The organism is Mycolicibacterium monacense, assembly GCF_010731575.1.
Taxonomy (GTDB): Bacteria; Actinomycetota; Actinomycetes; order Mycobacteriales; family Mycobacteriaceae; genus Mycobacterium; species Mycobacterium monacense.
This window is the reverse complement of the sequence record NZ_AP022617.1, coordinates 2691790-2806594: the sequence shown is the minus strand read 5'-3', so window position 1 is coordinate 2806594 and position 114805 is coordinate 2691790. Positions and strand designations below refer to the sequence as shown.

The following is a 114805-nucleotide window of genomic DNA, read 5'->3' as shown; positions in this document are numbered from 1 at the left end:
GGTTTGCCGGTCGGCAGCACCGGCAGGTCGGCGACCACCACGGCGTGCACCGCGCTCGACGGCACACCCGCGGCCTCGGCGGCCAGCCGGGCGACCTCCGCCGGGCGCTGCGGTGCGGTCGCGGCGACGACGAGGCGGTCGTCGAGGTCGGAGCACAACGCGGGCACGCCACGCGCACGCAGCGCCGTCTCGAGCCGCTGCAGATCGATGCGCAGGCCGTACATCTTGACGAACCGGCTGCTGCGGCCGATCACCTCGTAGAGACCGTCGGGCCGGCGGCGGGCGATATCGCCGGTGTGCAGCGCCTCGACCTCGTCGCCGCGCGACAGATCGGCCGCGGTGTGCGCATAGCCCATCATCACGTTGTCCCCGCGGTAGACGAGTTCGCCCGCGGCATCGTCGGCCGGCCAGCCGTCCAGCGCCTCGATCGTGAACGAGCCGCCCGGGATCGGTACGCCGATGCAGCCGGGATGCTCGGCGGCGAGGTCGGGCGGAAGGTAGGCCATCCGGGCCGTCGCCTCGGTCGCGCCGTACATGACGATCAGCTGCCAGCCGCGTGCCGCGCCGAGTTCGGCGTACCGTTTCACCCGTTCGGGCGCCAACCGTCCACCGGCCTGGGTGACATAGCGCAGGTGCGGCAGGTCCATGGTGTCGAAACCGGCGCGGTCGAGCAGGTCGAACGTGTAGGGCACACCGGCGAAGGTGGTGCCGCCGTGGCGGCGGAACAACGTCCAGAACTCGTCGTCGACCACGGAGTGTTCGGTGAGGATGAGCGCGGCGCCGCGCAGCAGGTGGCTGTGGACCACCGACAGGCCGTAGCAGTACGACATCGGCAGTGTCGTTGCGGCGCGGTCGGTTTCGCGGATGTCGAGGTAGTCGGCGATCGCATGGGCATTGCTGAGCAGATTGCGCCGCGAGAGCCGGACCAGCTTGGGTGAGCCGGTGCTGCCCGAGGTGGACAACAGCAGCACCAGGTCGTCGTGCAGGCGGTGTGCGCTGCCCTCGCGCCTGATCTGCGGTCCGCACCCGTCGACCACGACGTCGGGATCGTAGGTGGCCGTCAACTCGCGGTGATCGCGTCCGGCAGGCACCGGCAGCACCACGTGGCCGCCGGCGAGCGCCCCCAGGTAGTGCACCAGGGTCGGCAGGTCGTTGCGGGTCTCGAGCATCACCAGACGACGGGTGTCCCCGAGACGGGCGGCCGACCCGGACACCAGGTCGGCGAGGTCGCGGTATGAGAGCCGCTCGGAATCGGTGAGTACCGCGATCCGATCCCCGTGCGCGCGAAGACAATCGACGAGGCGGCTCATTTCAGCACCGCTCCGTGACCCACCACCTCGATGCGCACCTTGGCGTCCACCGGCGGAGGGGCGAGGCTGTGCTGGCGCACGACGATCGGCGCGCCGTCGCCGGCCGGGTCGATCGTGAGCAGTACGTCGTGACCGAGGAATTCGGTGGCGATGACGGTGCCCACGCCGTCGAGCCGGCCGCTGTCGGAGACGACCGTCGCCACGAGCTGTTCGGGGCGCAGGATCAAGGTTCCCGGACCGTCGTCGGCGATCACCGGGATGCGTCCCAGCGCGCTGTCGGCGACGTTGGCGGTGACGGTGCACGGCAGCGTGATGCAGTCGCCGAGGAATTCGGCGGTGAACCGGTCCACGGGCCGGCGGTAGACGTGTTCGGGCGTGCCGACCTGGGTGAAGCGGCCGTCGCGCATGACGGCGACCTGGTCGGCGACCGACAGCGCCTCCTCCTGGTCGTGCGTCACCAGCAGCGTGGTCACGCCGGTCCGGGACAGCAGTCCCGCGACGGCCTTCCGGGTGGACGCGCGCAGGCCGGTGTCCAGGGCACTGAACGGTTCATCGAGCAGCATCAGGTCCGGTTCGCGGGCCAGTGCACGGGCCAGCGCGACGCGCTGTTGCTGGCCGCCCGACAGCTGGTGGGGACGGCGGGCGGCGAAACTCGGCTCCAGAGAGACGGTTTCGAGCAGCTCGGCGACCCTGGTGCGCACCGCGGCGCTTCGGGTGGTGCCGGACAGGCCGTAGGCGATGTTCTGGCCGACGGTCAGGTGCGGGAAGAGGGCGCCGTCCTGGGCGACGTATCCGACGCTGCGGCGGTGCGGTGGAACCGAACTCGTCGCGCTCGCCACCTGCCGGCCGGCGATGGCGATGGTTCCGGAGTCCGGGGTCTCGAACCCGGCGATCAGCCGCAGCAGGGTGGTCTTCCCGCATCCGGAGGCTCCGACGACGGCGGTCAGGCTGCCCGGTGCCAGGTCGAGGTCGATGTGATCGAGCACCGTGTGGTCGTGGAACGTCTTGGCCAGGGCGCGGACTTCGAGCATGGCGGGGCCGGTCACTGGGCGGCCCCCTTCGTCGACTGCTTGAGCAGGATCATCGTCACCGGCACCGCGAGCAGGACCAGCACCAGCGCGTACGGTGCGGCGGCGGCGTAGTCGAGTTCGCTGGCGTAGGACCAGAACAGCATCGACAGCGTGCGCGTGCCGGTGGGGGCGAGGAGCAGCGTCGCGGTCAGTTCCGTTGCAACGGCGACGAACACCATCGACGCGCCGGCCGCCGCGGCGGGTGCGGTGAGACGCAACGTCACCCGCAGGAACGTCACCGTCGGGGAGCGGCCGAGTGAGCGGGAGGCCTCCTCGAGACCGGTCGGCACCTGGGCCAGCCCGGCGCGCACGTTGACCAGGGCGCGCGGCATGAACAGCAGCACGTAGGCGAAGACGATGAGCGCCACACTCTGGTAGAGCGGGCGCACGACGTGGATGGTGACGGTGACGAGCGCAAGTGCGGTGACGATGCCGGGCAGCGAACTCGTCACGTAATTGGCGCCTTCGACCGCGCGGGCCAGGAATCCGCTGGACCGCACCGCGACCCACGCGACGGGGAAGGCCAGCACCGTCGTCAGCGCGGCCGCGATACCGGCCAGTGCGACGGTCTGGCCGAGCGCCTCGCCGATGTCGTCGAACGCCCACACCTCGGCGCCGCCGATGTGGAGCCAGCGCAGGATCGTCCACACCGGCACCCCGAGAGCCAGCACGGCCAGGGCGGCCAGCGTCAGCTGCGCAGGGATCATGTTGGCGCCCAAGTGAACCGGCGTGGCGGCGCGCTGCGTCCCCGACCCGATCCTGGCGTACCGCGCGTTCCCGCGGGCGGCGGCCTCGGCGACGAGCAGCGTGAGACACAGCAGCACCAGTACCCCGGCCAGCATGCTGCCCGCCGCACCGTCGAAGGTCACCTGGAACTGCTGGAAGATCGCGACGGTGAAGGTGTCGAAGCGCACCATCGCGAACGCGCCGAACTCCGCGAGCAGGTGCACGGCGATGAGCAGTGCGCCGCCGAGGATGGCCAGCCGCAACTGGGGCAGCACCACCCGGAAGAACACTCCGGTGGAGTGGGAGCCGAGCGCGCGCGCCGACTCCTCGACGGCCGGGTCGAGTCGGCGCAGCGTCGCGGCCGCAGGGAGGTACATGAACGGGAAGTAGGACAGGGTGGTGACCAGGACGCCCGCCCACAACCCGTGCAGCGACGGGATGACGCCGACCCAGGCGTAGCTGTTGACGAACGCCGGGACCGCCAGTGGCGCGACGAACAGCGGACGCCAGAACGCCCGGCCGGGGAGGTCGGTGCGTTCCACCAGCCACGCCACGCCGACGCCGATCACCACGCACAGCGGAACGGTGACCGCGACCAGTGCGACGGTGTTGAGCAGCAGTTCGCCGACGCGCGGCCGGACCACCAGTTCGTACGCCCGGTCCCACCCGATGGAGACCGCACCCCACACCACGTAGCCCAGCGGGACCAGTGTGGCGGCGACCAGGATCGCCACCGTGCCGGACACCAGTGGGCCGGGACGGGCGTTCTTGTCGGACCGCGCGACCGGTGTCGCGGGGGGCGGAACGGGCGGGGCGGCGGCGACCACCTACAGCAAGCCAGCCTTCGTCATCAGATCGGTCACCTTCTGCGCGTCCAGCGTCGAGGGATCGACCGTCGGTGCCTGCAAGGTGTCCAACGGCGGCAGAGCGGGGTTGGCGGGCACCCCGCTGGCGACCGGGTACTCGAACGAGGTGCCCTTCTCGAGCACTTCCTGACCGGCCTTACCGGTGATGAACGTGATGAACTGCTGCGCCTGGTCCTTCTTGTCGCTCGACTCGAGCACCCCGCCGCCGGAGAGGCTGACGAACGCGCCCGGATCCTGGTTCTTGAAGTAGTGCAGCGCGGTGTTGCCGCTGATCTCCTTGGTCTTGGACTGATCGCGGAACCAGTAGTAGTGGTAGATCACGCCGCCGTCGACCTCACCGGCGTTGACGGCCTTGAGTGTGGCGATGTTGTCGTTGTAGATGACCGCGTTCGCCTTCATCCCGGCCAGCCACTGCGCGGTCGCGGGCTCGCCCTCCAACTGGAGCAACGCGGCGACGATCGCCTGGAAGTCGGCCTTGGCCGGCGGTGCGCCCCAGCGGCCCTTCCATTCGGGCTGCTGCAGATCGAGCAGGGACTTCGGCAGCTGATCGGCCTTGAGCCGGGACGGGTTGTAGACGAACACCGTGCTGCGCGCGGCGACGCCGGTCCACTTACCGGTGGCCGGACGGTACTGCGCTGGAACCTGGTCGATCGTGGCGGCGTCGAGGTCGGCGAACAGTCCGGCGCGCTCGACGGCGGCCATGGCGGGGGAGTTCTCGGTCAGGAAGACGTCGGCCGGTGAGGCATCGCCCTCGGCGACCAGTTGGTTGCCGAGTTCGGTGTCGCCGCCCTGACGGTAGGACACCTTGATGCCGGTCTCCTTGGTGAAGGCGTCGATCCACTCCTTGGTCAGCGACTCGTGTTGGGCGTTGTAGATCAGCAGTTCGTCGGAGTCGTCCGAACTCGAGCAGGCGGCCAGACCGGTCACCACCGCGAGGGCCGACACTACGGCGACGATCGGGCGGCTGATCCGGCTCAAACGTGGTCGCATCCAGTGCATCCTTTCCGCGCCACGGGCGCTGTGACCTGAGGCAGACCTAAGTGAAGATACCCTTCCCTACCTCCCCGCCGGGACGGAGTCGGCATCCACGATGGCGGACCGCCGTGACCGGAATTCGTCGTTCGGTAGCTGCCGGAATCGTTGGAGATGCTGTAGCTGGGTTGTGCGGTCGCCGGCGCATTTGCCGGGCGATGGAGCCGAAAAGCGAGCCGCCGCCGCAGCGAGGCTGCGGCGACGGTTCGGTGGTTCGGGCGGTTACAGGCGGCCGTAGCGGCTGCGCACGAAGCTGTAGGCGCCGAACGCGGCGATGCCGACCGCGGCGACGATGAGCAGGAACTTGCCGAACGGCGCCTGCCCGAGCGTCTTGACAGCCGCGTCGAGACCGGAGGCCTTCGCGGGGTCGGCCTGCAGGGTCGCGACGATGACGAGGATGCCCGCCCCGGCGAGTACCAGGCCCTTGGCCACGTAGCCGGCGACGCCGACCGCGTTGATGCCGGTGCCGCCGGTGACCCGGAGGTCCTCGAGGAACTTCTTGGTGGCGCCCTTGTAGACGTGGTAGCCGCCGACCGCGATGACGCCGAGGCCGACGAGGATCAACAGCGCCTTACCCCAGCCGTGTTGCATCAGTTGGGCCGAGATCCCGGAGTTCTGCTGGCCGCTGGATTGACCGCCGCCGGTGGCGAACTGCAGCGCGGAGAAGGCGATGGCGAAGTTGGCGATCGCCAGCCCCACGGACTTGGCGCGTTTCCAGGCGGGGTTGTCGCCCTGGGCTTGTCCGTACTGCTCGCCGGGCTTGGCGCCGATGAACGCCTCGGCCAACCGCCACAGGCCCAGGGCGATCAATCCGATGGTGGCGATCCACAACACGATCTTGCCGCCGGTCTGGCCGGCCAGCGTCGCCAGCGCCCCGGACTGGTCGGCGTTGCCGCCGCTGCCGAGGGCGATCTGCAGGATGATGTAGCCGACCAGCAGGTGGAGCACCCCGCTCGCGGCGAACCCGGCCCGGGCGGTGTATTCGAAGGCGTCGCTGTTGGTCGCCTTGTTGACCGCGCCATTGACACCGGCGCTGCCCCTGCCACTACCCATGCCTCCGCCGTAGCCGGGTCTGGTGCTCATGCTCGTGAAACCTCCTGCGTCGGTGCAGCCGCGATTGGGTGGCCGGATGGCTGGCTACGGGTCCCCCTTTTTGACGGGCGTGAAACGCATGCTGTGCTCTCGTCGTTCGTGCGCACCAGGCCGCAGATCAGTCGGCGTATGCGAACGTGCCTCGCTCCACAGTTCGCTCAGTACCTCGGCGGCATGTAGCGGCCGTAGGTCCCGCGCGGGTCGCCGCGTTGCCACAACGCGTTCTCGTAGTCGGCGCGATCGGCGAGCACGTCGCGCCGGTACTGTTCGCGAAGCTCCCGAGACCTCCGATCCTGAGCGGACCTGTACTGCCAGAAGAAGAATGCGCCCGCGCCGACCATAGGCGCCAGCACGACGAGCAGCCAAGGATGCTCGACGACGACACCCAGCATCACCAGCCCGACGAACAAACCGGCCAATGCGATCAGGGCAGTCCTGTTGGACCGAGTGGTCACTCTCGCGCCCCCAGCGCCACCGACGACGGCGACCGACGATCCGGAGGCCGCACCGATAATGGCGGCCAGGATCCAAATGGGCAGCCACAGCCCGCACGTCAGCAGGGTTAGCACCGCGTGCAACGCGTGGTTGGGTCCTCCGCCAGAGGACACAGCGACCGCCACAGAGGGTGGAGGCGGCGCCACGACCGGCGGCGGAGTGGGTACGAAATGCGGAGTCCATCGTTGCCCGTCGTAGTAACGCTGTCCGGGTTGCCCGCTGGGGTCGGGGAACCACCCGGCGGTCATCGCGCGCCCCTCGAGGAGCGCAGCCTGCGGAACCCGCCGGGTTGGTGTGGCTCGTACATAATCGGTCTCCATGCTCGTCGGCGACCCGAGGACGCATTCTTAGGTCGGGGAGTCGCGCCACGGGTGGTCTGCGCTATCCGCGCAGCACGGCAACTAGCGTCCCTTGGACCGCGGTTGATCAGCAGGGACTTTTGGCCTTCATGGCGATGCCGAACTGCCCGAATCGGTTGCGATTATTGACGACTGAGTGAAATACCGACTGTCAAGCGAGCAGCTACACAGGTGTCTCCGAAGTGATCTCCGAACACGATAGTTGCGACTCGGAACTCGACGGTGAGCTCGTATACGCCGAGGCGTGCTGGCCTGTGGATGAATCGGCGGCTGGGGATAACCCGGTGCCGGTGTGCCGTCGGTGTCGGTGTGGGTGCGCAGCCTTGCTCCCATGACTACGTGGACTCGTGCGGCGATCGGCGCGCTGGGGGAAGACTTGGCGGTCAAACACCTGGACTCGCTGGGAATGCGTGTGCTGGAACGTAATTGGCGGTGCCGCTACGGTGAGCTCGATGTGATCGCCGAGGACCCGGCCGCGCGGGCGGTGGTGTTCGTGGAGGTCAAGACCCGCACCACTGACCACTTCGGCGGGGTGGTGCAGGCGGTCACGCCGCAGAAGGTGCGACGGCTGCGCCGGCTGGCCGGGTTGTGGCTGGCCGGTCGGGACGAACGCTGGGCAGCGGTGCGGATCGACGTCATCGGGGTGCGTATCGGCCGGCAGGCCACCCCGGAGATCACCCACCTGACGGGGGTGGCGTGATGGCGCTGGGACGGGCCTTCTCGGTGGCGGTGCTGGGCCTGGACGGGGTGATCGTCGAGATCGAGGCCGACATCTCCTCCGGCTTGCCGGGGGTGCATCTGGTCGGGCTGCCCGATGCGGCTCTGCAGGAGTCGCGTGACCGTGTGCGTGCGGCGATCACCAACTGCGGCGCCGAATGGCCGATGTCCCGGCTGACGCTGGCGCTCTCTCCTGCGACGCTGCCGAAGATGGGGTCGGTCTACGACGTGGCGTTGGCCGCCGCGGTGATGTGCGCCCACGAGAAGACGGAGTGGACACGGCTCGAGAAGACCGTCCTACTCGGCGAATTGGCGCTCGACGGCCGGGTGCGTCCGGTGAAAGGGGTGCTGCCCGCGGTGCTGGCCGCCAAGCGTGAGGGCTGGCCGACGGTTGTCGTCCCCTGCGAGAACCTCGCCGAGGCCGGCCTGATCGACGGTATCGACGTGTGGGGAGTGCGCACCCTCGGGCACCTGCGGAGGTGGCTGGCGGGCAAGGCCGACCTCGAACCGCGGATCGCTGCGCCGCCCGCCCCTTCGGGTGAGACGGCCGACCTCGCCGACGTCGTCGGTCAGGCGCATGCCCGCTACGCCGTGGAGGTGGCCGCCGCCGGAGCCCACCACCTCATGCTGACCGGACCGCCCGGTGTCGGTAAAACCATGCTGGCTCAACGCCTTCCGGGGTTGTTGCCGTCGCTGTCGGAGCAGGAGTCGCTCGAGGTGACCGCGATCCACTCCGTGGCGGGTCTGCTGACCGGTGCCGCGCCGCTGATCACCAGACCGCCGTTCGTGGCGCCGCACCCCACCTCCAGCGTCGCTGCGTTGGTCGGCGGTGGTGCGGGGATGGCGCGGCCCGGCGCGGTGAGTCGGGCCCACCGCGGCGTCTTGTTCCTCGACGAATGCGCCGAGATCCGGGTCAGCGCCCTCGAAGCGTTGCGAACCCCGTTGGAGGACGGGGAGATACGGCTGGCCCGCCGCGACGGCGTGGCCCGCTACCCGGCGCGCTTCCAACTGGTGATGGCGGCCAACCCGTGCCCGTGCGCACCTGCCGACCCGCGCAACTGCAGCTGTCCCGGCGGCATCAAACAGCGCTATCTCGGCAAGCTCTCGGGTCCGCTGATGGATCGTGTCGACCTGCGGGTGGAGATGCACGCGGTGAAGGCGGGGGCCTTTGCGCCGGAACCGGGGGAATCGAGCGCCGTCGTGCGTGCACGGGTGGCCGCGGCGCGAGCCGCCGCCGCAGAACGGTGGCGCCCTTACGGCATCCGCACCAACGCGGAAGTCAGCGGATCGTTGCTGCGGCGGAAGTTCGGACTCGCCACCAAGGCGATGGAGCCCTTGCGCTCGGCACTCGACCGCGGCGTGCTGAGCATCCGGGGGGTCGACCGCTCATTGCGGGTCGCGTGGACCCTCGCCGATCTCGCCGGCCGACAGGTCCCCGGCGTCGACGAGATCGGTATCGCGCTGAGCTTCAGGAACGTGGCGGGTATCCGATGAACACCATCGAAACGCGCGCGTGGGCGTATCTGTCGCGGGTCGCCGAACCGCCGTGTCCGGAACTGGCGGCCCTGGTCACCGACGTCGGGCCGGTCGAGGCCGCCGAGAAGATCCGGCGCGCCGAGGTGGGTGAGCGGTTGAGGCGCAAGACCGAGGCCCGCCGCGAACATGATTGTGCGCAAGCGGATCTCGACGTGCTGGCCCGGATGGGCGGGCGATTGGTCACCGCCTTCGACGACGAATGGCCGCTGTTGAACTTTCTGAAGTTCACCGGCGTCGACACGCAGAAGCGGCCGCAGGGCCACCCGCCGCTCGTGCTGTGGGCGGTCGGCCCGGTCGGTATGGACGAGGTGGCCGAGCGGGCGGCGGCGATCGTCGGCACCCGGGCGGCCACCGCCTACGGCGAACACGTGGCGGCGGATCTGGCCGCCGGGCTGGCGATGCGCGACGTCGCGGTGGTGTCCGGTGGCGCGTTCGGTATCGACGGCGCCGCGCACCGGGCGACGCTCGCGGGCGAGGGGGTGACGGTCGCTGTCGTGGCGGGCGGTATCGACGTGCCCTACCCGGCGGGCCACTCCGCGCTGCTCGCCAGGATTCGCGCGAACGGGCTGGTGCTCAGCGAATATCCACCGGGGTCCCGCCCGACGCGCAGCCGCTTCCTCACCCGCAACCGGCTCGTCGCGGCGCTGTCGGGTGCCACGGTGGTGGTCGAGGCGGGGGCGCGTAGCGGTGCGGCGAACACCGCGGCGTGGGCCGGCGCTCTCGGTCGCAACGTGTGCGCCGTGCCCGGACCGGTCACGTCGGGGGCGTCGGTGGGCTGTCACCGCCTGCTGCGCGACGGCGGCGCGATCCTGGTGACCCGTGCCGAGGAGATCATCGAGCTGGTCGGACGGATGGGAGAGCTCCCGCCGGTCGAGGCCGGACCGGCCACACCGCTCGACGGGCTCACCGACGCCGAGCGACGGATCTACGACGCCCTGCCCAAACGCGGCGCGCGCAGTGCGGACGAGGTCGCGGTCGCCGCGGGTATCCCCGCCTACCAGGTCGTGGGGCCATTGGCGATGTTGGAGGTGGCAGGCTTGGTGGTACATGAGGGCGGCCGCTGGAGGATGGCGCGGGGACGGTAGGTCACTGCATCGCCGGGCGCGCTCGTATCGTCGGTGGGAATCAGTCGAGAGTTTGGAGGCAGTCGTGGCGGGACGACCGGTGCACAGGTTCGAGGTGGTGCGCACGGAGCAGCTCGCACCGCACATGATCCGTGTGGTGCTCGGCGGCAACGGATCGTCCGGCTTCGACACCTTCACCCCCAACGAGTTCGCCGACGCCTACGTCAAACTCGTGATCGTCCCGGACGGGGTCGACGTGTCCGCGCTCGAGGCGCCGCTGACCCTCGACAGCTTCAAGGCGCTGCCAGTGGAGAAGCAGCCGGTGGTGCGGACCTACACGGTGCGCAAGGTCGACCCGGAACGCGGCGAGGTCACGATCGACTTCGTCGTGCACGGCGAACACGGGGTGGCCGGACCGTGGGCGGCCTCCGCGCAGCCCGGTCAACCGGCCTACCTCATGGGGCCGAGCGGCGCCTACAGCCCGGATGCCGCGGCGGACTGGCACCTGCTCGCCGGCGACGAGGCCGCACTGCCTGCCATCAGCGCCGTGCTCGAGGCGATGCCGCCCGATGCCGTCGGCAAGGCGTTCATCGAGGTCGCGGGACCCGACGACGTACTACCGCTGTCCGCGCCGGACGGGGTGTCGGTCAGCTGGATCTACCGTGGCGGACGCGCCGATCTGGTCCCCGAGGAGGCTGCCGGTGACAACGCCCCGCTCGTCGCGGCCGTCAAGGAGGCGTCGTGGTTACCCGGCCAGGTGCAGGTGTTCATCCACGGTGAGGCCCAGGCCGTCATGCACAACCTGCGGCCCTACATCCGCAAGGAACGCGGCGTCGACGCCAAATGGGCGTCGTCGATCTCGGGTTACTGGCGGCGGGGGCGCACCGAGGAGACCTTCCGTCAGTGGAAGGCCGAATTGGCGAAAGCCGAAGCCACGGGCTGAGACACGCGAGTCTGCGCCCCGACCGCCGGGCGGGCTGGCACCCTGACGGACATGGCATTCGGCGACTACCAACTCGAGATCTACCTGCAGGGGCTGTCCGGCGTCATGCCGAAGCTGCCGATGACGTTCGCGGACTGGGAGGCCAAGGCGCAGTCCGCGATGCCGCCGTCGGTCTACTCCTACGTCGCGGGCGGCGCCGGTGACGAGCGCACGCAGCGGGTCAACCGCACCGCCTTCGACAACTGGGGTCTGGTGCCGCGGATGTTCCGCGCCACCCGAGAACGCGACCTCTCTGTCGACCTGTTCGGATTGTCCCTGCCCGCACCGGTTTTCATGGCGCCCATCGGCGTGATCGGCATCTGCGCGCAGGACGGCCACGGCGACCTGGCGACCGCGCGGGCCGCCGCGCGCACCGGGGTGCCGATGGTGGTGTCCACACTGACCGAGGACCCACTCGAAGACGTCGCCGCCGAGTTCGGCGAGACACCGGGCTTCTTCCAGCTCTACACCCCGACCGACCGGGAGCTGGCCGCCAGCCTCGTGCAGCGCGCCGAGGTGGCGGGCTACAAGGGAATCATCGTCACGCTCGACACCTGGGTGCCCGGGTGGCGGCCCCGCGACCTGTCGACGTCGAACTTTCCGCAGCTCCGGGGGCGCTGTCTGGCCAACTACACCAGCGACCCGGTGTTCCGGGCCGGGTTGACGCAGCCACCGGAGGAGAATCCGCAGGGCGCCGTGCTCAAGTGGGTGTCGCTGTTCGGCAACCCGCTGACCTGGGACGACCTTCCCTGGCTGCGTTCGCTGACCAAGCTGCCCGTGATCCTCAAGGGCATCTGTCACGCCGACGACGCCCGGCGCGCCAAGGACGAAGGCGTCGACGGCATCTACTGCTCCAACCACGGCGGCAGGCAGGCCAACGGCGGCCTGCCCGCCATCGACTGCCTGCCGGGTGTGGTGGAAGCCGCCGACGGGCTGCCGGTGCTGTTCGACTCCGGTATCCGCAGCGGCTCCGACATCGTCAAGGCGCTCGCCCTGGGCGCCACCGCCGTGGGGATCGGCCGGCCCTATGCCTACGGGTTGGCGCTCGGCGGCGTCGACGGCGTCGTCCACGTGCTGCGCTCACTGCTCGCCGAAGCCGATCTCACCATGGCCGTCGACGGCTATCCGACGCTGGCCGATCTCACCCCGGACACGCTGCGGCGCGTCGGCTAGACACCTGCGGCGGCTCTGCCACGGTAGGGGCGTGGAGTCCGTCCTCGACGCGTTCGACCAGTACCTCGCGCTGGAACGAGGGCGCTCCGACCACACCCGGCGGGCCTACCTGGGCGATCTGCGGTCGCTGTTCGCGTTCGTCGACGAACGGACCCCCGGCGCCGACCTCGGATCCCTGACCCTGCCGGTGCTGCGCGCCTGGCTCTCCGCGCAGGCGGCCGCCGGAACCGCCCGCACCACCCTGGCCCGCCGGACGTCGGCGGTGAAGACGTTCACCGCCTGGGCTGTGCGGCGCGGGCTGATGGCGAGTGACCCGGCGACGCGGCTGCAGATGCCGAAGGCGCGACGGACACTGCCCGCGGTGCTGCGGCAGGATCAGGCGCGCGACGCCCTCGACGCCGCCAATTCCGGTGCACAGCAGGGAGACCCGCTGGCGTTGCGCGACAGGTTGATCGTCGAGATGCTCTACGCGACCGGGATCCGCGTCAGCGAGCTGTGCGGCCTCGACATCGACGACGTCGACACCTCCCGACGGCTGCTGCGCGTCCTCGGTAAAGGCGACAAGCAGCGCACCGTCCCGTTCGGCGAACCGGCCGAGCAGGCGTTGCGGGCGTGGCTGACCAGCGGCCGTCCGGCGCTGGCCACCGCCGAGTCCGGCCCGGCACTGCTGCTCGGCGCGCGCGGTCGGCGCCTCGACCCGCGTCAGGCCCGCACCGTCGTGCACGAGACCGTCGGCGCGGTGGCTGGGGCACCCGACATCGGGCCGCACGGCCTGCGGCACAGCGCCGCCACCCACCTGCTCGAAGGCGGTGCGGACCTGCGGATCGTGCAGGAACTGCTGGGCCACTCGACGCTCGCGACCACCCAGCTGTACACCCACGTCACCGTCGCGCGGCTCCGCGCCGTCCACGACCAGGCCCACCCGCGGGCCTGAGCGCGACGGTGTGACGCGGCCTGCGGCTAGTGTTGCCGGATGAAAAGCGTCGCGCTGGTCGTGGTCGGAGTCCTGGTCGCCCTGGCGGGTGGGCTCTTCGCGCTCCAGGGGTTCGGGTTCGTCGGGGGCAGCCCGATGAGCGGCACCACGACATGGTCGATCGCCGGACCGGTCATTGCGCTGGTGGGCATCGGACTGGTCTACCTGGGTTGGCGGGCCGGAAAGTCACGACCGCAGTAGCGCGATGACCTTCGCGAGGTCCGACATCGCCGACGGCCGGCCGGCCCATTCGTCGGACACCGTCCAGTAGCTCACCCCGAAGACCCGTCGCCGTTCGTCCAGCGTCTGCGCCATCTGCTCGTGGGTGCCGAGCAATATGAACGGCGAATCGAGCAGTTCGGTGGCGCCGACCCCGCCGATCGCGGCTGCCAAATCCGCCGCGGCCGCCTCGCGGTCGTCGGTCACCACCACCGCCTGGATCAGCGCGTTGAGTTCGATGTCGCACGGGCGATTTCGGCGTGCGCAGTCGCGCTCAGCGCGACCAAACACGCCGAAATCGCTCAGCGCAGCGGCAGGAGCCGGACCGGCGTCGTCTCCAGCAGGCCCAGCGGGTCGACGTAGTCCGCGCGCGACGCCGGCCCCCACATCGCACCCCAGTGCAGACAGGCATCGGCCGCGCACCCGTGGTGGCCGGCCAGGACCTCGCCGAGGACCGCGCCCGCCCGCACCGTCTGCCCCGCCCGCACCGACGGCCGCACCGGTTCGTAGCTGGTGCGCAGGCCGCCGGGATGGGCGACCGACACCAGCGGCCGTCCGGCCAGTTCACCGGCGAACACCACCGTGCCGGACTGCGCGGCGTACACCGGCTGCCCCGGGGTCGCGGCCAGGTCCACCCCGCGGTGGCCGCGCTGCCAGTTCGGGGTGGGCGCGTCGAACGTGCGCACCACCGCAGGTCGCGGCCGCAGCGGCCAGTCCAACCGGTCCTCGGCACGCACCGGCGCCGCCACCGCGACAGAGATCGCCACCAACACCGCCAGGAATCGCATCGTCCCAGTTCAGCCGGTGCCTGCCCCAATCACCAGGGACTCGCCGCCGCCCTGTGGAGCGGGCGTCCGCTGTGGACAAAGCACCTGTTCCGACGGTGTAAACTCCTACCTGCAGTTCGCATCGAGCGGGCTGACTTCGCGTGTCTGCACCTCGACCCAGAGTCGTACCGGATGCCGGCGGTCCCGTGTCACAGCGGGTCCGGCACTCCCGCAGTCACCAGGGCCTGGCATCACCCGACGCCGGGCGACAACCGACAAGCAGGTAAGGCACAAGCATGGCCGTAGTCACCATGAAGCAGCTGCTCGACAGCGGCACCCACTTCGGGCATCAGACCCGTCGCTGGAACCCCAAGATGAAGCGGTTCATCTTCACCGACCGCAACGGCATCTACATCATCGATCTGCAGCAGACGCTGACCTACATCGACAAGGCGTACGAATTCGTCAAGGAGACCGTCGCGCACGGCGGTTCCATCATGTTCGTCGGCACCAAGAAGCAGGCGCAGGAGTCCATCGCCGAAGAGGCGACCCGTGTCGGCATGCCGTATGTGAACCAGCGCTGGCTCGGCGGCATGCTCACCAACTTCTCGACCGTGCACAAGCGCCTGCAGCGCCTCAAGGAACTCGAGGCGATGGAGCAGACCGGTGGCTTCGAGGGTCGCACCAAGAAGGAAATCCTGATGCTGACCCGCGAGAAGAACAAGCTCGAGCGCAGCCTCGGCGGTATCCGCGACATGCAGAAGGTGCCCTCGGCCATCTGGGTCGTCGACACCAACAAGGAGCACCTGGCGGTCGCCGAAGCGCGGAAGCTGAACATCCCGATCATCGCGATCCTCGACACCAACTGCGATCCCGACGTCGTCGACTACCCGATCCCGGGCAACGACGACGCAATCCGTTCCGCTGCACTGCTGACCAAGGTCGTGGCCTCCGCGGTCGCCGAGGGTCTGCAGGCCCGGGCCGGCGGCGGTAACGGCAACAAGCCGGAAGCCGAGGCTGCCGAGCCGCTCGCCGAGTGGGAGCAGGAACTGCTCGCCGGCGCGACGGCGTCGCCGACCGCGGCCGGTGCCGCGCCCGGTACGCCCGAGGCGGATATCCAGACCGAACCCACCGCCCCTCAGAACCCGTAGGAAGGCTCACATGGCGAACTACACCGCTGCCGACGTCAAGCGGCTTCGGGAGCTGACCGGCGCCGGCATGATGGCTTCGAAGAATGCGCTCGTCGAGGCCGACGGCGACTTCGACAAGGCTGTCGAACTGCTGCGCATCAAGGGCGCCAAGGACGTCGGCAAGCGCGCTGAGCGCGCGACCGCCGAGGGCCTGGTCGCCGCCAAGGACGGCGCACTGATCGAGCTGAACTCCGAGACCGACTTCGTCGCCAAGAACGCGGAGTTCCAATCGGTGGCCGATCAGATCGTCGCCGCGGCCGCCGCCGCCAAGGCGACCGACATCGACGCTCTCAAGGCCGCCAAGGTGGGTGACACCACCGTCGAGCAGGTCATCGCGGACCTGAGCGCCAAGATCGGCGAGAAGCTCGAACTGCGCCGCGTCGCCTACTTCGACGGCAACGTGGAGACCTACCTGCACAAGCGTGCCGCGGATCTGCCGCCGGCCGTGGGCGTGCTGGTGGAGTACACGGGTGACGGCGAGAACGGCACTGAGGCCGCGCACGCGGTCGCCCTGCAGATCGCCGCGCTCAAGGCCAAGTACCTCACCCGTGAGGACGTGCCCGAGGACGTCGTCGCCAACGAGCGGCGCATCGCCGAGGAGACGGCCCGCAACGAGGGCAAGCCCGAGCAGGCTCTGCCGAAGATCGTCGAAGGCCGAGTCACCGGTTTCTACAAGGACGTCGTGCTGCTCGATCAGCCGTCGGTGTCCGACAACAAGAAGACGGTCAAGGCCCTGCTCGACGAGGCCGGCGTGACCGTCACCCGGTTCGTCCGCTTCGAGGTCGGCCAGGCCTGACGCGCGATCAGTCGTAGAAGTGTCCCGGGACGCGAGTTCCGGGGCACTTTTGCGTCTGCTCGGCGAACCCGGCGGTACGTGTTGGTACCGTCGGGCGCATGACTCGCATCAACGCCTTCACCGACGACGCCCTCGGCGACCTCGACGCCGTCGGCATCGTCGAGGCCCTGCAGCAGGGGCGGGTGTCGCGCGCCGAGCTCGTCGAGGCGGCGATCGCGCGCACCGAAGCGGTCGACCCGGCGCTCAACGGGGTGGCCTACGAGGCGTTCGACCGGGCCCGGGCGCGGGCCGGCGGCCCCGGGTCGTACGGCGGCTTCTTCGACGGCGTCCCGACCTACGTCAAGGACAACGTCGCGGTCGGCGACATGCCGACCATGCAGGGCACCGACGCATGGGATCCACGGCCCGCCGGCGCGCACGGGGACTTCGCCCGCGCCTATCTCGCGACCGGTCTGCTGGCGCTAGGCAAGACGCGGTTGTCGGAGTTCGGGTTCTCCGCCTCCGCCGAACATCCGCGACTCGGGGCGGTACGCAATCCGTGGGATACCGACCACACCGCCGGCGCCTCCTCCTCGGGTTCCGGGGCGTTCGTCGCCGCCGGCGTCGTGCCGATCGCCCACGCCAACGACGGCGGCGGGTCGATCCGGATCCCGGCGTCCTGCAACGGTCTGGTCGGCCTCAAACCGTCCCGCGGCCGGTTACCGCTCGACCGGGACATGCGCCAGATGCCACTGCGGATCGTCGCCAACGGTGTCGTCACCCGCTCGGTGCGTGACACCGCCGCGTTCTACCGCGAGATGGAACGGGTCTACCGCAACCCCAAACTGCCGCCGATCGGCGACGTCACCGCACCCGGCAGGCAACGGCTGCGCATCGCGGTGTGCACACACTCGATCGCCCGTGAGGCCGGCCGCGAGGTGCGCAAGGAGACGATGAGAACCGCAGCGCTGCTGGAAGATCTGGGTCACCGCGTCACCCCGATCGACAACCCCATCCCCGGACACTTCATGGACGACTTCCTGCTCTACTGGGCATTCCTGTCGTACGCCCTCGTCCGGGGCGGGCGCCGCACCTTCGGCGCCAGCTTCGACCGCACCCGTCTGGACAACCTCACGCTCGGGCTCGAATCCCATGCCGCGCGCAATCTGCACCGGCTGCCCGTCGCCATCGCCCGGTTGGCGCGCACCCGACGTATCAGCGCGCGTCTGGCGCGCGAGTACGACGTGGTGCTCACCCCGACGCTGGCCGAGTCCCCACCGCTGATCGGCCACCTCGACCCGACGGCGGACTACCGGCAGATCATCGATCGCCTGGTCGACTGGGTGGCGTTCACACCGCTGCAGAACGCCACCGGTGATCCCGCTATATCGTTGCCGCTCGGCGTATCCGACCGCGGACTGCCGATCGGGATGATGTTCGCATCGACGGTGGGCCGGGAGGCGCGACTGCTGGAACTGGCCTACGAACTCGAGCAGGCGCGTCCCTGGCGGCGCATTCAGGACGCCTCCTGACAACGAAATCCGTTGTGCGCCGACACGTCGACGTAACCACGTCCCGGCGGAGTTAACCTCCGCGATACCACAGACAGCGGTGGGGGAAACAACCCGATCCCACGATCGCTGATTGTGGAGACCAGTCAGGTCAACAACGCAACCACTTCCGCTCGATCACCGCTGATCGCCAATTCCTCCGGGAACACCTTCGGGTGCCTCGTCCGGTTCGCGCTGGCCAACATCCGCCGACGCCCCGCACGGTTCGTGCTGGCCGTCCTCGGCATCGCCTTGGCCATCGCCTGTGTGACGGTGGTGCGCACGATCTCCTCGAGTTTCGCGATCACAGGCGCAGATTCGGTCACCGACGTACTCGGCGAGGCGCACCTGTGGGTGGTGCCCGCCGCCGGGGTGCAGTACGACCCGGACACGCAGGCGCTGATCGCCGGGGGCGCCGCGCCGGAGATCGATGTGCCTGCCGGGTGGACCGCCACCCGTACCCTGTCGGGGCGTACGGAGGTCTACGGGGTCCCGGTGTCGTTGCGCGGCAACGACGAGACCCCCTCGGCACGGGCGATCTTCGGCGACGCGGTGGCCCAACGGCTGGGGGTGTCCCCGGGTGACCGCGTGGACGTCGGCGGTCACGATCTCGTCGCCGCCGTGGCCGGCGCGGGCCAATCGGTCACCGTGGCCACCTCCGTCGCCCGCGAAATCATCGGTGACGACGGCTGGTGGACGGTGAAAGCCCCTGCAGGACAAAAGAACCGGCGCGATCTCGCCCAGACGTTCGGCGCCGCCACCGGCCTGGACGCCACCGCCGACCCGGCGCAGACCCCCGATCCGCGCGGTGCCGGTCTGATCTACGACACCGTCGGGGGGAACGGGCCGCTGTCGTTCGAGCAGAAGTTCTCCGCGCTGTTCTCGGGCAAAGTGACGAGTTCGACGCTCGGTCTGATCTCGACGATCGGCCTGATCCTCGGATTCGTCATCGCGGTGTCGTCGTTCCTGGCCGCGGTCGCCGAACGCAAACGCGAGTTCGGGATCATGTCGAGCATCGGCCTCGCCGACGAGGTGCTCTACTTCTTCCTCGTCGAATCGGCGCTCGTCTTCGTCGCCGCCTACCTCATCGGAGTGCTGGGTGCGGGAGTGGCTGTGGCGCTGGTGATCCCGGGCATCGCGACGCCGATCGCGTGGCTGCAGGCCGCCGGCATGGTCGCGGCGTTCATCCCCGCCATGGCGATCGTCGGCGCGCTGGTACCCGTGCACCGGCTGTTGCAGCAACGTCCCGTCGATCTCCTGGGGGGCCGCTGATGAGCGCTTGCGCGAAGAAGAGAGAACAATAGTGTTGCGCCGAGGACTGTCCTACGGGTGGCTGTCCACCTGCCGCCGCATCCGTGAGCTGGTGCTGCCCATCGTCACCACCGCGACCGGTGCGTTCCTGGTCGTCATCGTCTTCGGGATGTCCGAGGGGATCCGGGCGCAGTCCGCATCCCTCGGCCACGCCGACGAGATCAACCGCGCCGTCGTCCTCATCGCCGTCAGCGTGCTGCTGGTGGGCGTCGTCGAGGTGGCGGTGGCCACCACACGCACCGTCGCGCACCGCACCCGCGAACTCGGTGTGCTGGGCGCCAACGGGATTCCGCGTCTCCCCGTGGTCGCGGCGCTGCTCGTCGAACCCCTCGTCGCCGCCGTCCTCGGTGCGCTGGCCGGCGCGGCGCTGGCGGCGGTGGCCGGGATCGTCCTCGGCGGCACCGGACTGGCCGCAGGTGGCGTCGCGGCGAGCGGTCTGCTCACCGGCGCCGCGACGGCCGTCGGCGTCAGCGTCGTCGCGGCACTGGCCACCAACATCCCACCCACCTGGGCGGCCGCATCGCGTCCGCCCATCCGCTCCCTGACCGCCGGAGGCTGACATGACCGCCATCGAAGAACGCCGCGACCACGACACGACCACCTCGCCGCCACTGCCGGTCATCGAGATCGCCGACGTGTGGAAACTGCACAAACTCGGCGACGAAGTGGTGCGCGCGCTGGTCGCCGCGGACCTGACCGTGATGCCGGGCGAGTTCGTCTGCCTGATGGGACCGAGCGGCAGCGGAAAGTCCACGCTGCTCAACATCATCGGCGGGCTGGACCGCCCGACGAAGGGTTCGGTGGCGGTCGCCGGGCGCGACACCCGCACGCTGACGGAAAGCCAGTTCGCCGCGTTACGCCACGACACCATCGGGTTCATCTTCCAGAGCTACAACCTGATCCCGTTCCTGTCGGCGGTCGAGAACGTCGAACTGCCGCTGATGTTCGAGCCCTACGACCGCAAAGCGTTGCGCACCAGAGCGATCGAGTTGCTCGAACTGGTCGGCCTCGGCCACCGCATTGACCACCAGCCGACCAAGATGTCCGGCGGTGAACAGCAGCGCACGGCGATCGCGCGCTCGCTGATCAGCAGTCCGGCGCTCGTCCTCGCCGACGAGCCCACAGCCAACCTCGACCACCGCACGGGGGAGACGGTGGTGCGCATGCTGCGCGACCTGTGTTCGACGCTGGGCGTCACGGTCGTCGCGAGCACCCACGACCCCACGGTGGCCGACGAAGCGAGCCGTGTCGTCCGGATGAAAGACGGACAAATCGTCAACTGACGCTCCTATCCCTCAACACCTTTGGGAGAATCATGACCGCAGAACTCGAGGCGTCCCCGCCGCCGGGGCGCGACGCCCTGATGACCACCGAACTCGTCCCCGAACAGATCCTGCCTAAGGTGATGAGCACGTTCGGCCTCACGGCCGCCTACGTCTTCATCATCTGCTGGGTCACCGGATCGTCGGTGATGGCCGCAGGCGGGTGGACGGCCATCCCGATGTGGGTGCTCGGCATCCTCACCTTCCTGATCCCCGCGGGGATGGCCGTGGTGGAACTCGGCAACCTGTGGCCGGGTCAGGGCGGGGTGTACATCTGGGCCTACCGCACCATGGGGGAGACCTGGGGGTTCATCGGCGGCTATCTGTCGTGGGTGCCGGTGATCCTCAACGCCGCATCCTCGCCGGCCGTGGTGCTGCAGTTCCTGCTGCTGGCGTTCCACGCCGAACTGGGGCTGACGATCAGCATCATCCTGCAGTTGGTCATCCTGTGGACGGTCATCGGGCTGGCATTGGCGAAACTCGCTGCGAACCAACGGATCATGAACATCGTGTTCGTCGTCTACGGCGTGCTCACGCTGACGATCTTCATCTGCGGACTGCTGTATGCCGGCAAGAACGGTTCGGCCACCCCGTTCTCCTGGGAAGAGGCGACGATCCCGAACTTCGCGGTCGCCGGTTTCCTGTACGGCACGGTGCTGCTGTACCTGCTCGGCGTCGAGACCCCGTACAACATGGGTGCGGAGTTCCTCTCCGTGCGCCGCAGCGGCCCGCGGATGATCCTGTGGGGGTCGACCGCGCTCGTCGCGATCTACCTGCTCACCACGCTCGGCACCATGATGGCGCTGCCCGGTGACGAGATCGACCCGGTCACCGGCATCATCGGCATGCTCGACGTCGCCGGCTTCCCGGGTCTGATGGAGGTCTGCGCGGTCGTGTTGGCGTTCATCATCATCGTGGCGTTGATGACCTACCAGGTCGCCTACTCGCGGCTCATCTTCGTCTCCGGTCTCGAACGCCACCTGCCGCGCATCTTCACCCACCTCAACCCGCGCACCCGTAACCCGGTGACGGCCATCCTGATCCAGGGCGTCATCTCGTCACTGATCCTGGTCGGGTTGTACTCGCAGAGCAGCATGGCCAACGTCACCATCTACCTGCAGGGCGGGCTGTCGACGGTGTGGCTGCTGTCCGGGTTCTTCTTCCTGTTCCCGGTCATCATCGCCCGTAGGAAGTACGCGGATCGCTATGTCAACGAACAGTTCTGGCGCATCCCCGGCGGGATGGTCGGGGTGTGGATCACCGTCGTCGTCGGCACGCTGGGCACCATCGGCGGGATCTACTACTCCTTCGTCACACCGTGGATCGACGTGCCCGCCGCCACCTGGATGACGTGGGTGGGCGGCATCAGCCTGGGCATGTTCGCGCTGGGTCTGGTCGTCTACATCTTCGGTCGCCGCTCGGCGCACAAGATGACCCAGGACGACGCACTGGCGCACCTGGCGGTCCTCGATCTCAACAAATCCGACACCAGCCCTGAAGGGGTGTGAAACGAATGACCATGGACAGCACCGTGGCCGGCACGAAGACCACCGACGGCGCGGTCGCCTACCCTCTCGACCCGCTCAGCGGCGCCGAGATCGAAGCGGCGGCGGCGATCATCATGGACTCCGAATACGCCACGCCCACGCTGAAGTTCGTGATGATCTCGCTCGCCGAGCCGGCCAAGACGCCCGCACTGACCTTCGACGGTCTCGACGGTGTGCCGCGCCGGGCGTTCGCGACCATGTACGACGGGGCGGCCAAACTCGTCAGCGAGGCCGTGGTGGACCTCGGGGCGCGGGTCATCGAATCCTGGCGGGCGGTGCCCGGCCGGTTCCCGTCCTATCTCGTCGAACACATGACCGGCGTCGAGGAGGTCGTCCGCCAGGATCCGCGGTGGCAGGAGGCGATGCGGAAACGGGGCGTCACCGACTTCAGCCTCGCGATGATCGACCCGTGGCCGGCAGGGTACTACGGCCGGCAGGACCACTACGACAACTCACCGCTGATCTGCCGACCGCTGACGTTCATGCGGGCCGCGCCGTCCGAACACGGTTACGCACGGCCCGTCGAGGGGTTGATAGTCACGTTCGATCTCGATGCGATGGCGGTGCTCGACGTCGAGGATCACGGGGTGGTGCCGTTGCCGCCGACCGCGGGCAACTACAGCGAGCAGTTCATGTTCGACCCGAACAACCGACCGGCGTTCACCGCGTTCCGCGACGACGTCAAACCGATCGAGATCACCCAGCCCGAGGGACCGAGTTTCACCGTCGACGGTTGGCGGGTGCAGTGGCAGAAGTGGTCGATGCGGGTCGGTTTCAACCCTCGTGAGGGCATCGTGCTGCACGAGATCACCTACACCGACCGCGGCGAGACCCGGCCGATCGTCTACCGGGCGTCGCTGTCGGAGATGGTGGTGCCCTACGGCGACACCGCGCCGACGCACTGGAACAAGAACGTCTTCGACATGGGTGAGGTCGGGATGGGATTCTCGGCGAACCCGCTGACGCTCGGATGCGACTGTCTCGGCGAGATCTTCTACTTCGACGGGACGGTCAACGACTCCGCCGGCAATGCCGTCACCATCCCCAACGCCATCTGCATGCATGAGGAGGACTACGGGATCTCGTGGAAGCACACCGACTTCCGCACCGGTGAGGTCGAGGTGCGGCGGTCGCGGCGGCTGGTGATCTCGATGATCTGCACCGTCGGCAACTACGAGTACGGGTTCTTCTGGTACTTCTACAACGACGCCTCGATGGAGGTCGAGGTCAAGCTGTCGGGGGTGCTCACCACCGGTGCCGTCCCCGACGGGGAGGATCCGCGCTGGGGGAAGATGGTGGCGCCGGGGATCTACGGGCCGAACCATCAGCACTTCTTCAACTTCCGGCTCGACATGAGCATCGACGGCGCGGGAAACAGTGTCTACGAGGTGGATTCGATTCCCGAACCCGACCCGGCGCTCAACCCGCACCACAACGCGTGGATCACCCGCGACACGCTGGTGGCCTCGGAGGCCGACGGCGCCCGTGACTGGGACTGGTCGACCGGCAGGTACTGGAAGATCGCCAACCCGTCGAAGCGCAACGAGCTGGGCAGTGCGGTGGCCTACAAGCTGACGCCCAAGGATGTGGTGCCGGTGATGGTGCAGGAGGGTTCCTACATCTACGACCGGGCGCGGTTCGTGCAGCACAACCTGTGGGTGACGAAATACGACCCCGCGGAGCTGTACGCCGCGGGCGACTACATGTATCAGTCGGCCGACATGCAGGGGCTACCGCAGTACATCGCCGACGATGCGCCGTTGGAGGACACCGACATCGTGCTCTGGTACACCGTCGGCGCCCACCACGTCGTGCGCCCGGAGGACTGGCCGGTGATGCCGTGCGCCTACACCGGATTCCACCTCAAACCCGTCGGCTTCTTCGACGGCAACCCGGCGCTCGACCTGCCGCCGTCACCGCCGAAGGCCTGCCACGCCCATCACGCGAGCCTGCCGGTCGCCGAGGTCGCGCGGGAGTCGTAAACCTGGCGCGAGCAGACGCAAATGTGCCCTCAAACGGCGGTTTTGGGGGACATTTGCGTCTGCTCGGCGGGGAAAGTCAGAGCCGGCGGAGGAAGTTCTCGACGGCCCGCGCCAGCGACTGCGGGCCGGTGCGCAGCGCCTCGGCGAGAGGTGTTCCGGGTGCGGTGATCCCGACGATCTCGTCGACGCCGTGCTCGAGAAGCACCGACGCGTCGGGGCCGACCCGGCCGGCGAAGATGGCCACCCTGGTCCCGGTGCGGGCGGCCACCTGCGCGACCCCGAACGGCGTCTTGCCCATCAGGGTCTGCGCGTCGACGCCGCCCTCACCGGTGAACACCCACGCCGCACCGCGTAGCGCCTGTTCCAGCCCGACCGTCTCGGCCACCACCTCGACACCGGGACGGCTTGTGGCGCCGAGGAATTCGAGCAGCGCGAAGCCGAGCCCGCCGGCCGCACCCGCACCGGGTGTCTCCGCGTGCGCGGCGTCGGCCACCGCGGCGAACCGCGCCAGCGCAGCCTCCAACCGGGCGACGTCGGCGGGTGTCGCACCCTTCTGCGGGCCGAACACGGCGCTGGCGCCCGCGGGCCCGAGCAGGGGTGCGGTCACGTCGCAGGCCAACTGGATGTGCACGCCCGCCAGCCGCGGATCGAGGCCCGCGGTGTCGATGCGGTGCAGATCGGCCAGCGCACCGCCGCCCGGTGGCAGCGGCGCATCCGAGCCGTCGAGCAACTCGACGCCCAGGGCGGTGAGCAACCCCGCGCCGCCATCGTTGGTGGCGGATCCACCGAGGCCGATCAGGAACTCGGCGGCGCCCCGGTCGAGCGCGTGGGCCATCAGCTGGCCGACACCGAAGGTGCTGGCGCACAGCACATCACGCTCGTCGGCGGGGATGAGTTCCAGACCCGCCGCGGCGGCCATCTCGATGACCGCGAGACGACGGCCGGGAACATAACCGTAGGTGGCCGGCACGGGCCGGCCGAGCGCATCGGCCACCTCGACCGTCACCCGCTCACCGTCGAGCGCGTCCACCACGGCGTCGACGGTGCCCTCACCGCCGTCGGCCATCGGGACCCCGACGCAATCGGCGTCCGGAAGGGCCGCGCGTACCCCGTCGCGCATGGCGGCGATGGCCTGCGCGGCGCTCATGGACTCCTTGAAAGAGTCCGGTGCGAGAACGATTTTCATCGGACCGGGGTCAGCGCGGGCCGGCCGGCGAGCACGGCTGCGACGTTGTCGACGGCGAGGACGCCCATCGCGTCGCGGGTCGCCTCACCGGCACTGGCGATGTGCGGTGTGAGAACGAGGTTCGGGGCGTCGAGCAGTGCGGGGTTGACATGGGGTTCATTCTCGAACACATCCAGCGCGGCGCCACCGATACGCCCGGCGCGCAGCGCGTCGATCAGCGCGGACTCGTCGACGACCCCGCCGCGCGCGGTGTTGACCAGGTAGGCGGTCGATTTCATGCGGTCGAGCGCCGCGCCGTCGATCAGGTGGCGGGTCTCGGGGGTGAGCGGCGTCAGCACGCAGACGACGTCACTGTCGGCCAGCAGGGTGTCGGTGTCGACGAACCGGACATCGCCGTCGGCTCCGGAGGTGCGGCGGCGTGAGGTGGCCAGCACCGTCATGTCGAAGGCGCGGGCCCGCCGCGCGACCGCCCTGCCGATGCGGCCGTAGCCCAGGATCCCCAGCGTGGCGCCCGCGCTGACGTCGAGCCCGGTGAGCATTCGGGGCCCCCAGATCCACGGCCGGCGCGAGCGCAGGAACCGGTCGCCGTCGACGACGCGGCGCGTGACGGCGAGGATCAGCGCGAACGTGTGGTCGGCGGTGGCGTTGTCGAGCACACCCGGGGTGTTGGTGACGGTCACCCCCGCGGCGTGCGCCGCCGCGACGTCGATGTTGTCGTAGCCGACGGCGACGTTGGCCACCACCCGTAGCCCGTCGCCTGCGGTGTCGAGGATTCCGGCGTCGACCCGTTCGGTCAGCGTGACCACCGCCGCGCAGGCCCCGGTGAACCCGGCCGCGAGCTCGTCTCGGGTGGGCGGGTCCTCGCCGCCGACGCGCAAGGGCCGGTCGAGCCGCCGCAGCCGCTCCATGGCGCCGTCGGTGAGCAGCCGCGACACGTACACGTGTCCGGCCGGGGTCGTCATGAGGTCAGACCCTAATGCGCGGCGGGACCGGTCGCCGGGGTGAATTCGACCGCCCCTGCCACACCGGGCGCCCCGCATGAGGCAGGATGGGTGTGCCACCTGGGGGAGCGCCCGGTACGTCGTAGCGAGGAGGCCGAAGGACCGATGTCGGAGCCGAACAGTGACCACGGCGCCGGCGCGGCAGTCGGCGAGACCCGCCCGCTGTATTCGCGCGTGCTGCTCAAACTCGGCGGTGAGATGTTCGGTGGCGGCGCCGTGGGTCTCGACCCGGACGTCGTACACCTCGTGGCGCGCCAGATCGCCGAAGTGGTCCGCAGCGGTGTCCAGGTCGCCGTCGTCATCGGCGGTGGCAACTTCTTCCGGGGTGCGCAACTGCAGCAGCGCGGGATGGAACGCACCCGCAGCGACTACATGGGCATGCTCGGCACCGTGATGAACAGCCTCGCGCTGCAGGACTTCCTGGAGAAGGAAGGCATCGACACCCGCGTGCAGACGGCCATCACGATGGGTCAGGTCGCCGAGCCCTACATCCCGCTGCGTGCGGTGCGCCACCTCGAGAAGGGGCGCGTGGTCATCTTCGGTGCCGGGATGGGGCTGCCGTACTTCTCCACCGACACCACCGCGGCCCAGCGGGCCCTGGAGATCGGCGCCGAGGTGGTCCTGATGGCCAAGGCCGTCGACGGCGTCTACACCGCCGACCCCCGCAAGGATCCCGACGCCCAGCTGCTGACGGCCATCACCCACCGCGAGGTCATCGACCGCGGGCTGGCCGTCGCCGACGCCACCGCGTTCTCGCTGTGCATGGACAACGGCATGCCGATCCTGGTGTTCAATCTGCTCGTCGACGGCAATATCGCCCGCGCGGTCGCGGGTGAGAAGATCGGAACACTGGTCACCACCTGAACGGGTGCGACGACGCCGGGCGAACGTAGCGACGGGAGAAAGACAGTGATCGACGAAACCCTCTTCGATGCCGAGGAGAAGATGGAGAAGGCCGTGTCGGTGGCGCGTGACGATCTGTCGTCGATTCGCACCGGCCGCGCCAATCCGGGCATGTTCTCCCGGATCAACGTCGACTACTACGGCGCCACCACGCCGATCACCCAGCTGTCGAGCATCAACGTGCCCGAGGCGCGCATGGTGGTGATCAAGCCCTACGAGGCCAACCAGCTCCGCAACATCGAAGACGCGATCCGCAACTCCGACCTCGGCGTCAACCCCACCAATGACGGCAACATCATCCGCGTCTCCATCCCTCAGCTGACCGAGGAGCGCCGCCGCGATCTGGTCAAGCAGGCCAAGGCCAAGGGCGAGGACGCCAAGGTGTCGGTGCGCAACATCCGCCGCAAGGCGATGGAGGAGCTGGCCCGCATCAAGAAGGACGGCGAAGCCGGGGAGGACGAGGTCAGCCGCGCCGAGAAGGACCTCGACAAGACCACCCACACCTACACCCACCAGATCGACGAACTGGTGAAGCACAAAGAGGGAGAGTTGCTGGAGGTCTAGCGGCCTGTCAGCAGCAAAGCGGATTCCGTGTCAGAAACACCGGTCGACGAGCCGCAGAAGAAGCCGTCGCGCGCCGGACGCAACCTTCCAGCCGCCATCGCGGTGGGTGTCGCCCTCGGCGGCGGGCTCATCGCCATCCTGTTGTTCGCCCCGTATCTGTGGCTCGCGCTGGTCGCGGCCGCCGTCGCCGTCAGCACCCATGAGGTGAGCAGCCGGCTGACCGAGGCCGGCTACCGGATGCCGATGATCCCCCTGCTGGTCGGCGGTCAGGCCACACTGTGGCTGACCTGGCCGTTCGGACCCGCGGGCGCACTGGGCGGCTTCGCGGCGACCGTCGTCGTCTGCATGATATGGCGGTTGGTCGGCCAGGGTCTCAAACACACACCGCAGAACTACTCGCGCGACATCGCCGCCGCCGTGTTCCTGGCGACGTGGGTTCCGCTGTTCGCGAGTTTCGGTGCGCTGCTGATCTATCCCGAGGACGGCGCCAACCGGGTCTTCTGCCTGATGCTGGGCGTGGTGTTCTCCGACATCGGGGGCTACGTGGCAGGCGTGCTGTTCGGGAAACACACGATGGCCCCGGCCATCAGCCCGAAGAAATCCTGGGAGGGCCTGGTCGGATCGCTGCTGTTCGGGGGGACCGCCGCGGTGCTCGCGGTGGTGTATCTGCTGGACAAGCCGTGGTACGCCGGCGTCGCGCTCGGGGTGATGCTGGTGATCACCGGCACGCTCGGCGACCTGGTCGAGTCGCAGTTCAAGCGCGATCTCGGGATCAAGGACATGAGTAACCTGCTGCCCGGACACGGCGGGATGATGGACCGGATGGACGGCATGCTGCCGTCCGCCGTGGCGACCTGGATCGTGCTGACACTGCTCGCTTGAGCGGGCACCCCGCCGCAGGTGGGATACTGGCACCAATGCCCAACCCCCTGCCCCTGGTTTTCGATGCCCCGCGACGCGCCAAGCCGCCGCGGCACTTCGCCGACCTCGACGCCACCGCCCGTGCGGCCGCGGTGGCGGAACTCGGGTTGCCGGCGTTTCGCGCCAAGCAGCTGGCCACCCAGTACTACGGCCGGTTGACCGCCGATCCGCAGCAGATGACCGATCTGCCCGCGGCGGTGCGCGAGCAGGTCGCCGAGGCGTTGTTCCCGGATCTGCTCACCGCCGTCCGTGAGATCGAGACGGACGCGGGGGAGACCCGCAAGGTGTTGTGGCGGGCGGTGGACGGGACGACGTTCGAGTCGGTGCTCATGCGCTACTCCGACCGCAACACCGTGTGCATCTCCTCACAGGCCGGTTGCGGGATGGCGTGCCCGTTCTGCGCGACCGGTCAGGGTGGGCTCCAACGCAACCTGTCGACGGCCGAGATCCTCGAACAGGTCCGCGCCGCGGCCGTCGAACTGCGCGACCGAGATGGTGAGGGCATCGCCCCGGCGGCGCGCGGCGGGCGGCTGTCCAACATCGTCTTCATGGGCATGGGCGAACCGCTCGCCAACTACAACCGGGTGATCGCCGCCGTGCGCCGCATCGTCGCACCGCCGCCCGACGGGTTCGGCATCTCCGCCCGGTCGGTCACCGTGTCGACGGTCGGCCTGGCCCCGGCGATCCGCAAGCTCGCCGACGAACGCCTCAACGTCACGCTCGCGCTGTCGCTGCACGCACCCGACGACGAACTGCGCGACACGCTGGTCCCGGTCAACAACCGCTGGAAGGTCTCCGAAGCGCTCGACGCGGCCCGCTACTACGCCGACGTCACCGGACGCCGGGTCTCGATCGAGTACGCGCTGATCCGCGACGTGAACGATCAGCCGTGGCGGGCCGACCTGCTCGGCAAGAGGCTGCATGGCGCGCTCGGGCCGCTGGTGCACGTCAACGTCATCCCCCTCAATCCGACGCCGGGCAGCGAGTGGGATGCCAGCCCTAAACCCGCCGAACGGGAATTCGTGCGGCGGGTCCGCGAGCGCGGGGTGTCGTGCACCGTCCGCGACACCCGCGGCCGCGAAATCGCCGCCGCCTGCGGACAATTGGCGGCCGAGGGCTGACCCCCCTTCTCGCCGAAACTGCTCGGAGATCACGCTCCGGGAGGATTTCGTGATCTGGCAGCAGTCTCGGCGAGGTGCTCAGCCGGTGCGCGCCGGGGCGTTGGTGAACCAGACGTTCTCCTCGCGCAGGCTTCGGCTGCGCCAGCCGTCGGCGGTGCGCACCAGTTCGTGGTGGTAGTAACCGCCGCAGGCCGACACCTCGTCCATGCCGGGTAGTTGCATCGGGTTGTAGAACATCGCCCGCACCGTAGCCGAATCGCCGTCGACGTCGGCTTCGATGTTGGTGATGTAGTGCATGCTCCACGGCAGGACGCCGAAATTCGCGGCGAACCAGTCGACCACCTCGTCGCGATGCCCGACGACCGCGCCCGCCGACGAATAGTCGATGTGCGCGTCGTCGGTGAACACCGAGCGGTAGAGCTCCCAGTCCTTGCTGTCGACCGCGCGGGCGTACCGGTACAGCAGCCGGGCGATCTCGAGTTCGTCGGCCGCTCCGGTCATTCGGGCATGCCGATGGTCTTGGCCTCGAGGTACTCCTTGTAGCCCTCTTCGCCGTTGCGGTAGCCCAGGCCGGACTGTTTGGTGCCGCCGAACGGGCTGGTGATACCGAAGTGGCTCTTACCGTTGATCGTCACATTGCCGGTCCTCATCCGGCACGCGATGGCGAACGCGCGGTCGACATCGCCGCCGGACACCTCACCGGACAGCCCGTAGATGCTGTTGTTGGCGATTGCGACCGCCTCGTCGTCGGTGTCGTACGGCGTGACGGTCAGCACCGGACCGAAGATCTCCTCCTGGGCGACCTGGCTGTCGGGGTCGACGTCGGCGAGCAGGGTCGGCTGGGTGTAGTACCCGACCGGCAGGTTCTCCGGGATTCCGCCGCCGGTGACCAGCCGCGCCCCCGAGTCGACACCGCTCTTGATCAGCCCGAGCACCTTCTGCCGTTGCGTCTCGCTGATCTGCGGGCCCTGCATGATGCCCGGCGTCCACGGGTCGCCGACCGGGAAACCCTCCATCATGGTCTTGAGGATCTCCAAGCCCTCGTCATATCGGCTGCGCGGCAACAGGATCCGGCTCGGCAGGATGCAGGACTGACCCGACATCACGCAGGCCATCATCGCCGCCAACGGCAGCGCGGAGTTGAAGTCGGCGTCGTCGAGCACGATGTGGGCGGATTTGCCACCCAGTTCCAGCAGCGTCTTCTTCACCGTCGACGCGCCGGCGGCCAGGATCGCCCGACCCGTCGCGGTGGACCCGGTGAAGGTGATCATGTCCACCCGCGGATCGGCCGACAGTGCCGCGCCCACCTCGTTGGCGTTGGACACCACCACGTTGAACACCCCGGCCGGGATGTCGGTCTCCTCGGCGACGATGCGGCCGTACTCGCTACCCGACCACGGCGTGAGCTGGGCGGGTTTGAGGACGACGGTGTTACCCGCCATCAGCGCAGGCACCGTCTCGGCGACGTTGAGGTAGAACGGCACGTTCCACGGCGTGATCGCACCGACCACCCCGACCGGTTCGTAGTGGATCTTGCGCCGTGCCGGCCCCAACTGGGTGGGGTGCACACCGGTGTCGACCAGATACTCGAAGTTCTTCCCGTGCTCGGCCCAGTGCTTGACCTCTTCGATCGGGCTCTCGATCTGGCTGCCGGACACGGTGACCGGGCAGCCCACCTCGGTGATCAGGATCCGGCGCAACCTCTCCTTGTTGCGGTCGAGGGCCTCGTGCAACTGGGTCAGGCAGTGGTAGCGAAAGTCCAGATCACGCGACCAGTCCGACTCGTCGAACGCCCGTCGCGCCGCGGCCACCGCGCGGGCCATGTCGTCCACGGTGCCGTCGGTGGCCTGACCGGCCACTTCCTCGCTGGCCGGATGGATCACGTCGAACATGGCGCCGCTGCTCGTCAGCTGCAATTCGCCGTCGATCAACATCCGCTCATCACCGGCCAGCACGCCGGATTCGGTCTGCACAGTCGTCATGGGTCTAGCGTTACAAATCGGGAGAGAATCGTCAGGCAAATGACGGAAATACCGTTCTCCGATTTAAAGGAGACAGTTCTCCTAATGTGTTCACCATGTCAGCGCCGACGGCCGAGCACCGCGTGACCTACTGCCGGATCTGTGAGCCGATGTGCGGACTCATCGCCACGGTCGACGACGGCCGGCTGGTGTCACTGCGACCCGATCCCGACCACCCGCTGAGCCAGGGCCGGGCGTGCCCCAAGGGCATCGCGTTCACCGACATCCAGAACGACCCGGACCGGGTGCTGGAACCGCTGCGGCGCCGCGCCGACGGCACGTTCGAGGCGGTCAGCTGGGATGAGGCGCTCGACGACATCGCCGCGCGGTTGACGACGATCCTCGACCGCGACGGTGGGGACGTCGTCGGCCAGTACTTCGGCAACCCGGCGGCGTTCGGCTACGCGAGCAGCCTGTGGGCCGGGGTGTTCATGGCGCGGATCGGTGCCCGGCACCTGTACTCCGCCGGCTCGCAGGACATCAACAGCCGGTTCGTGGCCAGCAAGTTGCTCTACGGCGCCGCGAGTCAGCTGCCGTTCCCGGATCTGCTGCGCACCGAGTTCCTGTTGATGGTGGGCGCCAATCCGCTTGTGTCGCACGGCAGTGCGGTACGCGCCCCACGGATCAAGAACGATCTGGCCGACATCGTGCGCCGCGGCGGCCGGGTGGTGGTGGTCGACCCGCGCCGAACCGAGACCGCCCGCGAGTACGAACATCTCGCGATCCGCCCGGACGGCGATGCGTGGCTGCTGCTGTCGATGCTGCAGGTGATCTTCGCCGAAGGCCTCGAGGACACCACCGCGATGGCCGAACAGTCGACCGGCGGGGAGACGCTGCGCCGACTGTGCCGTGAGCACACCCCCGAGCGGACCGCCGAGCGGACCGGGATTCCCGGTGACATCGTCCGGATGCTGGCCCGCGACTTCGCCACCGCGCCCAGTGCCACGGCCTACGGCCGCACCGGAGCCTGTCTGGGCCGGCACGGCACGCTGGTCAGTTTCCTGCTCGACGCGCTGACGCTCGTCACCGGCAACCTCGACCGTCCCGGCGGGTCGCTGATGTCGCGTGCCGTGATTCCCGTCGAGGAGATGGGGGAGCGGTTGGGCAGCTTCAGCTACGACACGATGCGCTCGCGCATCGGGAACCACCCCGACGTGCTGGGCACCTTCCCGGCCGCCGTCATGGCGGACGAGATCACCACCCCCGGCCCCGGCCAACTCCGGGCGCTGTTCGTGGTGGCCGGTAACCCGGTGCTGTCGGTCCCCAACAGCAAGGCACTGGAATCGGCTCTGCCGCAACTGGATCTGTTCGTCTCCCTCGATCTCTACGTCAACGAGACCAACCGGCTGGCGGACTACATCCTGCCCGGCACCACGATGCTCGAACGCGACGACCTGCCGATCATGTTCGCCGCCTGCTCACCGACGCTGTTCGTCCAGTCGACCGAGGCCGTGCTCGAACCCTACGGGCAGGCCCGCCAGGAGTGGCAGGTGTACGCCGAACTCGCGCGCCGGATGGGCATCTCGCTGTTCGCCACCGGTCCGCTCGAGCGGTTCAACCGGGTGCTCGCCAAGCTCGACCGCTTCCGGGCGACCCGGATGACCCCGCGGCGAATGATGGCACTGCTGTTGCGGTTCGGGCCCTACGGTGACCGTTTCGGGTTGCGGCGAGGCGGACTCAACCTCGACCGCCTGCGCGCACGGCCGCACGGGATCGTGCTCGACGAGCACGCCCCGTCGGGAATCCTCGGCACGGTGGTTCGGCACCGGGACGGGAAGGTGCGGCTCGATCCGCCCGAGATCGTCGCCGAGGTCGGCCGCCTCGGCGCGCGGAGTCACGACGATCCACGATTCCCGTTGCTGGCCATCGGGATCCGTGAGATGCGATCCCAGAACAGCTGGATGCACAACAGTCCGACGCTGATGAAGGGCGACCGCCGCCACCGGACGAGGATCCACCCCGACGACGCCCGCGCGGCGGGTCTCGTCGACGGCGGCCCCGTACGGATCGTCGCCGCCGACGGCGCTGTCGAATCGGAGGTGCTAGTCACCGACGAGATGCGTCCTGGCACGATCGCGATCCCGCAGGGCTGGGGGCACCGCGGTGGCGGGTGGACCCTGGCCAACAGCGTGCCGGGCGCCAACGTCAACGAGTTGACCTCGAACCGGTCGGCGGATCTCGAGGCGCTGGCCGGGATGTCGGTACTCAACGGGGTCCCGGTGCGCATCGAAGTAGTCGGCACTGAAGTAGTCGGCACTGAAGCAGTCGGCACTGCAGCAGCCGGCTAATCCTGGTTCTTGAGCCCCACCGCGTGGCGCAACTGGGCGAGGAACTGGTCGCCGTCGTCGCTGCGCACGATGTAGTGACACACCGCGACGCGGATCGCCGTGGCGGCCTTGACCGAGGCGTTGGGCCCCGAGAGCAGCTTCTCGAGCCGCGCCCGCATCAACGGGATGATGCGGGACAGCTGTGCGATCACCACTTCGGGTTCGATGTCGACCAGGCGGACCCCCGAGTAGGACTGCTGGTAGGACACGATGAAACGCAGTGCGGCGTCGAGCTTTTCGTTACCCCGCAGTCCCTGCGTCGCCTTGCTTATGCCCCGGTCGAACATCGCCCGCTCGTAGCGGCCGAAGGCGTCGAGCAATTCCTGCTTGGAGGCGAACCAGCGGTACAGCGTCGGCCGGGAGACGCCGGCCTGGAGTGCGACCTCCGACAGGCTCAGTTTCGTCTGGCCGCTCCGTCCGAGCACCTCGGCGGTGGCCGCCAGGATGCGGTGCTGCGTCGACGAATCGTCGAAGTCGGCGGGGTCGCGCCGGGCGGTCAGTGGTTCGTTCACGTCCAAGCCTCGAGTGACGGGGTGTTTCACAGATGGTAGAGCTTGTAACGCCGTGCCGGGTGATCTGCACGGCCGGACGCGGGAATCACAGCGACTTCTTCAGCAGCGCCACCGTGTCGAGGTCCTGCAGCGCGGCCACCCCGCGGCGCAACCCCTCGTAGGCGATGTCCTCGTTCTGCATACCGCCCATCCCCGCGGTGATGAGCGCGGCGACGTAGGCGTAGAGCGCCGCCTGCCGGTACCGGTGCCACAGCTCCTCGCGGTCGAGGTCCGGGCCGCCCGCGGCCGCGAGCGCCCGGCGGTAGACGTCCAGCAGGTCGCGCTGGGCGTCCTGCCGGTCCGCCGGGGTGAGGCTGGTGACCAGCGTGTAGGCCAGTTCGCGGCTGGGGTGTCCGCGCCGGATCGCCTGCCAGTCGAGCAGGCCGGCGGCACCGTTGCGGAAGTAGAGGTTCCCGGGGTGGGCGTCGCCGTGCATGATCGTGTGCGGCGGTTCGTCGATCAGCCGTGCGGCGGCCCGGTAGTTCTCGTCGATGAAGCTGCCGTACTGCACCGGGATGTCGCTGTTCTGGGCGATCCGGCGGGCGGAGGTCTTCAGCAGGGTGCCGGTGAGCATCGACGTGTGGTCGGCCGACGGTGTGTACACCCAGTCGAACGGACCGGGCTGTCCTGGCGCGGACAGCCGCCCCCAGAACGTCGCGTGCAGCCGGGCCAACAGTTCCATCACGAGCGCCGCCTGATCGCGGTCCAACGGGTGGAGGGTGTCGGGGAACAGGCAGTCGTCGGCGGGCAGATCCTCGAGCACCAGCACGTAGCGGCCGGTGAGCCGGTCGAAGGCCGAAGCGTAGGCGGCCGGCGCCCCGTCCAACTCGGGCCGCAACTGACGGTAGAAGCGCACCTCGGTGTCGCCGAGGCGGCCGAGTTCACCCATCAGCCGCGTCGCCGCCGTCTCGGCGGGCAGCTTGACGAACACCGTGTCGGGGACATCCCGTCCGGTGAGTGCCAGTCGGGCCCGCGAGGACGTGCCCGCGTCACCGCCGAGAATCGAGACGGAGGTCACGGTGCGCTCCATCAGACCTGACAGGGTGCGCGCGTCGAGGTCACCGACCGAGCGCGGAAACGGTCGCAGTCCCCGCAGTACGGCGTCGGTCGCCACGCGTTGCACACCCCGGCCCAGGTGCGCGGCCAAGCCGACGGCTGGCGACATACTGAACGTCTTCGTCACCGGTGCGGGCCTCCTTGGGGCTCATGCTGTGAGGGCTGTTTACAGATTTGGTTCAGACTGTAAACCAGGTTCTGTTCCACGACCAAGAGGAGGGCGGATGGCCGGACCGTTGGACGGTGTGAAGGTCGTCGAACTGGGTGTATGGGTCGCCGCTCCCGCCACCGGTGGCATCCTCGCCGACTGGGGCGCGGATGTGGTGAAGGTCGAGCCGCCGTCGGGGGATCCCGCCCGGATGTTCGGCCGCATGCTCGGCATCGACGGGGGCGTGAACCCACCCTTCGAGATGGACAACCGGTCCAAGCGCAGTGTCGCGGTGGACCTGACCTCCGCGCCGGGGCGCGACGCCATCCGCGAACTCCTCTGTACCGCCGATGTTTTCGTGACCAACGTGCGGCCGTCCGCACTGCGCCGCCTCGGGCTGGACTTCGAGACGCTCGCCGCCGCCAACCCCCGGCTGGTCTACGGTCTGATCACCGGGTACGGGTCGGCCGGGCCGGACGCCGACCGCGCGGCGTACGACGTCGCCGCGTTCTGGGCGCGCGCCGGCCTGGCGCACCTGCTGACCCGACCGGGCGACGATCCGCCTTTCCAGCGGGGTGGGATGGGTGATCACTCGGTCGGCATGACGCTGGCGGCGGCGGTGTGCGCGGCGCTGGTGTCGCGTGCCCGCACGGGAGTCGGTCAGCTGGTGACGACCTCGCTTTACCGGCAGGGCGCCTACACGATCAGCTTCGACCTCAACACGTTCCTGCTCACCGGGCGTCAGATCGCCATCGGCCAACGGGAATCGATGGGCAACCCCTGTATGAACAACTACGCCGCGGGCGACGGGCGTCGGTTCTGGATCGTCGGGCTGGAGGGGGACCTGCACTGGCCCGCGCTGTGCCGCAGCGTCGGACGCCACGACTGGCTGACCGACGACCGGTTCGCCACCGGCCGCTCGCGCGCGGTCAACGCCCGCGAACTCATCGCCGAACTCGACTGGATCTTCGCCACCAGACCGCTGGCCGAGTGGGCGGAGATCTTCGCGGCGGAACCGGACCTGTTCTGGTCGCCGATCAACTCGCTGGAAGACGTCGTCGCCGACGACCAGTTCCACGCCGCCGGGGGCGCGGTGTACGTCCCCGACGGCGACGGGAGCATCCCGATGGTCGCCACACCCGCGGACTTCCACGGCACCCCGTGCGAGCCACGTTCTGTCGCACCCCGTCTCGGCGAACACACCGACGAGGTGCTGGCCGATCCGGGCTCGGCGTGGCGGTCGTGAACGCCTCAGGTGAGCCCCGCGGCGTGCCGTAGCTGCGCGAGGAAGTCCTCGCCGTCGTCGCTGCGCACCAGGTAGTGCGAGATCGCCACGCGCACGGCCGTGGACGCGGCCACCGTGGCGTCGGGCACCGACATACCGCGTTCCAACCGGTCGCGCATGCGCGGCAGGATGTGGGCGAGGCGCGCGATCACCTGTGCCGGTTCGATGTCGACCATGCGCAGACCCGGATACGACTGCTGGTATTCGACGATGATGCGCAGCGCGGCGTCGAGCCGCTGATCTGCGGGCAGGTTCGCGGCGGCCTCGGCGACGGCGCGTTCGTAGAGCGACCGTTCCCAGACCACGAACGCCGACAGCAGATCCTGCTTCGAGGGGAACCAGCGGTAGAGGGTGGGCCGGGACACGCGGGCCTGCGCGGCGACCTGAGACAGGCTCAACTTCGTCATCCCGTTGCGGCCGAGCACCTCAGCCGTCGCGGCCAGGATTCGCTCCCGGGTCCTGTTCCCGTCGCCCGTCACCGACGTCACCGGAATAGCTTTACAAATTTCGCGGCGACTGTCACGCTGAACCTCGTGACGTCCACATCTGCGGCGGCCCGCGAATACAGTTCGGTCGACATCACGTCTGCGTCGTTCTGGCAGCAGCCCTTCGCCGTCCGGGACAAGGTGTTCGCGCAGTTGCGCGCGGCCGACGGGCTGACCTGGCATCACCCGCTGTCGTCGCTGTTCCCCATGGAGGAGGACGGGTTCTGGGCGCTGACCCGGCGGGCCGACATCGCGTTCGTCAGCCAGCACCCGGAAGTGTTCACCTCCGCACAAGGGGTGTCGCTGGACCCGATGCCAGCGGAGGTGCAGCGGTTCGCCTCGTTCTTCCTGACGATGGACCCGCCGGAACACACGGTGTACCGGCGGCTGATCAGTTCGGCGTTCACCCCCCGCAACGTCCGGCGGATCGAACAACAGATCCACGACAACGCCGTCGCCGTCGTGGACGACCTCGTCGGAGCGGGTGAGATCGACTTCGTCGCAGCGTGTTCGGCGCGGTTGCCAATGCTGACCATCATGGAGATGCTCGGTGTGCCCGCCGCCGACCAGCCCGCGGTGGCGAAGGCCGCCGAGAAGCTGTTCTCGATGAGCGACGACGAGTACAGCAGCATCGAGGAGCGGGCGGCCGACACCGTCAACGAGATCATGCTGTTGTCGGCCACCGGTGTCGAACTGGCCAAGTTCCGCCGCAGTCACCCCGGCGACGATCTGATGACCAGCATCGTCAACGCCGAGGTCGACGGAAAACGGTTGACCGACGAGGAGATCGGCGCCTTCCTCATCCTGCTCGCCTCGGCCGGCAACGACACCACGAAGCAGACGACGACGCATGCGATGCTGGCGCTGACGGAGAACCCGGCGCAACGGGAATGGCTGATGGCCGACTTCGACGGCAGGATCGGCACCGCCGTCGAGGAATTCGTCCGGTGGTCGACACCGGTCCTCCAGTTCGCCCGGTTCGCCACCGCCGACACGGAGATCAACGGAGCGCCCGTGCGCGCCGGTGACAAGGTCGGGCTGTTCTACTGTTCGGCCAACCGTGACGAGGCGGTCTTCGAAGCCCCGCATGTCTTCGACCTGAGCCGGTCGCCGAATCCACATCTCGGATTCGGTGGCGGTGGCCCGCACTTCTGCCTCGGCAACCAGCTCGCCAAGACCGAACTACGGCACCTGTTCCGGGAACTGCTGACGCGACTGAACCATGTCGAGTTCGGCGAACCCGACCTGCTGTTCAGCACCTTCGTCCACGGCGTCAAACGGCTTCCGGCGGTCGTCCGCTGAGAAGGGAGAGGGCATGCGCGTCGAGGTCGACCTCGCCAAATGCACCGGGCACGGGATCTGCGAGTCGATCGCCGAGGATGTGTTCGAGGTGCAGGACGACGGCACGGTGACCATTCACGGCCCCGAGCGGCCCGCTGCCGACCGCGACCGGATGCGGCAGGCGGTCACCCAGTGTCCCGCTGCGGCACTGAGATTGACGGACTGAACGCTCAGCGCGGGTCGATGTCGTTGCGGAGTCGCTCGGCGGGGTAGGTGGCCGCCCCCGCGGCGCGGACCCGCTCGCCGAGTGCGCGGTCCGACGTCGCCACGACGATCTCGCCGGGATCGTCGGCCGCACGCACCATGCGGACGATCTCGTCGTCGGCCGAATTCGGCGCCGCTGCCGGCGCATGGGTGACGGTCACCGCATCGGAGAGAAGCGTTGGCGTCAAAGGCTTCTCGAAGACCACGCTCACCTCGGCGCCCTCGGCGACCGCCCAGCGCTCCAGCGCCAGGACCAAACCGGTCATGGCACCGCGGCGGTCACGCCACCACCCGTCCGGGCGGCAGCCGATGACGTTCATCCCGTCGACGATCCACCGCACCCGCTCAGCGTAGGCGCTAACGGGGCGGCCGCGGCCGCACCAGCACCGACTGCTGGATCGCGCCGACGGGTCCCGTCTGGTCGAAGAGCGTGCCGGTGGTGGTGCCGATTCCGTCGGGGCCGTAGCTGGTCTCGGCCCGGATGCCGATCCACCTGCCGTCGGGGATCCGGTGCACGTGCACGACGAGGTCGGTGTTGAGGAACGTCCACTGTCGGGGATCGAGTTTCGTGCCGATCCCGTTGGCGTCGTCGGCCACGGAGAACAACCGCTCGAGCGGTGTCATCGTCTCGCCCTTGACCAGGTCGACGGTGGGGGTGATCCACGATTCACCCGGCCCGTCGTTCAGCGGCCTGGTGAGCCAGCGCCAGTCGAGGCTGTGGACGTAGTTGCGGTCCCAGTCCTTGGCCATGTCGCGGCCGCGGGCCTCGGCCAGTGGGGGCAGCGCAGGCGCGCCCGCGTGCGCCACGCCGGTGGTGTCGAGCGTCTGCAGTCGCCATCCGCTCGCACGCGCCACCGGCCTCGGCGAACCGTCGGGTCCCGGAGCCGCCATCTGTGCGCTGACCAGTTCGATCTGCTTACCCGCGCGTTCCCGCTGGGCGCTGACCCACAGATCGCCCTCGGCCGGGACCGGACCCAGCAGATCGACCATCACGCGGCTGAGCCGGGTGTCGTCGCGGTGCTCACAGCGTTCCAGCGCCCGAACCAGCAGCGCGGACACCGGTGCGGCGTGCTGGATCGCCGCCGACCACGTGCTGCGCACCAGATCGGTGGCGACGAACCGCTCACCGCGCGAATCCTCGCCCACCAGTTCGTAATACGAATCCGACATCAGGGCAGCCCCGCTCCGGGTACATCGACGATCGTCGTGTCGACCCGTGAGCCCTTCGTGCCGATGAGCCGCTCCGGATAGGCGTCGGTGGCCGACACCAGGAACAGCATGCGCCGCTCCGGCCCGCCGAGCGCGCAGGCGATCGCCATGCGGTCGCCGATGTCGATGCGATCGGTCACCGCGCCGCCGTCGACCACGCGCTCGAACTGGTGGGCCAGCGTCATCGCGGTCCAGACGCCGCCCTCGGCATCGACCGCGATGCCGTCGGGCGGCCCGTCGAGCCCCTCGGCGAACGCCCGGCGGTCACCGAGACCGCCGTCGCCGTCGATGGTGAAGGCCGTCAGGCGCCGTCCGGTCGACTCGGCGACGATCAACGTCGCGCGGTCCTCGGTGATCGCCATCCCGTTGGGAAAGTCGAGCCCGTCGGCGACCACCGTTGCGGTGCCGTCGGTGTCGAGTCGGACGATGACCCCGTTCTCGCGCTGCTGCGACCCGATGTAGGCGCGGCCCGCATCGTCGACGACCATGTCGCCGAGGTTGGCGGGGACCATGTCACGCAGATCGGCGATCACCGTGACGGCGTCCCCGTCGTAACGCAGCACCTGCCTGCGTTCCACCGACGTGATGAGCAGGGAACCGTCCGGGCGGAAGCCGAGGCCCGACGGGGCGTGGCCCGGTAGCGCGAGGGTCGTCGTCGACCCGCTGAGGTCCACGGTGTGCACCGCCTCGCCGAACATGTCGGAGAACCACAGCAGCCCTTCGAACCACCGGGGCCCCTCCCCGAAGCAGAATCCGCCCGCCAGAAGTGTGGGCGCCGAGAGCCCGCTCTCGGCGATTTCCGGCGACGTCACATCACACCTTTACAAAACACGCCACAAGTGTCACGCTCCCTAGGTGCCACTGTCAACCACCTGCGGCGTTGGCGCGCCATGAAGAAGTACTACAGCCACACACTGCTCTATCTCCACGAGACGATCTCGTTGGGGTCGGGGCGAAGTGAAACGTTCCTCCCGGCGTTCTCCGCCGTCTACCACCCGATGATGGCGGACCTCGGTGCCCGGTTGTTCGCGATCTGGGAAAGCACGCCCTACAACGGGCACTGGCCCGCGGTCACCGTCATCTGGGAAATCGACGCCTTCGCCGACTACGCCCGCATCGGTAAGGCGCAGCGGGCGGGCGGCACCCACGCCGAGGCCGCCGCGGAGTGGTCGCGGTTCCTGGCGGAGATGGGCGCCTCGGGCGAAGGGCGGATCATGTACGCCGGCCGCAGCAACCGCACCCTCGCCGAACTCCAGGACGCCGGTTTCGGTGCGGGACTGGTGATCCAGGAGATCATGCAGACCAAACCCGGTCGTCAGGACGATTACATCCGCGAACTGGAACGCCTCTACGTGCCGTGGTCGGAGCGCACCGGCAAACGCTGGCTTGGATCGTTCATCACCACGTTCCGGTTCAACGAGGTCATCCACTACTGGGCCCTCGACGGGGAGTGGGACTGTTTCGCCGAGCACTACCCGTCGTGGAAAGACACCCCGCCTGCGGAGATCGTCACCTGGATGAGTGTCGCCCCGGCGTTGCGCGACGGCTGGGAGGACTCGATCCTGCAGGCTCTACCGCCGTCCCCGCTCCAGTGAACGACGCCCGGAAGAGCCCAGTGACGCAACAGTTCTCGTACGATCCATTCGATGCCGCCGTGATGGCCGACCCGCTGCCGTTCTACCGCACCCTGCGCGACGAACACCCGCTCTACTACGTGGACAAGTGGGACACCTACGCCCTCTCGCGGTTCGAGGACATCTGGCAGGTCCTCGAGGTCAACGACGGGACGTTCGTCGCCTCGGAGGGCACCCTGCCGTCGACCGCCGTGCTGGCCACCCACAACACCGGCCCCGTGCCGGATCCGCCCCTGTCGCCGATGCCGTTCCACGCCAACTACGACGCGCCCGTCTACACCGACGTGCGACGGTGCACCTCCGGTCCGTTCCGGCCGAGGTCGGTGAGCCGGCTGGCCGACCGGATCCGGGAACTGGCCAACGAACGGCTCGACGAACTGCTGCCGAAGGGACGGTTCGACCTCACCGCCGATTACGGCGGCATCGTCGCCGCATCCATGGTGTGCGAACTGATCGGGCTGCCAACCGAACTCGCCGCCGACGTACTGGCCACCGTCAACGCCGGCAGCCTCGCCCAGCCCGGCAGCGGCGTCGAGGTCGCCAATGCCCGGCCCGGCTATCTCGAGTACCTGACCCCGCTCGTCGCGCGTCGGCGCGCCGAACGCCGCGGCGACGACATGCCGATCGTCGACTCGCTGCTCGACTACCGCAAACCCGACGGGACCCCGCTGACCGACACCGAGGCGGCCGTGCAGATGCTCGGTGTCTTCATCGGCGGAACGGAGACGGTGCCGAAGATCGTGGCGCACGGGCTGTGGGAACTCTTCCGTCGCCCCGAGCAGCTGGCGCAGGTGCGCGCCGATCCGGCGGCCCATGTGCCGATGGCGCGCGAGGAGATGATCCGCTACTGCGCACCCGCGCAGTGGTTCGCGCGCACCGTGCGCAGGCCGTTCACGATCCACGGCACCACCATCGAACCCGGTCAGCGCATCATCACGCTGCTGGCGTCGGCCAACCGCGACGAGCGGGAGTACCCCGATCCCGACGAGTTCGTCTGGGACCGGCGCATCGAACGCCTGCTGGCGTTCGGGCGCGGGCAGCACTTCTGCCTCGGGGTGCACCTGGCCCGTCTCGAGATCGGCATCATGGTGACCGAATGGCTCAGGCGCGTGCCGGAATTCACCGTGGACGCCGAACGCGCGTCACGGCCCCCGTCGAGCTTCCAGTGGGGCTGGAACAGTGTCCCGGTGGAGGTCCAGGTGGAGGGCGTCTGACGTGTGGGCGTATCGCTTGGTGGCGCCGTACACCTTCGAGAAACTCGAGCTGCCCGCGCCGTCCGTCGAAGGACTGCGCGACGGGCAGGTACTGCTGCGGTTCCTGTCGGCGGGGATCTGCGGAAGTGATCTACCGGGCTTCCGCGGCGCCAAGGGGCGGCTGCCGTCGGACACCGGGGTCAGCGCCGCGGAGATGAACGGCTTCCCGATCCACGAAGTCGTGGGGGAGGTGGCCGGAAGCCGCCACCCCGCACATCGCCGCGGTGACCTGGTGGTCGGGTGGGCATCGGGTTTCGACGGCCTGATGGAGTTCGTCGTGGCCGACGGCGACGGGCTGGCCGCATACGATCCCGCGCTGCCGCCGCACCACGCCGTCGCACTGCAACCGCTGGCGTGCGTGCTGTACGCTGTCGAACAGCTCCCCGACCTCCGCGGCCACCACGTCGCGGTCATCGGCCAGGGTTCGATCGGGCTGCTGTTCTCCTACCTCGCGAAAGCGGCAGGGGCGCAGCACGTCACCGGTGTCGACCCCGTCGACCGCACCGCGGTGGGACCCGCGTTCGGCGTCGACACCGTCGTCCGTGCGACCAGCGACCGGTGGGTCAGCCATCTGGGCACCGACCGGCCCGACGTGGTGATCGAAGCCGTCGGCCATCAGGTGGCCACCCTCAACCACGCGATCGAAGCGGTCGCGTTCGGCGGAACCGTGTTCTATTTCGGAGTCGCCGACGACGACGCCTATCCGATCAGCATGCGGTTGATGCTGCGCAACAACCTCACCCTCAAATCCGGTGTGACGCTGGAACGCCGCCGGATGCTCGCGGCAGCCGACGAGTTCGCCCGCGCACACCCCGACCTGCTGCCCGCCTACGTCACCCACACCTTCGACGTCGACGACGTACAGGCGGCGTTCGAACTGGCATGCCGTCCGACACCCGGCCGCGTCAAGATCGCGATCACCCGATGACCGCCCGCAGCAGGCTTGCGGACGCCCTCGACACGGGCGGGCCGGTGTTCGGCGGCTGGGTCGTCGGCCCGACCGCGATCGGACCCGAGGCGTTCGCCACCGCCGGCTACGACTACGTCGGCATCGACTGTCAGCACGGCTATCTCGACGACGCGGATGCGGCCTCGATGCTGCGCCGCCTCGAGCACGTGCCGATCGCCACCGTCGTGCGGTTGCCCACCGCGGACGCCGCGCCGATCGGCCGGGTACTCGACGCCGGCGCCGATGCGGTGGTCATCGCCATGGTCGAGTCCGCAGACGAGGCGGCGGCAGCGGTCGCCGCCACCCGGTACCCGCCGGCCGGGGTGCGCAGTTTCGGACCCCTGCGGCCGAGTCTGGGGCACCACCCGGCCGACCTCGAGAGCAGGGTGAGTGTGTTCGCGATGATCGAGACCGCGCAGGGGGTTTCGGCGCTCGCCGACGTCTGCGCCGTACCCGGCCTGAGCGGTCTGTACGTCGGGCCCGCCGATCTGGCGATCTCGATGGGCTACGACCCGACGTCGGCGTGGCGCACGCCGGAGGTGCGCGACGCGATGTCGCACGTGGTCACCGCCGCGACCGGCGCAGGTCTGGTGGCCGGTGTGCACGCCGGTAACGGTGCGGTCGGAAACACCGCCGCCCACATGGGCTTCCGGATGATCACCCTCGCCTCGGAATCCCAGGCGCTGCGACGCGGTGCGACCGACCACCTCGCCGAGGCGAGAGCCGTCGAAGCCCGGCCACCGGAGTCCGCCGGGGGATACCGGTGAACCGGGTCGCGCTGGTCACCGGCGCGGCGCGCGGACAGGGCGCCGCGATCGTGGCGCGCCTGCACGCCGACGGGTACCGCGTGGCGGCCTGCGATGTGCTGATCGACGAACTGCGCACCGCCGTCGCCGATCTCGGTGACGACGTGCTGGCGATCGAGTTGGACGTCACCTCGGCGCAGCAGTGGGCAGCCGCCGTCGCGGACACCGTCGAGCGGTTCGGTGCGCTCACCGCGCTGGTCAACAACGCCGGTGTGCTGCACCGCGCGCCGATCGCCGACGAGACCCCGGCCGCCTTCGAGAACAGCTGGCGGGTGAACTGTCTGGGCCCGTTCCTGGGCATCCAGGCCGTGCTGGAGCACCTGAAGGCCGCCGACGGCGCGGCGATCGTCAACACGTGCAGCACAGGCGCGATACGGCCGTTCCCGCACCACGCCGCCTACGGGTCGGCCAAATGGGCGCTGCGCGGGCTGACCCAGGTCACCGCCGCCGAGCTCGCGGTCGACGGCATCCGGGTCAACGCCGTGTTCCCCGGACCCGTCGAGACACCGATGCTCGACCCGGACACCCAGACCCGCCTGGCGGCCAGGGCGGTACTCGGCCGGATCGGCAAACCGGTCGAGATCGCCGACGCCGTCGCGTTCCTGCTGTCGGACCAGGCGTCGTTCATCACCGGATCCGAACTGGTCGTCGACGGCGGCCAAACCCTGCAGATCGGATGAGAGCCTTGAGGAAATCTGCGGTGACGAAATCGCCGTCTGTCGGAATCATCGGCGCCGGCCCAGGCGGGCTGGCCCTCGGGATCTTCCTCGAGAAGGCCGGTTTCGACGATTTCACGATCTTCGACCGCGAGGACGGCGTCGGCGGCACCTGGCGCGTGAACACCTACCCGGGCCTGGCGTGCGACGTGAAATCCCATCTGTACTCGTACTCGTTCGACCTCAACGCGAACTGGTCGCGGTTGTGGTCGGCGCAACCGGAGATCCTCGACTACTTCGAGACCTGCGCCCGCCGTCACCGACTCGACAACCACCTGCGACTGCGGACCGAGATCGTCTCGGCCCGCTGGGACGCCGACTCCCGGAACTGGGAGCTGCGCACCGCCGCGGGCGAGTCGCACCGGTTCGACGTGGTGGTCTCCGCGGTGGGCATGTTCACCCGGCCGGTGATGCCGGATCTGGTGGAGGAGGAACCCTTCACCGGCGTGGTGATGCACACCGCCCGGTGGGACCATTCGGTGGATCTGACGGGGGCGCGGGTGGCCGTACTCGGTACGGGGTCCACTGCGGCGCAACTCCTTCCGGAGGTCGCCAAGGTCGCGTCGAAGGTGTATTCGGTGCAGCGCTCACCGACCTGGATCCTGCCCAAACCCGACCGCCCGTACACCGAGCGCGAGAAATGGCTCTTCGCCCACATCCCGCTGGCCAAACGGGTGTACCGGACCAGGCTGTGGCTGCGCAGCGAACGCAACATCTCCGTCATCGAGAACGGCAGCGACAAGACCCAGGAGTTCAAGGGCATCGCCACCCGCGTCCTGGAGGCGACGGTGCCGGACGAGGAGTTGCGGCGCAAGCTGACGCCCACACACCCGTTGGGCTGCAAGCGATTGGTGTTCGCCACCGATTACCTGCAGACGCTGACCCGACCACACGTCGAGGTGGTCTCCAGCGCGGCCCGGACGCTCCGGCAGCGGTCCCTGGTGACCGACGACGGCACCGAGCTGGACGTCGACGTGGTGCTGTGCGCCACCGGCTACGCCGCGGCCGACTACCTCGGCCAGATCGAGGTCACCGGCGAGGACGGCACGCTGCGGGACAGATGGCGCGACGGCGCCTACGCCTATCTCGGGATGGCGGTCCCGGGCTTCCCGAACTTCTTCATGCTCTACGGGCCGAACACGAACGTCGGATCCAACAGCGTGATCTTCATCCTCGAGGCTCAGGCCCACTACATCGTGCGCGCACTCGCCCACATGCGCCGCCGCCGGCGGTCGTACGTCGCCGTGCGGCCCCAGACCATGGTCGATTACATCGAGAAGATCGACACGTGGATGACGGGCACGGTGTGGACGACCCGGTGCAGCAACTACTTCCGGGCCGCCAACGGCCGGGTGGTCACCCAGTGGCCACGCAGCGCCCGCGCATTCTGGCTGATGACACGGCGATTCCGCCCCCGCGACTACACCTTCGACCCACCCGCACGCGTCCCGGCCATCGCCGTGCACACCCACACGATGGCCGACCGATGACCGACCACACGAGGAGTCACCACCGATGAGCCGGATCCCCAGTCCCCCCACCTCACGCCGCATCCAAGGTGTCATGGGTGCGCTCATGCTGATCGTCGGCGCCGCCGGAACGGTGGCGCCGCAGCGGCTGAGCAACACGCGGAACTCGGGTGCGGGTGCTGCCGAGCGCAACCACCTCACCCAGATGTACGCCATGCGTGAAGCAGCCATCGGCGCGATCCTGCTCAGCGGCGGTGGCGCCCGGTCTGCGTTGGGCGCCGTGATCGGCCTGACGGCGGTCGAGGTCGCCACGGGCGTTCGGTCACCCGCCCTGGACCGGCAGTCCCGGATCACCACAGCGGTCACCGCGTCGGTGTTCGGGGCCGCCGCGGCGTACGCACTGTCCGGCGCGGGCCCGCACCGAGGCCGCCCGCAGAAAGGACATTGAGCCATGGGTTACTCGGCGGCCGACGAATCGTTCACCCACCAACTGCCCCGGCCCTTCGACGAGGTGCACCATCCCGACTCCACCTGGTCGGACCGCTGCTACTTCTTCGCGGCATCGCCGGACGGTTCGATGCTGCTGGCGTCGGGCTACGGCAACAACCCGAACACCCGGTCCGGACTCGGCTACGTCAAGGTGACGCTGGCCGACGGCAGGCACTACGACCTGATGGCGGGCCGGCCGGTCGGCGGCGGTGAGCGCTCCGACGTCGGAGCCGGCCCGATGCGCTGGACCTGCGTCGAGCCGCTGAAGAAGTGGAAACTCGAGGTGGCGCCGAATGATTCGGGGATCAGCTGGGAGCTGTACTACGAGCCGACCGCCCCGATATGGGAGATGCTGCCGATGAAGGTGCACAACGCGGACGGCCGGGTGATCGCCGACATGTACCACATGAAGGAGCCAGGCACCTGGACCGGTTGGGTCGACATCGACGGCGAACGAATCTCGGTCGACGGTTTTCACGGCGGCCGCGACCGGACGTTCGGGGTGCGCGTGGCGGACGAGATCGACTTCTGGCTCTGGCTGGACGCGGGATTCGAGGACCGGGCCATCGAGGCATGGATCCTGGAAACCTCTGACGGCGGGGTCTCCTACGTCGACGGTGGGATCGTGCACAACGACGGGACGCTGTCGAAGCGTTTCGTGTCGATCGACCACGACGTGGAATTCGACGACGACCGCAAACGGCCGGCCCGCGCGAACCTGGTGTTCACCGACGAGGACGGCGAGACCTACCGCGTATCGGCCGAATCGCCGAACCAGCACGTGAACGCCTACTACGGTCTGCCCATGGCCAAGTGCCGACACGAGGATCTCGGGGACGGTGCGTATTTCATCCACTACCGATGGGATTCCACCGATCGCGACGAACTCGTCGAGACCGAGGACAAGGCCATGGCGATCGACCAGCTGATGCGGTTCGACTTCGACGGGCGCACCGGGTGGGGCGTCTTCGAGATCCTCATGGGCGGTAGGGCCTACGCACGCTATCCCAACTGGGCGCCGATGGACATGTCGTCGTTCACCCAGGACAAGACACCGGTTGACCGGCTGCCTGCCGACGCCGAACAGGGGAGTTGACGATGATGCACGACGACGGCGGGGTCGCCGAACGGCTCCGAGGATGGCTGCACAGCCGGCTTCCCGGCGCCGACGACGTGGTGGTCGAGGGCCTCGACCGCGTCACCTTCGGACACTCGGCGGAGATGATGGTGCTGACCATCGTCGTCCGGCGAGGCGCCGACGAGGAACGCCACGACGCGGTCCTGCGGTTGCGGCCGACGCCGCCTGCGCTGCTCGAACCCTACGATCTGCCGAGGCAGTACCGGATCCTGAAGGCGCTGGCCGACACCGCTGTTCGCGTCCCGCGGGTCATGTGGCTCGACGCGTCCGGTGAGGTCCTCGGCCGACCCTTCCTCATCATGGAGCGAGTCGCGGGGACGGTGTACGAGATGGACGTACCCCAGGGCGACGTCGTCACGCCCGCGCGGATCCGCCGGATGTGCGAAAGCCTCGCCGAACAACTCGCGGCCATCCACTCGGTGGACCTCGACGCCACCGGCCTGCGTGAGTTGGACGACCCGGCAACGCACCTCGAGCGCGAGATCGAGCACTGGGCCGGTGAGATGCACCGGGTGCAGCGCGGACCCCTGCCCGCACTCGAGCGGCTCCTGCAGACCCTCCGGGACACCGTGCCGGCACCGTCGCCCCGGGTGACCCTGGTGCACGGCGACGCCAAACCGGGGAACTTCGCGTTCGTCGGCGACGAGGTCAGCGCGGTCTTCGACTGGGAGATGACCACTGTCGGCGACCCGCTCACCGACATCGGCTGGATGGAACTGCTGTGCATGCAGCCGGTCGGCCTCACCAGCCACGAAAACGCCTTGAGCATCGACGATTTCATCGCGCACTACGAGGCGGTCAGCGGCATCACCGTCGAGAATCGACCCTGGTACCGCGCCTTCAATGCATACAAGATGGCGGTCATCTGCCTCATCGGTGCGATGCTGTTCGACGAGGGTCGCTCCGACGACATGAAGCTCGTCCTGGCCGCCGCCGGCGCGAACCTGCTGACCCAGGTCGGGCTGGCGGACCTGGGCGTCACCGAGCAGATCGAGGCCGGACCCGTGGACATCCGGCCCGAACGGCTCGCCGAGGTCACGTCACTCGAACCCACGGTGCCCTGAGGTCGGCGGCGTGACAGTGTCCGACGTCGCGGCTCGCCTGGACCCCGCCCTGCTGCGCTTCGCCGCCGCCCGTACCGACCTGTCCGCGGAGACGCTGCCCGCGGTGCGGCAATCACTCGACGGTCGGCGCGCCGAGGCGGCGGCGACGGTGGACACCACCGGTGTCGAGATCGACGACCGCACAGCTCGATTCGGGCATGCCTCGATCGGCGTCCGGATCTACCGCGGCGGCCCGTCACCGGCCCCGGCGGTGGTGTACTGCCATTCCGGCGCCTTCGTGCTGGGCAACCTGGACACCGATCACCGCCAGTGTGTCGAGTTCGCGCGCCGCGCGGCGTGCACCGTGGTCTCGGTCGACTACCGGCTCGCGCCCGAGCACCGGTACCCCGCCGCAGTCGACGATGCGCTGACGGGGCTGCGCTGGGTGGTGGCCAACGCCGTCGAGCTCCAGGTGGATCCGTCACGGGTCGCGGTCGCCGGCAGCAGCGCCGGGGGAGCGCTGGCCGCGCTGCTGGCGCAGGCGTCGGCGGCGGGCACCGCACCGCCCGTGGTGTTCCAGCTGCTGCACCAGCCGGTGCTCGACGACCGGCCCACACCGTCGCAGCGGGAGTTCGCCACCACTGCAGGCTTCGACGGTCCCGCCGTCGAGCAGATGTGGCGGCACTACCTTCCGCCCGGGACCGAGCCCGCCGGGATCGCACCCGCGCGCAGGGCCGATCTCACCGGGCTGCCGCCGGCGTTCGTCAGCTGCTCGGAACTCGACCCGCTGCGTGACGAAGCGCTGGACTATGCGCGGCGACTGGTCGGCGCCGGGGTGGCGACCGAACTCCACCTGTATCCGGGTACCTGCCACGGGTTCGATTCGCTGCTGCCGGACTGGGAGATCAGCAGACAACTGTTCGACCTGCAGGGCACCGCACTGCGGCGGGCCCTCCACCAGTGAGCGGCGGTCAGGCGGTGACGCGCAGCGCGTCGAGTTCCCGGGCGACCGCGGCGTGGTACCGATCGATGTTGGCGGGGTTGACGATACGGAAGAACCCGTCGGGCATCGGAGCGTCTTTGGGCGCCTCGATCGTCATCGTCCGGCGGAACAGCGTGATGTCGGCACCCGGCCGGGTGAATTCGTATTCGACGGTGATCCGGCCGTCCATACCGCCGTTGCCGTCACGATCGTGCCCGAGGCGCCCCACCGAGGTGAACACCCACCGGCGCGGGCGTACGGCCATCGCGAGCTGCCAGGTGAAGATCCGGTCGCTGTCGGGTCCGCCTTCCTCCCAGGTGTCGCCCACCTGCAGGGGCAGGTTCTCCAGCCGGCCGACGTAGCTGCTGCCGGGATAGGTCTTCGTCCAGTTCGCGGGATTGGTGACGAAGTCGTAGATCACCTCTGGCGCATGGGTGTAGGCGGTGTCCGAAGTGGTGGTGACGATGCCCAACAGCGTGTCCTCCTGTGCGGCGCCCACACCGGCGCGGTGCCTTTACCTTTACAGATGGTCGTCGGAATGTCACGCTTCGGGGATGGACTTCTCCGTTGTCGAACTGTCCGGGGAGGACCGCGCCTTCCAGCGCGAGCTCCGGGAGTTCCTGAGCACCGTGGTGACCGACGAGGTGCTGGCACGCGACCGGGAGACCGGTGAGAACTTCGACGAGGGCGTGCACCTGGCCCTGGGCGAGGCCGGGTACCTCGCCGCCGACTACCGCAGCGAGGCCGACGGCGGGTTCTCGGCGGTGCGCAGGCGCATCTGGGAACTGGAGATCGGCCGGGCGCACACCCCCTGGTTCCACTGGGGGACCACCGCGATGGTCGCGCACACGGTCGAACGGTTCGCCTCGTCGGAGTTGGCCGACGAGGTGCTGCCCGGCGTGCTGTCCGGCCGGTTGCGGTTGTGTCTGGGCTACACCGAACCCGAAGGCGGATCCGATGTGGCGACCTGCAAGACCAGGGCGGTGCGGGAGGCGGACGGATCGACGTGGATCATCAACGGCTCCAAGATGTTCACCTCCAACGCACACAACGCGCACTACGTCTTCCTGATCACCAACACCGACCCGGCCGCGCCGAAACACAAGAGCCTCACCATGTTCCTGGTTCCGCTCGACTCCCCGGGGGTGGAGATCCAGCCGCTGCGCACCGTCGACGGCGACCGGACGAACATCACCTACTACAGCGATGTCCGGATCAGCGACCGCTACCGCGTCGGCGACGTCAACGCCGGATGGTCCGTGCTACGCGGCGCCCTCGACGTCGAACACGGCACGGTGGAACGCGACGCCGAGGGCCTGCAGAAGATCGCGGTGATGACCGAACACATCACGTTGATGGCCGATGCGGTGGACGCGATCGCGGCGGCGCTCGCCACCCCGGACGCGGCGGGCCGCCGACCCCTCGACGACACCTCCGTGGCCTACCGGTTGGGCCGCGGGATCGCCCGCATGGAGGCGGCCATGAGCACCCCCGAGATGTTCGGTCGGGTCGCGATCGCCCAGACCATGCGGGACGTGTCGCCGGATCTGATGGACATCCTCGGGGCGGCCGGCGCGTTACCGGTGGACGCGGCGGGGGCCGCGGCCGGTGGGGGAGCCGAATACGTCTTCCGGCTCGCGGGGCCCACCGGCATCTACGGCGGCACGCTCGAGGTGTTCCGCAACATGATCGCCCAGCATGCGCTCGGCCTCGGACGGCCCCACTACTCGGCGCCGCGCTGAGGTCACAGCCGCGCGATCACCTGTTCGGCGAGTAGGTCGAGCGTCCGGTCGGAAGCGCGGTCGTGGGTGAACAGCACCACCTGGCGGAAGCCGATGTCCGCGAGTTCGTGAAGCCGGTCGACGATCGCCGGCGCGGTGCCGATCAGACCGCCGTCGTGCAGGCCGAATCCCGGCCCACCGAACCGTTTCTCGGCCACCCGGCGCACTTCGGGAAGCGACGCGTCGTCCGGGGCGAGCGCCATGACCGCCTCGACGGACATCACGATGGTGTCGGGGTCGCGGCCGAGGTCGGCGCACATCGCGCGCAACACGTCGGCCTTGTGCCGCAGTTCGCCGAGTGCGTAGGTCGGCACGTTCCACACGTCGGCGTAGCGGGCCACCAACGGCAGCGTGTACTTCTCGCCCACCCCGCCTACGACGATCGGCGGCCGGGTGCCGCCGGTCGGGCTCGGCGTGATCGGCATGTCGGACACCCGGAAATGCCTGCCCTGCAGATCGATTCGTCCCGCCTCGAACGCCTGCGTGACGATCTCCAGCGTCTCGGCGAGTCGCTCGGACCGTTCAGCGAACGTGCCCCATTCCAGGCCCGCCCTGCGGTGTTCGTCCTCGATCGACCCGCTGCCGATACCGAACTGGAACCGGCCCGCCGAGATGTGGTCGAGTGTCGTGGCCATCTTGGCGAGCAGGGCGGGGTGCCGGAACTGGTTGCACAGCACCATGTGTCCCACCCGCAGCCGCTCGGTACGCGCGAGCAGCGCGGTCGCCAGCGTCCATGCCTCCAATGACGGGTAGTCCGGCGCCCCGGGCCCGTAGAGGTGGTCGTACAGCCACAGCGATCCGATGCCGAGGGCCTCACAGCGCGTCGCGCGGTGCAGCATCTCCGCATAGGTGAACCCGATCTGCGGCACGTAGACACCGATGTCCAGATCCGACACGACCGGCACCCTCCCACCCGGCGAAAGTAGGCTTCGCCGTCGCGGAGAATCGTATTCTCATGACCGGGCCGGCACAACGTCCGGCGGCGACCTGCCCCAGGAGCGAGGAGCGCGATCTCAGATGAGCATGCACTTCACCATCACCCACCCGATGCACACCCATCCGTACAACCCCGAGTTGGTGACCGGTGACGGGGTGGCCGCGGTCGCGGTGGCGGCGGAGGCTGCCGGGTTCGCCGGTTTCGGGTTCACCGACCACCCGGCGCCCACCCAGCGCTGGCTCGACGCCGGCGGTCACGACGCGCTCGACCCGTTCGTCGCGATGGGTTACGCCGCGGCCCGCACCAGCACCCTGCGGCTGATCCCGAACATCGTGGTGCTGCCGTACCGCAACCCGTTCGTGGGTGGCGAAATCCGGTGCGACGCTGGACCTGTTGTCCGGCGGGCGATTCACCCTCGCCGTCGGCGTCGGCTACCTCAAACGGGAGTTCGCCGCGCTCGGCGTCGACTTCGACGAACGCGCCGACCTGTTCACCGAGGCGCTGTCGGTGATCCGGGCCGTGTGGACGTCCGACGAGGTCTCGTTCGAGGGCCGCCATTTCACCGCCAAAGGCATCACCGCCCATCCCCGGCCGGTCAGCACACCGCACCCCCCGATCTGGATCGGCGGCAACACCGCCGCGGCGCGCGCCCGCGCCGTGGCGTTCGGCGACGGCTGGTGTCCGTTCCCGGCGCCCGCGGTGCTGGCGCAGACCGCGCGCACCGCCGCCCTCGACTCGGTGGAGCGGCTCGGCGAGGCGATCGACGATCTGCGCCGGCGGTGCGACGCCGCTGGCCGCGATCCGGCCACGGTCGACGTCACGTTCACCAACCTCGGCGGCGGAGATCCGGGCGGCGCCGACTTCGACCCCGACCGCTACCTCGAGGGGGTGGCCGCGCTCGAACGGCTCGGCGTCACGTGGATCCAGGTCACCGTCCCCGGCGACAGCCTGGCCCACGCGTGCGAGACGATCGAGGAGTTCGGCAGGCGGGTCATCGCGCAGCGCTGAACGGCAGTGCGGCAGACACCTCCGCGCGGACCGGGTCGAAGCTGAAGAACCCTGCGATGGAACGGGTTTCGTCGAACTGCTGGTCGTAGGACCAGGCGACGTCATCCACCACCGCACCGTCTGCGCCGTCGATCGCCGCCGACCAGTACGTCGCCCAGCCCTTGTAGTTGCAGTAACTGGCGGTGTTGCTCGGGCGGAGCAGATCGACGCGGACGTGTCTCGGATCGACGTAGAGCACCGGCGACAGCGCGGTCTCGAACACCACGACCGTGTCGGCGGTGTCCACCAACACCGTGCCGGCGACGCTGACCCGCAGACGGCGATCGGTCGGCCGGCAGTCCACCCGGTGGTACGGGTTCGGGGGGTAGTGGACCAGTTCGCGACCCTCCTCGAACCACGTGTCCACCGAATCCCACGGCACGTAACCGTATCCGGGCGCCTCGGGCGCGGGCGTGTACGGCAGACCGCCGACGGCCTCGGGCCGGAACGCGTAGCTGAGCGGATGCCCGCGCCGGTGCACCATGACCACGTCCTCGGTGTCGATCACCGTGCGGCCCGCCGCCACCGCCACGACGCGCCGGGGGTGCGGTTCGGCGTACACCGTGCCGTCGGGCAGGGCCGGCGTGAACCATCCGGCGGGGTCGGCGCTGAGCGGACCGTGTCCGGCGGTGAGTGTCATCGCGGGCTCCTCGGGCGGTCGTCCGGTGGACCGCCAAACTACCGCGCGATCGTCGCACCGCGCCCGGGCAGGTCGAGTCGGCGGCAGCGCGGCGGCCGACGTGACACAGTGTGTGGGATTCTCGCGGGTTGGGCACAGTGACAGTGACGGCGACGAACGGGGTGACGGTGAAACGACTCAACGGCGTCGACGCGTTGATGCTGTACAGCGAGACGCCCGAGATCCACATGCACACGCTGAAGGTGGGCATCCTCGACGTGTCCGGGGTGTCCGGCGGATACAGCCGGGAGCTCGTGCGCAGCGTCGCGGCGCCGCGGCTGCAGGCGCTGCGCCCGCTGCGGCAGCAACTTGTCGAGATCCCCGGCCGCCTGCACCATCCGATGTGGGTCGAGAACCAGACCATCGACCTCGACTACCACCTGCGCCATCTCGAGATCGCCGCCCCGGGCGGGCGCCGCGAACTCGACGAGCTGATCGGCCGGATCGCCAGCACGCCACTGGACCGGTCGAAACCGCTGTGGGAGATGTACGTCGTCGAAGGGTTGGTGGGCGACCGCGTCGCGATCGTGCACAAGGTGCACCACGTGCTGGCCGACGGGGTGGCGTCGGCGAACCAGATGTCACAGGCCATCTCGCCGCGGGGGCCGCAGGTCGACGACGGGGATCCGGGCCCGCACCCCGGCCACACGTCGAGACGGCTGCTGCGCGCCGCGGGGGAGGACCACCTCCGCCAGATCGGCCGACTGCCCGCACTGGTACGGGACACCGCGGCGGGCGTGTCCCAGGTGTACCGCAAGGGCAGGGAGCGCGACACCAATCCCGATCTGGCCCGCAACTTCGCACCGCCGCGCAGCTTCCTCAACCACGTCGTCACCCCGGCCCGCCGGTTCGCCACCGCGCCGTTGGCGCTCGCCGACGCCAAGCACCTGGCCCGCACCCTCGGCGTCACGCTCAACGACATCGTGCTGGCCACCGCATCCGGCGCACTGCGCGAACTGCTGCTGCGCTACGACGGACATGCCGATGCGCCGCTGATCGCGGGTGTGCCGATCGCGTTCAACACCTCGCCGGATCGGTTGTCCGGCAACGAGTTCTCCTATATGACACCGTCACTGCCGGTGCACGTCGACGATCCGCTCGAGCGGGTGCGGCTGACGTCGGTGTCGACCCGGATCGCCAAGGAGAACCACCACCTCCTCGGCCCGACCCTCATCGCGTCGTGGCTGAACTACCTCCCGCCCCGCCTGGTCCCCCCGGTCTTCCGGCACCAGGCGCGGCGGCGCGACTCGAGCATGATCATGAACCTCACCATCTCCAACGTGCCGGGCCCGCGCGAACTCGGACTGGTCGCCGGCGCGTCCGTCGACGAGATCTACTCGGTCGGGCCGTTGGTCGTGGGCAGCGGCATGAACATCACGGTGTGGAGCTACGTCGACCAGTTGAGCATCTCCGTGCTCACCGACGATCAGACCCTCGACGACCCGCACGAGGCGACCGATGCGATGGTGCGGTCCTTCGCCGAGATCCGCACCGCCGCGGGCATCACCGCACCGCTGACCGATGTGCCCGCCGCGCTGCCGCTGGCCGCCGCCGCGCGGTCATGACGGAGGACCTCCGCGTCCGGTTGGCCGATCTGGTCGGGGCCGCCCATGTCAGCGCGGACCCCGACGTCCTGGCCGGCCGCTGCGTCGACTACACCGGCCGCTATCGCGGCACCGGGTCGCTGCTGGTGCGGCCCGGCTCGACCGACGAAGTGGCCGCGGTGCTGACTGCCTGCCGTGCGGCCGGCCGTTGTGTGACGGTGCAGGGCGGTCGCACGTCGCTGGTGGCGGGCACAGTCCCCGAACACGACGACGTGCTGCTGTCCACCGAGCGGTTGACCCGCCTGGGGGAGGTCGACACCACCGAACGGCGGATGCGTGCGGGCGCGGGTGCGACGCTGGCGGCGGTGCAACGGGCGGCGGCCGCCGCGGGTCTGGTGTTCGGCGTGGACCTCGCGGCGCGGGACACCGCGACGATCGGCGGCATGGCCTCCACCAACGCGGGCGGGCTGCGCACCGTGCGCTACGGCAACATGGGCGAACAGGTGCTGGGACTGGAGGTCGTGCTGCCGGACGGTTCGGTGCTCGTGCGGCACAGCGATGTTCGGCGTGACAACACCGGGTACGACCTCGCCGCGCTCATCGTCGGCGCCGAGGGCACCCTCGGCGTCATCACGGCGGTGGATCTGCGGCTGCATCCCCCTGCGCGGCACCGCATCACCGCACTGTGCGGGTTCTCCGACCTCGACGCGCTGACCCGCGCCGGCCGGATGTTCCGCGATGTGTCGGGTATCGCCGCGCTCGAACTCATCGACGCGCGCGCCGCCGCGCTGGCCGCCGAACACCTCGACACCCCGGTGCCGGTGGAGGGTGACTGGCTCCTGCTGGTGGAATTGGCCGCCGATGTCGATCCCACCGACGTGCTGGCCGACGCCCTGGCCGACGCCCCGCTGTGCGGTGAGCCGGCGGTGGGGGTCGACGCCGCCGCGGCCGGCCGGCTCTGGCAGGTCCGCGAGGTGGTCGCCGACGTCGTCGGCCTGTTCGGGCCACCGTTGAAATTCGATGTGTCGCTTCCGCTTTCGCAGATCGGCGCGTTCGCCGAGGAATCCGCGGCGCTGGTGCGCCGGCATGCAACGGACGCCGTGCCCGTGCTGTTCGGCCACGTCGGCGAGGGGAACCTGCACCTGAACGTCCTGCGCTGCACACCGGAGGCCGAACGCGATCTGTACGCGGCGATGATGGTGCTGATCGACGACCGGGGCGGCAACGTCAGTTCCGAACACGGGGTGGGCACCCGTAAGCGCGACTACCTCACGATGTCGCGCACCACGACCGACATCGCGACAATGCGCGCGATCAAGAGCGCACTCGACCCGGCCGGTTATCTCAACCCCGCGGTGTTGTTCGGCGACTGAATCGAGACTTTACAGATCCGCTCGATAGTGTCACGCTGGGGCAATCATCCGACGGTGAACGGAGTTGCCCGTGGTGACCCAGTCCCTTCCGCTCGACGACCCGAACGGTGCGGCCCGCACGGCGAGCGCACCGGGGCCACATCTGGAGTACCGGCTCGACGTGCTGGGCACCGATGCCGCCGATCTGGTGAGGTATGCGGGCGGCTGGATGTTCGACCGGGCGTTGGCGGGTTGGCGGGTCAACGCGTGGCTGCTCGACGCGGACGACCTGCGGCCGCTGCAGGTGCTGGGCGTACAGGGCCACCGACTCGAACCCGGGGCCCGCCGAACCGACGACGAGCACACGGCCGGGTTGGCGGTGTCGGCGAATCTGGCCGAATCCGACGCGGATGTCCGCGCCGCGGTGCGCGGCGTGCTGACGTCAGGGCACACCGAGGTGGTGCTGTGGGGCGGGCGGCGGCCCGAACTGCTGGGGGGACGGGCCGAACCCGTCCGGTACCGGCTGAGCGCGGCGGCGCGGACCTTCAAACGACACGCGCTGCTGGCCGCGGACTGCCGGGAGATCCCGGTGGAGGCATGCGAGTCGCTGGTGTGCGGCGGTTACCGCCCGGTCGACTCCGACCTGGTCAGACGCTAGCGCGTCCAGCCGCGCCTGCGCATCCACCAGTCGCGGGCGACCCAGCCGACCAGCACCGCGGCGAACCCGATGAGAAAGGCGTCCTCGACGCGGCCCACATGGTTGCCGCGGAGCATCAGCAGCAGGAACGCGGCACCCAGCAGCAGTGAGATGTGGATGACCCGCGGGTTCTCCTTGCTCCAGCCCCACTGCGCGGACGGCACGTCCTCGACGTCGACGCCGGTGTGTCGTTCCACCTCGGTGTTGGCCACAGAGTGCTCCTCACAGTCGAAACGCGATGCGGTCATTCTGGCATACGACGCTGCGTCGTAACCGGAGTGCCCTAGGAGATCTCGGCGTAGCGGCGCAGCGCCTCGGCCCGTTCGGCCGCATGGTCGACGATGGGTGCGGGGTAGTCCGCCGGGCGATCGTCACCCATCTTGTGCACGTCGGCCACCCCCTTCAGTTCGGGCACCCACCGCCGCACGTACGTGCCGTCCGGATCGAACTTCGCGCCCTGCGTCGAGGGGTTGAACACCCGGAAGAACGGTGCGGCGTCGGTGCCGCACCCCGCGGTCCACTGCCACCCGTGCTGGTTGTTGGCCATATCGCCGTCGACCAGCTGCTCGAGGAACCAGCGCGCCCCCCACTGCCACGGCAGGTGCAGGTCCTTGACCAGGAACGAGGCCACGATCATCCGGACCCGGTTGTGCATCCAGCCGATCCCGGCGAGTTGACGCATCCCGGCGTCGACGATCGGGAACCCGGTGCGCCCGCGCTTCCACGCGTCGAAGCGCTGCTCGGCCACCGCACCCTCGTCGACGCGGATGCCGTCGAACCCGGTGTTCCAGTTCCACCACACGCTGCGGGGCCACTCGTGGAGCACCGCCGCGTAGAAGTCGCGGAACGCCAGTTCCCGCAGATACGCCTGGGCGCCTTTGCCCCGCCCGAGGTCGTCGACCATCGTGCGGGGATGGATGGTCCCGAACTTCAGGTGCGCCGACATCCGGCTGGTGACGTCGAGGTCCGGGCGGTTGCGGTTGTCGGCGTAACCGTCGAGTTCGTCGGCGACGAACGCCCGCCAGTGCTGCGCCGCGGCGCGCTCACCCGCGGGGATGTCCAGGGTGGCGCCGTCGTCGGGGATCTCGGTCCGCAGATCGCGGCCCGTCAGATCCGCCGGGTCGATCCACGTCGCCGAATCCGGCCCGCTCTGTGCCGGCGCGCGCCAACCGTGTCTGCGCCAGGCGTCGAAGAACGGGCTGAACACCTTGTACGGCGTCCCGTCGCCCTTGGTGACCCGGCCCGGCGACACCAGATAGGGCGAACCGGACGGTTGGAGGGGAACCTCGCCCAGAGCTTTCCGGACGGCGTCATCGCGTCGCCGTCCGAACGGGGTGAAGTCGCCGGAGACGTACACCGCCGACGCGTCGATGCTCTTCGCCAGCGCCGGGATCCGCTGCTCCGGGCGGCCGCGGGTCACCAGCAGCCGGCCGTCGAGCTGGTCGCGCAGATCCCGCAGGGCGTCGTGCAGGTACTGCAGCCGCCGCGGGCCCGCCGACCTGTGCAGTCTCGGATCCAGCACATAGCAGGCGAGCACCTGACCGTCGCCCTGGGCCGCATCGACCAGCGCGGGCAGATCGTGCAGGCGCAGATCGCGGCGGAACCACAACAGCGTGGGCATGACTTGCTTCTGCCCCGATGCCCGGGGTGGGAAACCCCGCCGTGATGACGGAACCATGACCGGTCCGCACCGGGCGCGCCCGCGCAGCGCCTGCAACAATCCCTGTCATGGTTGCCGGCGCCCATTACCCGCGCGACATGGTGGGTTACGGACCCCGTCCCCCTCATCCGCAGTGGCCCGGCGACGCCCGCATCGCGGTGCAGTTCGTGCTCAACTACGAGGAGGGTGCGGAGAACTCCGTACTGGACGGTGATCCGGCCTCGGAGACGTTCCTGTCGGAGATCAGTGGCGCGCAACCGTTTCCGAACCGGCACATGAGCATCGAGTCGCTGTACGAGTACGGTTCCCGGGCCGGGCTGTGGCGGGTGCTGCGGGTCTTCGAGCGCCGCGGGCTACCCCTGACGGTGTTCGGGGTGGCGCTGGCACTGGCCCGCAACCCCGAGGCGGTGGCCGCGTTCACCGAGCGCGGTGACGAGATCGCCTGCCACGGGCTGCGCTGGATCAGCTACCAACTCGTCGAACCGGACGTCGAGCGGGCGCACATGGCCGAGGCGGTGGCGCTGCTGACCGAACTGACCGGCAGCGCACCGCTGGGCTGGTACACCGGTCGTGACTCACCGCAGACCCGCCGCCTGGTGGTCGAACACGGCGGCTTCCTCTACGACTCCGATTCGTACGCCGATGATCTGCCGTACTGGACCGCGGTGGGCGGGCGTGACCACCTGGTGGTGCCCTACGCGCTGGACACCAACGACATGCGGTTCGCCGTTGCGGGCGGATTCCCCAGCGGCACAGAGTTCTTCACGCATCTACGCGACGCCTTCGACGTGCTCTACGCCGAGGGGGTGGCCGGGAGCCCGAAGATGCTGTCTGTGGGGCTGCACTGCCGGCTGGCGGGGCGGCCGGCCCGCACCGCGGCGCTGGAACGCTTCCTCAACCACGTCCAGGCGCACGACAAGGTGTGGATCACCCGGCGGGTCGACATCGCGCGGCACTGGGCCGAGCACTTCCCGGCCCGCTGACAGCCGAAAGAGCAGCCCATCCGGTACGGACGGGCTGCCCCTCGGTCATCGCCGTCAGTTGGCGGGCGGCATCAACACCGTGTCGATGAGGTACACGGTGGCGTTGGCGGTCTTCACCCCACCGCACACCACGGAGGCGTCGTTGACCTTCAACTCCGCACCGTGGGTGACGTTGACGTCCGCACCCTGCACCGTCTTGTGCGTGCCGACGACCGCGTCCGGACCGGCCTGTCCCGGCACCACGTGGTAGGTGAGGATGCTGGTCAGCAGCGGCGCATCGGTCTTGAGCCGCTCGATGGTGGCGGGATCGATCTTCGCGAACGCCTCATCGGTGGGCGCGAACACCGTGAACTCGCCCCCGTTGAGGGTCTCGACCAGGTTCACCTGCGGATTCAGTTGGCCTGAAACAGCTTTGGTGAGGGTGGTCAGCAGCGGGTTGTTGGACGCGGCCGTCGCGACCGGATCCATCGCCATGCCCGCGACCGAGCCCGGACCCTGCGGCACCTGCTGGGCGTAGGCGGTGCAACCGGGGCCGACCAGTCCGGTCGCCGGCTGCGCCTGGGCGGTGGCGGCGACGCCGAGCGACAACCCTGCGGCGGCGACCGCCGCGAAGCCTGCGCCCAGTACTCGATTGATGTTGATGTTCATCTGTGTGACTCCTTGTGTTCTACGGGATGGGTTTGGTGGGTGGGATGAGTCAGTTCGCCGGCGGCATCAGCACGGTGTCGATCATGTAGACCGTGGCGTTGGCGGTCTGCACACCGCCGCAGACCAGGCCGGCCTCGTTGACCTTGATGGCCTCGCCCTCGCCGGTGACGGTGACGTTGGCGCCCTGAACGGTCTTGTGGTCGCCGGGCACCTGATCGGGAGCGGCCTGACCCGGCACGACGTGGTAGGTCAGGATGCTGGTGAGCAGGTCCGAATCCGTCTTCAGCGTCTCGATGGTGGCGGGGTCGAGCTTGGCGAACGCGTCGTCGGTGGGGGCGAAGACGGTGAACTCACCGCCGTCGAGGGTGGCGACCAGGTTCACGTTCGGGTTCAGCTGACCGGACAGCGCCTGCGACAGCGTCTTGAGCATCGGGTTGTTCGACGCCGCCACCGTCACGGGCTCCTGGGCCATCCCGGCGACCGAACCCGGTCCGCTGGGCACCTGCTCGGCGTAGGCCGCGCAGCCCGAACCGACCAGGTTCGCGGCGGGGTCGGCGGCCGCACTCGACGTCGGCGCCGACGAGGTGGCGGATTCGACGGCCGACGAGGCCGCGCTCGTCGCCGAGGAGGCGTTGCTCCCGGCCTCTTCGCTCGAACAGGCCGCGACGCCGAGGATCGCCAGGGCGCTCAGGCCGGCGGCGGCCATCGTCCTACGGCGTGCGTGCGGCCGGGTGCTGCTCACCAACGTTGTCTTGCTCGACGTCGTCTTCATCGACACTGTCTCCTTCATCCGGTGCGGCCTTGTGCCGCCGTATTCGAAGCGGTGGGCCGCCTCGACGTCTGACGCGGGTGATTCGGCCGTGACCCGCATCCGGATGGGCGTTGGGGCGATGCGTCAGATTCACGTCACATCCGCCCCGCCCCTCGAGGTACCGGGAGAACTAGGGCCGACGGCGCTGCAGGCGGCACAATGGGCCGGTGGGCACAAGACTTCGGGTGCTGATCCTGGGCAGTACCGGATCGATCGGCACCCAGGCGCTGGACGTGATCGCCGCGAACCCCGACCGCTTCGAGGTGGTCGGCCTGGCCGCCGGCGGGGCGAACCCCGAACTGCTGGCCCGTCAGCGCGCTGCGACCGGGGTGCACGCGATCGCCGTCACCGACCCCGCGGCCGCCGAGAAGATCGGTGACGTGACCTACAGCGGGCCCGATGCGGTGACCCGCCTGGTCGAGAACACGCAGGCCGACGTGGTGCTCAACGCCCTGGTGGGCGCGCTCGGGCTGGAGCCGACGCTGGCCGCCCTGGCGACCGGTGCCCGGCTGGCGCTGGCCAACAAGGAATCCCTGGTCGCGGGCGGACCGCTGGTGCTGCGGGCCGCCGCGCCGGGCCAGATCGTGCCGGTGGACTCCGAACACTCGGCCATGGCCCAGTGCCTGCGGGGCGGCAGCGCCGACGAAGTCGCCAAGCTCGTACTCACCGCGTCCGGCGGCCCGTTCCTCGGCTGGTCGGCCGAGGATCTGCAGTCGGTCACCCCTGAGCAGGCGGGCAAACACCCGACCTGGTCGATGGGGCCGATGAACACGCTGAACTCGGCGACCCTGGTCAACAAGGGGCTCGAGCTCATCGAGACGCACCTGCTGTTCGGCATCGACTACGACCGCATCGAGGTCGTCGTGCACCCGCAGTCGATCGTGCACTCGATGGCCACCTTCACCGACGGGTCGACGCTGGCCCAGGCCAGCCCGCCGGATATGAAGCTGCCGATCGCGCTGGCCCTCGGCTGGCCCGACCGGATCCCGGGCGCGGCGCTCGCCTGCGACTTCACCACCGCGTCGACCTGGGAGTTCCTGCCTCTCGACGACGACGTGTTCCCGGCGGTGCGCCTGGCCAGGGAGGCCGGAAGGCGCGGCGGCAGCCTGACCGCGGTCTACAACGCCGCCAACGAGGAGGCGGCCGCGGCGTTCCTCGACGGCCGCATCCGGTTCCCGCAGATCGTCGAGAGCGTGGCCGAGGTCCTGCGCGCTGCCGACCAGTGGGCCGCCGAACCAGCTACCGTGGAAGAGGTCCTCGACGCGCAGCGCTGGGCTCGGGATCGCGCCGGGCGTGCCGTCGAGCAGGCCGCCACACCTCCGAGTAAAGGGTTAGTCACCAGATGATGTTTGCTCTCGGCATCGTGCTCTTCGCACTGGCCATCCTGGTGTCGGTAGCCCTGCACGAATGCGGCCACATGTGGGTCGCGCGGGCCACCGGGATGAAGGTGCGCCGGTACTTCGTCGGGTTCGGGCCCACCCTGTGGTCGACTCACCGCCCCAACCGCCTCGGCAGCACCGAGTACGGCGTCAAGGCCGTACCGCTCGGCGGGTTCTGCGATATCGCGGGTATGACGTCGGTCGAGGAACTCGCCCCGGAGGACCGCCCGTACGCCATGTACCGGCAGAAGGTGTGGAAGCGCGTCGCCGTGCTGTTCGCCGGACCGGGGATGAACTTCGTCATCGGCCTGGTCCTCGTCTACGCCATCGCGGTGATCTGGGGCCTGCCGAACCTGAACCCCCCGACCGCCGCGATCGTCGGCCAGACCGGCTGTGTCGCACCGCAGCTCAGCAAGGACCAGATCGGCGAGTGCACCGGGCCCGGCCCGGCGGCGCAGGCCGGTATCCAGGCCGGCGACGTGATCGTCAAGGTCGGCGACACCGACGTCGCGACGTTCGACGAGGCTCGGGTGACCCTGCAGAAGTCCTCCGGCCCGACACCGATCGTCATCGAGCGGGACGGCCAGGAACTCACCAAGGTGGTCGACGTCACCCAGACCCAGCGCTTCACCGGCGAGGGCGACCAACCGACCACCGTCGGCGCGATCGGCATCGCCGCCGCGCAGTTCGGGCCGACCCAGCACAACGCGCTCTCGGCGGTGCCCGCCACGTTCGCGTTCACCGGCGACCTCGCCGTCGAACTGGGTAAGTCGCTGGCCAAGATCCCCACCAAGGTGGGCGCGCTGGTGGACTCCATCGGCGGTGGTGAGCGTGATCCCGAGACGCCGATCAGCGTCGTGGGCGCCAGCATCATCGGCGGCGACACCGTCGACGCGGGGCTGTGGGTGGCCTTCTGGTTCTTCCTGGCCCAGCTCAACTTCGTCCTCGGCGCGGTGAACCTGGTGCCGCTGCTGCCGTTCGACGGTGGACACATCGCGATCGCCGTGTTCGAGAAGATCCGCAACATGATCCGGTCGGCCCGCGGCATGGTGGCCGCGGCGCCGGTGAACTACCTCAAGCTCATGCCCGCCACCTACGTAGTGTTGGTGGTGGTGGTCGGCTACATGCTGCTGACCGTGACCGCTGACCTGGTCAACCCGATCAGGTTGTTCCAATAGGAGACCTCATGACTTCCGGCCCCGCCATCGGGCTTGGTATGCCGCCCGCACCCCCGCCGGTGCTGGCACCGCGGCGCAAGACCCGTCAGCTGATGGTGCGCGACGTCGGCGTGGGCAGCGATCATCCGATCTCGGTCCAGTCCATGTGCACCACCAAGACCCACGACATCAACTCGACCCTGCAGCAGATCGCCGAACTCACCGCGTCGGGCTGCGACATCGTCCGGGTGGCGTGCCCGCGGCAGGAGGACGCCGACGCGCTGCCGATCATCGCCAAGAAGTCGAAGATCCCGGTGATCGCCGACATCCACTTCCAGCCGAAGTACATCTTCGCCGCGATCGACGCCGGATGTGCGGCGGTGCGCGTCAACCCCGGCAACATCAAGGAGTTCGACGGTCGGGTCAAGGAGGTGGCCAAGGCCGCCGGTGACGCCGGCATCCCGATCCGCATCGGCGTCAACGCCGGATCGCTGGACAAGCGATTCCTGCAGAAGTACGGCAAGGCCACGCCCGAGGCGCTCGTCGAGTCGGCGCTGTGGGAGGCCTCGCTGTTCGAGGAGCACGGCTTCGGCGACATCAAGATCAGCGTCAAGCACAACGACCCCGTCGTGATGGTCGCGGCCTACGAGTTGCTGGCCGCCCGCAGCGACTACCCGCTTCACCTCGGTGTCACCGAGGCCGGCCCGGCGTTCCAGGGGACGATCAAGTCCGCGGTCGCCTTCGGCGCGTTGCTCTCCAAGGGCATCGGCGACACCATCCGGGTCTCGCTGTCCGCGCCGCCGGCCGAGGAGGTCAAGGTCGGCAACCAGATCCTCGAATCGCTCAACCTGCGCCCGCGCGGTCTGGAGATCGTGTCCTGCCCGTCGTGCGGACGCGCCCAGGTCGACGTGTACACCCTCGCCAACGAGGTCACCGCCGGCCTCGAGGGCATGGACGTCCCGTTGCGCGTCGCCGTCATGGGCTGTGTCGTCAACGGTCCCGGCGAAGCCCGCGAAGCCGATCTCGGGGTGGCCTCCGGCAACGGCAAGGGTCAGATCTTCGTCAAGGGTGAGGTCATCAAGACCGTGCCCGAGGCGCAGATCGTCGAGACGCTGATCGAGGAGGCCATGCGCATCGCGGAGGAGATCGGCGCCGCCGGTGACAGCCCCGAGGGAAGTCCCAGCGGTTCGCCGGTTGTGACCGTAAGCTGAACAACGACGCGGTGAGTGGTGTCACCGCCTCGGTCCAGCAGAAAGCAGTTGCGCGATGTCGGCTCCGCCGCTCTTCCGCCTCGCCGACGACCGTCGAGTCTCGGTGGTGCGCGACGTCGCAGCGGTTCAGCGCGTGCTCGACGACGATCCGGTCGGCGCCTGCATGGTCGCGTCCCGGGTCGCCGATCACGGGGTGGAACCCAGCGCGATCGGCGGTGAGCTGTGGACCCGCAGGCGCGCCACCGACTCCCTCTGCTACGCCGGGGCGAACCTCATCCCGCTGCGCGGTGAACCCGCCGACATGCACGCGTTCGCCGAGAAGGCCACCAGCAGTGCGCGGCGCTGTTCGTCGCTGGTGGGGCGAGCCGAACTCGTGATGCCCATGTGGCAGCGGCTGGAACGGGCCTGGGGGCCCGCCCGCGACGTGCGCGACCACCAACCGCTGATGGCACTGGACACCTCGCCGCAGAGCCTCGTCGACCCGGCGGTGCGCCCGGTGCGGATCGAGGAACTCGACGCCTACCTGGTGGCGGCCATCGACATGTTCATCGGTGAGGTCGGGATCGACCCCCGGGCGGGTGACGGTGGCCGTGGCTATCGGCGCCGGGTCGCCGGGCTCATCGCGGCCGGCCGGGCGTGGGCCCGGTTCGAACGCGGTGAGGTGGTGTTCAAGGCGGAGGTCGGCTCGCAGTCGCCCGCCGTCGGCCAGATCCAGGGTGTGTGGGTCCATCCGGACCGGCGCGGTCACGGCCTGGGCACCGCGGGTACCGCGGCGCTGGCGGCCGCGGTCGTTCGGGGCGGACGGATCGCCAGCCTCTACGTCAACAGCTACAACACGGTGGCCCGGGCGACTTACGCGCGCATCGGCTTCCGGCAGGTGGGCACGTTCGCCACCGTGCTGCTCGACTGACGGCGGCGGTTACGCTGGCGGCCATGACCTACGCCGACCACGACCGCCGCATCGACCGCCGGGAGATCGCCGATGCGTTGATGCGGGCGCTGGAACGCCGCCACGAGGTCCTCGACGTGATCGTCGCCTCCGAGGACTACGACGCCGCGATCGAGGCGGTCGCCGCGCTGCTCGGAACTTCGGCCGCCGGCGGTGAAGCGGTGCTGCGGCTGTCCTTCGACCGGCTGACCAAGGTCTCGCGGCGTCGCATCGCGGCCGAACTCGAGGACCTCAACAACCAGCTCAGCTTCACGATGGGTGAGCAGTCGTCTCGGCCGGTCGAACGTGTTGTGCTGCGGCCGTTCTCGGCCGCGGAGGACCGCGATGTCTTCGCTGCGCGCACGGCGGACGTGCGCGCCGCCGGGGACGGTTCAGGTGCGCCGGCCGGCGCGCTGGACGACGAGATCAGCGCGGCCGTCGGCCGGGTGAACGCGGAGGAGGCGGTCTGGCTGGTCGCCACCGTCGGCGCCGACAAGATCGGCATGGTGTTCGGGGAACTGTCCGGTGGTGAGGTCAACGTGCGGATCTGGATCCACCCGGAGCACCGCAAGCGCGGGTACGGCACCGCGACGCTACGGGCCTCGCGTTCGGAGATGGCCGCCTACTTCCCCGCGGTGCCCCTCGTCGTGCGGGCCCCCGCCGCCGGGGCCTGAGCCGGACCGGGTGATTTCGGCGTGCCGGGTCGCGCCCAGCGCGACTCCGCACGCCGAAATCACATGAGGGCCGGTGCGCCTCCGTGGAAAGCGTTCGCCCCATCCCTAACATCAGCCTCAATGGCAACTAAAACCTCAGCAGCAACACGGGTCACCTGTCTGCTCACGGTGGCCACGGTTCTCGGCGGCCTCGCCCTCAGTGGCTGCACCCCCAAACCCAACGGCCCGGAACCCGCGGCCGAGGAATTCTTCGCCGCGCTCTCCACGGGCGACACCGCGGCGGCCGCCGAACTCGCCGACCGCCCCGCCGAGGCGCGCGCCGCGCTCAACGAGGCATGGGCGGGTCTGCAGGCCACCCACCTCGACGCGCAGATCCTCGGGTCGAAGTACTCCGAGGACACCGGCAGCATCACCTACCGCTACACCTGGCACCTGCCCAAGGAGCGGACCTGGACCTACGACGGTCAACTCAACATGGTGCGCGACGAGGGTCGTTGGGAAGTGCGTTGGGCCACAACAGGTCTGCACCCGCGACTGGGTGAGAACCAGTCGTTCGCGCTGCGCGCCGACCCGCCGCCGCGGGCCTCGGTCAACGAGCGGGGGGGCAGCGACGTGCTGGTGCCCGGGTACCGCTACCACCTCGCGCTCGACGCCAAGGCCGCCGGCGCGGAGCTGATGGCGACCGCCCGCGTGGTCGCCGACGTCCTGCGCCCCTTCAACCCGACCATCGACGCCCAGCGCCTGGCCGAACAGGCGTCGTCGATGGCCGAGCCGATGAGCCTGATCATGCTGAACCAGGCCGACCACGACCGGGTGGCCGGCGTTCTGGGCCCGCGCCCGGGTGTGGTGATCACACCGCAGCCCGACATGCTGCCCACCGACGAGGAGTTCGCGCCGGCCATCATCAACGAGGTCAAGAAGGAGGTCGCCGACGAACTCGACGGCCGCTCCGGCTGGCGGGTGGTCACCGTCAACCAGAACGGGGTCGACGTCGACGTCCTCAACGAGGTCCCCGGCGACCCCGCGCCGTCGGTGACCATCAGTCTCGACCGGGCCGTGCAGACCGCCGCGCAGAATGCGGTGAACTTCACCGGCAAGCAGGCGATGATCGTCGCCATCAAGGCCTCGACCGGCGAGATCCTGGCCGTCGCGCAGAACTCCGCCGCCGACGCCGAGGGCCCGCTGGCCACCATGGGTCTGTATCCGCCCGGGTCGACGTTCAAGATCGTCACCGCGGCCGCCGCGATCGAACGCGATATGGCCACCCCGAACACGATGCTCGGCTGCCCGGGACACATGGACATCGGTCACCGCACGGTGCCCAACTACGGCGGCTTCGACCTCGGCACCGTGCCGTTGTCACGGGCGTTCGCCAGCTCGTGCAACACCACCTTCGCCGAATTGGCCAGCCGGATGCCGCCGCGGGGCCTGACCACCGCGGCCGCCCAGTACGGCATCGGGCCCGACTACCGGGTCGAGGGCATCCCCACGGTCTCGGGATCGGTGCCGCCCACGGTCAACCTCGCGGAGCGCACCGAGGACGGGTTCGGTCAGGGCAAGGTCGTGGTCAGCCCGTTCGGGATGGCGCTCGTGGCCGCGACGGTCGCCGCCGGCCAGACCCCGGTGCCCCGGCTGATCGAGGGCCGCGACACCGTCGTCACCGGAGCGCACGAACCCGTCCGCCCGGAGGTCGTCGAGGCCCTGCGCCCGATGATGCGCTTGGTGGTGACCAACGGCACCGCCAAGGATCTGGCCGGCGCGGGGGACGTGCGCGGGAAGACCGGTGAGGCCGAATTCGCAGGCGGCTCCCATTCCTGGTTCGCCGGGTACCGCGGAGACCTCGCCTTCGCCGCGCTCATCGTGGGCGGCGGCAGTTCCGAGTACGCGGTGCAGATGCTGCGGGGCATGCTCGACGGACTGCCCGCCGACTACCTGGCCTGAGTAGCCTGGAGGGGCTATGACGACCCCGGCCCACAATCCGGCCCACGACGGTGAGGCCCGCCCCGAGCCGATGCCGATGCGCATCTCGGACGCCGACCGCAACGGCACGCTCAGGCGTCTGCACAACGCCGTCGCGCTCGGCCTGATCGACATCGAGGAGTTCGAGGAACGCTCGGCGCTGGTCTCCCAGGCACGGCTGCGCTCCGACCTCGACGCCCTGGTGACCGACCTGCCGGGGCCGGGTGCGATCGTCACGTCGGCGACCGACCGCGTCGAACTGCGCGGGGTGTTCGGATCACTCAAGCGCCACGGCGAGTGGATCGTGCCGACGCGGTTGGCGCTGCACCGCCGGATGGGGTCCATCGACCTCGACCTGACCCGGGCGCGGTTCGCAGGCCCGATCGTCGTCATCGAACTCGACCTCAAATTCGGTGGGCTCGATCTGCGGCTGCCCGACGGCGCCAGCGCCTCGATCGACGACGTCGAGGTGATCGTCGGCAGCGCGACCGACCACCGTCGGGACGTCCCCGCGGAGGGCCGGCCACACGTGGTGCTCACCGGCAAGGTGGTGTGGGGTTCGGTCGACATCCGCGGCCCGCAGACCGGATGGTTGCGGCGGCCGCGGTTCCTCGGCGAACGCGGCTGACTACCGGGGGTCGAGTACCGCGAAACTCAGCGTGGAGCGGGCCGCGAGGCGGTCCCGTCCCACGTCGGTGACGTCGACGGCGGTGACGATCATGCGCTTGCCCGCCCGCACGATGGTCGCCTCGGCGCGCGCGGGGCCCACGACGACGGGTGCGAGGAAGTGCACCGTCATATCCGCCGTCGTCACGCTCTGCCCGGGTCCGACGTGCCGCTCGGCCAGTCGGCCCGCCGCGATGTCGATGAGGGTGGCCACCAGCCCGCCCTGCAGGGCGCCGCGGGTGTTGGCGAGGTCGGGCCGGTTCTCCATCTCGAGGACGAACCGGTCGTCGGACTCGAGCACGTCGTGGATGCCCAACTGACCGAGCAGGTGGTCCGGGGTGGTTCTCATCGGGGTCGACTCGCTGAGCATGGCTGAGAAGTTAGCATTCTCGTCCGCGGAGAGTGACGTTCTCCTGGCTATCCTGGGTCCCATGTCTGTGCGCACCGCCCTCCGCCCCGGCGAGCTGTCTCCCACGCTGCCGGTGCCCAAGTCGATCGCGCGCCCCGAATACGCGTGGCGGCCGACCGTCGCCGAGGGCAGCGAACCGTGGGTGCAGACGCCCGAGGTGATCGAGAAGATGCGCGTCGCCGGGCGCATCGCCGCCGGCGCGCTCGCGGAGGCGGGTAAGGCCGTCGCACCCGGCGTCACCACCGACGAACTGGACCGCATCGCCCACGAGTACATGGTCGACCACGGCGCATACCCGTCGACCCTGGGCTACAAGGGTTTCCCCAAGTCCTGCTGCACGTCGCTCAACGAGGTCATCTGCCACGGCATCCCCGACTCGACCGTCATCGAGGACGGTGACATCGTCAACATCGACGTCACCGCCTACATCGACGGTGTGCACGGTGACACCAACGCCACGTTCCTCGCCGGCGACGTCTCCGAGGAACACCGTCTGCTCGTCGAGCGCACCCACGAGGCGACCATGCGGGCGATCAAGGCCGTCAAACCCGGCCGTGCGCTGTCGGTGGTCGGCCGGGTCATCGAGGCCTACGCGAACCGGTTCGGCTACAACGTGGTTCGCGACTTCACCGGACACGGCATCGGCACGACGTTCCACAACGGTCTGGTGGTGCTGCATTACGACCAGCCCAGCGTCGAGACCGTGATCGAACCCGGGATGACGTTCACCATCGAACCGATGATCAACCTCGGCGGCCTCGACTACGAGATCTGGGACGACGGCTGGACCGTCGCCACCAAGGACCGCAAGTGGACCGCTCAGTTCGAGCACACCCTGGTGGTCACCGACACGGGCGCCGAGATCCTGACCCAGCTGTGAGACCGTCCGCGAGTGTGAAGCCACTGCGAATTTCCGGCCGGATTCTCGCACTGAGTTCACACTCGGCGCGATGACCGGCGGGGCGCTGCTCGTCGCAGGCACCACATCCGACGCAGGCAAGTCCATGGTGGTGGCCGGGCTGTGCCGGCTGCTGGCCCGCAAGGGGGTCCGCGTCGCGCCGTTCAAGGCGCAGAACATGTCGAACAATTCGGCGGTCACCGTCGACGGTGGCGAGATCGGCCGCGCGCAGGCCATGCAGGCGCGCGCCGCGGGGCTCGACCCGAGCGTGCGGTTCAACCCGGTGCTGCTCAAACCCGGCAGTGACCGCACCTCGCAACTCGTCGTGCGCGGGCGCGTGACCGGTACCGTCAGCGCCACGGACTACATCACCCACCGCGACCGGCTCGCCGATGTGGTCGCAGACGAACTCGCCTCTCTGAGAGCGGAATTCGACGTCGTGCTGTGCGAGGGTGCGGGTTCGCCCGCGGAGATCAACCTGCGCCGCACCGACCTGGCCAACATGGGGCTGGCCCGGCGCGCCCACCTACCGGTCATCGTGGTCGGGGACATCGACCGCGGCGGGGTGCTGGCCCACCTCTTCGGCACCGTCGCGGTGCTGCATCCCGACGATCAGGCTCTGATCGCCGGATTCGTGGTCAACAAGTTCCGCGGGGATCCGACACTGCTCGCCCCCGGCCTCGACCAACTGCACGATCTGACGGGCCGCCCGACCTACGGTGTGATCCCGTACAGCGACGAACTCTGGATGGACACCGAGGATTCGGTGTCCGTCGTCGCGGGCCGCACCATCGGGCGCCCGACGCCGCCGCGCGGCGCCGACGGTCTCCGGGTGGCGGCGGTGCGGCTGCCGCGGATCTCCAACTCGACCGACATCGAGGCCCTGGCGTGCGAACCCGGGGTGACGGTGCGCTGGGTGACCGATCCGGCCGACGTGGCCGACGCGGACGTCGTGGTGCTGCCGGGCACCAAGGCCACCGTCGCCGACCTGCAGTGGTTGCGCACCGCCGGATTGGCGGAGCCGATCGCCGCGCACGCCGGCGCGGGCCGGCCGCTGCTGGGGATCTGCGGCGGATTCCAGATGCTCTGCCGTCACATCGACGATGCGGTCGAATCGCGGGCCGGGCGGGTGGACGGCCTCGGTCTGCTCGACGCCGACATCGCATTCGCCGCCGAGAAGACGTTGCGGCACTGGACGACACCGCTGCAGGGCTACGAGATCCACCACGGCCAGGTCACCCGCTGCGCCGCCGACGACTGGGCCGGGATCGGTGTGCGGCGCGACGCGGTGTACGGCACCCACTGGCACGGCCTGTTCGACAACGACGGCTTCCGGCGGGCCTGGCTCGCCGATGCCGCGGCCGCGGCCGGCCGGTCCGGTTTCGTCGTGGCCGACGACATCGACGTGTCCGCGCGTCGCGACGCCCAACTCGACGTCATGGCCGACCTGTTGCAGAACCACCTGGACCTCGACGCCGCCCTGGGCCTCGTCGACGCCGGACCACCACCGCGCCCGACCATCTCCACCGGGATAACCTGAGGGCATGACCGGGTGGCGTGCGGTGCCGTGGGCGCTGCTGCTGCTCGGAGCGCTCACCGGCTGCGCCACCACCGTGACCGGCAACCCGACCTGGCCCGGCGCCCGGCTGGAGACGGTGATCCTGACCGAGGCGGATTTCCCGCCCGGCGTGCAGTACGACCGCATCGTCGACGAACCCGGACCGGGGGGCACGGCCGGCGGACCGCCGCCGATGCTCTCCCGCCCCCAGGGGTGCTCCGACGGGCTGACGCGGGTGATCGAGCGCGGTGCGCAGCGCGGCCCGGGCAGCGCCGCGAAGTACGTGGCCGCCTACGACGGCGCGCGGGTGGTGATGACCGTGCTCACGTGGCGGCTCGACATGGACGCCCTCGCCGCGACCGCCGAGCGGTGCGCGGAATTCGAGACCTTCTTCGATCCGACGGACGCGGGCATCCCGATGACCACCACCCGCATCGACAGCGCGCGCCCCGATGCGCTGGTCTACCGGCAGACGATGACACTCGCCGGTGTCGACAGCAGCGTCTACTTCGGCTTCGAGAACGTCGGCACGATGGCGGTGTTCGGAATCGCCTTTCCCACACCGAATCCTGAGATCCCGGCCAACGGCACGCTGCCCCAGACATTCCTGGACGTCGCCACCCGCCAGGCCGACCGCATCGCCGCCGGGTGAGACCGGCGCAACACGAAGAATCCCGCCCGCCGGGTCCGCGCACCCGGTAGCGTGGCCGAGTGCTCTCCTCCATGGTCACCGTCGACGGGTTCCCCGTTCCGGTGGACGTGGCAGGCCCGGAGAAGGGTTCGGCGGTGGTGTTGCTCGGCGCGGCCCAGCACTCGCCTGCGGCATACGACGGGATCTGCCAGCGGCTGCACACCGCGTCGCTGCGCACCGTGGTGATCGGAGCCGATCCGCGCCTCACGGGTAAGGCCGTCGTCGGCATCCTCGACGCCCTCGATGTCCGGTGGGCGTTGCTGGTGGGGGACCGGCACGGTGGCGAACTGGCCTGGGAGCTGGCCGCCACCCGCCTCGACCGGTTCATCGGGCTGGTGGTGATCGACCGGGGTCATCCGCGCGTGCCGGACCCGGCCGGTGTCGTCCGCGACGAGCACTGCCCTCCGGTCGAGATGAACACCACGGCGCTGGTCAGCACACCGGCGTCACGTTCGGTGGCCAAGGCCAGCCAGCGTTTCGTCTACGGCGAATACCGCCTCGTCGACCTCCTCGGCCGGCGCAACGCCGCCGACTCCACGGCACAGCTCGCCGCCGAGATCGTGATGCGCACCAGCACCTGGTGACTAGGCGGGTGTCTCCTCCGGAGTCCACGCCTGCGGAAGACCGGGTTGCATGGGGAACAGGAAGTCCACGAAAGCCGCTGCGGTGGGCTGTGGTTCGTGATTCGCCAGCCCCGGGCGTTCGTTGGCTTCGATGAACACGTAGTCGACACCGGTGACATCGGGCACCAACAGGTCGATCCCCGTGACGGGTATGCCGATCGCCTCCGCGGCGGCCACCGCAACCCGGCACAGCTCCGGGTTCACCTCCGCGGTCACATCGTGGATGGTGCCGCCCTGATGGAGGTTGGCCGTCCGGCGGACCCGCAGGCGTTCCCCTTCGGGCAGGACGTCGTCGAGTGACCAGCCCGCCTCCTTGACGGTGCCCTCGGTGACCTTGTCCATGGGGATCTGCGACTCGCCGCCGGTCGCGGCCGCCCGACGCCGGCTCTGGGTCTCGATCAACTCGCGGATGGTGTGCTTACCGGTGCCCACGATCTCGGCCGGCATCCGCAGCGCCCCCGCGACCACCTTGCCGTCGATGACCACCAGGCGCAGGTCGTCGCCCGGTGCGCGCTGTTCGATCAACACCTCGGGGTGCTGCTCACGTGCGCGGGCCAGCGCCGCGTCGAGTTCCTCGGGGCCCTCGACGCCGACGGTGATGCCCTTGCCCTGTTCGCCGCGCGTCGGTTTGACCACGACGTCACCCACCTCGGCGAGGAATTCGTGATCCTTCTCGTCGAACGTCGCCAGCCGGCCCTTCGGGACCGTGATCCCGGCCTCCGAGACGATCCGCCGGGTCTGGCGCTTGTCGTCGCACCGCGCCATCGCCACCGCGGAGGTGAACTCCGACAACGACTCCCGGGTGATGACGCTGCGTCCGCCGTGGCTCAGCCGCATCTCCCCGGCGCCCGCGTCGAGCACCTCCACCCAGATGCCGCGGCGGATCGCCTCGTCGGCGATGATCCGCGCATACGGGTTGAGGTCGTCGACGGTCTCGGGGGAGTGGGTGAACAGCGGTTCGTTGATCGCGTTCTTGCGCTTGACCGCCAGCACCGGGACGCGCTGGAAGCCGAGCTTCTCGTACAGCGCGATCGCCGCGGTGTTGTTGTGGGCCACCGACAGATCCATGTACGAACGCCCGCGTCCGCGGAACAACCGGGCCAGCGCGCGGGTGAGCGCGGCGCCCACTCCCGGCAGGCTCGACGTCGGGTCGACGGCCAGCGTCCACAGGCTCGATCCGTCTTCGGGGTCGTCGAACAACAGCTTGTGGTCCACCCCGGTGACCGTGCCGACGACGCTGCCGTCGTCGTCGCGGACCGCGACCAGGTAGTCGACCGCGTCGACCTGGTTGTGGTTCTCCCAGATGACGTCGGTCGGGGCGGGCACCATCCCGCACTGCACGTACACCCGGTTCATCGCATCCGCATCGGACGGTTCGCGCAGCGACCGGACCGTGAACCCCGTCGGGGTCGGGTCCGGCGTCTCCTCACCCTCGGTGAAACGCAACCGGTAGGTGTGGCTGGGGTCGATGAACAGTTCCGAGGGTGAGCGGGCCACCAGCACGTGCGACTCGCGGGCGTAGATGCAGATGTCCCGCCGTCCGGGGCCCTCGTGTTGCAGCACCTTCGCCAGCTTCTCGGGGTCGGCGAACGTCTGACCGAATATCAGTCGGCCCCAACCCAATTCGAGGACGACGTCGTCGGCCATCCGGTCCACCAGATGCTGTGGCGACGCGTCGTGCAGGCCGAGGGTGATGGCCTCGGTGTGGTCGCTGTCGGGATCGAGGTGCGATCCGAGGTCGGTCATGCGGCCGGTCCGGTGATCCCGTGTCGCTGCAGCCACAGCTCCAGCAGCGCCATCTGCCACAGTTCGTTGCCGCGCAGCGGGGTGAGCCGGCCGTTCGGATCGGCCAGCAGCCGGTCGACGGCCTCGGGCCGGAACAGGTCGCGTTCCTTGGCGGCCGGCGCCGACAGGGCGTCGCGGACCATGTCGAGGTACGGACCCTCGAGGTGGGTGAGCGCGGGAACCGGGAAGTACCCCTTGGGCCGGTCGATGACCTCGGCCGGGATCACCCGGCGCGCGGCCTCCTTGAGCACGCCCTTACCGCCCTGGGCGGTCTTGTACTCGGGGGGACAGGTGGCGGCCAGTTCAACCAGTTCGTGGTCGAGGAACGGCACGCGGCCCTCCAGACCCCAGGCCATCGTCATGTTGTCCACGCGTTTCACCGGGTCGTCGACGAGCATGACCATGGTGTCGAGGCGCAGCGCCCGGTCCACCCCGGTGGCGGCGCCCTCGCGGGCGAAGTGCTCGGTGACGAACCGGCCGCTGGGATCGCCGTCGGCGAAGTACGGGGGCGTGACGAGCCCGCCGAGGGCCGCCGGGTCGCGGTCGAAGAACGCCGCCCGGTAGCTGGCCACCGAACCCTCGACCGATGCGGCGCCGGGTTCGGCCATCGGCGGATACCAGTGGTAGCCGGCGAACACCTCGTCGGCGCCCTGACCCGACTGCACCACCTTGACGTACTTGGCCACCTCCTGGCTGAGCAGGTAGAAGGCCACGCAGTCGTGGCTGACCATCGGCTCGCTCATCGCGCCGATCGCACCGTCGAGGGCGGGCAGCATCCGCGCCGTGTCGATGCGGATCTGGTGGTGGTCGGTGCCGAACCGCTGCGCGACGATGTCGGAGTACTTGAACTCGTCACCGGCCACGCCGTTGACCGATTCGAAGCCGATCGAGAAGGTCTGCAGCCCGGTCTGACCGGCCTCGGCGAGCAGGCCCACGATCAAGCTCGAGTCGACGCCGCCCGACAGCAGACACCCCACCGGCACGTCGGAGACCAGCCGGCGCTCGACGGCGCGCCGCAGCGCGGTGAGCACCGCGTCCTCCCAGTCCTGTTCGGACCAGTCGGCGCGATCGGCGTGCCGGGTGAAGTCCGGGGTCCAGTACGTCGTGGTGGTGCGCCTGCCGTCGGGTTCGATGGCGACCAGCGACGCCGGCGGCACCTTCTTCACACCGCGCAGGATCGTCAGCGGTGGCGGCACGACGGAGTGGAAGGACAGGTAGTGGTGCAGCGCGACCGGATCGATGCGGGTGTCCACGCCGCCGCCGGCGACCAGGGCGGGCAACGACGAGGCGAAGCGGATCCGGTGGGCGTCCTCGGAGATGTAGAGCGGTTTGATGCCCAGCCGGTCGCGGCCGAGCAGAACCCGTCCGCTGTCGCGTTCGACGATCGCGAACGCGAACATCCCGTAGAGGCGGTCGACGAACCGGTCGCCCCAGTGGTGGTAGGCCTTGAGCAGCACCTCGGTGTCGCTGGTGGAGAAGAAGCTGTAGCCGTGGCCGCGAAGTTCGTCACGCAGCTGCTGATAGTTGTAGATGCAGCCGTTCCACGCGATGGCCAGGCCGAGGTCGGAGTCGACCATGGGCTGCGCGCCCGCCTCGGACAGGTCGATGATCTTGAGGCGGCGGTGTCCCAGCGCGACCCGGCCCTGCGACCAGGCGCCTGCGCCGTCCGGGCCGCGCGGTGACAACGTCTCGGCCATCGCCGAGACGGCGGCTAGGTCAGGGGTTCGGCCGTCGAGGCGTACCTCGCCGGTGGCTCCACACATCGCTTAGACCCTACCGTGGCCGCGTTCGGGGCGCGGAGCTGCCGAGTGAATCGCCATCCGCGGATCGTTCGTTCTCACGCGCGGGTGGTACCCCCGTTGCGCACGGTGTATGCGCTCCGAATGGCCTACCTCACATTCAGTCGGTGTGGCCTTTGAGGATCTCGTCCTCGATCGTGCCGCCCAGACCCTCGGCCTCCGGGTCGTAGCCGTGCAGACCGCCGGTGACCGCGTACTCCTCCTCCGGCGACAGCACGAGGCGATGGCGGCCGTAGAACCCGAACACCAGCAGGCCGATCACGTAGAAGACGACGATGGCGATGACCGCCGGACGGTAGGTCGGGTTGACCAGCACGCCCACGAACGTGATGGCCGCGATGACGAGCGCCACGATCGCGCCCGCGTTGCCGGTCGGGCTGACCCACGGCCGCCGCGCGTTGGGGAAGTTGCGGCGCAGCAGCACGAACGAGATCATCTGCAGCATGTAGGCCAGCACCGCACCCCACACCGCGATGTTGAGGACCACGTCGCCCGCCCCCTCGTTGAGGCTCACCACCACCAGCGCGACGAACCCGATGACCGCGCCGAGGATCAGCGCGATGTAGGGGGTCTGCCGGGAACCGGTCAGCGACAGCACCTTCGGGTAGTAGCCGGCGCGGCTCAGTGAGTAGAGGTTGCGGCCGTAGGCGTACATGATGCCCTGCAGGCTGGCGAGCAGACCGATCAGCGCGAACGCGGACAACACGGCCGCCAGGCTGCCGGGGAGGAACGCGCGGAACCCGTCGAGCAGCGGTTCGTCGGATGCGCCGAGTGCTTCCGAACCGGTCACCGCCGGGTTGAGGAAGAACACGATCGCTCCGCAACCCACGAGCGAGATCAGCCCCCAGATACCGGCTTTCGGGATGTCGCGGGCCGGGTCGTGGGCCTCCTCGGCGGCCAGCGGCAACTCCTCGATGCCGAGGAAGAACCACATCGCGAACGGCAGCGCGTAGAGCACCGCGACCCAGCCGAAGGGCAGGAAGTCACTGGAGCCCGCGGCCGCCGGGTCCGGCGCGATGTCGAACAACCGGCTGAAGTCGACGGCGCCGTTGGCGATCGCCAGCACGCCGAACAGCACCAGGATCCCGATCGAGATGATCGCGACCACGAGCGCGAACTTGAACGACAGCGCCGCACCCCACGAGTTCAACCCGACGAAGATGGCGTAGAGGATCAGCCACCACACCCAGCCCGGCATGCTCAGGCCGAACAGTTCGCTGGTGACCGCATCGGCGTAGCTGGCGGAGAAGAACACCACCACCGCGGTGGTGAAGACGTATTCGATGGTCTCGGCGAAACCGGTGATGAAGCCGCCCCACGGCCCCATCGAGGCGCGGGCGAAGGAGTAGGCGCCGCCGGTGTGCGGCATGGCCGCCGACATCTCGCCGATCGAGAACAGCATGCCGAAGTACATGATCACGATGAGGACCGAGGCGACGGCGAGCCCGCCCCAGCCGGCTTCGCCGATGCCGAAATTCCATCCGGAGAAGTCGCCGGAGATGACGGCCGCGACGCCGATACCCCACAGGCCCCAGAACCCGGCGGTGCGCTTGAGTTGCCGCTTCTCGAAATACCCTTCGCCGGCCTGGCTGTAGGTGGCGCCGGAGGATTTCAGCCGGTCGTCTGCCATCGCGCACTCCTCGAGACGAGGTCTGGGGGCGGCCAGCGCGCACCGCAAAATGGAGCATAAGATGCCAAAGGTCTGGTGTCCTACCTTTGTGGGTAGCGATCGTGTAAACCTCGGGGAGAACATCCGGCACATCGCTGGGTAAAGGTCGGCTCCGCGTCATCGGTGGGGCCCATCGGAAAGGTGCGCACATGGGGACCCGAACCGGCATGTTGGCGCAGGCCGACCTCGAACGCATGGTGTCCGAGCGCGAGATCGACACGGTCATCGTCGCGTTCACCGATATGCAGGGCCGACTCACCGGCAAACGCATCTCGGCGCGCCTGTTCGTCGACGACGTCGCCGCACACGGCGCGGAGTGCTGCAACTACCTGCTGGCCGTCGACGTCGACAACAACACCGTCGGCGGATACGCGATCTCCAGTTGGGAGACCGGCTACGGCGACATGGTGATGACGCCGGACTTCGACACGCTGCGCCTGCTCCCGTGGCTGCCGGGCACCGCGCTGGTGATGGCCGACCTGTCGTGGACCGACGGGCGGCCCGTGACCCAGGCGCCGCGCAGCATCCTCAACCGCCAGATCGACCGGCTCGCGGAGCGGGACCTGGTGCCCTATGCCAGCACCGAACTCGAGTTCATGGTGTTCGACGACTCGTTCCGCGCGGCGTGGGCGGCGGGCTACCGGGGCCTCACGGCGGCCACCGACTACAACATCGACTACGCGATGCTGGCCTCCACCCGGATGGAGCCGCTGCTGCGCGACATCCGGCTCGGGATGGAGGGCGCCGGGATGTACTGCGAAGGTGTCAAGGGGGAGTGCAACCTCGGCCAGCAGGAGATCGGGTTCCGCTACGACCACGCGCGGGTGACGTGCGACAACCACACCATCTACAAGAACGGCGCGAAGGAGATCGCCGACCAGCACGGCAAGAGCCTGACGTTCATGGCGAAATTCGATGAGCGCGAAGGCAACAGCTGTCACATCCACATCTCGCTGCGCGGCAGCGACGGTAGTACCGTCTTCGCCGACGAGGACGCCGAAGACGGTATGACACCGCTGTTCCGCAGCTTCATCGCCGGCCAGATCGCGACGATGCGCGAGTTCTCGCTGTGCTATGCGCCGAACATCAACTCCTACAAGCGGTTCGCCGAAGGCAGCTTTGCGCCGACGGCGATCGCCTGGGGTTTCGACAACCGCACCTGCGCGCTGCGCGTCGTCGGGCAGGGGGCGGGTATGCGGATGGAGAACCGCGCGCCCGGCGGCGACGTCAACCAGTACCTCGCGGTGTCGGCGCTCATCGCCGGCGGGCTGTACGGCATCGAGAACGAACTCGAACTGCCGGATCCGGTGAAGGGCAACGCCTACACCAGTGGGGCCGAACGCCTGCCCACCACGCTGTCCGAGGCGGCCGAACTGTTCGACCGCTCCGAGATCGCCCGCGAGGCGTTCGGCGACGACGTCGTCGACCACTATCTGAACTACGCGCGCGTGGAGCTGAACGCGTTCAACGCCGCGGTGACCGACTGGGAAAGGGTGCGCGGTTTTGAGCGGCTCTGACTTTTCCCCCGTGCTGGGGATGACCACCTACCTGCAGCAGGCCCAGACCGGAGTCTGGGACGTCCACGCGAGCTTCCTGCCAGCGATCTACTTCCAGGGTGTCAACCTCGCCGGTGGCGTCGCGGTACTGCTGCCCCCGCAGCCGGTCGACTCCGGCGCGGCGGCCCGCGTTCTCGACGGACTCGACGGCTTGATCCTCACCGGCGGGAAGGACGTCGACCCCGCCCGCTACGGACAGACGCCCCGCCCCACCACCGACGAACCCGACCGCATCCGCGACGCGTGGGAGTTCGCTCTGCTCGACGAGGCGCTGCGGCGCGGTGTGCCGGTGCTCGGAATCTGCCGCGGCGCACAGATTCTCAACGTCGCGCTGGGCGGTACGCTGCACCAGCACCTGCCCGACGTGATCGGCCACACCCACCACCAGAAGGGCAACGCGGTGTTCGGCACCTCGGCGGTGTGGACCGAACCCGGCACCCGGCTGGCGGATCTGATCGGCGCGACCTCGGATGCGCAGTGTTACCACCACCAGGCGATCGACCGGGTCGGCGACGGCCTGATCGTCAGCGCCCGTGACGACGACGGGGTGATCGAGGCGGTCGAACTCGACCGCGAGCGGCATCCCGACCGGTGGGTGGTGGCGGTGCAGTGGCACCCAGAAGAGCGGCTCGACGATCTGCGGTTGTTCGCCGCGGTGGTGGCGGCCGCGAACCGATACGCGATGGAAAGGGTACGGACGTGACCTCCAGTGAGGTGATCAACCCGGCGACCGAGGAGGTGCTGCGGACCGTCGACCTGCTCGACGTCGGCGGCGTCGACGACGCGGTGGCGCGGGCGAAGTCGGCGCAGCGCACGTGGGCACGGCTCGCGCCGGCCGAACGCGCCGCCGCGCTGCGCTCGTTCGCCGCGGTGGTCGACGCGCACATCGACGAGCTGGCCGCACTGGAGGTCGCCAACTCCGGACACCCCATCGGCAGCGCCGAGTGGGAGGCCGGCCACGTCCGCGACGTCCTGCAGTTCTATTCGGCGAGCCCGGAACGGTTGTCCGGTAAGCAGATCCCGGTGGCGGGCGGTCTGGACGTCACGTTCAACGAGCCCCTCGGCGTGGTCGGCGTGATCACCCCGTGGAACTTCCCGATGACGATCGCGGCGTGGGGTTTCGCGCCCGCGCTCGCCGCGGGCAACGCGGTGGTGCTCAAACCCGCCGAGTGGACGCCGCTGACCTCCATCCGCCTCGGTGAACTCGCGGTGGAGGCGGGCCTGCCCGCCGATCTGTTCCAGGTGCTGCCCGGGCGGGGGTCGGTGGTCGGCGAGCGCTTCGTCACCCATCCCGACGTGCGCAAGATCGTGTTCACCGGGTCCACCGAAGTGGGCACCCGGGTGATGGCCGGTGCCGCCGCACAGGTCAAGCGGGTCACGCTGGAGTTGGGCGGTAAGAGCGCCAACATCGTCTTCGACGACTGCGATCTGGAGAAGGCCGCCGCCACCGCGCCCTACGGGGTCTTCGACAACGCCGGGCAGGACTGCTGTGCGCGCAGCCGGATCCTGGTGCAGCGCAACGTCTACGACCGGTTCATGGAACTGCTCGAACCCGCCGTCAAGGGCGTCAAGGTCGGCGACCCGGCGGCGCGCGACACCGAGATGGGCCCGCTGGTGAGCAAGAAGCACTGGCAGTCGGTGGCGTCCTACGTGTCCGACGACGCGCCCGTCGCCTTCCGCGGCACCGCACCCGAGGGCCGCGGCTACTGGTTCGCGCCGACGGTGCTCACCCCGCAGCGCACCGACCGCACCGTCACCGAGGAGATCTTCGGACCCGTGGTGACGGTCCTGCCGTTCGACGACGAGGCCGATGCCGTCGCGCTCGCCAACGACACCCCCTACGGACTGTCGGGCTCCATCTGGACCGAGAATCTGTCACGGGCGGTGCGGGTCTCCCGCGCACTGGAATCGGGGAACCTGTCGGTCAATTCGCATTCCTCGGTCCGGTACAACACCCCGTTCGGCGGGTTCAAACAGTCCGGACTGGGCCGCGAACTCGGGCCCGACGCCCCGTTGTCGTTCACCGAAACCAAGAACGTGTTCTTTGCCGTGCAGGAGGCACCCTGATGGATCTCACCCAACGACTCAAAGGCAAGGTCGCCGTCATCACCGGTGGCGCCAGCGGCATCGGACTCGCCACCGCCAAGCGCATGCGGGCCGAGGGCGCCACCATCGTCATCGGTGACATCGACCCGGCCACCGGTAAGACCGTCGCCGACGACCTCAACGGCACCTTCGTCCAGGTCGACGTGTCCGACCAGGTCGCCGTCGACGCGCTGTTCGACACCGCCGCCGAGGAACACGGTTCGGTGGACATCGCCTTCAACAACGCCGGCATCAGCCCGCCCGAAGACGATCTGATCGAGGTCACCGGGATCGACGCGTGGGACCGGGTGCAGGACATCAACCTGAAGTCGGTGTTCTTCTGCTGCAAGGCCGCGCTGCGCCACATGGTGCCCGCGCAGAAGGGGTCGATCATCAACACCGCGTCGTTCGTCGCTGTCAATGGGTCGGCGACCTCGCAGATCTCCTACACCGCCTCCAAGGGCGGCGTGCTCGCCATGTCCCGTGAACTCGGAATCCAGTACGCGCGACAGGGGATCCGGGTCAACGCGCTGTGCCCGGGCCCGGTGAACACCCCGCTGCTGCAGGAGTTGTTCGCCAAGGACCCCGAACGCGCGGCGCGGCGGTTGGTGCACGTGCCGATGGGGCGCTTCGCCGAACCGGCGGAGTTGGCCGCCGCGGTGGCGTTCCTGGCCAGCGACGACGCGTCGTTCATCACCGGCTCGACGTTCCTGGTCGACGGCGGTATCACCGGCCACTACGTCACGCCGCTGTAGGCCCGAGATGAGTCCCCAGCCGGAACCGTTGCCCGCCAGCGAGACGCTGCTGCGCCCGGTCCGGCTCGGGAACGCCTTCGAGGACACCGTCGGCCGGCTGCTCGAGACCATCCGGCTCGGTGTGCTCGCCCCCGGTGAATCCCTGCCTCCGGAGCGGGAACTCGCCGCGCGGCTCGGGGTCAGTCGGGACACCGTCCGAGAGGCCATCAAGTCGCTGGCCGAGGCCGGGTATCTGGTGTCGCGCCGCGGCCGCTACGGCGGCACCTTCCTCGCCGAGGAACTGCCCCGGCACACGCGGGCCGAACGCGGGCTGACCCGCGAGGAGATCGACGACGCCCTGCGGCTGCGGGAGATCCTCGAGGTCGGCGCCGCCCGGACGGCGGCGGGGCGCACGCTGACCTCGGCGCAGCGCGAGGACCTGTGGACCCGGTTGGCCGATGTCCGCGAAGCGGCCCCCGAGGACTACCGCAGGCTCGACTCCCGGCTGCACCTGGCGATCGCGGAGGCGGCGGGTTCGCCGTCGCTGGTGCCGCTGGTGGCCGAGAACCGGATGCGACTCAACGCGATGCTCGACCAGATCCCGCTGCTGACCCGCAACATCGCCCACTCCGACGATCAGCACCACGAGATCGTCATCGCCATCCTCGCCGGGGACGTCGATGCGGCGGAGCGGGCGATGCGGGCGCACGTCGCGGGTTCGGCCGCGCTGCTGCACGGCTTCCTCGACTAGCGTCGTGGATTAGATTGTCAGCAGTGGAGCAACCCGGTGATCACAGTCAGGTCGAGCGGGCGACCTCGGCGCTGGCCGATGTCGACACCTCGGGCTGGACGCAGCGCTTCGATCTGCTGTCCGATCCGCACCGGCTGGAGATCCTGCTCAGCCTGCACCGCGCGCCCGGCATCTGCGTCAGCGATCTCGCCGCGGCGCTCGGCCGCTCGGAGAACGCGGTGTCGCAGGCGCTGCGGGTGCTGCGCCAGCAGGGCTGGGTGAGCTCGACACGCGTGGGCCGGGCGGTCAGCTACCGCCTCGACGACGAGGTCGTGCACGACCTGCTGCACTGGATCGGCGCCCGGCACGGCTGAGCTCCTCTGAACATCTGTTCACCTGGACAGATGTGCGCAGCGGTCCTACGCTCGGGGAGTGAACGTCGACCACGTCGCCATGCACATGAGCGACGGTATCGTCAACGCGCCGACGTCGCTGCTATTCGGCGCGATAGCCGTTGCCGCGCTTGGATTTTGCGTCATCCGTGCGAGATCCGAACTCGACGAGCGCGCGGTACCCCTCGCCGGCCTCGTCGCGGCGTTCATCTTCGCCGTGCAGATGGTGAACTTCCCGATCCTGCCCGGCGTCAGCGGTCACCTGCTGGGTGGGGCGCTGGCCGCGATCCTCGTCGGCCCCTTCACCGGTGCCCTGTGCATCGCGCTCGTGTTGACGGTGCAGGCGCTGCTGTTCGCCGACGGTGGGATCACCGCTCTGGGCGCCAACATCACCAACATGGCGGTGATCGGCGTGGCCGCCGGTTACGGCACCGCGGTGCTGCTCTACGCGTTCGTCCGGCGCAGGGCCCGGGTGCCGGTGACGGCCGTCGGCGTCGTCGCATTCGTCGCCGCCCTGATCGGAACTCTCTGCGCAGCAATGGGTTTCGTGCTCGAATACAGCATCGGTGGCGCGGCGCCCGCGTCGCTGGGTGCGGTGCTGGCCTACATGGGCGGCACCCACGCTCTGATCGGGGTGGGGGAGGGCGTCATCACCGCCCTCACGGTGGTGGCCGTCGCACGCGTGCGCCCGGATCTGGTGTACCTGATGCGCAGCACGCGGGCCGAGGTGCCGGTATGACCAGGCTCTTCTGGATCGCCTGCGCCGCGGTCACCCTCGTCGTGGCCGGCGCACTGTCCTATGCCGCGAGCGCCAGCCCGGACGGACTGGACGCCACCACGCTGCGTGGCTGCGAGGTCGTCGAGACCGCCGAGGGCGAGTCGCTGACCGGGGACTGCATCGCCCGGCACGCCGACGAGCACGCGCTGGCCGATTCACCGCTGGCCGACTACACCGTGGGCGGCCGGTCCGGAACGAACGGCGTGGCGGGCGTGGTCGGTGTGGTCGTGACGGCCGCCGCCGGGTCGGCGCTGTTCTGGTTCATCGCCCGCGGCCGCCGCAGCAGGAGATAGCCGTGGGTGCGGGCGCGCATCCGCTCTACCGGCACGCAGACTCTGCCGTGCACCGGATGCCGGCCGAGACGAAGATCGTCTGCCTGGTGGCATTCGTGCTCGCCGTCGTCGCCGCGCCGCGGGAACTGGTGTGGCCGTATGTGGTTTTCGGCGTGATCGTCGTCGCGGTGTGGTGGGCCGCGCGCATCCCGCCGCGCTGGGCGCTGCCCCGCATGCTGATCGAGGCGCCGTTCGTGGTGCTTGCGGTGCTGCTTCCATTCGCCGAGGGCGGTGAGCGGATCGACGTTGCCGGCGTGTCGCTTTCGGTCACCGGGCTGCACGCCGCCTGGGGCATCGTCGCCAAGGGCACGCTCGGCGTCGCGGCCGCGCTGACCGTCGCCGCGACCACCCCGGCAGCCGAATTGCCCGCGGCCCTGAGCCGGTTGAGGGTCCCGGCCGTCATGACCTCGGTGCTCGTGCTGATGATCCGCTACGTCGACCTGCTGGTCGCCGAGGCGGGCCGCATGCGGATCGCCCGGATCTCACGCGGCGATTCGCCCCGCGCGCTGCACCAGGCCGGCGCCGTCGCCAAGGGCGTCGGTGCGCTGTTCCTGCGGTCCTACGAACGCGGTGAACGCGTCCATCTGGCGATGCTGTCGAGGGGTTTCGACGGTCGCGCACCGGATCTGGCCGCCGTCGGGGCGCCGCCGCGAGCGCGGACGGGGCAGTGGGCGGTGGCGCTGCTGCCCGCCGCGGCCGCCGTCGTGGTGGCGACGGCGGCGTGGGCGGTGCGGTGACCGCGCCGGCGGTGCGCATCGAACGACTGCGCCATGTCTATCCCGACGGCCACGTCGCGCTCGCCGGGGTGGACCTGACCATCGGTGTCGGCGAACGGGTCGCGGTGCTCGGGCCCAACGGGGCGGGCAAGACCACGCTCATGCTGCACCTCAACGGGGTACTCGAGGCGACCGCGGGCAGCGTGCGCATCGGCGGGACCACCGTGGGGCGCCGGACACTCGCCGACATCCGCAGACGCGTCGGCCTCGTGTTCCAGGACCCCGACGACCAACTGTTCATGCCCACCGTCGCCCAGGACGTGGCGTTCGGACCCGCCAACTTCGGTGTGCGCGGGGACGAACTGGCCGCGCGGGTGCGTCGCGCGCTGGCCACCGTCTCCCTCACCGCCGAGGCCGATCGCAGCCCTACCCATCTGTCGGCCGGACAGCGCAGGCGCGCCGCGCTGGCGACCGTGCTGGCGTGCGAACCCGAGATCCTGGTGCTCGACGAACCCTCGGCCAACCTCGACCCCGTCGCGCGCCGCGAACTCGCCGAGACCCTGCGGGCCATCCGGGCCACGATGGTCATCGTCACCCACGACCTGCCCTACGCCGCTCAGCTGTGTGAGCGGGCGGTGATCGTCGACGCCGGTGTGGTGGTGGCCGACGGCCCGATCGGGGAACTGCTCGCCGACGCGGCGCTCCTGGCGGCCCACCGTCTCGAGCTGCCGTGGGGTTTCGCGATGCCGCGGCCGTCGTGACAGCCGGTGCACGGTTTGCGTAACGCTGGGGCGGAAAATCGCGTCCGGAGCCGCCACTGCGTTACGCAAGTCGGAGAAGGCCGAAAACCTCAGTGCCGCCGTGCCGGTGGCCACGGCGGCTCACCGCAGAGGGCCAGCAGCGCGTTCTCCACCACCTCGGGCAGCGCGGGGTGAATCCAGTACTGGCCGCGCGCCATGTCCTGGGCGGGCAGCCCGAACGCCATGGCCTGGACGAGGGGCTGGATGATCGACGACGCCTGGTGGCCCATGATGTGCGCACCGAGCAGCAGCCCGGTGTCGTCATCGACGATGAGTTTCGCGAACGCCTCGGTGTCCTCCATCGCCCACCCGTAGGCCACGTCGCCGTAGTCCTGGACCTTGGTCCTGATCCGGTGGCCCCGTGCGCGCGCCTCGTTCTCGGTGAGCCCGACGCAGGCGATCTGCGGTTCGGTGAACACCGCCGACGGCACGTTGCTGTGGTTGGCCGGCATCAGCGCATCGGTGTCGTCCCAGTCGACGAGCAGATTGTTCTTGACCACCCGCGCTTCGTGATTCGCGACATGCTTGAGCTGATACGGCGAGCAGACGTCGCCCAATGCGAAGACGTTGCGCGCGGTGGTCCGCTGGTATTCGTCGACGCGCACCAGACCGTCCTCGACCGCCACGCCCGCCAGGTGCGCATCGAGGCGGTCCCCGTTGGGCACCCGGCCGGTGGCGACCAGTAGCACGTCCCCGTGCAGCGCGGACCCGTCGTCGAGGTTGAGGGTGACGCCCGACTCGTCGGTGGAGCCACCGATGATGTTGCGGCGGCTGCGGATCTCCCACTTCTTGCCTGCGATGTCGGTAAAGCGCTCGCAGACCGTGTCGTCGGCGTGGGCGAGCATGGCCGTGCCGCGGATGACGATCGTCACCCGCGAGCCCAGCGACGAGAAGATGTGGGCGAACTCCGCGGCGACATACCCACCGCCGGCGATGATGATGTGCTCGGGCAGTTCCGGCAACCGCATGATCGTGTCACTGGTGTGGTACTGCACGCCGCAGTCGGAGATCGCCGGCGGCACCGTCGCCCGCGACCCGGCGGCGATCACGACCTGGTCGGCGGTGAACTCGTCACCGTCCTCGGTGCGTAACCGGTACCGGCCGTCGCGCAGCACATCGGCGAAGCGGGTGTGGCTGGCGAACACCTCGACGTTGGGCGTGGCACGCCGGTAGTGCTCGCCGCCGGTGGCCAACGGGTCGATCCGGCCGAACACCCGCGACACGATGTCGCTCCAGCGGACCCCGTCGATCCGGGCGTCGATGCCGAAACGCGCTGAGTCCCCGACGTTCTGGGCGATGCCGGCCGAGTAGACGAACATCTTCGTCGGGATGCAGCCGACGTTGAGACAGGTGCCGCCGAAGACGCCCTGCTCGCAGACGGCGACCCGCTTGTCGACGTAGCGCTCGTCGAGAATCGTGTTGCCCGACCCCGTTCCGATGATCGCGATATCGAAGTGCGCCATACTTATAACCCCCGTCGCATGGTGTTCGAACCCTCACCCAGATACCAGTCCAGCCAGCGATCCAGTTCACCGTAGGCCGCCCGCCGTGGCTCGGCGAGTGAAAGGAACACGTCGTGTTTGGCGTCGGGGATCGGCGCGATGGTGCTGCGGTTGCCGACACAACCCGCCCATCGGGCGATGTGCGCGACGTCGAGCACCGCGTCACCCCGCTGCATCGCGTCCGGATCCGGTGCTTCCCGCACACTGTGGTCCGACCGCAGGATCAGGTTGGGCACACCGACGTCCAGTCCCCGGTGCAGCCGGGCGTGGCCGCGGCGCACGGCGTGAATCCAGCCCGCCGTCACCGGGAACCCGCCGACGGGCTTCCACTCGAGGTTGTAGTCGAACTCGCCCGCGAAGTCGCGGTGCAGGGTGGCGCCGTAGCCGCCGCCCGGGTTGGGCGCCCGCACGATCCGGCGTTTCCCGAACCGCGACACCGCCCCGAGGGCGGCCGAGGTGGCCGCCGAGCGCAGCACCGCCGACCCCTGCAGGTCGAACCAGGGGCTGTTGAGCACCAGGCCGCTGACCCCCAGCCGCGCGGTCATCCCGCGCCGCCGTAACCGGTCCAGCCACAACGACACGATCAGCCCGCCGGCGGAGTGTCCGATCACCAACACGGCGGCGCCGTCGGTCTCCTCCCCGATGATTCGCAGACCCTGCTCGAGCTCGCGGTCGTAGCGCGCCAGGTCCGTGGTGAAGTGCGGCGTCTGCCCGTCCCGGTGTGATCGACCGCATTTGTGCAGGTCCAGGGCGTAGAACGCGAACCCCCGGGCGGCCAGGTGATCGGCGAGTTCGGTATGGAAGAAGTAGTCGGTGAACCCGTGCACGAGCAACACGGCGTGCCGGGCCCCCGGCTGCGGGCCGCCCCGCCGCACGAGCGTCGCGACCAGGTCGCCCTCCCCGTCGGGATCGGGGCCGAGCCCGAGGGTGTGCCGCTGGTAATCCGGCAGGACGTCGGCTTCCCAGCTCAGCCCCCGTGCGCCCACGGATGTCACCTTAGGCGGTGCCGGGAACAGCGCAGGTGACAGCGGTGATCGAGGGCACAGTGGCCGCACGGTTGCCGCCCAGCCCAGCGGGATAACCTTGACGCAGGTAAACCCGTCCCACAGCCGCGACGAAAAGGACTGATTCCGTGTCCGATGCACAGGTAGCCAAGACCGACGTCGTGCTGGTCGGTGCCGGCATCATGAGCGCCACGCTGAGCGCCCTGATCAAGCTGCTCGAGCCCAACTGGTCGATCACCCTGATCGAGCGGCTCGACGGCGCGGCCGCCGAGAGCAGCGACCCCTGGAACAACGCCGGCACCGGGCACTCCGCGCTGTGCGAGCTCAACTACACCCCGGAGGGGCCCGGCGGGTCGATCGACATCACCAAAGCGGTGCACGTCAACGAGCAGTTCCAGGTGTCGCGACAGTTCTGGACGTACGCCGTGGAGAACGGCGTGCTGCCCGATGTGCGCAACTTCATCAACCCGATCCCGCACGTCAGCTTCGTCAGCGGTGCAAGGAACGTGGAGTACCTGCGCGCCCGTTACGACGCGTTGGTCCCCAACCCGCTGTTCGCGACGATGGAGTACATCGACGACCGCGACGAGTTCGCCCGGCGGCTGCCGTTCATGGCCGACAAACGCGATTTCCGCGAACCGGTCGCGCTGAACTGGTCCCAGGACGGCACCGACATCGATTTCGGCTCGCTGTCGCGGCAGCTGATCGGCTACACGGCCCAGCGGGGCATGACGACGCTGTTCGGTCACGAGGTCCGCGACCTGGACAAGCAGTCCGACGGCAGCTGGTCGGTCAAGGTGGTCAACCGCCGCACCGGCGCCAAGCGCAAGCTCAACGCGAAGTTCGTCTTCGTCGGCGCGGGCGGCGGCGCGCTGCCGCTGCTGCAGAAGGCCGGGATCGAGGAGGCCAAGGGCTTCGGCGGCTTCCCGGTGGGCGGGCAGTGGTTGCGCACCGGCAATCCCGAGCTCACCGCGCGCCACCAGGCCAAGGTGTACGGGATGCCGCCCCTGGGCGCGCCGCCGATGTCGGTGCCCCACCTCGACACGCGCGTCATCAACGGGAAGTCCTGGCTGCTGTTCGGTCCGTTCGCGGGCTGGTCGCCGAAGTTCCTCAAACAGGGCAAGGTCACCGATCTGCCGTTCTCGGTCAAGCCGAACAACCTGGCGTCGATGCTGGGTGTCGGGCTGACCGAGATGGGCCTGCTCAAGTACCTGATCGGCCAGCTGCTACTCAGCGAGGCCGACCGGGTGGAGACGCTGCGCAACTTCGCCCCCAGCGCACGGGACTCCGACTGGGAGCTCGACATCGCCGGTCAGCGGGTGCAGGTGATCCGCCGCAAGGGCAAGGGCGGCGTGCTGGAGTTCGGCACCACGGTCCTGGCCGCCAAGGACGGCAGCATCGCCGGCCTGCTCGGGGCGTCGCCGGGGGCGTCGACCGCCGTGCCCGCGATGCTCGATGTCATGGAGCGTTGCTTCGGCGACCGGTACACCGCCTGGCTGCCGAAGCTCAAGGAGATCGTGCCGTCGCTGGGCACCAAGCTCTCCGACGAGCCGAAGCTGTTCCAGGAGATCTGGGCGCACGGGACGAAGGTGCTCAAGCTGGACCACCCGGCCGCGGGGCTGCCGGTCGCCGGAACCGACACCGAACACCGTGAGCCCGCAACCACGGTGACCGCCTGACGTGGTGCGACGATGACGGTCGCGCTGCGCCGCAGCTGGGCCAAGGACCTCGATGCGGCAACGCTGTACGAACTGCTCAAGCTGCGGGTGGAGGTGTTCGTCGTCGAACAGGCCTGTCCGTACCCCGAACTCGACGGTCGCGACCTGCTCGCCGAGACCCGCCACTTCTGGCTGGAGGGTTCCGACGGCGAGGTGATCTCCACGCTGCGCCTGATGGAGGAACATCCCGGTGGGCAGAAGGGATTTCGCATCGGCCGGGTCTGCACCCGCAGGGACGCCCGCGGCCACGGCCACACCGCCCGGCTGATGCAGGCCGCACTCGCCGACGTCGGTGACCATCCGTGCCGCATCAACGCCCAGACGTATCTGCAGGAGATGTACGCCAGGCACGGATTCGTCCGTGCCGGTGACGAATTCGTCGAGGACGGCATCCCGCACGTGCCCATGCTGCGCCCGGGTTCCGGGACGGCCCACCAGTGACCGCGCCCGCCACGCCGACCTATCCGTTCAGCGCCATCGTCGGTCACGACCGGTTACTGCTGGCCCTTCTGCTGTGTGCGGTGCGGCCCGAGATCGGCGGCGTGCTGATCCGCGGCGAGAAGGGCACCGCGAAATCGACCGCCGTACGTGGGCTCGCGCAGATCCTGTCCCGCGTCGACGGCGGTGCGCTCGTCGAACTGCCGATCGGGGCCACCGAGGACCGCGTCGTCGGATCGCTGGACCTGCAGAAGGTGCTTCGCGACGGTGAGCACGCCTTCTCACCGGGCCTGCTCGCCCGCGCCCACGGCGGCGTGCTGTACGTCGACGAGGTCAACCTGTTGCACGACCACCTGGTCGACGTGCTCCTCGATGCGGCCGCGATGGGCCGTGTGCACATCGAACGGGACGGCATCTCGCACACCCACGAGTCTCGATTCGTGCTGATCGGCACGATGAATCCCGAAGAGGGCGAACTGCGTCCGCAGCTGCTCGACCGGTTCGGGCTGACCGTCGACGTCGCGGCGTCGCGTGACGTCGATGTCCGAGTCGAGGTGATCCGCGCGCGGATGGCGTTCGAGGCCGACCCGACCGGCTTCGCCGACCGGCACGCCGACCTGGATGCCGCACTGGCGCGGCGGGTCGCCGAAGCGCGCGCCCTGGTGCCGTCGGTTATGTTGCCGGACAACGAGTTACGACGGATTGCGGCGTTGTGCGCCGCGTTCGACGTGGACGGGATGCGGGCCGATCTGGTGGTCGCGCGCACCGCGGTGGCGCACGCCGCGTGGCGGGGGGAGCTCACCGTCGGCGAGGAGGACATCCGGGTGGCCGCCGAACTGGCGCTGCCGCACCGGCGCAGGCGCGACCCGTTCGACGACCCCGGACTGGACCCGCAGCGCCTCGACGAGGCGATGGAGCAGGCCGGTGAGTCCGCCGAGACTCCCGACGGGGACCCCGACCCCGAACCACCGCCGGACCCGCCGGGCGGGGGAGTGTCGGGCGAATCGCCGGAACCGTCACGGCCACAGGGTAATTCGTCGTCGGCGCAGACTCGCAGCAGCGGCGACCCGGCCGCGGTGTTCAAGACCAGGACGCTGGTGGTCCCCGGTGTCGGAGAGGGGGCACCCGGCCGTCGGTCGCGCGCGCGCAATCGCACCGGCACCGTCGTGGCGGCCACCGCCGACGCCGGGACCGGCCACGGTTTGCACGTCTTCGGCACGCTGCTGGCCGCCGCGGAGAACCAGCGGGTCCCGGGCCGGCCCCGGCCGGGCGTGCAGGACGTGCGCCGGTCCGTGCGCGAGGGCCAAGAGGGGAACCTGGTGGTCTTCGTCGTCGACGCCTCGGGTTCGATGGCGGCCCGCGACCGGATGGCCGCGGTCGGCGGCGCCACGCTGTCGCTGCTGCGCGACGCCTATCAGCGCCGGGACAAGGTCGCGGTGATCACGTTCCGCGGGCGGGAGGCCACGCTGCTGCTGCCACCCACGACGTCGGTGTACATCGCCAGCCGCCGGCTGTCGCGGTTCGACACCGGCGGCAAGACGCCGCTGGCCGAAGGTCTGCTCGCCGCCCGCGACGTCGTCGTCCGGGAGAAGGCCCGCGACCGCGCGCGCCGCTGTCTGGTCGTCGTGCTGACCGACGGGCGCGCCACCGGGGGACCGGATCCGCTCGGCCGCACCCGCGAGGCCGCCGCCCGCCTGGTGGCCGAAGGGGCCGCCGCCGTGGTCGTCGACTGCGAGACGTCGTTCGTGCGGCTGGGTCTGGCCGAGGAACTCGCCACGGCGCTGCGCGCGCCCGCCGTCCGCCTGGCGCACCTGCGGGCCGACGATCTCACCCGGCTGGTCACCCGGACCGACCGCACCGCCGCCTAACGGAGGAAGCCATGCCGCAGGGCCGTCCCGCGACCGTCCCCGACGACGGGCTGACCACCCGCGCCCGACGCAACGCACCGCTGCTGGCCGTGCACACCGGTCCCGGCAAGGGCAAGTCGACCGCCGCATTCGGCATGGCGCTGCGCGCGTGGAACCAGGGTTTCGACATCGCGGTGTTCCAGTTCGTCAAGAGTGCGAAGTGGAAGGTCGGTGAGGAGTCGGTGTTCCGTGAGCTCGGCCGGCTGCACGACGAGCACGGCACCGGCGGCGCCGTCGAATGGCACAAGATGGGGTCGGGCTGGTCGTGGTCGCGTAAACCGGGCAGCGACGACGACCATGCGGCCGCCGCCGCCGACGGCTGGGCCGAGATCGCCCGCCGCCTCGCCGAGGAGCGCCACGACTTCTATGTGCTCGACGAGTTCACCTATCCGCTGAAGTGGGGCTGGGTCGACGTCGACGAGGTGGTCGAGGTGCTGCGTTCCCGTCCGGGAAGGCAGCACGTCGTGATCACCGGGCGTGACGCGCCGCAGGCGCTGATCGACGCCGCCGACCTGGTCACCGAGATGACCAAGGTCAAACACCCGATGGATGCCGGTCGCAAAGGCCAGAAGGGCATCGAGTGGTGATACCCGCCGTCGTGGTGGCCGCACCCGCCTCGGGCAGCGGGAAGACCACGGTCGCAACGGGTTTGATGGGCGCGCTGCGGCGGGCCGGCCACGTGGTCGCACCGTTCAAGGTCGGCCCGGATTTCATCGACCCCGGCTATCACGCCCTTGCGGCCGGCCGCCCCGGCCGCAACCTCGACCCGGTCCTCGTCGGCGAACACCTGATCGGCGCGCTGTACGCGCATGGCACCGCGGGCGCCGACATCGCCGTCGTCGAGGGCGTCATGGGGCTGTTCGACGGGCGTATCGCCGATCAGATGTCCGGGCCCGCAACGGGTTCGACCGCGCATGTGGCGGCGCTGCTCGGCGCACCGGTCGTCCTGGTCGTCGACGCCCGCGGGCAGAGCCACAGCATCGCCGCCCTGCTGCACGGCTTCTCCACCTTCGACCCGCAGACCCGCATCGCCGGGGTCGTCCTCAACCGGGTCGGTTCCCCGCGCCACGAGGAGGTGCTGCGGCAGGCGTGTGAACACGCCGGGCTGCCCGTGTTCGGGTCGATCCCGCGGACCGAGGCGCTGAGCGTCCCGTCCCGCCACCTCGGCCTGGTCACCGCCGTCGAACACGGACGCGCGGCCCGCGATGCGATCACCGCGATGACCGACCTGATCGCCCGCCACGTCGACCTCGACGCCGTCGTCGCCCACGCGCGCGCCACCGTCACCGATGCGCCCTGGGACCCCGGCGTCCCCGACCCCGCCGCACCCGGTGTGACCGTCGCACTCGCCGCCGGGAAGGCCTTCACGTTCGGCTATCCCGAACACGGCGAACTGCTGCGGGCGGCCGGCGCCGAGGTCGTCGAATTCGACCCGATGACCGACGAGTTGCCCGCGGACACGTCGGCGCTGGTGATCCCCGGTGGGTTCCCCGAACAACACGCCGCCGACCTGTCCGCCAATGCCCCTGTGCGGCAACAGATCGCGCAGCTGGCAGCGCTGGGCGCACCGATCCACGCGGAGTGCGCGGGGCTGACCTACCTCGTCGACGACCTCGACGGCCGGCCCATGTGCGGGGTGTTGTCGGGTGCGGCGCGGTTCACCGAGCGCCTCACGCTGGGCTACCGGCAGGCCATCGCGATCACCGACTCACCGCTGCACCGCGCGGGGGAGCGGGTGACCGGACACGAGTTCCACCGCACCGCCGTGACATTCAGCCACCGGTACGAGGCGGCGTGGCACTTCGGCGGGGGGTCGACGGGCACCGTCGCCGACGGGGCGGTGCACCGCGGCGTGCACGCGGGCTATCTGCACACCCACCCGGCCGCGCACCCGGACGCGATCGCCCGCTTCGTCGCATCGGCGGCACGCTCTAAGCTCGCCGGGTGACCGATAACGCGTACCTCGTCGGCCTCCGTCTCGCAGGCAGGAAGGTCGTCATCGTCGGTGGCGGCACGGTCGCGCAGCGCCGGCTGCCGCTGCTGATCGCCAACGGCGCCGACGTCCATGTCATCGCCCGCGCCGCCACGCCCGCCGTCGAGGCTATGACCGGAATCACACTGACGCTGCGCGACTTCCGCGTCGGAGACCTCGACGGCGCCTGGTACGTGATCGCCGCCACCGACGATCCCGACGTCAACGCGGCCGTCGTCGCCGAAGCCGAACGCCGCCACGTCTTCTGTGTGCGCGCCGACGTCGCCCGCGAGGGCACCGCCGTCACTCCCGCATCCTTCGAATACGAGGGTCTGTCGGTCGGGGTCCTCGCCGGCGGTGAGCACCGCCGTTCGGCGGCCATCCGGTCGGCCATCCACGAGGCGCTCGCCGGCGGGCTGATCTCCGGCGACGACCCCGACACGGTGACCACCGGTGTCGCGCTGGTCGGCGGAGGCCCCGGCGACCCCGAACTCATCACGGTGCGGGGACGCCGGCTGCTCGCACAGGCCGACGTCGTCGTCGCCGACCGGTTGGCCCCGCAGGAACTGCTCGCCGAACTCCCGCCGCACGTCGAGGTGATCGACGCCGCCAAGATCCCGTACGGCCGGGCGATGGCGCAGGACGCCATCAACCAGGTGCTGATCGACCGCGCCTCGGCGGGCAAGTTCGTCGTCCGCCTCAAGGGCGGTGATCCGTTCGTCTTCGCGCGCGGTTACGAAGAGGTGCTCGCCTGCGTCGACGCCGGTATCCCGGTCACCGTGGTACCCGGTGTGACCAGCGCCATAGGCGTTCCCGCGCTGGCCGGCGTGCCGGTCACACATCGGCACGTGACGCATGAGTTCGTGGTGGTCAGCGGACACGTTGCGCCGGATCACCCCGAATCGTTAGTCAATTGGGATGCACTCGCCGCCCTCACCGGCACGATCGTTTTGCTGATGGCGGTCGAACGGATCGAACTGTTCACCAAGGTGCTGATCGAAGGCGGCCGACCTGCGGAAACGCCGGTGCTCGTCGTGCAGCACGGCACCACGACCGCGCAACGCACTTTGCGGGCGACGCTCGCCGACGCGCCGGAACGGATGAGTGCCGAAGGGATCCGACCTCCCGCGATCATCGTGATCGGCCCCGTCGCGGCCTTCGGCGGATAAAAGATTTCTAAGAGTACTGTAAGGTAACTCGTTATGACGGCTCTCAACGACGCAGAGCGCGCAGCCATGTTCCGCGACGCCGAAGGCCGGTCCAAGCGCGCGCAGACGACGGGTCAACCGATGGGCTCCGCACCGACGTCCGTCGGGCGCGCGAAGACATCGACCTGGTTACCGTCACGGCGCTTCTTCGCCGCGGTGATCGCCATCGCCGGCATGCAGTTGATGGCCACGATGGACGGCACCATCGCCATCGTCGCGCTCCCCAAGATCCAAAACGAGCTGATGCTGTCCGACGCGGGCCGCAGCTGGGTCATCACGGCCTACGTGCTGACCTTCGGCGGCCTGATGCTCCTCGGCGGCCGCCTCGGCGACACCATCGGCCGTAAGCGCACCTTCATCGTGGGCGTCGCGTTGTTCACCATCGCCTCGATCCTGTGCGGTATCGCCTGGGACGAGGTCACGCTGGTGATCGCCCGGCTGTTACAGGGCGTCGGTGCCGCAATCGCTTCGCCGACCGCATTGGCGCTCGTCGCCACCACCTTCCCGAAAGGCCCGGCCCGCAACGCGGCCACCGCGGTGTTCGCCGCGATGACCGGCGTCGGCTCGGTGATGGGCCTGGTCGTGGGTGGGGCGCTCACCGAGGTGTCGTGGCGGCTGGCGTTCCTGGTGAACGCACCCATCGGCCTGCTGATCGTCTACTTGGCGCACACCGCGCTCCGTGAGACGCACAAAGAGCGGCTCAAGCTCGACGCCACCGGCGCGCTGCTCGCGACGCTGGGTTGCACCGCCGCCGTGTTCGGCTTCTCGATGGGCCCGGAGAAGGGTTGGCTCTCGTCGGTCACCATCGCGTCGATCGCTGCCGCCGGCGTCTTCCTGCTCGCCTTCATCTTCGTCGAGCGCTCTGCGGAGAACCCCGTGGTGCCGTTCGTGCTCTTCAAGGACCGCAACCGGCTCGCCACGTTCGCCGCGGTGTTCTTGGCCGGTGGCGTGATGTTCACCCTCTCAGTGCTGATCGGCCTGTACGTGCAGGACATTCTCGGCTACAGCCCGCTGCGCGCCGGGATCGGCTTCATCCCGTTCGCCATCGCGATGGGTATCGGGTTGGCCGTCTCCTCGCAGCTGGTGCCGATTCTGCCGCCGCGGATCCTGGTGATCTCCGGGGGCGTGCTGGTGCTGGGCGCCATGATCTACGGCTCGACGCTCAACAGCGGCATCCCGTACTTCCCGAACCTGGTGATCCCGCTCGTGGTCGGCGGTATCGGAATCGGAATCATCTTCGTCGCGCTGATGCTGTCGGCCATCGCCGGTGTCGGATTCGACCAGATCGGCCCCGTGTCGGCGATCACGCTGATGCTGCAGAATCTCGGCGGCCCGGTCGTGCTGGCGGTCATCCAGGCGGTGATCACCTCCCGCACGCTGTACCTCGGCGGCACCACCGGACCGGTCAAGAACATGGACGGCACCCAGATCGCCGCGCTGGACGCCGGTTACACCTACGGGCTGCTGTGGGTGGCCGCGGTGGCGGTCCTCGTGGGTGGTGCGGCACTGCTGATCGGCTACACCTCCCAGCAGGTCGCGCACGCCCAGGAGGTCAAGGACGCGCTCGACGCCGGTGAGCTCTGACCGACGAGGTCGGTGACCTGACCGACGGCTAAGGTGGTCCGCTGTGATCACCCGCATGTCAGAGCTGTTCCTGCGCACCCTGCGTGACGATCCCGCCGACGCGGAGGTGCCCAGCCACAAGCTGCTCATCCGGGCCGGCTACGTCCGCTTCGTCGGCCCCGGCCTCTACACCTGGCTGCCGCTCGGGCTGCGCGTGTTCCGCAAGATCGAGCAGATCGTCCGTGACGAGATGACCGCGATCGGCGGCCAGGAGATCCTGTTCCCCGCGTTGCTGCCGCGCGCCCCGTACGAGACCACCAACCGGTGGACCGAATACGGCGACACGCTGTTCCGGCTCAAGGACCGTCGCGACAACGACTACCTGCTGGGGCCCACCCACGAGGAACTCTTCACGCTCACGGTGAAGGGGGAGTACAGCTCCTACAAGGACTTCCCGCTGATCCTGTTCCAGATCCAGACCAAGTACCGGGACGAGGCCCGGCCCCGCGCCGGCATCCTGCGCGGCCGCGAGTTCGTCATGAAGGACTCCTATTCGTTCGACGTCGACGACGACGGCCTCAAGACCGCCTACCACCTGCACCGCGAGGCCTATCAGCGGATCTTCGCCCGCCTCGGCGTGCAGTACGTGATCGTCTCCGCGGTGTCGGGGGCCATGGGCGGCAGCGCATCCGAGGAGTTCCTGGCCGAGAGCGAGGTCGGCGAGGACACGTTCGTCCGCTGCCCGCAGTCCGGCTACGCCGCCAACGTCGAGGCGGTGCTGACCCGGGTGCCCGAACCCCTGCCGATCGAGGGGCAGCCGGAGGCGGTGGTGTACGACACCCCGGACGCCCCGACGATCGCGACGCTGGTCGACTGGGCCAACGGCGCCGACCTGCCGAACTTCGCCGGTCGTGCGGTCACCGCCGCCGACACGTTGAAGAACGTCCTGGTGAAGGTCCGCGAACCGGGTGGTGAGTGGGAACTGCTGGCCGTCGGGGTGCCCGGCGACCGGGAGGTCGACGACAAACGGCTGGGCGCGGCGCTCGAACCGGCCGAGTACGCGCTGCTCGACGAGGCCGACTTCGCCAGGCACCCGTTCCTGGTCAAGGGTTACGTGGGTCCGAAAGCGTTGCTGGACAACGGCGTTCGTTACCTCGTCGACCCGCGGGTGGTGGACGGTACGGCGTGGATCACCGGCGCCGACGCGCCCAACAAGCACGTCGTCGGGCTGGTCGCGGGCCGCGACTTCGTCGCCGACGGGACGATCGAGGCCGCCGAGGTGCGCGACGGCGACCCGTCACCGGACGGCGCGGGCCCGCTGGTCAGTGCGCGCGGCATCGAGATCGGCCACATCTTCCAGCTGGGCCGCAAGTACACCGAGGCGTTCAGCGCCGACGTCCTCGGCGAGGACGGTAAGCCGGTGCGGTTGACCATGGGGTCCTACGGCATCGGGGTGTCGCGGCTGGTGGCCGTGATCGCCGAACAGCAGCACGACGAGCTGGGCCTGCGGTGGCCCGCCGCGGTCGCCCCGTTCGACGTCCACGTCGTGATCGCGAACAAGGACGACGGCGCCCGCACCGGCGCGACCGAACTGGCCGGCGAACTGGACCGGCTCGGACTCGAGGTGCTGCTCGACGACCGCAAATCGTCTCCGGGCGTGAAGTTCAAGGACGCCGAACTGCTCGGCGTGCCGTGGATCGTCGTGGTCGGCCGCGGCTGGGGCGACGGCGTGGTCGAGTTGCGTGACCGGTTCAGCGGCGAGAAGCGGGAGATCGGTGTGGACGACGCGGCGACGGAGATCCTCGCCACCGTGCGGTAGCACAAATGATGCCCCGGTGCGGTAGCACAAATGATGCCCCGGTGCGGTAGCGCTACTCGTTGCCGCCGGGGAAGGCGACGGTGACCGGATCGGTGCCCGCGATCTGCGTCCAGCGCGCCGCCGCGACCGCGGACTCGGTCAGGGCCGTGAGCCCGAACGTCCGGTCCTCGGTGCCGGTGGCCTGTTCGACGACCGCCCGCCACGCGGCGGCGCCGTCCTCCTCCATCCGGACCGCGAGTTTGGCGGCGTCCCTGGGATCGTCGACCCGCATCGGCACCTGGTAGCCGGCCGCGGGCAGCGGCGCTGCCACCTGCCGCTGCTCCAGCAGCGCGATCGCGGCCTCCCGGCGTTCCCGGTGCTCGGCGATCGACGCCGACACCAGCCAGTTCACCTCCGGCGTGGAATGCGCCGACACCAGGCCGTACCCGTAGATGGCCGCGTGTTCGGTGGCGATCGCGTCGTAGAGCGCCCCGTCCGCGCTGTCGGCCGGGCGTGCCGGGGGGGTCGGCTCGACAGAGGTCACGGCGTGTCCTTCGCCGGTGGCGCGAGTGCGACCCGCCACGCCGCGGTGCAGGAAGCGGCGATCGATCCGAGCAGACCGGCGCGATACCCCGACATCTGCGCCGCGAGGCCGGTGGCGCTCTCGGCGGACTGCCGCAACGCGCCGATGACCTCGCGAACCGTGGCCGGTGTGGCCGGGGCGGCCGTGCTCGTCGGCGCGGTGGCGGTCGGGGCTTCGGTGCCGACCAGCCTGACGAGCTCGTCGGCCAGCGCCTGGGCGTGGGCGTCGCGTTCGGCGGCGATCGTGGTCAGCGTCTGTTTCATGGGCTGGCGTGCGGTCGCGGCGGCGTCGGTGGCCAGCCGGCTGTCGGCGCGGGCCCGGTCCAGCTGCGCGGTCAGTTCGTCGACCTCGGGCGGCGGCGGTGCGGAGCCGCACGCCGCGACGGACACACCGACCACCGCCAGCGTCGCGGCGCTCATGAGCAGACCACGCCTGCTGATGACGGCGGGGACAGGGGCGCTCGGCACGAGGGACATCCTGCCAGCCGGGACCGCGATGGCCGTGACAGCGGTGCCGCGTCGGGCGCTGCGGCGTTCGCTGTCTGCCCTGGCGGCCCTGGCGTATCGTGAGTAGTCGATTCCGGCGGCCATGTGGCCGGGCTGCCGGCAGCGTCAGGACAACTCAAGATGAGGAGCTCGCCGTGGCACCGGAGCCGAAGTTGCGGCCGACGGGGTTGCCGTCGCAGGAGCAGGTGAAGGAGCTACTCGACGGCGAGTTCGCACGCGCCGGATACGAGATCGAGAACGTCGTCATCGACGGCGGGGCACGCCCGCCACGCATCACCGTGGTCGTCGACGGCGACCGCCCGCTGGATCTGGACACCGTTGCGAGCCTGTCGCGCTCTGCTTCTGAGCAGCTCGACCGGGTCGACGAGTCGGGCCCCGGCGTCACCGCCGACGCGGCCACCTACGTCCTCGAGGTCACCTCACCGGGGGTGGACCGACCGTTGACCACCGAGAAGCACTATCGGCGGGCCCGTGGACGCAAGGTCGAGCTGACCCTGTCCGACGGTTCGCAGCTGACCGGCCGGATCGGTGCGCTGACCGCCGACGGTGAGTCGGTGTCGCTGGTGGTCCGCGAAGGTGCGCGCGCCAACTTCTCGGTACGTGAGTTGCCGCTGGAAGGAATAGTCAAAGCCGTTGTCCAGGTGGAGTTCTCACCACCGAGCCAGCGTGAGCTGGAGTTGACCGGCCAACCGAGAGAGGAGGCCGGAGCATGAACATCGACATGGCGGCACTGCACGCCATCGAGGCGGACAAGGGAATCTCGGTCGACGTCGTCGTGGACACGATCAAATCGGCGCTGTTGACCGCCTACCGTCACACCGAGGGCCATCAGGCGGATGCGCGCATCGACATCGACCGCAAGAGCGGCGCGGTGAAGGTGATGGCGCGCGAGACCGACGCCGACGGCAACCTGATCCAGGAATGGGACGACACCCCGGAGGGGTTCGGCCGCATCGCCGCCACCACCGCACGGCAGGTCATCCTGCAGCGCCTGCGCGATGCGGAGAACGAGAAGAACTACGGCGAGTTCTCCGCCCGCGAGGGCGACATCGTCGCCGGGGTCATCCAGCGCGACGCCCGCGCCAACGCCCGCGGCCTGGTCGTGGTGCGCATGGGCAGCGAGACCAAGGGCAACGAGGGCGTCATCCCGGCCGCCGAGCAGGTGCCCGGCGAACGCTACGAGCACGGCGACCGGCTTCGCTGCTACGTCGTCGGCGTGACCCGCGGTGCCCGCGAACCGCTGATCACCCTGTCCCGTACGCACCCGAACCTGGTGCGCAAACTGTTCAGCCTCGAGGTGCCCGAGATCAACGACGGTTCGGTCGACATCGTCGCGGTCGCCCGCGAGGCCGGGCACCGGTCGAAGATCGCGGTGGCCTCGCGCGTGCCCGGCCTCAACGCCAAGGGCGCCTGCATCGGTCCGATGGGCCAGCGGGTCCGCAACGTGATGAGCGAACTGTCCGGTGAGAAGATCGACATCATCGACTACGACGAGGACCCGGCGCGGTTCGTCGCCAACGCCCTCTCGCCGGCCAAGGTCGTCTCGGTCAGCGTCATCGACGAGCAGACCCGGGCCGCGCGGGTCGTGGTGCCGGACTTCCAGCTGTCGCTGGCGATCGGCAAGGAAGGGCAGAACGCCCGGCTCGCGGCCCGGCTGACCGGCTGGCGGATCGACATCCGGAGCGACGCCGCACCGCCCGATCAGCACCGGCCCGATTCGGACGCTCCGCAATCGGCGGTACGTGACCGGTAGAGCCGCCGATATTGCACGGCCGTTTCGGTTCGCAGGGGCCGGGGCGCTAGACTCAACCGTGAGCCAGCGCGAGATTCCGGTATCGCCGCGTCGAAGTACGAAAGCCGCCGCCACGGGGCCCGTGCGGACATGTGTGGGATGCCGGAGGCGAGAGCTGGCCGTCGAACTGCTTCGAGTGGCCGCTGTGGTCGACGGGAATGGCGAATGCGCCGCGACCGTTGACACGACGGGTAATCTGCCCGGGCGGGGTGCCTGGCTGCATCCCGACGCGCAGTGTCTACACGCGGCAATTCGGCGGCGAGCGTTCGTCCGAGCGTTGCGAATCACCGGTTCACCGGACCTATCCGCGGTGATCGAGCACGTCGAGAGTCTTTCGGCGGGTTCGCCTCACCCGGCAAGAGAACAGGTAGCGAAGAACATGAGCACACCGTGAAGTCCCGATGACCATGCGTCATAGCTAACCCGAGGCGCGGCGCCTACCACCGCTGTCGCCTCTAGAGATGGAGATGTAGTGGCAGGTAAGGCTCGCGTGCACGAGTTGGCAAAGGAACTCGGTGTCACCAGCAAGGAACTACTCGCAACGCTCAAAGAGCAGGGCGAGTTCGTCAAGTCAGCCTCGTCGACAGTCGAGGCACCCGTAGCGCGCCGGTTGCGCGAGAAGTTCGGCAGTAAATCCGCACCCGCCCCCGCGAAGAGCGCGGGCAACGGGGCGACGGCCGCACCGGCCACCTCCGCGACACCGGCCACGGCCGCCGCTGCGGCCGCCCCGGCCCCCGCGCCGGCACCGCAGGCCCCCGCGAAACCGGCGGCTCCCAAACCCGCCGCACCGCAGCCCGTCGCGCCGCCGCAACCGGCAGCCGCCGCCCCGACGCCGCCTCCTGCGGCGTCCGCTCCGGCTCCCGCCCCGGCGCCGTCGGCCCCCGCGCCGTCACGGCCGGGCCCGACGCCGGGTCCCCGGCCCGGCCCGGCACCCAAGCCCGCACCGCGCACCCCGCGCGTCGGCAACAACCCGTTCTCCACGCAACAGCCCGTTGACCGGCCGATTCCCCGGCCGCAGCCGCGTCCCGGAGCCCCCCGGCCCGGTACGCCGCGTCCCGGTATGTCGCCCAACAACATGCCGCCGCGTCCGGCCGGTCCCCGTCCGGGTGCCCCCGCGGGACGTCCGGGCGGTCCCCGTCCCGGCCCCGGTGGCCGTGGCCCCGGTGGCGGCGGTGGTCGTCCCGGTGGTCCCGGTGGCGGTGGTGGCGGTAACTACCGCGGCGGTGGCGCCGGCGGTGGTGGCGGCGCCGGTGGCGCGGCTGCCGGAGGTTTCCGCGGCCGTCCCGGCGGCGGTGGACGGCCCGGTCAGCGCGGTGGCGCTGCCGGTGCGTTCGGTCGTCCCGGCGGCGCGCCGAAGCGCGGTCGTAAGTCGAAGCGCGCGAAGAGGGCCGAATACGAGAACATGCAGGCCCCGGTCGTCGGTGGTGTGCGGTTGCCGCACGGCAACGGCGAGACCATCCGGTTGGCCCGCGGCGCATCGCTGTCCGACTTCGCCGAGAAGATCAACGCCAACCCGGCGTCCCTGGTCCAGGCGCTGTTCAACCTCGGTGAGATGGTCACCGCGACGCAGTCGGTGAACGACGAGACCCTCGAACTGCTCGGCAGCGAGATGAACTACGTCGTGCAGGTCGTCTCGCCCGAGGACGAGGACCGCGAGCTGCTCGAGTCCTTCGACCTGTCCTACGGAGAAGACGCCGGGGACGAGGGCGATCTCGAGATCCGCCCGCCGGTCGTCACCGTCATGGGCCACGTCGACCACGGCAAGACCCGACTGCTGGACACCATCCGCCAGGCCAACGTCCGCGAGGGCGAGGCCGGTGGCATCACCCAGCACATCGGCGCCTACCAGGTGCTGACCGAGCTCGACGGCAACGAACGGCTCATCACCTTCATCGACACCCCGGGTCACGAGGCGTTCACCGCCATGCGTGCCCGTGGCGCCAAGGCCACCGACATCGCGATCCTCGTGGTCGCCGCCGACGACGGTGTCATGCCGCAGACGGTGGAGGCCATCAACCACGCACAGGCCGCTGACGTGCCGGTCGTGGTGGCGGTGAACAAGATCGACAAGGAGGGCGCCGACCCGCAGAAGATCCGCGGGCAGCTCACCGAGTACGGCCTCATCCCCGAGGAGTACGGCGGCGACACCATGTTCGTCGACATCTCGGCCAAACAGGGCACCAACATCGATGCGCTGCTCGAAGCGGTGCTGTTGACCGCGGACGCATCGCTGGACCTGCGGGCGAACCCCGATATGGAGGCCCAGGGTGTGGCGATCGAGGCGCACCTCGACCGTGGCCGCGGCCCCGTCGCGACCGTGCTCATCCAGCGCGGCACCCTGCGGGTCGGCGACTCGATCGTCGCGGGCGACGCCTACGGGCGTGTGCGCCGCATGGTCGACGAGCACGGCGAGGACGTCGAGGCGGCCATGCCGTCACGGCCGGTGCAGGTCATCGGCTTCACGTCGGTGCCCGGCGCGGGTGACAACCTGCTGGTCGTCGACGAGGACCGCATCGCCCGTCAGATCGCCGACCGGCGCAGCGCGCGCAAGCGCAACGCGCTGGCCGCCCGCAGCCGCAAGCGCATCAGCCTCGAGGATCTGGATTCGGCGCTGAAGGAAACCAGCCAGCTGAACCTGATCCTCAAGGGCGACAACGCCGGTACGGTCGAGGCGCTCGAGGAGGCCCTGCTGGGCATCCAGGTCGACGACGAGGTGGAGCTGCGCGTCATCGACCGCGGCGTCGGTGGTGTCACCGAGACCAACGTCAACCTGGCGTCGGCCTCGGACGCGATCATCATCGGGTTCAACGTCCGCGCGGAGGGCAAGGCCACCGAGCTGGCCAACCGCGAGGGTGTGGAGATCCGGTACTACTCGGTGATCTACCAGGCGATCGACGAGATCGAGAGCGCGCTCAAGGGCATGCTCAAGCCGGTCTACGAGGAGAAGGAGCTCGGCCGCGCCGAGATCCGCGCGATCTTCCGGTCGTCGAAGGTCGGCAACATCGCCGGTTGCCTCGTGCAGTCGGGCATCATGCGGCGCAACGCCAAGGCGCGTCTGCTGCGCGACAACGTCGTGGTTGCCGAGAACCTCACCGTCTCCTCGCTGCGGCGGGAGAAGGAGGACGTCACCGAGGTTCGCGACGGTTACGAATGCGGTCTGACGCTGACGTACTCCGACATCAAGGAGGGCGACGTCATCGAGACGTACGAGTTGGTCGAGAAAGCGCGGACGTAGGCCATGGCTGATCCCGCACGAGCGAAGCGGTTGGCCAAGCGCATCTCCACCATCGTCGCCTCGGCGATCGAGTACGAGATCAAGGATCCGCGGCTGGCCGGTGTCACCATCACCGACTCCAAGGTGACCAACGATCTGCACGACGCGACGCTGTACTACACGGTGCTGGGCCGCAGCCTCGACGAGGAACCGGATTACGCCGGGGCGGCGGCCGCGCTGGAGAAGGCCAAGGGCGTGTTGCGCACCAAGGTGGGCGCCGGGACCGGGGTTCGGTTCACCCCGACCCTGGCGTTCGTGCGCGACACGGTGCCCGACACCGCTCACCGGATGGAGGAGCTGCTGGCCCGCGCACGCGCCGCAGATGAGGATTTGGCGAGAGTTCGCGAGGGCGCCAAGCACGCGGGCGACGCTGACCCGTACCGTGTGAGTGGGGTGGAGGAAGAAGCCGGGGGGTCTGGAGAAGTTCAGGCCGAGTTCGACGCTGAGGACACCGGTGACCGCAATCGACAAGACGACTGACGTACCTGCCGGCGCGCGTGTAGACGCATACCGGGCGGCCGACCTGCTGGCCGCGGCCGCCACGGTCAGCGTGGTCTGTCACGTCTATCCGGACGCCGACACCATCGGCGCCGGGCTGGCCCTCGCACTGGTGCTCGACCACTCGGGCAAGTCCGTGCAGGTCAGCTTCGCCGCACCCGCCGAGCTGCCGGAGTCGTTGCAGTCGCTGCCCGGCGGCCACCTGCTGGTGGCGCCGGAGGCGATGCGCCGCGATGCCGACCTGGTTGTCACCGTTGACATTCCGAGCGTGAACCGGTTGGGCGCGCTGGGTGATCTGGCCGTCCCGGGACGGCGCGTGCTGGTGATCGACCACCACGCGTCCAATCAACTGTTCGGCACCGCGAACTACGTCGACCCGTCGGCGGACTCGACCACGATGCTGGTCGCCGAGCTGCTCGACGCGTGGCACAAGCCGATCGACCTCGGCGTGGCGCACTGCCTCTACGCCGGCCTGACCACCGACACCGGATCGTTCCGCTGGGCGAGCGCCCGCGCGCATCGGCTGGCCGCGCGGCTCGTCGAGATCGGCGTGGACAACGCCGCGATCAGCCGGACGCTGCTCGACACCCACCCGTTCGCCTGGCTGCCGATGCTGTCACGCGTGCTGGCGTCGGCCCGTCTGCTGCCCGACGCGGTGGACGGCCGCGGCCTGGTGTACGCGGTGGTCTCTCACGAGGAGTTGGCCGGCGCACGGCCCGAAGAGGTCGAGAGCATCGTCGACATCGTGCGCACCACGCAGCAGGCCGAGGTGGCCGCGGTGTTCAAGGAGCTCGAACCGCAGCAGTGGTCGGTGTCGATGCGGGCGAAGTCGATCGATCTGTCCTCGGTGGCCAGTGCCTTCGGCGGCGGCGGTCACCGACTGGCGGCCGGCTATTCGGCCAGCGGTCCCGCCGACGACGTGGTGGCGGCGCTGCGAGCCGCACTTGGTTGAGCCCGACGGCGTCGCGCCTGTCGAACCGGCGACCAGCCGGCGCATCGCGGCACTGGCGTTCCCGGCGCTCGGCGTGCTCGCCGCCGAACCGATCTACCTGTTGTTCGACCTCGCCGTCGTCGGTCGGCTGGGCGCGCTGAGCCTCGCCGGGCTCGCGATCGGTGCGCTCGTCATGGGTGTGCTCAGTGCACAACTGACCTTCCTGTCGTACGGCACGACGGCGCGCGCGGCACGGTTCTACGGCGCGGGCAACCGGACGGCGGCGGTGGGAGAGGGCGTACAGGCCACCTGGCTGGCCCTGGCCATCGGCACGACCATCGTGGTCGCCGTGCAGGCGACGGCGGTGCCGTTGGTGTCCGCACTGGCCGCCGGCGGTGAGATCGCCGAGACCGCGCTGCCGTGGGTGCGCATCGCCAGCCTGGCGGTGCCCGCGATTCTGGTGGCAGCGGCGGGCAACGGGTGGATGCGCGGGGTGCAGGACACGGTGCGGCCGCTGCGCTACGTCGTGTTCGGGTTCGCGGTGTCCGCGGTGCTGTGCCCGTTGCTGGTGTACGGCTGGCTGGGCGCGCCGAGGATGGGGCTCGAGGGCTCGGCGGTGGCCAACCTGGTCGGACAGTGGCTGGCCGCGATCCTGTTCTGTCGGGCGCTGATCGTGGAGCGGGTGCCGCTGCGCCTGCAGCCTTCGGTGCTGCGCGCTCAGGTGGTGATGGGGCGCGATCTGGTGCTGCGGACCGTGGCGTTCCAGGCCTGCTTCGTCTCGGCCGGTGCGGTGGCCGCACGGTTCGGTGCGGCCGCGGTCGCCGCCCACCAGGTCGTGCTGCAGTTGTGGAATTTCCTTGCGCTGGTGCTCGATTCGCTCGCCATCGCCGCGCAGTCACTGGTCGGTGCGGCGCTGGGGGCCGGTCACCTGCCCCACGCGAAGTCGGTGGCGTGGCGGGTGACCCTCTTCTCGACGGTGGCCGCCGGGCTGTTGGCGCTGGTGTTCGCCGTCGGGTCGTCGGTACTGCCAGGTGTGTTCACCGACGATCGCACGGTGCTCGACGAGATCGGTGTGCCGTGGTGGTTCCTGGTGGGGCAGTTGCCGGTCGCCGGCGTGGTCTTCGCCCTCGACGGGGTGCTGCTCGGCGCCGGCGATGCGAAGTTCATGCGCAATGCCACGTTGATCAGCGCGCTGGTCGGGTTCCTGCCGCTGATCTGGCTGTCGCTGGCGTTCGGGTGGGGACTGCTCGGCATCTGGGCCGGGCTGTCCACGTTCATGGTGCTGCGACTGGTGTTCGTCGGGTGGCGGGCGCTGTCCGGGCGCTGGCTGGTGCCCGGGACGTCATAGGCCCGCGGGCCGGACCCCGCGCACGGTCCAGACGGCTCGGCGCCCGCGCCCGCGGCCGGTCACGCCGACATCGGTCAGGCCGGCGGACCTGCACAGTGCGGCAAATGTTTCGGCCTGCTGTGCGGTCCAGCCGTGGCTGGCGAACCCGGTCGCGCCGGGTTGTACCTGGCGTTCGACCACGAGCAGCCGACCGCCCGGAGACAGCACGCGGCGGATCTCGGTCAGGGCCGCGCCGACATCGGGCCAGTGGTGCACCGTGGCCAGCGCCCACACCACCGTCGCGGACGCATCGGGCACGGGCAGTGCCTCGGCGCCGCCCCGCACCCATGTCACCGAGGTGCGACGACGGGTCACCGCCCGCGCTACCCGCAACATGGCATCCGACGGGTCGACACCGGTGACCCGGGCGCCCCGGCGGGCCGCGAGCCGGGCGGCGGTCCCGGGGCCACACCCGACGTCGACGACACGGTCGTCCGCCGACACCGCGGCGACGTCGGCGGCGAGGCGGGCGTTACCGCGTCCGGTGAGCAGGAACACGACGGCGAACAGGACGCCGACGAGGCCGCCGAAGCCGGGCTGGCCGGCGTGGTGGTTGACCACGGTGGGGTGTTCGGTCATGTGATCGACCTTGCCGGTTCAAGTCCGGTTGAAGTCAAATGGCCCGATGGAGGCGATTCCGATCGGCGAGGCGGCCGCCCGCCTGGGGATGACGACGTCGGCGTTGCGCTACTACGACGACCGGGGTCTGGTCCGCCCGCAGGGGCGGCGGTCGGGACGGCGGATGTACGGGCCCGACGAGCTGCGCAGGCTCGCGTTGCTCAAGATCGTGCACGGGCTCGGTCTGCCGCTCGACACCGCGGTGGCGGTGCTCGACGCACCGAGTGAGCAGTGGCGGGAGACGGTGCGCGAGCAGATCGCCGAGCTGGACCGGGTGATCGCCAGGGCGCAAGGGGCCCAACGGTTCCTCACGAATGCGCTGGGATGCCCGACCGACCACCCCGCCCGGGAATGTCCGACGATGATCGGCGCGCTGGACCGTCTCGTCGACGGGATGAGCGTCGAGGAGCTCGCGGCCGAACACACCTAGGGGGCCCGCCGGGTCAGCGCACCTGGGCGCGGCCCCGCTCCAACACCGCGGCGCGGTTGGCGGCGATGTCGTCGCCGGTGGCCGACGCCATCCACCGGCGCGCGGCGTCGGCCTCCAGCCACAACGCGCCCGCGGTCTGGGACTCGTCGATGCGGTGGTAGGACTCCAGCAGCGAGCGCACCGCACGCTGGTTGTTGCCGACGATGGACGCGGCGATCGTTCGCGCGGTGGGCAGCAGTTCGGCGTGGGGGACGACCTCGGTGACCAGGCCGGCCCGCAACGCGTCGGTCGCCGACAGGTAGTCCCCGGTCAGGCTCATCCGCCGGGCCATGCCGACGCCCACCTTCTGCGGCAGGCGCACCGAGAGGCCCCAGGTCGGCAGCAGGCCGACCCGGGCGTGGGTGTCGGCGAAGCGGGCCTGCTCCGAGGCGATCAGGATGTCGCAGTACAGCGCGAGTTCCAGCCCGCCGGTCACCGCCGCACCGTTGATCGCGCCGATGACCGGTTTGGTCATCGACGGCCACTTCGGGGAGATGTCCGGCAACTGGGTCTGGTCGCCGAGTTCCTTGAGGTCCAGGCCCGCGCAGAACACCGGGTCCGCGCCGGTCACGATCACCACGTCGACGTCGTCGTCGTACTCCGCATTCCGCAATGCGGTGAAGAACGCCTCCCGCAGTGCCTTGGACAACGCATTGCGGGCCTGCGGCCGGTTCAGTGTCAGGGTGCGGACCCGATCGGTGGTCTCGATCGCCAGGACGTCAGGGGTGTCAGCGTTACTCATGGTGCTAGACGGTAGCCGCCGCGCCTATCGTGGCTGTCATGTGCCGAAACATCACCGAGCTGCGCGGCCTGGAGCCGGCGGCGACGGCTGAGGAGATCGAGGCGGCGGCCCGGCAGTACGTCCGGAAGGTCAGCGGGGTCACGCGTCCCACGGCCGCCAACGCCGAGGCGTTCGAGACGGCGGTCGCCGAGGTCACCGCGACGACGACGCGGCTGCTGTCGCGGCTGCCCCCACGCCGCCAGCCGCCCAAGAGCGTGCCGCCGCTGCGCCGCCCCGAGGTGCGCGCACGGCTCAACCCAGGGCTCGATCGCTCCTCGCGTGCGCAGGCGTGAGCACCCCGGCGCTCAAGGAGTGGAGCGCCGCCGTGCACGCGATGCTCGACGGCAGGCAGACCGTGCTGCTGCGCAAGGGCGGCATCGGTGAGAAGCGGTTCCGGGTGGATGCCGACCGATTCGTCTTGTTCCCGACGGTCGCCCACAGTCACGCCGAACGGGTGCGCGCCGAACACCGCGACCTCCTCGACCGGGCCGCCGCCGACAGCACCGAGGAGGCGTTGACGCTGCGCGCCGGCGCCAGAGTCGTCGCCGCAGTCGAGGTCAACCGCCCCGAGGCCGTCGGCGAACTCGAGCCGATGCACATCTGGACCGCCGAGTCGGTGCAGGCCGACCGTCTCGATTTCCGGCCGAAGCACCGGCTGACGGTGCTGGTGGTCCAGGTCAGCCCGCTGGCCGAGCCGGTGCGCATCGAACGCACCCCGCAATTCGGCGGCTGCACCAGCTGGGTGGACCTGCCGGTGCACCCGGCGTGGGAGCCGCCCGTGCACGACGACGCGACGCTCGCCGCGATCGCCGAGTCGGTGCGCCGCTCAGTGGGCTGACGGGGGCTGCGGGCCCGCGGGCAGCAGCAGACGTGACACCCCGCCCCGCCCGTGGTGCACCGTGTGGGTGGCCGGGACCGTCGTACTCCCGCTGATCGGCGGTTCACCTGTCCCGAGATTGCGGGCGAACCGCGGATGCGAGCCGCCGGCGACCAGGACTCGCAGGCGCGAGCCCGCGCGGAAGCGGTGGGCCACCGCGTCGAGTTCGAGCCGCACGGTGCCGTCCTCACCCGTCAGGCGCCGGAACCCGTCGGTGACGTTGCGGGAGCGGCCTTTCCGGTCCACCTCGGACAGGCGGACGAACAGATCGCGGTGCGGGTTGTCGCACGAGTGCGCGAGTTCGACCACGGGCGTTCCCACCACGTAGAGGTCCGCGGGCAGCGGGTCGCCGGTGAAGGCGAGCACGTCATCGCGTTCGGCCAGCCGCCGGTCGGCGCGGTAGCCGCCCTGCGGGGACAGCAGCCGACCGCCGACGGTCGGGGTGGGGTCGGTCGGATCGAAGGTGAACACCGACGGCGGTGCGGTCGGATCCGGTGGCGCCGCGGACAATTGGCCGGTGGTGCGCAGGAACAGCACGTACTCGGGCATCGGCGGCGGCCAGTCCGCGAGGTCGTGCCACCCGTCGTTGTTGATCTCGATGCGCACCGGCGCGCGCCCGGATTCCGGGCCGCCGCCCAGGTGGGTGCCCAGCCAGTCCAGCGTCTCACGCACCACCGTGGGGGCGCCTTTCGTCATCAGCTGCGTATGCGTCCACGCCCCGACGGTCAGCGCGGCGGGCACACCCCGGCCCCGCAGATGGGTGTACTGGTGCAGGGTCTGCTCGAGGAACAGGTCCTGCCAGCCGCCGAACAGCAGGATCGGGATGTCGACGCGGTCGAGCGCCTCGTTGGCGCGCAACTCGTCCCAGAACGCGGCGTCGTCGGCCTGTTCGATCCACGACTCGTACCAGTGCGCCCCGTCGCCGAGGAGTCGGCGTCCGGCCGCACCGAGCGGAAGGTCGGCGGTCGCGCGGGCCAGTGCCCGGCGCGCCCGCACCTGCCGGATCAGGGCCGCGATTCCCCGGGTGTCCTCCTGACGGGCGACCATGTCGCTCCAGCCCAGGAAGTCGTTGAGCGAGAACGACCCGGTGCCCCACGACGACGCGCGGAAGTCGTGCGGTCCGACCGCGATCACGGCGGCCTTGAGTTCGGGCGGGGGGTCGGTGAGCAGCGCCCACTGGGTGAACCCGAGGTAGGACAGCCCGACGGTGGCGAAAGACCCGGTGAACCAGGGTTGTTCACGCAGCCAGGCCGCCGTGTCGGCGCCGTCGTCCTTCTCGTGGACCATCGGGGTGAACTCGCCACCGGAGCCGAATGTGCCTCGCACGCTCTGCACCACCACGTGGTACCCGCGCGTCGCGTAGACGACCGCGAACAGCAGGGAGAACGGCCAGCCGCGACCGTACGGTCCGCGCACCAGCAACGTGCCCGACGCGGTCGGGGTGTCCGGGA

General features: G+C 69.6%; 112 protein-coding genes and 3 pseudogenes (2 of these 115 running past the window's edge). 78 read left to right on the top strand and 37 right to left on the bottom strand.

The window, feature by feature from the left end:
- The 7 genes and pseudogenes from G6N49_RS13460 to G6N49_RS29705 form a co-directional block, all read right to left on the bottom strand.
- Window positions 1–1310, bottom strand: partial view of an AMP-binding protein gene (locus G6N49_RS13460; RefSeq protein WP_083044612.1) — the 5' portion only. Its footprint begins 1183 nt before the window's first position; the window shows 1310 of its 2493 coding nt (coding positions 1–1310); it begins with the start codon at window positions 1308–1310; its stop codon lies off the left edge, out of view.
- A complete protein-coding gene (locus tag G6N49_RS13455; protein WP_221222523.1) occupies window positions 1307–2341 on the bottom strand; it encodes an ABC transporter ATP-binding protein in 1035 nt (344 codons plus the stop codon). Before G6N49_RS13455 ends, G6N49_RS13460 begins: the two co-directional genes overlap by 4 nt.
- An 11-nt stretch (window positions 2342–2352) precedes the next feature.
- Entirely contained in the window at window positions 2353–3933 is a 1581-nt protein-coding gene (locus G6N49_RS13450) for an ABC transporter permease (RefSeq protein WP_011855340.1), read from the bottom strand.
- A complete protein-coding gene (locus tag G6N49_RS13445) occupies window positions 3934–4962 on the bottom strand; it encodes an iron ABC transporter substrate-binding protein (RefSeq protein WP_011559381.1) in 1029 nt (342 codons plus the stop codon).
- A gap of 264 nt (window positions 4963–5226) precedes the next feature.
- Window positions 5227–6087 carry a DUF1206 domain-containing protein gene (locus tag G6N49_RS13440; RefSeq protein WP_011855341.1) on the bottom strand — a complete coding sequence of 287 codons (861 nt, stop codon included), beginning with the start codon at window positions 6085–6087 and terminating at the stop codon, window positions 5227–5229.
- Between the two features lie 167 nt (window positions 6088–6254).
- A complete protein-coding gene (locus tag G6N49_RS29520) occupies window positions 6255–6665 on the bottom strand; it encodes a hypothetical protein (protein ID WP_234789240.1) in 411 nt (136 codons plus the stop codon).
- An 84-nt stretch (window positions 6666–6749) separates the two neighbouring features.
- Window positions 6750–6839 (bottom strand): annotated as a pseudogene (locus G6N49_RS29705) (DUF2510 domain-containing protein); the annotation flags it as partial.
- A 442-nt stretch (window positions 6840–7281) separates the two neighbouring features.
- Here G6N49_RS29705 and G6N49_RS13430 point away from each other — a divergent pair.
- The 7 genes from G6N49_RS13430 to G6N49_RS13400 all read left to right on the top strand — a co-directional run bounded on the left by G6N49_RS13430 (window position 7282) and on the right by G6N49_RS13400 (window position 13596).
- A complete protein-coding gene (locus G6N49_RS13430) occupies window positions 7282–7650 on the top strand; it encodes a YraN family protein (protein ID WP_041925025.1) in 369 nt (122 codons plus the stop codon).
- Window positions 7650–9161, top strand: coding sequence for a YifB family Mg chelatase-like AAA ATPase (locus tag G6N49_RS13425; protein WP_011559385.1), 1512 nt, complete (start codon window positions 7650–7652; stop codon window positions 9159–9161). The genes G6N49_RS13430 and G6N49_RS13425 overlap by 1 nt, the downstream gene beginning before the upstream one ends.
- Window positions 9158–10288, top strand: coding sequence for a DNA-processing protein DprA (gene dprA / locus G6N49_RS13420; protein ID WP_011855343.1), 1131 nt, complete (start codon window positions 9158–9160; stop codon window positions 10286–10288). The genes G6N49_RS13425 and dprA overlap by 4 nt, the downstream gene beginning before the upstream one ends.
- Window positions 10289–10352: 64 nt before the next feature.
- Window positions 10353–11210 carry a siderophore-interacting protein gene (locus tag G6N49_RS13415; RefSeq protein ID WP_011855344.1) on the top strand — a complete coding sequence of 286 codons (858 nt, stop codon included), beginning with the start codon at window positions 10353–10355 and terminating at the stop codon, window positions 11208–11210.
- Window positions 11211–11261: 51 nt separating this feature from the next.
- The gene (locus G6N49_RS13410) at window positions 11262–12422 is read left to right on the top strand and encodes a lactate 2-monooxygenase (protein WP_011855345.1); all 1161 of its coding nucleotides are present in this window, start codon (window positions 11262–11264) and stop codon (window positions 12420–12422) included.
- A gap of 31 nt (window positions 12423–12453) precedes the next feature.
- Window positions 12454–13356: a tyrosine recombinase XerC gene (locus G6N49_RS13405; RefSeq protein ID WP_011855346.1), complete on the top strand. Its 903-nt coding sequence runs from the start codon at window positions 12454–12456 to the stop codon at window positions 13354–13356.
- Window positions 13357–13395: 39 nt separating this feature from the next.
- A complete protein-coding gene (locus tag G6N49_RS13400) occupies window positions 13396–13596 on the top strand; it encodes a hypothetical protein (RefSeq protein WP_011559390.1) in 201 nt (66 codons plus the stop codon).
- Here G6N49_RS13400 and G6N49_RS13395 read toward each other — a convergent pair.
- Window positions 13582–13854: pseudogene (locus G6N49_RS13395) on the bottom strand (LLM class F420-dependent oxidoreductase); the annotation flags it as partial. The gene G6N49_RS13400 and the pseudogene G6N49_RS13395 sit on opposite strands and share 15 nt — an antisense overlap.
- Before the next feature lie 62 nt (window positions 13855–13916).
- Window positions 13917–14402: a M23 family metallopeptidase gene (locus G6N49_RS13390; RefSeq protein WP_011855347.1), complete on the bottom strand. Its 486-nt coding sequence runs from the start codon at window positions 14400–14402 to the stop codon at window positions 13917–13919.
- A 275-nt stretch (window positions 14403–14677) separates the two neighbouring features.
- On the opposite strand from G6N49_RS13390, the gene rpsB reads away from it, so the two are divergent.
- The 8 genes from rpsB (at window position 14678) to G6N49_RS13350 (ending at window position 24058) form a co-directional block, all read left to right on the top strand.
- Window positions 14678–15532 (top strand): 30S ribosomal protein S2, encoded by an 855-nt coding sequence (gene rpsB / locus G6N49_RS13385; RefSeq protein ID WP_011559392.1) that lies wholly within the window; start codon window positions 14678–14680, stop codon window positions 15530–15532.
- A 10-nt stretch (window positions 15533–15542) separates the two neighbouring features.
- The gene (tsf, locus tag G6N49_RS13380; protein ID WP_011559393.1) at window positions 15543–16367 is read left to right on the top strand and encodes a translation elongation factor Ts; all 825 of its coding nucleotides are present in this window, start codon (window positions 15543–15545) and stop codon (window positions 16365–16367) included.
- 98 nt (window positions 16368–16465) lie between these two features.
- Window positions 16466–17878, top strand: coding sequence for an amidase (locus G6N49_RS13375; protein ID WP_011855348.1), 1413 nt, complete (start codon window positions 16466–16468; stop codon window positions 17876–17878).
- A gap of 114 nt (window positions 17879–17992) precedes the next feature.
- Window positions 17993–19168, top strand: a complete 1176-nt coding sequence (locus G6N49_RS13370; RefSeq protein WP_011855349.1) for an ABC transporter permease — start codon at window positions 17993–17995, stop codon at window positions 19166–19168.
- Window positions 19169–19199: 31 nt separating this feature from the next.
- On the top strand, window positions 19200–19766 hold the full coding sequence (locus G6N49_RS13365) for an FtsX-like permease family protein (protein ID WP_011855350.1): 567 nt from the start codon (window positions 19200–19202) through the stop codon (window positions 19764–19766).
- A gap of 1 nt (window position 19767) precedes the next feature.
- A complete protein-coding gene (locus G6N49_RS13360; protein WP_011855351.1) occupies window positions 19768–20490 on the top strand; it encodes an ABC transporter ATP-binding protein in 723 nt (240 codons plus the stop codon).
- 32 nt (window positions 20491–20522) lie between these two features.
- Window positions 20523–22037, top strand: a complete 1515-nt coding sequence (locus tag G6N49_RS13355) for an APC family permease (protein WP_011559398.1) — start codon at window positions 20523–20525, stop codon at window positions 22035–22037.
- Window positions 22038–22042: 5 nt separating this feature from the next.
- A complete protein-coding gene (locus G6N49_RS13350) occupies window positions 22043–24058 on the top strand; it encodes a primary-amine oxidase (RefSeq protein WP_011559399.1) in 2016 nt (671 codons plus the stop codon).
- A 76-nt stretch (window positions 24059–24134) separates the two neighbouring features.
- On the opposite strand, the gene G6N49_RS13345 is transcribed toward G6N49_RS13350, so the two are convergent.
- On the bottom strand, window positions 24135–25244 hold the full coding sequence (locus G6N49_RS13345; RefSeq protein ID WP_011855352.1) for a glycerate kinase: 1110 nt from the start codon (window positions 25242–25244) through the stop codon (window positions 24135–24137).
- Complete coding sequence (locus tag G6N49_RS13340; RefSeq protein WP_011855353.1) at window positions 25241–26206, bottom strand: 2-hydroxyacid dehydrogenase; 966 nt, start codon at window positions 26204–26206, stop codon at window positions 25241–25243. The genes G6N49_RS13345 and G6N49_RS13340 overlap by 4 nt, the downstream gene beginning before the upstream one ends.
- 144 nt (window positions 26207–26350) lie before the next feature.
- Between G6N49_RS13340 and pyrH the strand changes: the two genes are divergently transcribed.
- The 4 genes from pyrH to rlmN are packed head-to-tail and all read left to right on the top strand — an operon-like array spanning window position 26351 to window position 29754.
- Window positions 26351–27109, top strand: coding sequence for a UMP kinase (gene pyrH / locus G6N49_RS13335; RefSeq protein ID WP_011559402.1), 759 nt, complete (start codon window positions 26351–26353; stop codon window positions 27107–27109).
- Window positions 27110–27154: 45 nt separating this feature from the next.
- A complete protein-coding gene (frr, locus tag G6N49_RS13330; RefSeq protein WP_011559403.1) occupies window positions 27155–27712 on the top strand; it encodes a ribosome recycling factor in 558 nt (185 codons plus the stop codon).
- Between the two features lie 27 nt (window positions 27713–27739).
- Window positions 27740–28594: a phosphatidate cytidylyltransferase gene (locus tag G6N49_RS13325; RefSeq protein ID WP_011855354.1), complete on the top strand. Its 855-nt coding sequence runs from the start codon at window positions 27740–27742 to the stop codon at window positions 28592–28594.
- A 35-nt stretch (window positions 28595–28629) separates the two neighbouring features.
- Entirely contained in the window at window positions 28630–29754 is a 1125-nt protein-coding gene (rlmN, locus tag G6N49_RS13320) for a dual-specificity RNA methyltransferase RlmN (RefSeq protein ID WP_011559405.1), read from the top strand.
- Between the two features lie 78 nt (window positions 29755–29832).
- Here rlmN and G6N49_RS13315 read toward each other — a convergent pair whose 3' ends face one another.
- Together G6N49_RS13315 and G6N49_RS13310 are read right to left on the bottom strand one after the other, a co-directional pair.
- The gene (locus tag G6N49_RS13315; protein ID WP_011855355.1) at window positions 29833–30255 is read right to left on the bottom strand and encodes a nuclear transport factor 2 family protein; all 423 of its coding nucleotides are present in this window, start codon (window positions 30253–30255) and stop codon (window positions 29833–29835) included.
- Window positions 30252–31736 carry an aldehyde dehydrogenase family protein gene (locus G6N49_RS13310; protein WP_011855356.1) on the bottom strand — a complete coding sequence of 495 codons (1485 nt, stop codon included), beginning with the start codon at window positions 31734–31736 and terminating at the stop codon, window positions 30252–30254. Before G6N49_RS13310 ends, G6N49_RS13315 begins: the two co-directional genes overlap by 4 nt.
- A 95-nt stretch (window positions 31737–31831) precedes the next feature.
- Between G6N49_RS13310 and G6N49_RS13305 the strand changes: the two genes are divergently transcribed.
- A complete protein-coding gene (locus G6N49_RS13305) occupies window positions 31832–34063 on the top strand; it encodes a molybdopterin-dependent oxidoreductase (protein WP_011855357.1) in 2232 nt (743 codons plus the stop codon).
- Here G6N49_RS13305 and G6N49_RS13300 read toward each other — a convergent pair.
- Both G6N49_RS13300 and G6N49_RS13295 read right to left on the bottom strand, forming a co-directional pair.
- Complete coding sequence (locus G6N49_RS13300; protein WP_011559409.1) at window positions 34060–34614, bottom strand: TetR/AcrR family transcriptional regulator; 555 nt, start codon at window positions 34612–34614, stop codon at window positions 34060–34062. The genes G6N49_RS13305 and G6N49_RS13300 overlap by 4 nt on opposite strands.
- Before the next feature lie 85 nt (window positions 34615–34699).
- Complete coding sequence (locus tag G6N49_RS13295) at window positions 34700–35818, bottom strand: phosphotransferase (protein ID WP_049771785.1); 1119 nt, start codon at window positions 35816–35818, stop codon at window positions 34700–34702.
- A gap of 115 nt (window positions 35819–35933) precedes the next feature.
- On the opposite strand from G6N49_RS13295, the gene G6N49_RS13290 reads away from it, so the two are divergent.
- The gene (locus G6N49_RS13290; protein ID WP_011855359.1) at window positions 35934–37103 is read left to right on the top strand and encodes a CaiB/BaiF CoA transferase family protein; all 1170 of its coding nucleotides are present in this window, start codon (window positions 35934–35936) and stop codon (window positions 37101–37103) included.
- A gap of 5 nt (window positions 37104–37108) precedes the next feature.
- Here the strand turns inward: G6N49_RS13290 and G6N49_RS13285 are convergent, their stop codons facing one another.
- The gene (locus tag G6N49_RS13285) at window positions 37109–37630 is read right to left on the bottom strand and encodes a TetR/AcrR family transcriptional regulator (RefSeq protein ID WP_011855360.1); all 522 of its coding nucleotides are present in this window, start codon (window positions 37628–37630) and stop codon (window positions 37109–37111) included.
- A gap of 45 nt (window positions 37631–37675) precedes the next feature.
- Between G6N49_RS13285 and G6N49_RS13280 the strand changes: the two genes are divergently transcribed.
- Together G6N49_RS13280 and G6N49_RS13275 are read left to right on the top strand one after the other, a co-directional pair.
- Window positions 37676–38929 (top strand): cytochrome P450, encoded by a 1254-nt coding sequence (locus G6N49_RS13280; RefSeq protein ID WP_011855361.1) that lies wholly within the window; start codon window positions 37676–37678, stop codon window positions 38927–38929.
- A 13-nt stretch (window positions 38930–38942) separates the two neighbouring features.
- Entirely contained in the window at window positions 38943–39134 is a 192-nt protein-coding gene (locus G6N49_RS13275) for a ferredoxin (protein WP_011559414.1), read from the top strand.
- 4 nt (window positions 39135–39138) lie between these two features.
- On the opposite strand, the gene G6N49_RS13270 is transcribed toward G6N49_RS13275, so the two are convergent.
- The 3 genes from G6N49_RS13270 to G6N49_RS13260 are packed head-to-tail and all read right to left on the bottom strand — an operon-like array spanning window position 39139 to window position 41193.
- A complete protein-coding gene (locus G6N49_RS13270) occupies window positions 39139–39513 on the bottom strand; it encodes an NYN domain-containing protein (protein ID WP_011855362.1) in 375 nt (124 codons plus the stop codon).
- A 16-nt stretch (window positions 39514–39529) separates the two neighbouring features.
- Window positions 39530–40342 carry a thioesterase family protein gene (locus tag G6N49_RS13265; protein WP_083044609.1) on the bottom strand — a complete coding sequence of 271 codons (813 nt, stop codon included), beginning with the start codon at window positions 40340–40342 and terminating at the stop codon, window positions 39530–39532.
- A complete protein-coding gene (locus tag G6N49_RS13260) occupies window positions 40342–41193 on the bottom strand; it encodes an SMP-30/gluconolactonase/LRE family protein (protein ID WP_011559417.1) in 852 nt (283 codons plus the stop codon). Before G6N49_RS13260 ends, G6N49_RS13265 begins: the two co-directional genes overlap by 1 nt.
- Window positions 41194–41271: 78 nt before the next feature.
- Here G6N49_RS13260 and G6N49_RS13255 point away from each other — a divergent pair, with 78 nt between their 5' ends.
- The 10 genes from G6N49_RS13255 to G6N49_RS13210 all read left to right on the top strand — a co-directional run bounded on the left by G6N49_RS13255 (window position 41272) and on the right by G6N49_RS13210 (window position 50842).
- Complete coding sequence (locus G6N49_RS13255; protein ID WP_011855365.1) at window positions 41272–41976, top strand: hypothetical protein; 705 nt, start codon at window positions 41272–41274, stop codon at window positions 41974–41976.
- Window positions 41977–41996: 20 nt separating this feature from the next.
- The gene (locus G6N49_RS13250; protein ID WP_011855366.1) at window positions 41997–43229 is read left to right on the top strand and encodes a cytochrome P450; all 1233 of its coding nucleotides are present in this window, start codon (window positions 41997–41999) and stop codon (window positions 43227–43229) included.
- A gap of 1 nt (window position 43230) precedes the next feature.
- Window positions 43231–44196, top strand: coding sequence for a zinc-binding dehydrogenase (locus G6N49_RS13245; protein WP_011855367.1), 966 nt, complete (start codon window positions 43231–43233; stop codon window positions 44194–44196).
- Window positions 44193–44984 carry an HpcH/HpaI aldolase family protein gene (locus tag G6N49_RS13240; protein ID WP_011559421.1) on the top strand — a complete coding sequence of 264 codons (792 nt, stop codon included), beginning with the start codon at window positions 44193–44195 and terminating at the stop codon, window positions 44982–44984. Before G6N49_RS13245 ends, G6N49_RS13240 begins: the two co-directional genes overlap by 4 nt.
- Window positions 44981–45703 carry an SDR family NAD(P)-dependent oxidoreductase gene (locus tag G6N49_RS13235; RefSeq protein WP_011855368.1) on the top strand — a complete coding sequence of 241 codons (723 nt, stop codon included), beginning with the start codon at window positions 44981–44983 and terminating at the stop codon, window positions 45701–45703. The genes G6N49_RS13240 and G6N49_RS13235 overlap by 4 nt, the downstream gene beginning before the upstream one ends.
- Window positions 45700–47229, top strand: coding sequence for a flavin-containing monooxygenase (locus tag G6N49_RS13230; RefSeq protein ID WP_011855369.1), 1530 nt, complete (start codon window positions 45700–45702; stop codon window positions 47227–47229). The genes G6N49_RS13235 and G6N49_RS13230 overlap by 4 nt, the downstream gene beginning before the upstream one ends.
- Window positions 47230–47302: 73 nt before the next feature.
- Window positions 47303–47656, top strand: coding sequence for a hypothetical protein (locus tag G6N49_RS13225; RefSeq protein ID WP_235679517.1), 354 nt, complete (start codon window positions 47303–47305; stop codon window positions 47654–47656).
- Between the two features lie 3 nt (window positions 47657–47659).
- Window positions 47660–48793, top strand: a complete 1134-nt coding sequence (locus G6N49_RS13220) for an Rv3169 family protein (RefSeq protein WP_083044607.1) — start codon at window positions 47660–47662, stop codon at window positions 48791–48793.
- A gap of 5 nt (window positions 48794–48798) precedes the next feature.
- Window positions 48799–49899, top strand: a complete 1101-nt coding sequence (locus G6N49_RS13215) for a phosphotransferase family protein (protein ID WP_083044623.1) — start codon at window positions 48799–48801, stop codon at window positions 49897–49899.
- A gap of 10 nt (window positions 49900–49909) precedes the next feature.
- Complete coding sequence (locus G6N49_RS13210) at window positions 49910–50842, top strand: alpha/beta hydrolase (protein ID WP_011855372.1); 933 nt, start codon at window positions 49910–49912, stop codon at window positions 50840–50842.
- Between the two features lie 7 nt (window positions 50843–50849).
- Here the strand turns inward: G6N49_RS13210 and G6N49_RS13205 are convergent, their stop codons facing one another.
- On the bottom strand, window positions 50850–51332 hold the full coding sequence (locus tag G6N49_RS13205; protein WP_011855373.1) for an SRPBCC family protein: 483 nt from the start codon (window positions 51330–51332) through the stop codon (window positions 50850–50852).
- An 82-nt stretch (window positions 51333–51414) separates the two neighbouring features.
- On the opposite strand from G6N49_RS13205, the gene G6N49_RS13200 reads away from it, so the two are divergent.
- The gene (locus G6N49_RS13200; protein WP_011855374.1) at window positions 51415–52602 is read left to right on the top strand and encodes an acyl-CoA dehydrogenase family protein; all 1188 of its coding nucleotides are present in this window, start codon (window positions 51415–51417) and stop codon (window positions 52600–52602) included.
- A gap of 2 nt (window positions 52603–52604) precedes the next feature.
- Here G6N49_RS13200 and G6N49_RS13195 read toward each other — a convergent pair whose 3' ends face one another.
- Window positions 52605–53546, bottom strand: a complete 942-nt coding sequence (locus G6N49_RS13195; protein ID WP_083044606.1) for an LLM class flavin-dependent oxidoreductase — start codon at window positions 53544–53546, stop codon at window positions 52605–52607.
- Window positions 53547–53664: 118 nt separating this feature from the next.
- On the opposite strand from G6N49_RS13195, the pseudogene G6N49_RS13190 reads away from it, so the two are divergent.
- A pseudogene (locus tag G6N49_RS13190) lies at window positions 53665–54586 on the top strand (LLM class F420-dependent oxidoreductase).
- Here the strand turns inward: G6N49_RS13190 and G6N49_RS13185 are convergent.
- Complete coding sequence (locus G6N49_RS13185) at window positions 54570–55265, bottom strand: DUF427 domain-containing protein (protein ID WP_011855377.1); 696 nt, start codon at window positions 55263–55265, stop codon at window positions 54570–54572. The pseudogene G6N49_RS13190 and the gene G6N49_RS13185 overlap by 17 nt on opposite strands.
- Window positions 55266–55432: 167 nt before the next feature.
- On the opposite strand from G6N49_RS13185, the gene G6N49_RS13180 reads away from it, so the two are divergent.
- The 3 genes from G6N49_RS13180 (at window position 55433) to G6N49_RS13170 (ending at window position 58858) form a co-directional block, all read left to right on the top strand.
- The gene (locus tag G6N49_RS13180; RefSeq protein ID WP_041310114.1) at window positions 55433–56869 is read left to right on the top strand and encodes a WS/DGAT/MGAT family O-acyltransferase; all 1437 of its coding nucleotides are present in this window, start codon (window positions 55433–55435) and stop codon (window positions 56867–56869) included.
- On the top strand, window positions 56866–58221 hold the full coding sequence (locus tag G6N49_RS13175) for an FAD-binding oxidoreductase (protein ID WP_011559433.1): 1356 nt from the start codon (window positions 56866–56868) through the stop codon (window positions 58219–58221). Before G6N49_RS13180 ends, G6N49_RS13175 begins: the two co-directional genes overlap by 4 nt.
- Window positions 58222–58291: 70 nt before the next feature.
- The gene (locus G6N49_RS13170; protein WP_011559434.1) at window positions 58292–58858 is read left to right on the top strand and encodes a hypothetical protein; all 567 of its coding nucleotides are present in this window, start codon (window positions 58292–58294) and stop codon (window positions 58856–58858) included.
- Here G6N49_RS13170 and G6N49_RS13165 read toward each other — a convergent pair.
- A complete protein-coding gene (locus G6N49_RS13165) occupies window positions 58855–59109 on the bottom strand; it encodes a DUF2631 domain-containing protein (protein WP_041309589.1) in 255 nt (84 codons plus the stop codon). The two genes, G6N49_RS13170 and G6N49_RS13165, sit on opposite strands and share 4 nt — an antisense overlap.
- Window positions 59110–59180: 71 nt before the next feature.
- Complete coding sequence (locus G6N49_RS13160) at window positions 59181–60518, bottom strand: cryptochrome/photolyase family protein (protein WP_011559436.1); 1338 nt, start codon at window positions 60516–60518, stop codon at window positions 59181–59183.
- 107 nt (window positions 60519–60625) lie between these two features.
- Here G6N49_RS13160 and puuE point away from each other — a divergent pair, with 107 nt between their 5' ends.
- Window positions 60626–61540 carry an allantoinase PuuE gene (gene puuE, locus G6N49_RS13155; RefSeq protein ID WP_011559437.1) on the top strand — a complete coding sequence of 305 codons (915 nt, stop codon included), beginning with the start codon at window positions 60626–60628 and terminating at the stop codon, window positions 61538–61540.
- 54 nt (window positions 61541–61594) lie between these two features.
- Here puuE and G6N49_RS13150 read toward each other — a convergent pair whose 3' ends face one another.
- Together G6N49_RS13150 and G6N49_RS13145 are read right to left on the bottom strand one after the other, a co-directional pair.
- Window positions 61595–62188, bottom strand: coding sequence for a fasciclin domain-containing protein (locus tag G6N49_RS13150; RefSeq protein ID WP_011559438.1), 594 nt, complete (start codon window positions 62186–62188; stop codon window positions 61595–61597).
- 49 nt (window positions 62189–62237) lie between these two features.
- Window positions 62238–62960 (bottom strand): fasciclin domain-containing protein, encoded by a 723-nt coding sequence (locus G6N49_RS13145; RefSeq protein ID WP_011559439.1) that lies wholly within the window; start codon window positions 62958–62960, stop codon window positions 62238–62240.
- 206 nt (window positions 62961–63166) lie between these two features.
- On the opposite strand from G6N49_RS13145, the gene dxr reads away from it, so the two are divergent.
- The 7 genes from dxr to G6N49_RS13110 all read left to right on the top strand — a co-directional run bounded on the left by dxr (window position 63167) and on the right by G6N49_RS13110 (window position 70935).
- Window positions 63167–64345, top strand: coding sequence for a 1-deoxy-D-xylulose-5-phosphate reductoisomerase (dxr, locus tag G6N49_RS13140; protein ID WP_064916725.1), 1179 nt, complete (start codon window positions 63167–63169; stop codon window positions 64343–64345).
- Complete coding sequence (locus G6N49_RS13135) at window positions 64342–65556, top strand: M50 family metallopeptidase (RefSeq protein WP_011559441.1); 1215 nt, start codon at window positions 64342–64344, stop codon at window positions 65554–65556. The genes dxr and G6N49_RS13135 overlap by 4 nt, the downstream gene beginning before the upstream one ends.
- A gap of 8 nt (window positions 65557–65564) precedes the next feature.
- Complete coding sequence (ispG, locus tag G6N49_RS13130) at window positions 65565–66746, top strand: flavodoxin-dependent (E)-4-hydroxy-3-methylbut-2-enyl-diphosphate synthase (RefSeq protein WP_011559442.1); 1182 nt, start codon at window positions 65565–65567, stop codon at window positions 66744–66746.
- A 55-nt stretch (window positions 66747–66801) separates the two neighbouring features.
- A complete protein-coding gene (locus G6N49_RS13125) occupies window positions 66802–67656 on the top strand; it encodes a GNAT family N-acetyltransferase (protein WP_064873143.1) in 855 nt (284 codons plus the stop codon).
- Between the two features lie 23 nt (window positions 67657–67679).
- Complete coding sequence (locus G6N49_RS13120; RefSeq protein ID WP_083044605.1) at window positions 67680–68348, top strand: GNAT family N-acetyltransferase; 669 nt, start codon at window positions 67680–67682, stop codon at window positions 68346–68348.
- A gap of 120 nt (window positions 68349–68468) precedes the next feature.
- On the top strand, window positions 68469–70289 hold the full coding sequence (locus G6N49_RS13115; protein ID WP_011855378.1) for a penicillin-binding transpeptidase domain-containing protein: 1821 nt from the start codon (window positions 68469–68471) through the stop codon (window positions 70287–70289).
- A 16-nt stretch (window positions 70290–70305) separates the two neighbouring features.
- A complete protein-coding gene (locus G6N49_RS13110; RefSeq protein WP_011559446.1) occupies window positions 70306–70935 on the top strand; it encodes a DUF1707 SHOCT-like domain-containing protein in 630 nt (209 codons plus the stop codon).
- Here the strand turns inward: G6N49_RS13110 and G6N49_RS13105 are convergent, their stop codons facing one another.
- On the bottom strand, window positions 70936–71322 hold the full coding sequence (locus tag G6N49_RS13105; RefSeq protein ID WP_011768190.1) for a PaaI family thioesterase: 387 nt from the start codon (window positions 71320–71322) through the stop codon (window positions 70936–70938). It lies immediately after the preceding gene.
- A gap of 82 nt (window positions 71323–71404) precedes the next feature.
- Here G6N49_RS13105 and map point away from each other — a divergent pair, with 82 nt between their 5' ends.
- From map to G6N49_RS13085, 4 genes are all read left to right on the top strand, one after another.
- Entirely contained in the window at window positions 71405–72262 is an 858-nt protein-coding gene (map, locus tag G6N49_RS13100; RefSeq protein WP_011559448.1) for a type I methionyl aminopeptidase, read from the top strand.
- Between the two features lie 70 nt (window positions 72263–72332).
- Complete coding sequence (locus tag G6N49_RS13095; RefSeq protein ID WP_064873139.1) at window positions 72333–73820, top strand: cobyric acid synthase; 1488 nt, start codon at window positions 72333–72335, stop codon at window positions 73818–73820.
- Between the two features lie 4 nt (window positions 73821–73824).
- The gene (locus G6N49_RS13090; RefSeq protein ID WP_083044604.1) at window positions 73825–74490 is read left to right on the top strand and encodes a hypothetical protein; all 666 of its coding nucleotides are present in this window, start codon (window positions 73825–73827) and stop codon (window positions 74488–74490) included.
- Between the two features lie 71 nt (window positions 74491–74561).
- Window positions 74562–75113: an alpha/beta fold hydrolase gene (locus G6N49_RS13085; protein ID WP_011559451.1), complete on the top strand. Its 552-nt coding sequence runs from the start codon at window positions 74562–74564 to the stop codon at window positions 75111–75113.
- Here the strand turns inward: G6N49_RS13085 and ngg are convergent, their stop codons facing one another.
- From ngg to G6N49_RS13070, 3 genes are all read right to left on the bottom strand, one after another.
- Window positions 75114–76898, bottom strand: coding sequence for an N-acetylglutaminylglutamine synthetase (gene ngg, locus G6N49_RS13080; protein ID WP_011559452.1), 1785 nt, complete (start codon window positions 76896–76898; stop codon window positions 75114–75116).
- Complete coding sequence (locus tag G6N49_RS13075; RefSeq protein WP_064873135.1) at window positions 76895–78700, bottom strand: N-acetylglutaminylglutamine amidotransferase; 1806 nt, start codon at window positions 78698–78700, stop codon at window positions 76895–76897. Before G6N49_RS13075 ends, ngg begins: the two co-directional genes overlap by 4 nt.
- 136 nt (window positions 78701–78836) lie before the next feature.
- Window positions 78837–80366: an amino acid permease gene (locus G6N49_RS13070; RefSeq protein WP_064873133.1), complete on the bottom strand. Its 1530-nt coding sequence runs from the start codon at window positions 80364–80366 to the stop codon at window positions 78837–78839.
- A 188-nt stretch (window positions 80367–80554) separates the two neighbouring features.
- On the opposite strand from G6N49_RS13070, the gene G6N49_RS13065 reads away from it, so the two are divergent.
- The 10 genes from G6N49_RS13065 to G6N49_RS13020 are packed head-to-tail and all read left to right on the top strand — an operon-like array spanning window position 80555 to window position 88489.
- A complete protein-coding gene (locus G6N49_RS13065) occupies window positions 80555–81922 on the top strand; it encodes a glutamine synthetase family protein (protein WP_011559455.1) in 1368 nt (455 codons plus the stop codon).
- Between the two features lie 19 nt (window positions 81923–81941).
- Window positions 81942–82664, top strand: coding sequence for a gamma-glutamyl-gamma-aminobutyrate hydrolase family protein (locus G6N49_RS13060; protein ID WP_011768191.1), 723 nt, complete (start codon window positions 81942–81944; stop codon window positions 82662–82664).
- Window positions 82661–84028 (top strand): aldehyde dehydrogenase family protein, encoded by a 1368-nt coding sequence (locus G6N49_RS13055; RefSeq protein ID WP_011559457.1) that lies wholly within the window; start codon window positions 82661–82663, stop codon window positions 84026–84028. The genes G6N49_RS13060 and G6N49_RS13055 overlap by 4 nt, the downstream gene beginning before the upstream one ends.
- Window positions 84025–84801, top strand: a complete 777-nt coding sequence (locus tag G6N49_RS13050) for a 3-oxoacyl-ACP reductase (protein ID WP_179967838.1) — start codon at window positions 84025–84027, stop codon at window positions 84799–84801. The genes G6N49_RS13055 and G6N49_RS13050 overlap by 4 nt, the downstream gene beginning before the upstream one ends.
- A gap of 7 nt (window positions 84802–84808) precedes the next feature.
- Window positions 84809–85531: a FadR/GntR family transcriptional regulator gene (locus tag G6N49_RS13045; RefSeq protein ID WP_011559459.1), complete on the top strand. Its 723-nt coding sequence runs from the start codon at window positions 84809–84811 to the stop codon at window positions 85529–85531.
- A 14-nt stretch (window positions 85532–85545) separates the two neighbouring features.
- Window positions 85546–85884 carry an ArsR/SmtB family transcription factor gene (locus G6N49_RS13040; RefSeq protein ID WP_011559460.1) on the top strand — a complete coding sequence of 113 codons (339 nt, stop codon included), beginning with the start codon at window positions 85546–85548 and terminating at the stop codon, window positions 85882–85884.
- A gap of 58 nt (window positions 85885–85942) precedes the next feature.
- Window positions 85943–86641, top strand: coding sequence for an energy-coupling factor ABC transporter permease (locus tag G6N49_RS13035; RefSeq protein ID WP_011559461.1), 699 nt, complete (start codon window positions 85943–85945; stop codon window positions 86639–86641).
- Window positions 86638–86973 carry a PDGLE domain-containing protein gene (locus G6N49_RS13030; RefSeq protein WP_011559462.1) on the top strand — a complete coding sequence of 112 codons (336 nt, stop codon included), beginning with the start codon at window positions 86638–86640 and terminating at the stop codon, window positions 86971–86973. Before G6N49_RS13035 ends, G6N49_RS13030 begins: the two co-directional genes overlap by 4 nt.
- 2 nt (window positions 86974–86975) lie before the next feature.
- The gene (gene cbiQ, locus G6N49_RS13025) at window positions 86976–87749 is read left to right on the top strand and encodes a cobalt ECF transporter T component CbiQ (RefSeq protein ID WP_011559463.1); all 774 of its coding nucleotides are present in this window, start codon (window positions 86976–86978) and stop codon (window positions 87747–87749) included.
- The gene (locus G6N49_RS13020) at window positions 87746–88489 is read left to right on the top strand and encodes an energy-coupling factor ABC transporter ATP-binding protein (RefSeq protein ID WP_011559464.1); all 744 of its coding nucleotides are present in this window, start codon (window positions 87746–87748) and stop codon (window positions 88487–88489) included. Before cbiQ ends, G6N49_RS13020 begins: the two co-directional genes overlap by 4 nt.
- Before the next feature lie 89 nt (window positions 88490–88578).
- On the opposite strand, the gene mtr is transcribed toward G6N49_RS13020, so the two are convergent.
- Complete coding sequence (gene mtr / locus G6N49_RS13015; RefSeq protein WP_011559465.1) at window positions 88579–89991, bottom strand: mycothione reductase; 1413 nt, start codon at window positions 89989–89991, stop codon at window positions 88579–88581.
- A 2-nt stretch (window positions 89992–89993) separates the two neighbouring features.
- Window positions 89994–91016 (bottom strand): alpha/beta hydrolase, encoded by a 1023-nt coding sequence (locus tag G6N49_RS13010; protein ID WP_011559466.1) that lies wholly within the window; start codon window positions 91014–91016, stop codon window positions 89994–89996.
- A 200-nt stretch (window positions 91017–91216) separates the two neighbouring features.
- Between G6N49_RS13010 and mqo the strand changes: the two genes are divergently transcribed.
- The 8 genes from mqo to G6N49_RS12970 all read left to right on the top strand — a co-directional run bounded on the left by mqo (window position 91217) and on the right by G6N49_RS12970 (window position 101659).
- Window positions 91217–92713, top strand: a complete 1497-nt coding sequence (gene mqo / locus G6N49_RS13005; RefSeq protein WP_234786823.1) for a malate dehydrogenase (quinone) — start codon at window positions 91217–91219, stop codon at window positions 92711–92713.
- Between the two features lie 12 nt (window positions 92714–92725).
- Window positions 92726–93193 carry a GNAT family N-acetyltransferase gene (locus tag G6N49_RS13000; protein ID WP_011559468.1) on the top strand — a complete coding sequence of 156 codons (468 nt, stop codon included), beginning with the start codon at window positions 92726–92728 and terminating at the stop codon, window positions 93191–93193.
- A complete protein-coding gene (locus G6N49_RS12995; RefSeq protein ID WP_011559469.1) occupies window positions 93190–95058 on the top strand; it encodes a magnesium chelatase subunit D family protein in 1869 nt (622 codons plus the stop codon). Before G6N49_RS13000 ends, G6N49_RS12995 begins: the two co-directional genes overlap by 4 nt.
- An 11-nt stretch (window positions 95059–95069) precedes the next feature.
- Complete coding sequence (gene cobO, locus G6N49_RS12990; protein ID WP_011559470.1) at window positions 95070–95684, top strand: cob(I)yrinic acid a,c-diamide adenosyltransferase; 615 nt, start codon at window positions 95070–95072, stop codon at window positions 95682–95684.
- Window positions 95678–97045, top strand: a complete 1368-nt coding sequence (locus tag G6N49_RS12985) for a cobyrinic acid a,c-diamide synthase CobB (protein WP_011768192.1) — start codon at window positions 95678–95680, stop codon at window positions 97043–97045. Before cobO ends, G6N49_RS12985 begins: the two co-directional genes overlap by 7 nt.
- Window positions 97042–98238: a uroporphyrinogen-III C-methyltransferase gene (cobA, locus tag G6N49_RS12980; protein ID WP_064873117.1), complete on the top strand. Its 1197-nt coding sequence runs from the start codon at window positions 97042–97044 to the stop codon at window positions 98236–98238. The genes G6N49_RS12985 and cobA overlap by 4 nt, the downstream gene beginning before the upstream one ends.
- A 120-nt stretch (window positions 98239–98358) precedes the next feature.
- On the top strand, window positions 98359–99861 hold the full coding sequence (locus G6N49_RS12975; RefSeq protein WP_234789239.1) for an MFS transporter: 1503 nt from the start codon (window positions 98359–98361) through the stop codon (window positions 99859–99861).
- 43 nt (window positions 99862–99904) lie between these two features.
- Window positions 99905–101659: a proline--tRNA ligase gene (locus tag G6N49_RS12970; RefSeq protein ID WP_064873113.1), complete on the top strand. Its 1755-nt coding sequence runs from the start codon at window positions 99905–99907 to the stop codon at window positions 101657–101659.
- A 52-nt stretch (window positions 101660–101711) separates the two neighbouring features.
- On the opposite strand, the gene G6N49_RS12965 is transcribed toward G6N49_RS12970, so the two are convergent.
- Both G6N49_RS12965 and G6N49_RS12960 read right to left on the bottom strand, forming a co-directional pair.
- Complete coding sequence (locus G6N49_RS12965) at window positions 101712–102182, bottom strand: ferritin-like domain-containing protein (RefSeq protein ID WP_011559475.1); 471 nt, start codon at window positions 102180–102182, stop codon at window positions 101712–101714.
- A complete protein-coding gene (locus G6N49_RS12960; protein ID WP_011559476.1) occupies window positions 102179–102688 on the bottom strand; it encodes a Tat pathway signal protein in 510 nt (169 codons plus the stop codon). The genes G6N49_RS12965 and G6N49_RS12960 overlap by 4 nt, the downstream gene beginning before the upstream one ends.
- A 173-nt stretch (window positions 102689–102861) precedes the next feature.
- Between G6N49_RS12960 and rimP the strand changes: the two genes are divergently transcribed.
- The 7 genes from rimP to G6N49_RS12925 all read left to right on the top strand — a co-directional run bounded on the left by rimP (window position 102862) and on the right by G6N49_RS12925 (window position 110570).
- Window positions 102862–103440 carry a ribosome maturation factor RimP gene (gene rimP / locus G6N49_RS12955; RefSeq protein WP_011559477.1) on the top strand — a complete coding sequence of 193 codons (579 nt, stop codon included), beginning with the start codon at window positions 102862–102864 and terminating at the stop codon, window positions 103438–103440.
- Window positions 103437–104480, top strand: a complete 1044-nt coding sequence (gene nusA / locus G6N49_RS12950) for a transcription termination factor NusA (RefSeq protein WP_011559478.1) — start codon at window positions 103437–103439, stop codon at window positions 104478–104480. The genes rimP and nusA overlap by 4 nt, the downstream gene beginning before the upstream one ends.
- On the top strand, window positions 104470–104913 hold the full coding sequence (locus G6N49_RS29770; RefSeq protein WP_011855381.1) for a YlxR family protein: 444 nt from the start codon (window positions 104470–104472) through the stop codon (window positions 104911–104913). The genes nusA and G6N49_RS29770 overlap by 11 nt, the downstream gene beginning before the upstream one ends.
- A gap of 78 nt (window positions 104914–104991) precedes the next feature.
- On the top strand, window positions 104992–107754 hold the full coding sequence (gene infB, locus G6N49_RS12940) for a translation initiation factor IF-2 (protein WP_011559480.1): 2763 nt from the start codon (window positions 104992–104994) through the stop codon (window positions 107752–107754).
- Window positions 107755–107757: 3 nt separating this feature from the next.
- Window positions 107758–108273 (top strand): 30S ribosome-binding factor RbfA, encoded by a 516-nt coding sequence (gene rbfA, locus G6N49_RS12935; RefSeq protein ID WP_011559481.1) that lies wholly within the window; start codon window positions 107758–107760, stop codon window positions 108271–108273.
- On the top strand, window positions 108248–109243 hold the full coding sequence (locus tag G6N49_RS12930; protein WP_064873108.1) for a DHH family phosphoesterase: 996 nt from the start codon (window positions 108248–108250) through the stop codon (window positions 109241–109243). Before rbfA ends, G6N49_RS12930 begins: the two co-directional genes overlap by 26 nt.
- Window positions 109236–110570, top strand: a complete 1335-nt coding sequence (locus G6N49_RS12925) for an MATE family efflux transporter (RefSeq protein WP_064916739.1) — start codon at window positions 109236–109238, stop codon at window positions 110568–110570. Before G6N49_RS12930 ends, G6N49_RS12925 begins: the two co-directional genes overlap by 8 nt.
- Here the strand turns inward: G6N49_RS12925 and G6N49_RS12920 are convergent.
- Window positions 110565–111188, bottom strand: a complete 624-nt coding sequence (locus G6N49_RS12920) for a class I SAM-dependent methyltransferase (RefSeq protein WP_064873104.1) — start codon at window positions 111186–111188, stop codon at window positions 110565–110567. The two genes, G6N49_RS12925 and G6N49_RS12920, sit on opposite strands and share 6 nt — an antisense overlap.
- Window positions 111189–111234: 46 nt before the next feature.
- Here G6N49_RS12920 and G6N49_RS12915 point away from each other — a divergent pair, with 46 nt between their 5' ends.
- Entirely contained in the window at window positions 111235–111657 is a 423-nt protein-coding gene (locus G6N49_RS12915; protein ID WP_064873102.1) for a MerR family transcriptional regulator, read from the top strand.
- Between the two features lie 13 nt (window positions 111658–111670).
- Here the strand turns inward: G6N49_RS12915 and G6N49_RS12910 are convergent, their stop codons facing one another.
- On the bottom strand, window positions 111671–112438 hold the full coding sequence (locus tag G6N49_RS12910; RefSeq protein WP_083044602.1) for an enoyl-CoA hydratase: 768 nt from the start codon (window positions 112436–112438) through the stop codon (window positions 111671–111673).
- Window positions 112439–112476: 38 nt separating this feature from the next.
- On the opposite strand from G6N49_RS12910, the gene G6N49_RS12905 reads away from it, so the two are divergent.
- Window positions 112477–112770 carry a DUF2277 domain-containing protein gene (locus G6N49_RS12905; protein WP_011559487.1) on the top strand — a complete coding sequence of 98 codons (294 nt, stop codon included), beginning with the start codon at window positions 112477–112479 and terminating at the stop codon, window positions 112768–112770.
- Window positions 112767–113315: a DUF1802 family protein gene (locus G6N49_RS12900; RefSeq protein WP_011559488.1), complete on the top strand. Its 549-nt coding sequence runs from the start codon at window positions 112767–112769 to the stop codon at window positions 113313–113315. Before G6N49_RS12905 ends, G6N49_RS12900 begins: the two co-directional genes overlap by 4 nt.
- Here G6N49_RS12900 and G6N49_RS12895 read toward each other — a convergent pair.
- Window positions 113304–114805, bottom strand: partial view of a CocE/NonD family hydrolase gene (locus G6N49_RS12895; protein ID WP_064916741.1) — the 3' portion only. 154 nt of this gene lie beyond the right edge of the window; the window shows 1502 of its 1656 coding nt (coding positions 155–1656); its start codon lies off the right edge, out of view; its stop codon occupies window positions 113304–113306. The two genes, G6N49_RS12900 and G6N49_RS12895, sit on opposite strands and share 12 nt — an antisense overlap.

Bases quoted from the DNA above. Each gene is read 5' to 3' on its own strand.
- G6N49_RS13455 (WP_221222523.1), bottom strand. From the start codon at position 2,341: ATGCTCGAAGTCCGCGCCCTGGCCAAGACGTTCCACGACCACACGGTG.
- G6N49_RS13445 (WP_011559381.1), bottom strand. From the start codon at position 4,962: ATGCGACCACGTTTGAGCCGGATCAGCCGCCCGATCGTCGCCGTAGTG.
- G6N49_RS13440 (WP_011855341.1), bottom strand. From the start codon at position 6,087: ATGAGCACCAGACCCGGCTACGGCGGAGGCATGGGTAGTGGCAGGGGC.
- G6N49_RS13430 (WP_041925025.1), top strand. From the start codon at position 7,282: ATGACTACGTGGACTCGTGCGGCGATCGGCGCGCTGGGGGAAGACTTG.
- G6N49_RS13425 (WP_011559385.1), top strand. From the start codon at position 7,650: ATGGCGCTGGGACGGGCCTTCTCGGTGGCGGTGCTGGGCCTGGACGGG.
- dprA (WP_011855343.1), top strand. From the start codon at position 9,158: ATGAACACCATCGAAACGCGCGCGTGGGCGTATCTGTCGCGGGTCGCC.
- G6N49_RS13410 (WP_011855345.1), top strand. From the start codon at position 11,262: ATGGCATTCGGCGACTACCAACTCGAGATCTACCTGCAGGGGCTGTCC.
- G6N49_RS13400 (WP_011559390.1), top strand. From the start codon at position 13,396: ATGAAAAGCGTCGCGCTGGTCGTGGTCGGAGTCCTGGTCGCCCTGGCG.
- G6N49_RS13390 (WP_011855347.1), bottom strand. From the start codon at position 14,402: ATGCGATTCCTGGCGGTGTTGGTGGCGATCTCTGTCGCGGTGGCGGCG.
- rpsB (WP_011559392.1), top strand. From the start codon at position 14,678: ATGGCCGTAGTCACCATGAAGCAGCTGCTCGACAGCGGCACCCACTTC.
- tsf (WP_011559393.1), top strand. From the start codon at position 15,543: ATGGCGAACTACACCGCTGCCGACGTCAAGCGGCTTCGGGAGCTGACC.
- G6N49_RS13375 (WP_011855348.1), top strand. From the start codon at position 16,466: ATGACTCGCATCAACGCCTTCACCGACGACGCCCTCGGCGACCTCGAC.
- G6N49_RS13360 (WP_011855351.1), top strand. From the start codon at position 19,768: ATGACCGCCATCGAAGAACGCCGCGACCACGACACGACCACCTCGCCG.
- G6N49_RS13355 (WP_011559398.1), top strand. From the start codon at position 20,523: ATGACCGCAGAACTCGAGGCGTCCCCGCCGCCGGGGCGCGACGCCCTG.
- G6N49_RS13350 (WP_011559399.1), top strand. From the start codon at position 22,043: ATGACCATGGACAGCACCGTGGCCGGCACGAAGACCACCGACGGCGCG.
- G6N49_RS13345 (WP_011855352.1), bottom strand. From the start codon at position 25,244: ATGAAAATCGTTCTCGCACCGGACTCTTTCAAGGAGTCCATGAGCGCC.
- G6N49_RS13340 (WP_011855353.1), bottom strand. From the start codon at position 26,206: ATGACGACCCCGGCCGGACACGTGTACGTGTCGCGGCTGCTCACCGAC.
- pyrH (WP_011559402.1), top strand. From the start codon at position 26,351: ATGTCGGAGCCGAACAGTGACCACGGCGCCGGCGCGGCAGTCGGCGAG.
- rlmN (WP_011559405.1), top strand. From the start codon at position 28,630: ATGCCCAACCCCCTGCCCCTGGTTTTCGATGCCCCGCGACGCGCCAAG.
- G6N49_RS13315 (WP_011855355.1), bottom strand. From the start codon at position 30,255: ATGACCGGAGCGGCCGACGAACTCGAGATCGCCCGGCTGCTGTACCGG.
- G6N49_RS13310 (WP_011855356.1), bottom strand. From the start codon at position 31,736: ATGACGACTGTGCAGACCGAATCCGGCGTGCTGGCCGGTGATGAGCGG.
- G6N49_RS13305 (WP_011855357.1), top strand. From the start codon at position 31,832: ATGTCAGCGCCGACGGCCGAGCACCGCGTGACCTACTGCCGGATCTGT.
- G6N49_RS13295 (WP_049771785.1), bottom strand. From the start codon at position 35,818: ATGTCGCCAGCCGTCGGCTTGGCCGCGCACCTGGGCCGGGGTGTGCAA.
- G6N49_RS13290 (WP_011855359.1), top strand. From the start codon at position 35,934: ATGGCCGGACCGTTGGACGGTGTGAAGGTCGTCGAACTGGGTGTATGG.
- G6N49_RS13275 (WP_011559414.1), top strand. From the start codon at position 38,943: ATGCGCGTCGAGGTCGACCTCGCCAAATGCACCGGGCACGGGATCTGC.
- G6N49_RS13265 (WP_083044609.1), bottom strand. From the start codon at position 40,342: ATGTCGGATTCGTATTACGAACTGGTGGGCGAGGATTCGCGCGGTGAG.
- G6N49_RS13255 (WP_011855365.1), top strand. From the start codon at position 41,272: ATGAAGAAGTACTACAGCCACACACTGCTCTATCTCCACGAGACGATC.
- G6N49_RS13240 (WP_011559421.1), top strand. From the start codon at position 44,193: ATGACCGCCCGCAGCAGGCTTGCGGACGCCCTCGACACGGGCGGGCCG.
- G6N49_RS13230 (WP_011855369.1), top strand. From the start codon at position 45,700: ATGAGAGCCTTGAGGAAATCTGCGGTGACGAAATCGCCGTCTGTCGGA.
- G6N49_RS13225 (WP_235679517.1), top strand. From the start codon at position 47,303: ATGGGTGCGCTCATGCTGATCGTCGGCGCCGCCGGAACGGTGGCGCCG.
- G6N49_RS13220 (WP_083044607.1), top strand. From the start codon at position 47,660: ATGGGTTACTCGGCGGCCGACGAATCGTTCACCCACCAACTGCCCCGG.
- G6N49_RS13215 (WP_083044623.1), top strand. From the start codon at position 48,799: ATGCACGACGACGGCGGGGTCGCCGAACGGCTCCGAGGATGGCTGCAC.
- G6N49_RS13200 (WP_011855374.1), top strand. From the start codon at position 51,415: ATGGACTTCTCCGTTGTCGAACTGTCCGGGGAGGACCGCGCCTTCCAG.
- G6N49_RS13185 (WP_011855377.1), bottom strand. From the start codon at position 55,265: ATGACACTCACCGCCGGACACGGTCCGCTCAGCGCCGACCCCGCCGGA.
- G6N49_RS13175 (WP_011559433.1), top strand. From the start codon at position 56,866: ATGACGGAGGACCTCCGCGTCCGGTTGGCCGATCTGGTCGGGGCCGCC.
- G6N49_RS13160 (WP_011559436.1), bottom strand. From the start codon at position 60,518: ATGCCCACGCTGTTGTGGTTCCGCCGCGATCTGCGCCTGCACGATCTG.
- puuE (WP_011559437.1), top strand. From the start codon at position 60,626: ATGGTTGCCGGCGCCCATTACCCGCGCGACATGGTGGGTTACGGACCC.
- G6N49_RS13150 (WP_011559438.1), bottom strand. From the start codon at position 62,188: ATGAACATCAACATCAATCGAGTACTGGGCGCAGGCTTCGCGGCGGTC.
- G6N49_RS13145 (WP_011559439.1), bottom strand. From the start codon at position 62,960: ATGAAGACGACGTCGAGCAAGACAACGTTGGTGAGCAGCACCCGGCCG.
- G6N49_RS13135 (WP_011559441.1), top strand. From the start codon at position 64,342: ATGATGTTTGCTCTCGGCATCGTGCTCTTCGCACTGGCCATCCTGGTG.
- ispG (WP_011559442.1), top strand. From the start codon at position 65,565: ATGACTTCCGGCCCCGCCATCGGGCTTGGTATGCCGCCCGCACCCCCG.
- G6N49_RS13125 (WP_064873143.1), top strand. From the start codon at position 66,802: ATGTCGGCTCCGCCGCTCTTCCGCCTCGCCGACGACCGTCGAGTCTCG.
- G6N49_RS13120 (WP_083044605.1), top strand. From the start codon at position 67,680: ATGACCTACGCCGACCACGACCGCCGCATCGACCGCCGGGAGATCGCC.
- G6N49_RS13115 (WP_011855378.1), top strand. From the start codon at position 68,469: ATGGCAACTAAAACCTCAGCAGCAACACGGGTCACCTGTCTGCTCACG.
- G6N49_RS13110 (WP_011559446.1), top strand. From the start codon at position 70,306: ATGACGACCCCGGCCCACAATCCGGCCCACGACGGTGAGGCCCGCCCC.
- G6N49_RS13105 (WP_011768190.1), bottom strand. From the start codon at position 71,322: ATGAGAACCACCCCGGACCACCTGCTCGGTCAGTTGGGCATCCACGAC.
- map (WP_011559448.1), top strand. From the start codon at position 71,405: ATGTCTGTGCGCACCGCCCTCCGCCCCGGCGAGCTGTCTCCCACGCTG.
- G6N49_RS13095 (WP_064873139.1), top strand. From the start codon at position 72,333: ATGACCGGCGGGGCGCTGCTCGTCGCAGGCACCACATCCGACGCAGGC.
- G6N49_RS13090 (WP_083044604.1), top strand. From the start codon at position 73,825: ATGACCGGGTGGCGTGCGGTGCCGTGGGCGCTGCTGCTGCTCGGAGCG.
- G6N49_RS13085 (WP_011559451.1), top strand. From the start codon at position 74,562: ATGGTCACCGTCGACGGGTTCCCCGTTCCGGTGGACGTGGCAGGCCCG.
- ngg (WP_011559452.1), bottom strand. From the start codon at position 76,898: ATGACCGACCTCGGATCGCACCTCGATCCCGACAGCGACCACACCGAG.
- G6N49_RS13075 (WP_064873135.1), bottom strand. From the start codon at position 78,700: ATGTGTGGAGCCACCGGCGAGGTACGCCTCGACGGCCGAACCCCTGAC.
- G6N49_RS13070 (WP_064873133.1), bottom strand. From the start codon at position 80,366: ATGGCAGACGACCGGCTGAAATCCTCCGGCGCCACCTACAGCCAGGCC.
- G6N49_RS13065 (WP_011559455.1), top strand. From the start codon at position 80,555: ATGGGGACCCGAACCGGCATGTTGGCGCAGGCCGACCTCGAACGCATG.
- G6N49_RS13060 (WP_011768191.1), top strand. From the start codon at position 81,942: ATGACCACCTACCTGCAGCAGGCCCAGACCGGAGTCTGGGACGTCCAC.
- G6N49_RS13045 (WP_011559459.1), top strand. From the start codon at position 84,809: ATGAGTCCCCAGCCGGAACCGTTGCCCGCCAGCGAGACGCTGCTGCGC.
- G6N49_RS13030 (WP_011559462.1), top strand. From the start codon at position 86,638: ATGACCAGGCTCTTCTGGATCGCCTGCGCCGCGGTCACCCTCGTCGTG.
- mtr (WP_011559465.1), bottom strand. From the start codon at position 89,991: ATGGCGCACTTCGATATCGCGATCATCGGAACGGGGTCGGGCAACACG.
- mqo (WP_234786823.1), top strand. From the start codon at position 91,217: ATGAGCGCCACGCTGAGCGCCCTGATCAAGCTGCTCGAGCCCAACTGG.
- G6N49_RS13000 (WP_011559468.1), top strand. From the start codon at position 92,726: ATGACGGTCGCGCTGCGCCGCAGCTGGGCCAAGGACCTCGATGCGGCA.
- cobO (WP_011559470.1), top strand. From the start codon at position 95,070: ATGCCGCAGGGCCGTCCCGCGACCGTCCCCGACGACGGGCTGACCACC.
- G6N49_RS12975 (WP_234789239.1), top strand. From the start codon at position 98,359: ATGGGCTCCGCACCGACGTCCGTCGGGCGCGCGAAGACATCGACCTGG.
- nusA (WP_011559478.1), top strand. From the start codon at position 103,437: ATGAACATCGACATGGCGGCACTGCACGCCATCGAGGCGGACAAGGGA.
- rbfA (WP_011559481.1), top strand. From the start codon at position 107,758: ATGGCTGATCCCGCACGAGCGAAGCGGTTGGCCAAGCGCATCTCCACC.
- G6N49_RS12920 (WP_064873104.1), bottom strand. From the start codon at position 111,188: ATGACCGAACACCCCACCGTGGTCAACCACCACGCCGGCCAGCCCGGC.
- G6N49_RS12915 (WP_064873102.1), top strand. From the start codon at position 111,235: ATGGAGGCGATTCCGATCGGCGAGGCGGCCGCCCGCCTGGGGATGACG.
- G6N49_RS12910 (WP_083044602.1), bottom strand. From the start codon at position 112,438: ATGAGTAACGCTGACACCCCTGACGTCCTGGCGATCGAGACCACCGAT.
- G6N49_RS12905 (WP_011559487.1), top strand. From the start codon at position 112,477: ATGTGCCGAAACATCACCGAGCTGCGCGGCCTGGAGCCGGCGGCGACG.